119 protein-coding genes, 4 tRNA genes and 2 pseudogenes are annotated in these 115,343 nt (G+C 45.8%); 70 read left to right on the top strand and 55 right to left on the bottom strand.

Going from position 1 to position 115,343, the window contains the following annotated elements; translation table 11 throughout:
* Nucleotides 1–60 precede the first annotated feature (60 nt).
* From rpsJ to galE, 39 genes are all read left to right on the top strand, one after another.
* Nucleotides 61–366, top strand: coding sequence for a 30S ribosomal protein S10 (rpsJ, locus tag M2134_RS02585; RefSeq protein WP_005634728.1), 306 nt, complete (start codon nt 61–63; stop codon nt 364–366).
* A gap of 21 nt (nt 367–387) precedes the next feature.
* Nucleotides 388–1,005, top strand: coding sequence for a 50S ribosomal protein L3 (gene rplC, locus M2134_RS02580; protein ID WP_280750284.1), 618 nt, complete (start codon nt 388–390; stop codon nt 1,003–1,005).
* Entirely contained in the window at nt 1,005–1,634 is a 630-nt protein-coding gene (gene rplD / locus M2134_RS02575) for a 50S ribosomal protein L4 (protein WP_280750285.1), read from the top strand. Before rplC ends, rplD begins: the two co-directional genes overlap by 1 nt.
* A gap of 13 nt (nt 1,635–1,647) precedes the next feature.
* Nucleotides 1,648–1,941, top strand: a complete 294-nt coding sequence (rplW, locus tag M2134_RS02570; RefSeq protein ID WP_280750286.1) for a 50S ribosomal protein L23 — start codon at nt 1,648–1,650, stop codon at nt 1,939–1,941.
* Nucleotides 1,942–1,949: 8 nt separating this feature from the next.
* The gene (rplB, locus tag M2134_RS02565) at nt 1,950–2,774 is read left to right on the top strand and encodes a 50S ribosomal protein L2 (RefSeq protein WP_280750287.1); all 825 of its coding nucleotides are present in this window, start codon (nt 1,950–1,952) and stop codon (nt 2,772–2,774) included.
* Nucleotides 2,775–2,794: 20 nt separating this feature from the next.
* A complete protein-coding gene (gene rpsS / locus M2134_RS02560; protein ID WP_280750288.1) occupies nt 2,795–3,064 on the top strand; it encodes a 30S ribosomal protein S19 in 270 nt (89 codons plus the stop codon).
* Nucleotides 3,065–3,104: 40 nt separating this feature from the next.
* Nucleotides 3,105–3,515 carry a 50S ribosomal protein L22 gene (gene rplV, locus M2134_RS02555; RefSeq protein ID WP_280750289.1) on the top strand — a complete coding sequence of 137 codons (411 nt, stop codon included), beginning with the start codon at nt 3,105–3,107 and terminating at the stop codon, nt 3,513–3,515.
* A 6-nt stretch (nt 3,516–3,521) separates the two neighbouring features.
* Nucleotides 3,522–4,262, top strand: coding sequence for a 30S ribosomal protein S3 (gene rpsC / locus M2134_RS02550; protein WP_280750290.1), 741 nt, complete (start codon nt 3,522–3,524; stop codon nt 4,260–4,262).
* A gap of 19 nt (nt 4,263–4,281) precedes the next feature.
* A complete protein-coding gene (gene rplP, locus M2134_RS02545; protein ID WP_280750291.1) occupies nt 4,282–4,716 on the top strand; it encodes a 50S ribosomal protein L16 in 435 nt (144 codons plus the stop codon).
* Between the two features lie 5 nt (nt 4,717–4,721).
* Nucleotides 4,722–4,922, top strand: a complete 201-nt coding sequence (rpmC, locus tag M2134_RS02540) for a 50S ribosomal protein L29 (protein ID WP_280750292.1) — start codon at nt 4,722–4,724, stop codon at nt 4,920–4,922.
* Nucleotides 4,923–4,927: 5 nt separating this feature from the next.
* Nucleotides 4,928–5,185 (top strand): 30S ribosomal protein S17, encoded by a 258-nt coding sequence (rpsQ, locus tag M2134_RS02535; RefSeq protein ID WP_280750293.1) that lies wholly within the window; start codon nt 4,928–4,930, stop codon nt 5,183–5,185.
* Between the two features lie 2 nt (nt 5,186–5,187).
* Nucleotides 5,188–5,553 carry a 50S ribosomal protein L14 gene (gene rplN / locus M2134_RS02530; RefSeq protein ID WP_280750294.1) on the top strand — a complete coding sequence of 122 codons (366 nt, stop codon included), beginning with the start codon at nt 5,188–5,190 and terminating at the stop codon, nt 5,551–5,553.
* Nucleotides 5,554–5,570: 17 nt separating this feature from the next.
* Nucleotides 5,571–5,891, top strand: a complete 321-nt coding sequence (gene rplX / locus M2134_RS02525; protein ID WP_280750295.1) for a 50S ribosomal protein L24 — start codon at nt 5,571–5,573, stop codon at nt 5,889–5,891.
* Nucleotides 5,891–6,448, top strand: a complete 558-nt coding sequence (gene rplE, locus M2134_RS02520; RefSeq protein ID WP_280750296.1) for a 50S ribosomal protein L5 — start codon at nt 5,891–5,893, stop codon at nt 6,446–6,448. Before rplX ends, rplE begins: the two co-directional genes overlap by 1 nt.
* A 6-nt stretch (nt 6,449–6,454) precedes the next feature.
* On the top strand, nt 6,455–6,724 hold the full coding sequence (gene rpsN / locus M2134_RS02515) for a 30S ribosomal protein S14 (RefSeq protein WP_280750297.1): 270 nt from the start codon (nt 6,455–6,457) through the stop codon (nt 6,722–6,724).
* 89 nt (nt 6,725–6,813) lie between these two features.
* Nucleotides 6,814–7,209: a 30S ribosomal protein S8 gene (gene rpsH / locus M2134_RS02510; protein ID WP_280750298.1), complete on the top strand. Its 396-nt coding sequence runs from the start codon at nt 6,814–6,816 to the stop codon at nt 7,207–7,209.
* A 16-nt stretch (nt 7,210–7,225) separates the two neighbouring features.
* The gene (gene rplF / locus M2134_RS02505; protein WP_280750299.1) at nt 7,226–7,777 is read left to right on the top strand and encodes a 50S ribosomal protein L6; all 552 of its coding nucleotides are present in this window, start codon (nt 7,226–7,228) and stop codon (nt 7,775–7,777) included.
* Nucleotides 7,778–7,798: 21 nt separating this feature from the next.
* Complete coding sequence (gene rplR / locus M2134_RS02500; RefSeq protein WP_280750300.1) at nt 7,799–8,143, top strand: 50S ribosomal protein L18; 345 nt, start codon at nt 7,799–7,801, stop codon at nt 8,141–8,143.
* On the top strand, nt 8,143–8,658 hold the full coding sequence (rpsE, locus tag M2134_RS02495; protein ID WP_280750301.1) for a 30S ribosomal protein S5: 516 nt from the start codon (nt 8,143–8,145) through the stop codon (nt 8,656–8,658). The genes rplR and rpsE overlap by 1 nt, the downstream gene beginning before the upstream one ends.
* Before the next feature lie 14 nt (nt 8,659–8,672).
* On the top strand, nt 8,673–8,849 hold the full coding sequence (gene rpmD, locus M2134_RS02490; RefSeq protein ID WP_280750302.1) for a 50S ribosomal protein L30: 177 nt from the start codon (nt 8,673–8,675) through the stop codon (nt 8,847–8,849).
* Between the two features lie 22 nt (nt 8,850–8,871).
* The gene (rplO, locus tag M2134_RS02485) at nt 8,872–9,318 is read left to right on the top strand and encodes a 50S ribosomal protein L15 (RefSeq protein WP_280750303.1); all 447 of its coding nucleotides are present in this window, start codon (nt 8,872–8,874) and stop codon (nt 9,316–9,318) included.
* Between the two features lie 3 nt (nt 9,319–9,321).
* Nucleotides 9,322–10,662 (top strand): preprotein translocase subunit SecY, encoded by a 1,341-nt coding sequence (gene secY, locus M2134_RS02480; protein ID WP_280750304.1) that lies wholly within the window; start codon nt 9,322–9,324, stop codon nt 10,660–10,662.
* Nucleotides 10,663–10,667: 5 nt separating this feature from the next.
* Complete coding sequence (map, locus tag M2134_RS02475; protein ID WP_280750305.1) at nt 10,668–11,453, top strand: type I methionyl aminopeptidase; 786 nt, start codon at nt 10,668–10,670, stop codon at nt 11,451–11,453.
* An 8-nt stretch (nt 11,454–11,461) separates the two neighbouring features.
* A complete protein-coding gene (infA, locus tag M2134_RS02470) occupies nt 11,462–11,680 on the top strand; it encodes a translation initiation factor IF-1 (RefSeq protein WP_280750306.1) in 219 nt (72 codons plus the stop codon).
* A 12-nt stretch (nt 11,681–11,692) separates the two neighbouring features.
* On the top strand, nt 11,693–11,809 hold the full coding sequence (gene ykgO, locus M2134_RS02465) for a type B 50S ribosomal protein L36 (RefSeq protein WP_082206710.1): 117 nt from the start codon (nt 11,693–11,695) through the stop codon (nt 11,807–11,809).
* A 30-nt stretch (nt 11,810–11,839) separates the two neighbouring features.
* On the top strand, nt 11,840–12,220 hold the full coding sequence (rpsM, locus tag M2134_RS02460; RefSeq protein ID WP_280750307.1) for a 30S ribosomal protein S13: 381 nt from the start codon (nt 11,840–11,842) through the stop codon (nt 12,218–12,220).
* Between the two features lie 11 nt (nt 12,221–12,231).
* On the top strand, nt 12,232–12,621 hold the full coding sequence (gene rpsK, locus M2134_RS02455) for a 30S ribosomal protein S11 (RefSeq protein ID WP_280750308.1): 390 nt from the start codon (nt 12,232–12,234) through the stop codon (nt 12,619–12,621).
* Between the two features lie 121 nt (nt 12,622–12,742).
* Complete coding sequence (rpsD, locus tag M2134_RS02450; protein WP_280750309.1) at nt 12,743–13,348, top strand: 30S ribosomal protein S4; 606 nt, start codon at nt 12,743–12,745, stop codon at nt 13,346–13,348.
* Between the two features lie 12 nt (nt 13,349–13,360).
* On the top strand, nt 13,361–14,353 hold the full coding sequence (locus tag M2134_RS02445; RefSeq protein WP_280750310.1) for a DNA-directed RNA polymerase subunit alpha: 993 nt from the start codon (nt 13,361–13,363) through the stop codon (nt 14,351–14,353).
* 7 nt (nt 14,354–14,360) lie between these two features.
* On the top strand, nt 14,361–14,867 hold the full coding sequence (gene rplQ / locus M2134_RS02440; protein WP_280750311.1) for a 50S ribosomal protein L17: 507 nt from the start codon (nt 14,361–14,363) through the stop codon (nt 14,865–14,867).
* Nucleotides 14,868–15,211: 344 nt separating this feature from the next.
* Nucleotides 15,212–16,609, top strand: coding sequence for a DUF3078 domain-containing protein (locus tag M2134_RS02435; RefSeq protein WP_280750312.1), 1,398 nt, complete (start codon nt 15,212–15,214; stop codon nt 16,607–16,609).
* Nucleotides 16,610–16,804: 195 nt separating this feature from the next.
* A complete protein-coding gene (locus M2134_RS02430) occupies nt 16,805–17,230 on the top strand; it encodes a SoxR reducing system RseC family protein (protein ID WP_280750313.1) in 426 nt (141 codons plus the stop codon).
* Nucleotides 17,227–18,093 carry a Fe-S cluster domain-containing protein gene (locus M2134_RS02425; RefSeq protein ID WP_280750314.1) on the top strand — a complete coding sequence of 289 codons (867 nt, stop codon included), beginning with the start codon at nt 17,227–17,229 and terminating at the stop codon, nt 18,091–18,093. Before M2134_RS02430 ends, M2134_RS02425 begins: the two co-directional genes overlap by 4 nt.
* A gap of 10 nt (nt 18,094–18,103) precedes the next feature.
* A complete protein-coding gene (gene rsxC / locus M2134_RS02420; RefSeq protein ID WP_280750315.1) occupies nt 18,104–19,435 on the top strand; it encodes an electron transport complex subunit RsxC in 1,332 nt (443 codons plus the stop codon).
* A gap of 98 nt (nt 19,436–19,533) precedes the next feature.
* The gene (locus tag M2134_RS02415; protein ID WP_280750316.1) at nt 19,534–20,487 is read left to right on the top strand and encodes an RnfABCDGE type electron transport complex subunit D; all 954 of its coding nucleotides are present in this window, start codon (nt 19,534–19,536) and stop codon (nt 20,485–20,487) included.
* 2 nt (nt 20,488–20,489) lie between these two features.
* On the top strand, nt 20,490–21,164 hold the full coding sequence (locus tag M2134_RS02410; protein ID WP_280750317.1) for an RnfABCDGE type electron transport complex subunit G: 675 nt from the start codon (nt 20,490–20,492) through the stop codon (nt 21,162–21,164).
* Nucleotides 21,157–21,744, top strand: a complete 588-nt coding sequence (locus M2134_RS02405) for an electron transport complex subunit E (protein ID WP_280750318.1) — start codon at nt 21,157–21,159, stop codon at nt 21,742–21,744. The genes M2134_RS02410 and M2134_RS02405 overlap by 8 nt, the downstream gene beginning before the upstream one ends.
* Nucleotides 21,745–21,762: 18 nt before the next feature.
* Nucleotides 21,763–22,335 (top strand): electron transport complex subunit RsxA, encoded by a 573-nt coding sequence (rsxA, locus tag M2134_RS02400; RefSeq protein ID WP_280750319.1) that lies wholly within the window; start codon nt 21,763–21,765, stop codon nt 22,333–22,335.
* Between the two features lie 33 nt (nt 22,336–22,368).
* Nucleotides 22,369–23,403, top strand: a complete 1,035-nt coding sequence (gene galE, locus M2134_RS02395) for a UDP-glucose 4-epimerase GalE (protein ID WP_280750320.1) — start codon at nt 22,369–22,371, stop codon at nt 23,401–23,403.
* Between the two features lie 200 nt (nt 23,404–23,603).
* On the opposite strand, the pseudogene pelA reads toward galE, so the two are convergent.
* Nucleotides 23,604–24,680: pseudogene (gene pelA, locus M2134_RS02390) on the bottom strand (pectate lyase); the annotation flags it as partial.
* A 144-nt stretch (nt 24,681–24,824) separates the two neighbouring features.
* Here pelA and M2134_RS02385 point away from each other — a divergent pair.
* Nucleotides 24,825–25,598 carry an NIPSNAP family protein gene (locus M2134_RS02385; protein ID WP_280750322.1) on the top strand — a complete coding sequence of 258 codons (774 nt, stop codon included), beginning with the start codon at nt 24,825–24,827 and terminating at the stop codon, nt 25,596–25,598.
* 42 nt (nt 25,599–25,640) lie between these two features.
* Here the strand turns inward: M2134_RS02385 and M2134_RS02380 are convergent, their stop codons facing one another.
* The 3 genes from M2134_RS02380 to M2134_RS02370 all read right to left on the bottom strand — a co-directional run bounded on the left by M2134_RS02380 (nt 25,641) and on the right by M2134_RS02370 (nt 27,040).
* Nucleotides 25,641–25,814 carry a hypothetical protein gene (locus M2134_RS02380; protein ID WP_280750323.1) on the bottom strand — a complete coding sequence of 58 codons (174 nt, stop codon included), beginning with the start codon at nt 25,812–25,814 and terminating at the stop codon, nt 25,641–25,643.
* A 118-nt stretch (nt 25,815–25,932) separates the two neighbouring features.
* Nucleotides 25,933–26,820: a DNA-binding protein gene (locus M2134_RS02375; RefSeq protein ID WP_280750324.1), complete on the bottom strand. Its 888-nt coding sequence runs from the start codon at nt 26,818–26,820 to the stop codon at nt 25,933–25,935.
* A gap of 148 nt (nt 26,821–26,968) precedes the next feature.
* A tRNA-Met gene (locus tag M2134_RS02370) sits at nt 26,969–27,040 on the bottom strand.
* 154 nt (nt 27,041–27,194) lie between these two features.
* Here M2134_RS02370 and M2134_RS02365 point away from each other — a divergent pair.
* From M2134_RS02365 to M2134_RS02350, 4 genes are all read left to right on the top strand, one after another.
* Nucleotides 27,195–27,779: a TetR/AcrR family transcriptional regulator gene (locus tag M2134_RS02365; protein WP_280750325.1), complete on the top strand. Its 585-nt coding sequence runs from the start codon at nt 27,195–27,197 to the stop codon at nt 27,777–27,779.
* 78 nt (nt 27,780–27,857) lie between these two features.
* A complete protein-coding gene (locus tag M2134_RS02360; protein ID WP_280750326.1) occupies nt 27,858–28,802 on the top strand; it encodes a ketoacyl-ACP synthase III in 945 nt (314 codons plus the stop codon).
* A 119-nt stretch (nt 28,803–28,921) separates the two neighbouring features.
* Nucleotides 28,922–29,665 carry a 3-oxoacyl-[acyl-carrier-protein] reductase gene (fabG, locus tag M2134_RS02355; protein ID WP_280750327.1) on the top strand — a complete coding sequence of 248 codons (744 nt, stop codon included), beginning with the start codon at nt 28,922–28,924 and terminating at the stop codon, nt 29,663–29,665.
* Between the two features lie 75 nt (nt 29,666–29,740).
* Complete coding sequence (locus M2134_RS02350; RefSeq protein ID WP_280750328.1) at nt 29,741–30,415, top strand: RluA family pseudouridine synthase; 675 nt, start codon at nt 29,741–29,743, stop codon at nt 30,413–30,415.
* Between the two features lie 57 nt (nt 30,416–30,472).
* Here M2134_RS02350 and M2134_RS02345 read toward each other — a convergent pair whose 3' ends face one another.
* The 11 genes from M2134_RS02345 to M2134_RS02295 all read right to left on the bottom strand — a co-directional run bounded on the left by M2134_RS02345 (nt 30,473) and on the right by M2134_RS02295 (nt 37,154).
* Nucleotides 30,473–31,240: a peptidylprolyl isomerase gene (locus M2134_RS02345; RefSeq protein ID WP_280750329.1), complete on the bottom strand. Its 768-nt coding sequence runs from the start codon at nt 31,238–31,240 to the stop codon at nt 30,473–30,475.
* Nucleotides 31,241–31,254: 14 nt separating this feature from the next.
* Nucleotides 31,255–31,920, bottom strand: a complete 666-nt coding sequence (locus M2134_RS02340; RefSeq protein WP_280750403.1) for a peptidylprolyl isomerase — start codon at nt 31,918–31,920, stop codon at nt 31,255–31,257.
* A gap of 263 nt (nt 31,921–32,183) precedes the next feature.
* A complete protein-coding gene (locus M2134_RS02335; protein ID WP_280750330.1) occupies nt 32,184–32,498 on the bottom strand; it encodes a DUF4491 family protein in 315 nt (104 codons plus the stop codon).
* A 79-nt stretch (nt 32,499–32,577) separates the two neighbouring features.
* On the bottom strand, nt 32,578–32,937 hold the full coding sequence (gene secG / locus M2134_RS02330) for a preprotein translocase subunit SecG (protein WP_280750331.1): 360 nt from the start codon (nt 32,935–32,937) through the stop codon (nt 32,578–32,580).
* A 1-nt stretch (nt 32,938) separates the two neighbouring features.
* Entirely contained in the window at nt 32,939–33,700 is a 762-nt protein-coding gene (locus M2134_RS02325) for a hypothetical protein (protein WP_280750332.1), read from the bottom strand.
* A 21-nt stretch (nt 33,701–33,721) separates the two neighbouring features.
* Nucleotides 33,722–34,237 carry an LptE family protein gene (locus M2134_RS02320; protein WP_280750333.1) on the bottom strand — a complete coding sequence of 172 codons (516 nt, stop codon included), beginning with the start codon at nt 34,235–34,237 and terminating at the stop codon, nt 33,722–33,724.
* Between the two features lie 2 nt (nt 34,238–34,239).
* The gene (locus M2134_RS02315) at nt 34,240–35,415 is read right to left on the bottom strand and encodes a sigma-54 dependent transcriptional regulator (RefSeq protein ID WP_280750334.1); all 1,176 of its coding nucleotides are present in this window, start codon (nt 35,413–35,415) and stop codon (nt 34,240–34,242) included.
* Nucleotides 35,416–35,597: 182 nt separating this feature from the next.
* Nucleotides 35,598–35,670: transfer RNA gene (locus M2134_RS02310), tRNA-Gly, on the bottom strand.
* 101 nt (nt 35,671–35,771) lie between these two features.
* A tRNA-Tyr gene (locus tag M2134_RS02305) sits at nt 35,772–35,854 on the bottom strand.
* Between the two features lie 37 nt (nt 35,855–35,891).
* Nucleotides 35,892–36,386 carry a 6,7-dimethyl-8-ribityllumazine synthase gene (gene ribH, locus M2134_RS02300; protein ID WP_280750335.1) on the bottom strand — a complete coding sequence of 165 codons (495 nt, stop codon included), beginning with the start codon at nt 36,384–36,386 and terminating at the stop codon, nt 35,892–35,894.
* Between the two features lie 75 nt (nt 36,387–36,461).
* Nucleotides 36,462–37,154 carry a tetratricopeptide repeat protein gene (locus tag M2134_RS02295; RefSeq protein ID WP_280750336.1) on the bottom strand — a complete coding sequence of 231 codons (693 nt, stop codon included), beginning with the start codon at nt 37,152–37,154 and terminating at the stop codon, nt 36,462–36,464.
* 142 nt (nt 37,155–37,296) lie between these two features.
* On the opposite strand from M2134_RS02295, the gene recF reads away from it, so the two are divergent.
* From recF to M2134_RS02275, 4 genes are all read left to right on the top strand, one after another.
* Nucleotides 37,297–38,400, top strand: a complete 1,104-nt coding sequence (gene recF, locus M2134_RS02290) for a DNA replication and repair protein RecF (RefSeq protein WP_280750337.1) — start codon at nt 37,297–37,299, stop codon at nt 38,398–38,400.
* Nucleotides 38,397–38,690, top strand: a complete 294-nt coding sequence (locus tag M2134_RS02285; protein ID WP_280750338.1) for a DUF721 domain-containing protein — start codon at nt 38,397–38,399, stop codon at nt 38,688–38,690. Before recF ends, M2134_RS02285 begins: the two co-directional genes overlap by 4 nt.
* Before the next feature lie 266 nt (nt 38,691–38,956).
* Complete coding sequence (locus M2134_RS02280) at nt 38,957–39,370, top strand: hypothetical protein (RefSeq protein ID WP_280750339.1); 414 nt, start codon at nt 38,957–38,959, stop codon at nt 39,368–39,370.
* A gap of 42 nt (nt 39,371–39,412) precedes the next feature.
* Nucleotides 39,413–40,207, top strand: coding sequence for an ADP-ribosylglycohydrolase family protein (locus tag M2134_RS02275; protein WP_280750340.1), 795 nt, complete (start codon nt 39,413–39,415; stop codon nt 40,205–40,207).
* A 78-nt stretch (nt 40,208–40,285) separates the two neighbouring features.
* Here M2134_RS02275 and eno read toward each other — a convergent pair whose 3' ends face one another.
* From eno to M2134_RS02245, 6 genes are all read right to left on the bottom strand, one after another.
* Entirely contained in the window at nt 40,286–41,572 is a 1,287-nt protein-coding gene (gene eno / locus M2134_RS02270) for a phosphopyruvate hydratase (RefSeq protein ID WP_280750341.1), read from the bottom strand.
* A gap of 191 nt (nt 41,573–41,763) precedes the next feature.
* Entirely contained in the window at nt 41,764–42,579 is an 816-nt protein-coding gene (gene nagB / locus M2134_RS02265) for a glucosamine-6-phosphate deaminase (protein ID WP_280750342.1), read from the bottom strand.
* Nucleotides 42,580–42,677: 98 nt separating this feature from the next.
* Nucleotides 42,678–43,916 carry an FprA family A-type flavoprotein gene (locus M2134_RS02260; RefSeq protein WP_280750404.1) on the bottom strand — a complete coding sequence of 413 codons (1,239 nt, stop codon included), beginning with the start codon at nt 43,914–43,916 and terminating at the stop codon, nt 42,678–42,680.
* Nucleotides 43,917–43,927: 11 nt separating this feature from the next.
* Nucleotides 43,928–44,806 (bottom strand): prolipoprotein diacylglyceryl transferase, encoded by an 879-nt coding sequence (lgt, locus tag M2134_RS02255; protein WP_280750343.1) that lies wholly within the window; start codon nt 44,804–44,806, stop codon nt 43,928–43,930.
* Between the two features lie 8 nt (nt 44,807–44,814).
* The gene (gene lgt, locus M2134_RS02250) at nt 44,815–45,696 is read right to left on the bottom strand and encodes a prolipoprotein diacylglyceryl transferase (RefSeq protein WP_280750344.1); all 882 of its coding nucleotides are present in this window, start codon (nt 45,694–45,696) and stop codon (nt 44,815–44,817) included.
* Between the two features lie 225 nt (nt 45,697–45,921).
* Nucleotides 45,922–46,818 carry a diaminopimelate dehydrogenase gene (locus M2134_RS02245; RefSeq protein ID WP_280750345.1) on the bottom strand — a complete coding sequence of 299 codons (897 nt, stop codon included), beginning with the start codon at nt 46,816–46,818 and terminating at the stop codon, nt 45,922–45,924.
* A 237-nt stretch (nt 46,819–47,055) separates the two neighbouring features.
* On the opposite strand from M2134_RS02245, the gene M2134_RS02240 reads away from it, so the two are divergent.
* Nucleotides 47,056–48,333, top strand: a complete 1,278-nt coding sequence (locus M2134_RS02240; protein ID WP_280750346.1) for a GAF domain-containing sensor histidine kinase — start codon at nt 47,056–47,058, stop codon at nt 48,331–48,333.
* Nucleotides 48,334–48,349: 16 nt separating this feature from the next.
* Here the strand turns inward: M2134_RS02240 and M2134_RS02235 are convergent, their stop codons facing one another.
* From M2134_RS02235 to M2134_RS15760, 9 genes and pseudogenes are all read right to left on the bottom strand, one after another.
* The gene (locus tag M2134_RS02235) at nt 48,350–50,203 is read right to left on the bottom strand and encodes a PAS domain-containing sensor histidine kinase (RefSeq protein ID WP_280750347.1); all 1,854 of its coding nucleotides are present in this window, start codon (nt 50,201–50,203) and stop codon (nt 48,350–48,352) included.
* A 228-nt stretch (nt 50,204–50,431) separates the two neighbouring features.
* The gene (locus tag M2134_RS02230; protein ID WP_280750348.1) at nt 50,432–51,574 is read right to left on the bottom strand and encodes a hypothetical protein; all 1,143 of its coding nucleotides are present in this window, start codon (nt 51,572–51,574) and stop codon (nt 50,432–50,434) included.
* Between the two features lie 3 nt (nt 51,575–51,577).
* Nucleotides 51,578–52,159, bottom strand: coding sequence for a TetR/AcrR family transcriptional regulator (locus tag M2134_RS02225; RefSeq protein ID WP_280750349.1), 582 nt, complete (start codon nt 52,157–52,159; stop codon nt 51,578–51,580).
* A gap of 7 nt (nt 52,160–52,166) precedes the next feature.
* A complete protein-coding gene (locus tag M2134_RS02220) occupies nt 52,167–52,976 on the bottom strand; it encodes an outer membrane lipoprotein-sorting protein (RefSeq protein WP_280750350.1) in 810 nt (269 codons plus the stop codon).
* A 7-nt stretch (nt 52,977–52,983) separates the two neighbouring features.
* Nucleotides 52,984–53,373, bottom strand: a complete 390-nt coding sequence (locus M2134_RS02215; RefSeq protein WP_280750351.1) for a GxxExxY protein — start codon at nt 53,371–53,373, stop codon at nt 52,984–52,986.
* A gap of 117 nt (nt 53,374–53,490) precedes the next feature.
* The gene (locus tag M2134_RS02210; RefSeq protein WP_280750352.1) at nt 53,491–54,765 is read right to left on the bottom strand and encodes an FtsX-like permease family protein; all 1,275 of its coding nucleotides are present in this window, start codon (nt 54,763–54,765) and stop codon (nt 53,491–53,493) included.
* Nucleotides 54,762–55,931 carry an FtsX-like permease family protein gene (locus M2134_RS02205; protein ID WP_280750353.1) on the bottom strand — a complete coding sequence of 390 codons (1,170 nt, stop codon included), beginning with the start codon at nt 55,929–55,931 and terminating at the stop codon, nt 54,762–54,764. The genes M2134_RS02210 and M2134_RS02205 overlap by 4 nt, the downstream gene beginning before the upstream one ends.
* A gap of 3 nt (nt 55,932–55,934) precedes the next feature.
* Complete coding sequence (locus tag M2134_RS02200; RefSeq protein WP_280750354.1) at nt 55,935–56,636, bottom strand: ABC transporter ATP-binding protein; 702 nt, start codon at nt 56,634–56,636, stop codon at nt 55,935–55,937.
* A 209-nt stretch (nt 56,637–56,845) separates the two neighbouring features.
* Nucleotides 56,846–57,028, bottom strand: a pseudogene (locus M2134_RS15760) (ORF6N domain-containing protein); the annotation flags it as partial.
* A 432-nt stretch (nt 57,029–57,460) separates the two neighbouring features.
* On the opposite strand from M2134_RS15760, the gene M2134_RS02190 reads away from it, so the two are divergent.
* Nucleotides 57,461–58,765, top strand: coding sequence for an MFS transporter (locus M2134_RS02190; RefSeq protein WP_280750355.1), 1,305 nt, complete (start codon nt 57,461–57,463; stop codon nt 58,763–58,765).
* On the opposite strand, the gene M2134_RS02185 is transcribed toward M2134_RS02190, so the two are convergent.
* The gene (locus M2134_RS02185) at nt 58,758–60,233 is read right to left on the bottom strand and encodes a serpin family protein (protein ID WP_280750356.1); all 1,476 of its coding nucleotides are present in this window, start codon (nt 60,231–60,233) and stop codon (nt 58,758–58,760) included. The genes M2134_RS02190 and M2134_RS02185 overlap by 8 nt on opposite strands.
* 355 nt (nt 60,234–60,588) lie before the next feature.
* On the opposite strand from M2134_RS02185, the gene ftsZ reads away from it, so the two are divergent.
* Nucleotides 60,589–61,812: a cell division protein FtsZ gene (gene ftsZ, locus M2134_RS02180; protein ID WP_280750357.1), complete on the top strand. Its 1,224-nt coding sequence runs from the start codon at nt 60,589–60,591 to the stop codon at nt 61,810–61,812.
* Complete coding sequence (locus M2134_RS02175; protein WP_280750358.1) at nt 61,802–62,215, top strand: glycoside hydrolase family 25 protein; 414 nt, start codon at nt 61,802–61,804, stop codon at nt 62,213–62,215. The genes ftsZ and M2134_RS02175 overlap by 11 nt, the downstream gene beginning before the upstream one ends.
* A gap of 8 nt (nt 62,216–62,223) precedes the next feature.
* Here the strand turns inward: M2134_RS02175 and M2134_RS02170 are convergent, their stop codons facing one another.
* The 14 genes from M2134_RS02170 to alaS all read right to left on the bottom strand — a co-directional run bounded on the left by M2134_RS02170 (nt 62,224) and on the right by alaS (nt 80,310).
* Complete coding sequence (locus M2134_RS02170; RefSeq protein ID WP_280750359.1) at nt 62,224–63,213, bottom strand: hypothetical protein; 990 nt, start codon at nt 63,211–63,213, stop codon at nt 62,224–62,226.
* A 55-nt stretch (nt 63,214–63,268) separates the two neighbouring features.
* Nucleotides 63,269–64,060, bottom strand: coding sequence for a DUF4384 domain-containing protein (locus tag M2134_RS02165; protein WP_280750360.1), 792 nt, complete (start codon nt 64,058–64,060; stop codon nt 63,269–63,271).
* A gap of 26 nt (nt 64,061–64,086) precedes the next feature.
* Nucleotides 64,087–64,815, bottom strand: a complete 729-nt coding sequence (locus M2134_RS02160) for a hypothetical protein (protein ID WP_280750361.1) — start codon at nt 64,813–64,815, stop codon at nt 64,087–64,089.
* A gap of 79 nt (nt 64,816–64,894) precedes the next feature.
* The gene (locus M2134_RS02155; protein ID WP_280750362.1) at nt 64,895–66,136 is read right to left on the bottom strand and encodes a hypothetical protein; all 1,242 of its coding nucleotides are present in this window, start codon (nt 66,134–66,136) and stop codon (nt 64,895–64,897) included.
* A gap of 207 nt (nt 66,137–66,343) precedes the next feature.
* Nucleotides 66,344–67,753 (bottom strand): caspase family protein, encoded by a 1,410-nt coding sequence (locus tag M2134_RS02150; RefSeq protein WP_280750363.1) that lies wholly within the window; start codon nt 67,751–67,753, stop codon nt 66,344–66,346.
* A gap of 61 nt (nt 67,754–67,814) precedes the next feature.
* A complete protein-coding gene (locus M2134_RS02145) occupies nt 67,815–69,740 on the bottom strand; it encodes a BACON domain-containing protein (protein ID WP_280750364.1) in 1,926 nt (641 codons plus the stop codon).
* 10 nt (nt 69,741–69,750) lie between these two features.
* Complete coding sequence (locus tag M2134_RS02140) at nt 69,751–71,616, bottom strand: BACON domain-containing protein (protein ID WP_280750365.1); 1,866 nt, start codon at nt 71,614–71,616, stop codon at nt 69,751–69,753.
* 6 nt (nt 71,617–71,622) lie between these two features.
* Nucleotides 71,623–73,575 carry a BACON domain-containing protein gene (locus M2134_RS02135; RefSeq protein WP_280750366.1) on the bottom strand — a complete coding sequence of 651 codons (1,953 nt, stop codon included), beginning with the start codon at nt 73,573–73,575 and terminating at the stop codon, nt 71,623–71,625.
* Between the two features lie 12 nt (nt 73,576–73,587).
* Nucleotides 73,588–74,115, bottom strand: a complete 528-nt coding sequence (locus M2134_RS02130; protein ID WP_280750367.1) for a hypothetical protein — start codon at nt 74,113–74,115, stop codon at nt 73,588–73,590.
* A 381-nt stretch (nt 74,116–74,496) separates the two neighbouring features.
* Nucleotides 74,497–75,141, bottom strand: a complete 645-nt coding sequence (locus M2134_RS02125; RefSeq protein WP_280750368.1) for a zf-HC2 domain-containing protein — start codon at nt 75,139–75,141, stop codon at nt 74,497–74,499.
* Nucleotides 75,142–75,157: 16 nt separating this feature from the next.
* The gene (locus tag M2134_RS02120; protein ID WP_280750369.1) at nt 75,158–76,387 is read right to left on the bottom strand and encodes a hypothetical protein; all 1,230 of its coding nucleotides are present in this window, start codon (nt 76,385–76,387) and stop codon (nt 75,158–75,160) included.
* Between the two features lie 122 nt (nt 76,388–76,509).
* A tRNA-Pro gene (locus M2134_RS02115) sits at nt 76,510–76,583 on the bottom strand.
* A 33-nt stretch (nt 76,584–76,616) separates the two neighbouring features.
* Nucleotides 76,617–77,681: a 3-dehydroquinate synthase gene (gene aroB / locus M2134_RS02110; RefSeq protein WP_280750370.1), complete on the bottom strand. Its 1,065-nt coding sequence runs from the start codon at nt 77,679–77,681 to the stop codon at nt 76,617–76,619.
* A gap of 4 nt (nt 77,682–77,685) precedes the next feature.
* Nucleotides 77,686–80,310 (bottom strand): alanine--tRNA ligase, encoded by a 2,625-nt coding sequence (alaS, locus tag M2134_RS02105; RefSeq protein WP_280750371.1) that lies wholly within the window; start codon nt 80,308–80,310, stop codon nt 77,686–77,688.
* A 96-nt stretch (nt 80,311–80,406) separates the two neighbouring features.
* Between alaS and M2134_RS02100 the strand changes: the two genes are divergently transcribed.
* Nucleotides 80,407–81,390 carry a M23 family metallopeptidase gene (locus M2134_RS02100; RefSeq protein WP_280750372.1) on the top strand — a complete coding sequence of 328 codons (984 nt, stop codon included), beginning with the start codon at nt 80,407–80,409 and terminating at the stop codon, nt 81,388–81,390.
* Between the two features lie 15 nt (nt 81,391–81,405).
* Nucleotides 81,406–81,765 carry a MerR family transcriptional regulator gene (locus tag M2134_RS02095; protein WP_280750373.1) on the top strand — a complete coding sequence of 120 codons (360 nt, stop codon included), beginning with the start codon at nt 81,406–81,408 and terminating at the stop codon, nt 81,763–81,765.
* 367 nt (nt 81,766–82,132) lie between these two features.
* Here M2134_RS02095 and M2134_RS02090 read toward each other — a convergent pair whose 3' ends face one another.
* Nucleotides 82,133–82,258, bottom strand: a complete 126-nt coding sequence (locus tag M2134_RS02090) for a hypothetical protein (protein ID WP_280750374.1) — start codon at nt 82,256–82,258, stop codon at nt 82,133–82,135.
* A 263-nt stretch (nt 82,259–82,521) separates the two neighbouring features.
* Here M2134_RS02090 and M2134_RS02085 point away from each other — a divergent pair, with 263 nt between their 5' ends.
* Together M2134_RS02085 and M2134_RS02080 are read left to right on the top strand one after the other, a co-directional pair.
* Complete coding sequence (locus tag M2134_RS02085) at nt 82,522–82,914, top strand: DUF3127 domain-containing protein (protein WP_280750375.1); 393 nt, start codon at nt 82,522–82,524, stop codon at nt 82,912–82,914.
* Nucleotides 82,915–82,926: 12 nt separating this feature from the next.
* A complete protein-coding gene (locus M2134_RS02080) occupies nt 82,927–83,889 on the top strand; it encodes a calcium/sodium antiporter (RefSeq protein ID WP_280750376.1) in 963 nt (320 codons plus the stop codon).
* 116 nt (nt 83,890–84,005) lie between these two features.
* On the opposite strand, the gene M2134_RS02075 is transcribed toward M2134_RS02080, so the two are convergent.
* Complete coding sequence (locus tag M2134_RS02075; protein WP_280750377.1) at nt 84,006–86,261, bottom strand: RelA/SpoT family protein; 2,256 nt, start codon at nt 86,259–86,261, stop codon at nt 84,006–84,008.
* A 261-nt stretch (nt 86,262–86,522) separates the two neighbouring features.
* Between M2134_RS02075 and M2134_RS02070 the strand changes: the two genes are divergently transcribed.
* The 4 genes from M2134_RS02070 (at nt 86,523) to M2134_RS02055 (ending at nt 92,554) form a co-directional block, all read left to right on the top strand.
* Complete coding sequence (locus M2134_RS02070; RefSeq protein ID WP_280750378.1) at nt 86,523–87,746, top strand: alpha/beta hydrolase-fold protein; 1,224 nt, start codon at nt 86,523–86,525, stop codon at nt 87,744–87,746.
* Between the two features lie 28 nt (nt 87,747–87,774).
* Nucleotides 87,775–88,977: an alpha/beta hydrolase-fold protein gene (locus M2134_RS02065; RefSeq protein WP_280750379.1), complete on the top strand. Its 1,203-nt coding sequence runs from the start codon at nt 87,775–87,777 to the stop codon at nt 88,975–88,977.
* A gap of 38 nt (nt 88,978–89,015) precedes the next feature.
* A complete protein-coding gene (locus M2134_RS02060) occupies nt 89,016–90,194 on the top strand; it encodes an alpha/beta hydrolase-fold protein (RefSeq protein ID WP_280750380.1) in 1,179 nt (392 codons plus the stop codon).
* 170 nt (nt 90,195–90,364) lie between these two features.
* Nucleotides 90,365–92,554, top strand: coding sequence for a glutamine synthetase III (locus M2134_RS02055; RefSeq protein ID WP_280750381.1), 2,190 nt, complete (start codon nt 90,365–90,367; stop codon nt 92,552–92,554).
* A gap of 51 nt (nt 92,555–92,605) precedes the next feature.
* Here the strand turns inward: M2134_RS02055 and M2134_RS02050 are convergent, their stop codons facing one another.
* Nucleotides 92,606–93,559 carry a TPM domain-containing protein gene (locus M2134_RS02050; RefSeq protein ID WP_280750382.1) on the bottom strand — a complete coding sequence of 318 codons (954 nt, stop codon included), beginning with the start codon at nt 93,557–93,559 and terminating at the stop codon, nt 92,606–92,608.
* 8 nt (nt 93,560–93,567) lie between these two features.
* Nucleotides 93,568–94,158 carry a LemA family protein gene (locus M2134_RS02045; RefSeq protein ID WP_280750383.1) on the bottom strand — a complete coding sequence of 197 codons (591 nt, stop codon included), beginning with the start codon at nt 94,156–94,158 and terminating at the stop codon, nt 93,568–93,570.
* Nucleotides 94,159–94,287: 129 nt separating this feature from the next.
* On the opposite strand from M2134_RS02045, the gene trmB reads away from it, so the two are divergent.
* Nucleotides 94,288–95,049 (top strand): tRNA (guanosine(46)-N7)-methyltransferase TrmB, encoded by a 762-nt coding sequence (trmB, locus tag M2134_RS02040; protein ID WP_280750384.1) that lies wholly within the window; start codon nt 94,288–94,290, stop codon nt 95,047–95,049.
* A 30-nt stretch (nt 95,050–95,079) separates the two neighbouring features.
* Nucleotides 95,080–96,186, top strand: coding sequence for an Mrp/NBP35 family ATP-binding protein (locus M2134_RS02035; RefSeq protein ID WP_280750385.1), 1,107 nt, complete (start codon nt 95,080–95,082; stop codon nt 96,184–96,186).
* Between the two features lie 90 nt (nt 96,187–96,276).
* On the opposite strand, the gene M2134_RS02030 is transcribed toward M2134_RS02035, so the two are convergent.
* The 6 genes from M2134_RS02030 to M2134_RS02005 form a co-directional block, all read right to left on the bottom strand.
* On the bottom strand, nt 96,277–97,617 hold the full coding sequence (locus M2134_RS02030) for an MATE family efflux transporter (RefSeq protein WP_280750386.1): 1,341 nt from the start codon (nt 97,615–97,617) through the stop codon (nt 96,277–96,279).
* 30 nt (nt 97,618–97,647) lie between these two features.
* A complete protein-coding gene (locus M2134_RS02025; protein ID WP_280750387.1) occupies nt 97,648–98,664 on the bottom strand; it encodes an ABC transporter ATP-binding protein in 1,017 nt (338 codons plus the stop codon).
* A gap of 5 nt (nt 98,665–98,669) precedes the next feature.
* Entirely contained in the window at nt 98,670–99,704 is a 1,035-nt protein-coding gene (locus tag M2134_RS02020; protein ID WP_280750388.1) for an iron ABC transporter permease, read from the bottom strand.
* A gap of 41 nt (nt 99,705–99,745) precedes the next feature.
* On the bottom strand, nt 99,746–100,300 hold the full coding sequence (locus tag M2134_RS02015) for a DUF4468 domain-containing protein (RefSeq protein WP_280750389.1): 555 nt from the start codon (nt 100,298–100,300) through the stop codon (nt 99,746–99,748).
* Between the two features lie 91 nt (nt 100,301–100,391).
* On the bottom strand, nt 100,392–102,824 hold the full coding sequence (locus M2134_RS02010) for a glycoside hydrolase family 95 protein (protein WP_280750390.1): 2,433 nt from the start codon (nt 102,822–102,824) through the stop codon (nt 100,392–100,394).
* Nucleotides 102,825–102,845: 21 nt separating this feature from the next.
* Nucleotides 102,846–104,693 carry an ABC transporter ATP-binding protein gene (locus M2134_RS02005; protein ID WP_280750391.1) on the bottom strand — a complete coding sequence of 616 codons (1,848 nt, stop codon included), beginning with the start codon at nt 104,691–104,693 and terminating at the stop codon, nt 102,846–102,848.
* 602 nt (nt 104,694–105,295) lie between these two features.
* On the opposite strand from M2134_RS02005, the gene M2134_RS02000 reads away from it, so the two are divergent.
* From M2134_RS02000 to M2134_RS01965, 8 genes are all read left to right on the top strand, one after another.
* Nucleotides 105,296–106,321 (top strand): transposase, encoded by a 1,026-nt coding sequence (locus M2134_RS02000; RefSeq protein ID WP_280750392.1) that lies wholly within the window; start codon nt 105,296–105,298, stop codon nt 106,319–106,321.
* A 781-nt stretch (nt 106,322–107,102) separates the two neighbouring features.
* Entirely contained in the window at nt 107,103–109,805 is a 2,703-nt protein-coding gene (locus tag M2134_RS01995; protein ID WP_280750393.1) for a prolyl oligopeptidase family serine peptidase, read from the top strand.
* 93 nt (nt 109,806–109,898) lie between these two features.
* Nucleotides 109,899–110,216, top strand: a complete 318-nt coding sequence (locus tag M2134_RS01990) for a type II toxin-antitoxin system RelE/ParE family toxin (RefSeq protein ID WP_280750394.1) — start codon at nt 109,899–109,901, stop codon at nt 110,214–110,216.
* Nucleotides 110,217–110,222: 6 nt separating this feature from the next.
* Complete coding sequence (locus tag M2134_RS01985) at nt 110,223–110,567, top strand: HigA family addiction module antitoxin (protein WP_280750395.1); 345 nt, start codon at nt 110,223–110,225, stop codon at nt 110,565–110,567.
* Nucleotides 110,568–110,698: 131 nt separating this feature from the next.
* Nucleotides 110,699–111,463, top strand: a complete 765-nt coding sequence (locus tag M2134_RS01980) for an AAA family ATPase (RefSeq protein ID WP_280750396.1) — start codon at nt 110,699–110,701, stop codon at nt 111,461–111,463.
* A gap of 70 nt (nt 111,464–111,533) precedes the next feature.
* Entirely contained in the window at nt 111,534–112,409 is an 876-nt protein-coding gene (locus M2134_RS01975; RefSeq protein ID WP_280750397.1) for a ParB/RepB/Spo0J family partition protein, read from the top strand.
* Nucleotides 112,406–113,173, top strand: a complete 768-nt coding sequence (locus M2134_RS01970; RefSeq protein WP_280750398.1) for a DUF5683 domain-containing protein — start codon at nt 112,406–112,408, stop codon at nt 113,171–113,173. The genes M2134_RS01975 and M2134_RS01970 overlap by 4 nt, the downstream gene beginning before the upstream one ends.
* An 8-nt stretch (nt 113,174–113,181) precedes the next feature.
* Complete coding sequence (locus tag M2134_RS01965; RefSeq protein WP_280750399.1) at nt 113,182–114,852, top strand: lytic transglycosylase domain-containing protein; 1,671 nt, start codon at nt 113,182–113,184, stop codon at nt 114,850–114,852.
* The last annotated feature ends 491 nt before the right edge of the window (nt 114,853–115,343 follow it).

The raw sequence follows: 115,343 nt of genomic DNA, 5'->3' as shown, positions 1-115,343 counted from the left end.
GGGGAGGAAATGGCTCTTTCCCCAATTGATAATTGATAATTGATAATTGATAATTAAGAAATGAGCCAAAAAATTAGAATTAAATTAAAATCTTACGACTACTCGTTGGTTGACAAATCAGCTGAGAAAATCGTAAAGACGGTAAAAGCTACCGGTGCGGTGGTAAGCGGTCCGATACCTCTGCCTACTCACAAACGTATCTTTACTGTCAACCGTTCTACTTTCGTGAACAAAAAATCACGCGAGCAGTTCGAACTCTCTTCTTATAAGAGATTGATTGATATTTACAGTTCAACAGCGAAAACTGTTGACGCGTTGATGAAGCTGGAATTACCCAGCGGTGTTGAGGTTGAAATTAAAGTGTGAGATAATTAAAAATTAAGTGAAATGCCAGGATTGTTAGGAAAAAAAATCGGAATGACATCCGTTTTCAGTGCCGAGGGAAAAAATCTTCCATGCACTGTTATCGAAGTAGGTCCTTGTGTTGTTACGCAAATCAAAACGCTTGAGAAAGATGGCTATGCAGCTGTTCAGTTGGGTTTCGAAGACAAAAAAGAGAAACACACGACACAGCCTGAAATGGGTCACTTCAAGAAAGCGGGCGTAACCCCCAAGAGACACTTGGCCGAGTTCAAGAATTTTGAAACTGCGTATAATCTGGGTGATGTGATCACCGTAGATTATCTGGAAGATGCAGGTTTCGTTGATGTGGTAGGAACATCGAAAGGTAAAGGATTCCAGGGCGTTGTTAAGCGTCATGGTTTTGGTGGGGTAGGACAGACTACCCACGGTCAGCACAATCGTCTGCGTGCTCCCGGTTCTATCGGTGCCTGTTCTTATCCGGCGAAAGTATTCAAAGGAACGCGTATGGCCGGACAAATGGGGAACGAACGGGTAACTGTTCAGAACCTCGAAGTGATTAAGGTGATTTCAGAACATAATCTTTTGTTAGTAAAAGGTTCTGTTCCGGGAGCAAAAGGTTCAATCTTATTAATTGAAAAGTAATGGAACTGAGTATATTGAATAGTAAAGGTGAAGATACCGGAAGAAAGGTTACATTGAACGATGCGATTTTTGGCATTGAACCGAATGACCATGCTATTTATTTGGATGTAAAGCAATATCTGGCGAACCAACGTCAGGGTACGCACAAATCAAAAGAACGTAGCGAAATCGCAGGAAGTACACGCAAATTGATCCGCCAGAAAGGTGGAGGCGGCGCTCGTCGCGGCGACATCAAATCACCGGTATTGGTGGGTGGTGGCCGTGTATTTGGTCCGAAACCACGGGATTACAGTTTCAAATTGAACAAGAAAGTAAAGAGATTGGCTCGTAAATCAGCTCTTTCTTACAAAGCCCGTGAAAATTCTATTCTTGTTTTGGAAGACTTCACTATGGAAGCACCGAAAACAAAAGAATTTGTGGCTATCACAAAAGGGTTGAACATCGCAGACAAAAAACTGTTGATGGTTTTGCCGGAAGCTAACAATACCATCCGTTTGTCAGCCCGTAACCTGGGTAAAACAAATGTGATGACTGCCAGCGACTTGAATACTTATAGCATCTTGAATGCTAATAGCGTAGTATTCACAGAAAGCTCACTGGCTGTGATTGACGAACTTTTTAAAGCATAAGGAGTAAAGAGAAATGGGAATAATTATTAAACCTATCGTAACAGAGAAACAAACAGCGATTACAGAGAAATGTCCTACTCGCTACGGATTTCGAGTTTCTCCGGATGCCAATAAGTTAGAGATTAAGAAAGCTATTGAAGATATGTACAACGTGACTGTAGTAGACGTGAACACCATGAACTACGACGGAAAGCGTAAAAGCCGCTACACCAAATCAGGTGTGATCACCGGTAAGTCCGCATCATTCAAGAAGGCTATTATTACCTTGAAAGAAGGAGAAACAATTGATTTCTTTAGTAATATCTAAAAAAAGAAATGGGAATACGTAAATTAAAGCCCACAACACCGGGGCAGAGACACAAAGTTATTGGTGCATTTGATAAGATCACTGCAAGTACACCAGAGAAGTCTCTTGTAACAGGTAAAGACCGTTCAGGTGGTCGTAACAACACTGGTAAAATGACAATGCGTTATATCGGTGGTGGCCACAAAAAACGGTATCGTTTTATCGATTTCAAGAGAAATAAAGATGGCATTCCAGCAACAGTGAAGAGCATTGAGTATGACCCAAATCGTACGTCACGCATCGCCTTGTTGTATTACGCTGATGGAGCAAAAGCATATATCGTTGCTCCGAACGGATTGGAAGTAGGCCAGACAGTGATTTCAGGTAGCGATGCTGCTCCTGAGGTAGGTAACTGCTTGCCGATGGCAAACATACCTGTCGGTACTATTATTCACAACATTGAGCTTCGTCCGGGTCAGGGTGCCAAAATGGTACGTTCGGCCGGTGCATTTGCTCAGCTGACTTCTAAAGAAGGCGCTTACGCGATTATCCGTATGCCTTCAGGTGAAACAAGAAAGATTCTTGCTGCTTGTAAAGCTACTATTGGTAGTGTTGGAAACTCAGACCATGGTCTTGAAAAATCAGGTAAAGCCGGTCGTACTCGCTGGATGGGTCGTCGTCCTCGCGTTCGTGGGGTAGTTATGAACCCGGTTGATCACCCAATGGGTGGTGGTGAAGGACGTGCATCAGGGGGACATCCTCGTTCACGCAAAGGCTTATATGCTAAGGGCTTGAAGACAAGAGCTCCTAAGAAGCATTCTTCCAAGTATATCATTGAAAGAAGAAAGAAATAATCTGATTAATTAAGTAAACTATGAGTCGTTCACTAAAAAAAGGCCCGTATATTAATGTTAAGCTCGAAAAGAAAATCCTGACGATGAATGAATCAGGCAAGAAGAGCGTTATTAAGACATGGGCAAGAGCTTCAATGATTTCGCCAGACTTTGTAGGGCATACAGTTGCAGTTCACAATGGTAATAAATTTATTCCTGTTTTTGTCACCGAAAATATGGTGGGACACAAGTTGGGTGAATTTTCTCCGACACGTACGTTCCGCGGCCATGGCGGTAACAAGAAAAGATAACAGGAACTCAGGAATCTGATAATAAAAAGAATCAAATAAAATGGGTGCTAGAAAAAGAATATCAGCTGAAGCAAGAAAAGAAGCCCGCAAAACTCAATATTTCGCGAAGTTGCGGAATGTACCTACTTCTCCGCGCAAAATGCGTTTGGTAGTCGATATGGTACGTGGCATGGAAGTATTTCGTGCACTGGGAGTTTTGAAGTTTTCTAACAAGGAAGCTGCAGCAAGAGTAGAAAAATTGCTCCGTTCGGCTATTTCCAACTGGGAACAGAAGAACGAACGTAAAGCAGAGGCCGGTGAATTGTATATCTCAGAGATCAGCGTAGATTGCGCTACTACTCTGAAGAGAATGCGTCCGGCTCCGCAAGGAAGAGGTTACCGTATTCGTAAACGTTCGAACCACGTAACATTGTTTGTAGATACACTAAGTAGCAACGATAGTCAAAATTAATTGTAGATGGGACAAAAAGTAAATCCAATTAGTAATCGTTTAGGAATCATCCGTGGTTGGGATTCCAATTGGTACGGCGGCAAAAATTACGGGGACACTTTGTTGGAAGACAGTAAGATCCGTAAGTATCTGAACGCTCGTCTGGCCAAAGCTAGTGTGTCTCGTATCATCATTGAACGTACGCTGAAGTTGATTACGATAACTGTTTGCACCTCTCGTCCGGGTATTATCATCGGAAAAGGGGGACAGGAAGTTGATAAGTTGAAAGAAGAGTTGAAGAAGATTACCGACAAAGAGGTTCAGATTAACATCTTTGAGGTGAAACGTCCTGAACTCGACGCGGTGATCGTGGCAAACAATATTGCTCGTCAACTGGAAGGTAAAATTGCATACCGTCGCGCCATCAAGATGGCGATTGCCTCTACCATGAGAATGGGAGCGGAAGGTATCAAAATTCAAATCTCTGGGCGTCTGAATGGGGCTGAAATGGCTCGTTCGGAAATGTATAAAGAAGGACGTACTCCGTTGCATACTTTCAGAGCAGACATTGACTATGCCCTGGCTGAAGCATTGACAAAAGTAGGCCTGCTGGGTGTGAAGGTGTGGATTTGCCGTGGTGAAGTATATGGTAAGAGAGATCTTGCTCCTAACTTTACACAGCAGAAAGAATCCGGCCGTAGAGAAAACACCGGTGGTGGTCGCGACAGAGGAGACAGAAACTTCAAGAAGAAGAGAGCGAATCGTTAAACATTAGAATTTAAGAAAGATGTTACAACCTAAGAAAACCAGATTCAGAAGAATGCAGAAGGGCCGCATGAAGGGCGAAGCTCAGCGTGGCAGCCAGATCGCATTCGGGTCATTTGGTATAAAATCGTTAGAGAATAAATGGATTACCGGTCGTCAGATTGAAGCAGCCCGTATCGCCGTGACACGTTATATGCAACGTCAGGGACAAGTATGGGTGCGTATCTTCCCGGATAAACCGATCACAAAGAAGCCTGCAGAGGTACGTATGGGTAAAGGGAAAGGTAATCCGGAAGGATTCGTGGCACCTGTTACTCCGGGCCGTATCCTTTTCGAAATAGAAGGTGTTCCGTTTGATGTGGCCAAAGAAGCCTTGCGCTTAGCGGCTCAAAAGCTTCCTGTGACAACTAAATTTGTCGTGAGACGTGATTATGATATGAATAATCAAAATGCGTAAGTGTTATGAAGATTGCAGAAATTAGAGAATTAAGTACAAAAGAATTGCTGGAGAGAGTAGACGCGGAAACCGCTGCTTACGATCTGAAAGTGATCAACCATAGCATTTCTCCTATGGATAACCCTGCACAGATTAAACAACAACGCAGGACGATTGCACGCCTCAAGACTGAGTTGCGTCAGAGAGAACTTAACAACAAAAAATGAGCCTGATGGAAACTAGAAATTTAAGAAAAGAAAGAATGGGCGTAGTTACCAGCAACAAGATGGATAAAAGCATCACGGTGGCTATTAAATGGAAGGAAAAACATCCCATTTATGGTAAGTTCGTGAATAAGACGAAGAAATATCACGCTCATGACGAAAAGAACGAATGTAATATCGGTGATACCGTAAAAATTATGGAAACTCGCCCATTGAGCAAAACCAAGAGATGGAGATTAGTAGAAATAATCGAAAGGGCTAAGTAAAAATGATACAACAAGAATCCAGATTAGTTGTTGCAGACAACAGCGGAGCCAAAGAAGCTTTGTGTATCCGTGTATTGGGTGGTACTCGTAAGAGATATGCCTCTGTAGGTGATGTGATCGTTGTAGCGGTTAAGAGTACGATCCCATCCAGTGATGTTAAAAAAGGTGCCGTTTCAAGAGCGATTATCGTTCGCACAAAGAAAGAGATCCGTCGTCAGGATGGTTCTTACATCCGTTTCGATGATAACGCTTGTGTATTATTGAACAATGGCGGTGATATTCGCGGTAGCCGTATTTTCGGTCCGGTTGCCCGTGAACTTCGTGCTACGAACATGAAAATTGTTTCACTTGCACCTGAAGTGCTTTAATTGTAAATCGTAGAGTAATGAGTAAATTACATATCAAAAAAGGCGATATAGTATTTGTTAATACCGGAGAAGACAAAGGCAAAACCGGTCGCGTTTTACAAGTATTTGTAAAAGACAGCCGTGCCATTGTCGAAGGTGTTAATATGGTATCCAAGCATACCAAGCCGAACGCAAAAAATCCGCAAGGAGGCGTAGAGAAGAAAGAGGCTCCCGTTCATATTTCCAACCTGAACGTGATCGATCCTAAATCAGGAAAACCATCACGCGTAGGTCGTAAATTGGACAGTAAGGGTAAGTTAGTACGTTATGCTAAAAAATCAGGGGAGGAAATTAAGTAATGAGCAATACGGCCAGTCTTAAGAAAGAATATCAGGACAGAATTGTTCCTGCTTTGACGAAAGAGTTTGGGTATAAATCTGTTATGCAGGTTCCTGTATTGAAGAAAATCGTGGTAAACCAAGGTCTGGGTATGGCAACTGCCGACAAAAAGATCATTGACATTGCGATCACTGAATTAAGTGCGATCACAGGTCAGAAAGCGGTAGCCACCGTTTCTAAGAAGGACATCTCAAACTTCAAATTGCGTAAGAAAATGCCTATCGGTGTGATGGTAACATTGCGTCGTGAGCAAATGTATGAATTCCTGGAAAGACTCGTTCGCGTTGCTTTGCCTCGTATCCGTGACTTCAAAGGAATCGAAAGTAAACTGGACGGACGTGGTAATTATACCCTCGGTGTTCAGGAACAGATCATCTTCCCGGAAATTAATATCGATAATATTACTAAAATATTGGGAATGAATATTACCTTTGTGACCTCTGCAAAAACAGATGAAGAAGGGTATGCACTTTTGAGAGAATTTGGTTTGCCTTTTAAGAATATTAAAAAAGACTAAAGAAGTATGGCTAAAGAATCTATGAAAGCCCGCGAGGTGAAAAGAGCTAAAATGGTTGCCAAATATGCAGAGAAAAGAGCTCAGTTGAAAGCAGAAGGCAATTATGAAGCTTTGCAGGCTATACCAAAGAATGCTTCTCCGGTACGTATGCACAATCGTTGCAAACTGACCGGTCGTCCGAAAGGTTATATCCGCCAGTTTGGTATTTCACGTATTCAATTCCGTGAAATGGCTTCTAACGGTTTAATCCCGGGTGTAAAGAAGGCAAGCTGGTAATCCAACGTATAAAGTAACGGTTGATGAACAAATCAATCATTTGTTAAATATTGTCCCGGGAGACGGGATCAATTTAATTTTTATAAATAATGACAGATCCTATTGCAGATTATTTGACGCGATTGCGTAATGCAATTAAAGCGAACCACAGAGTTGTGGAGATCCCTGCGTCAAATGTAAAGAAAGAGATCACTAAGATTCTCTTTGACAAGGGCTACATCTTGAATTTCAAGTTTGTAGAGGACGGTCCTCAAGGCACGATCAAGATTGCCTTGAAGTATGACTTGGTAAACAAAGTAAGTGCGATTAAGAAACTCGAACGAGTTTCTAAGCCCGGTTTGCGTAAGTATACAGGTTATAAAGACATGCCGCGCGTATTGAACGGTTTGGGTATTGCTGTTGTTTCTACTTCCAAAGGTGTGATGACCGACAAAGAAGCCCGCGATTTGAAGATTGGCGGTGAAGTATTGTGTTACGTTTATTAATGAGGAGGAAGTAAGAATGTCAAGAATAGGAAAATTACCCATACAGGTGCCGGCAGGCGTAACCGTAACAATTAAGGATAATAAAGTAACCGTGAAAGGTCCGAAAGGCGAACTTTCTCAGGATGTGAATCCGGATATCACGGTAGAACTGGAAGACGGTGTGATTACAGTAACACGTCCGGATGATGAACGCGAACATCGTGCGTTGCACGGCTTGTATCGCTCGTTGATCAATAACATGGTCATCGGTGTGAGCGAAGGATACAAGAAAGAGTTGGAGTTGATCGGCGTTGGTTACCGTGTTTCAAACCAGGGACAACTGTTGGATTTCTCGTTAGGCTTTACACATAATATCTATATGATGTTGCCGCCGGAAATCAAGGTTGAGACCAAGATGGAAAGAAACAAAGCTCCGCTTATTATCCTTGAATCGGCTGATAAACAATTAATCGGACAAGTTTGCGCTAAGATCCGTTCATTCCGTAAGCCTGAACCTTACAAAGGAAAAGGTATCAAGTTCGTGGGTGAAGTGATTCGCAGAAAGTCTGGTAAATCAGCTGGTAAGTAATTTACGTAAACTGAAATTATCATGACAACGAAAGAATTAAGAAGACTTAAGATAAAAAAAGGCATCCGTGGGAAAGTATCCGGTACATCGGAACGTCCACGCCTGACTGTGTTTAGAAGCAACAAGCAAATCTATGCACAGGTGATTGATGATACAACAGGTAAGACCCTGGCAGCCGCTTCTTCTTTGAAAATGGAAGAAAAAGGTCCTAAAAAAGAGGTGGCAGCTAAAGTAGGCGAATTAGTAGCGAAGAATGCACAGGAAGCTGGTATCCAGACAGTGGTATTCGACCGTAACGGCTACTTGTATCATGGGAGAATTAAAGAATTAGCAGACGCAGCACGTAAAGGTGGCCTTAAATTTTAATGAAGATGGTAAATAGAGTTAAATCAACCAACGACATAGAGTTGAAGGACAGATTGGTGGCTATCAACCGTGTTACAAAAGTAACAAAAGGGGGACGTACATTCACTTTCGCTGCTATTGTCGTAGTAGGAAATGAAGATGGTATCATTGGCTGGGGCTTAGGCAAAGCCGGTGAAGTAACAACAGCCATCGCAAAAGGTGTAGAAGCTGCCAAGAAAAACCTGATTAAGGTGCCTATCCATAAAGGAACAATTCCTCACGAGCAGGTGGCTAAGTTTGGCGGAGCTTCGGTATTTTTGAAACCGGCTACTGCTGGTACCGGAGTGAAAGCTGGTGGTGCTATGCGCGCGGTGCTTGAGAGTGTTGGCGTACATGACGTTTTGGCTAAATCAAAAGGTTCATCAAATCCTCACAACTTAGTGAAAGCAACAATTGCTGCCCTGGGAGAGATGAGAAGCCCACTGATGGTTGCGCAAAACAGAGGTATTTCTGTAGAAAAAGTGTTTAAAGGTTAAGAAGGAGAAGAATTATGGCAACTATAAAAGTGAAACAGACTAAAAGTAGAATCAATTGCCCTAAAGATCAGAAAAGAACTTTAGATGCACTGGGTTTGAAAAAGATGAATCAGGTTGTAGAACATGAAGCGTCTCCTGCTATTCTGGGAATGGTAAACAAAGTGAAACATTTAGTTTCTGTAGTAGAGTAATAATTGATAAAACAATATAGAGATGAATTTATCAAATTTAAAACCGGCGGAAGGATCTGTTAAAACCAGAAAAAGAATCGGACGCGGTCCAGGTTCTGGCTTAGGCGGAACTTCAACAAGAGGTCATAAAGGGGCTAAGTCGCGCTCCGGATATTCCAAGAAGATTGGTTTTGAAGGGGGACAGATGCCTATTCAAAGACGTTTGCCGAAGTTTGGTTTCAAGAATATTAACCACGTAGAATATAAAGCGATCAATCTTTCCACTTTACAGGCAATGGCTGATGCTAAGCAACTGACTAAAATCGGATTAAACGATTTGATTGAAGCAGGTTTTATTTCTACTTCTCAGTTAGTTAAAATTCTTGGCAAAGGCAGCCTTACTGCTAAACTTGAAGTTGAAGCACATGCTTTCTCTAAAAGCGCAGAAGCTGCTATCCAGGCCGTAGGTGGAACAGCAGTTAAACTCTAAGTCATGAGAGCAGTTGAAACAATAAAAAATATTTGGAAGATAGAGGATCTGAGAAATCGGATCCTCACCACTCTTTTGCTTGTAGGGATTTATCGGTTCGGTACATACGTGGTTATACCAGGTGTTGACCCGCAATCGTTAACTGCTTTACAAAGTCAGACAAGGGGTGGTTTGTTAGCCTTATTGGATATGTTTTCCGGAGGTGCGTTTGCCAACGCGTCCATTTTTGCATTAGGGATTATGCCTTACATCTCTGCTTCCATCGTGATGCAGCTGTTGGCTATCGCAGTTCCTGCCATGCAAAAAATGCAGCGTGAAGGGGAAAGTGGCCGGAGAAAGATAAACCAATATACACGTCTCCTTACTATTGCTATCCTTTTGTTACAAGGACCGACCTATTTGGTCAACCTAAGCGTACAGCTGCGTCAAGTAGGTGCAGCCCTGCCTTCCGGTGTATTCTTTAGCATTTATGCGACGATTATTCTGGCGGCCGGTAGTATGTTTGTACTCTGGTTAGGTGAAAGAATCACAGATAAAGGGATTGGTAATGGGATTTCATTTATCATTCTTGTGGGTATCATTGCCCGTCTGCCTCACTCGCTGTTTCAGGAATTTATTTCCCGTCAGAGCGAAAGTACAGGTGGTTTGGTGATGTTCCTGTTTGAAATGCTGTTCTTATTGGTGGTTATTGCCGGTGCTATCATGCTGGTACAGGGAACACGTAAAGTGCCTGTGCAGTATGCAAAAAGAATCGTTGGTAACAAACAATATGGTGGAGCACGTCAATACATCCCCTTGAAGGTGAATTCGGCAAACGTAATGCCTATCATTTTTGCACAGGCTATTATGTTTATTCCTATTTCTATTATAGGATTTTCCAATACAGGTGAAGTCAGCCGTTTCTGGTCTGTTTTCATGGATAACACAGGCTTCTGGTACAACTTTGTATTTGCCTTACTGATTATCTTGTTCACCTACTTCTATACAGCGATTACGATTAATCCGACTCAAATGGCGGATGACCTGAAGCGTAATAACGGTTTCATTCCGGGTGTTAAACCGGGTAAAGCAACCAAAGATTATCTGGATGCTATCATGGACCGTATCACCTTGCCGGGAGCATTATTCTTGGCGTTGGTAGCTATTATGCCGGCCTTTGCGCGTTTGATCGGGGTAAGCATGGAGTTCTCACAATTCTTTGGCGGAACCTCTTTGTTGATCCTTGTAGGGGTTGTGTTGGATACACTACAACAGGTGGAGAGCCATTTGTTGATGCGTCATTATGACGGGTTGTTGAAGTCAGGTAGAATTAAAGGCCGTGCAGGTTCTGCTGCTGCTTATTGATTGAAATGATCTATTTGAAGACAGATGAAGAAATCGAGTTGATGCGTGAGGCAAATCAACTGGTTGGCAAAACACATGGCGAATTAGCCAAACACATTGCCCCCGGTGTCTCTACGCTTCAATTAGATAAAATAGCGGATGAGTTTATTCGTGATCACGGAGCAGTTCCGGCCTTTTTAGGTTATAATGGATATCCTTTCTCTATCTGTACCTCGGTGAACGACCAGGTGGTACACGGGATGCCTTCTGAAAAAGTGATTTTGCATGAAGGAGATATCGTCTCGGTAGATATAGGAACCACCTTGAATGGGTTTACCGGTGATTCGGCTTATACCTTTTGTGTAGGTGAAGTATCTCCGGAAGTGAAACAGTTGTTGAAAACAACCAAAGAGTCACTTTACAAAGGGATAGAACAGGCGGTTGAAGGAAACCGTATTGGTGATATCGGCTATGCCGTTCAGTCTTATTGCGAAGCAAAAGGGTACTCTGTCGTCAGAGAACTGGTTGGACACGGAATAGGTAAAAATATGCATGAAGAACCGGAAGTGCCCAATTATGGCCGTCGCGGCTATGGGACGCTTTTGAGAAACGGCATGTGTATCTGCATCGAACCGATGATCAACATGGGACGCAAGAACGTGGTGATGGAAAAAGACGGATGGACGATCCGCACACGTGATCGGCAATATTCTGCTCACTTTGAACATTGTATTGCTATCCGGCCGGAGGGTCCGCAGATATTATCTTCATTTGAATTTTTAGAAGCAGTATTAGGAAATAACGCAATTTAATTTTTTGTATGGCTAAACAAGCAGCTATTGAACAAGACGGAGTAATCATTGAAGCATTGTCGAATGCTATGTTTCGTGTTGAATTGGAAAATGGACATGAAATTACGGCTCACATTTCAGGAAAGATGCGTATGCACTATATCAAGATCCTTCCTGGCGACAAAGTAAGAGTGGAAATGTCTCCTTATGATCTATCGAAAGGTAGAATTGCTTTTAGATACAAATAAAAATAACAAGATATGAAAGTAAGAGCATCTTTAAAGAAGCGGACAGATGATTGCAAGATTGTCAGAAGAAAAGGCCGCTTGTACGTGATTAACAAGAAAAACCCGAAGTTTAAACAACGTCAGGGATAATTTATTAATTTTGCAAATTAATTAAAGTATATGGCTATAAGAATAGTTGGGGTAGACTTACCACAAAATAAAAGAGGCGAAATCGCATTGACCTATATCTATGGTATCGGTCGTAGCAATGCAAAAGCCATCTTGGACAAAGCGGGTGTTGATCGCGATATCAAAGTGAAAGACTGGACAGACGATCAGGCAGCCAGCGTGCGTGAAGTAATTGGCGCGGAATATAAAGTAGAAGGGGATCTTCGTTCGGAAGTACAATTGAACATCAAACGTTTGATGGATATCGGTTGCTACCGCGGAGTTCGTCATCGTATCGGTTTGCCGTTAAGAGGACAGAGCACGAAGAACAATGCCCGTACGCGTAAGGGTAAGAAGAAAACAGTTGCAAATAAGAAAAAAGCTACTAAATAATAAGAGGTAATATGGCAAAAAAAACAGTCGCAGCAAAGAAGAGAAATGTGAAGGTTGACGCAATGGGTCAAGCGCATATCCATTCTTCTTTCAATAACATTATTGTAACGCTTGCCAATAGCGAAGGACAGGTGATAAGCTGGTCTTCTGCCGGTAAGATGGGATTCCGTAGTTCTAAAAAGAACACGCCTTATGCCGCTCAGATGGCTGCTCAGGATTGTGCGAAAGTAGCGTATGATCTTGGCTTGAGAAAAGTGAAAGTATACGTGAAAGGACCCGGTAACGGACGTGAGTCTGCTATCCGTACGATTCATGGAGCTGGTATTGAAGTAACAGAAATCGTTGACGTTACTCCGTTGCCACATAATGGTTGTCGTCCTCCTAAAAAGAGAAGAGTATAATTAACAATAGTTTCACGAATAGGAATCCGGAGTTGTGAATAGATTGCATATTGACCTTATCCTCTCTGTAATCGCGGCTGCACGGTTTTGGATTCTCCCGAAACATTAAAACAATTAAAAAATGGCAAGATATACTGGACCAAAAACAAGAATTGCCCGTAAGTTTGGTGAACCGATCTTCGGCCCGGACAAAGTTCTTTCTAAGAAGAACTATCCTCCCGGACAACACGGTAATTCCCGTAAAAGGAAAACATCGGAATACGGTATCCAATTGAAAGAAAAGCAAAAAGCAAAATATACCTATGGTGTATTGGAAAAACAATTCCGCAACTTGTTTGAAAAAGCTTCTCGCTCAAAAGGCATTACCGGTGAAGTACTTCTTCAGTTACTGGAAGGACGCTTAGACAACGTAGTTTATCGTTTAGGCATTGCTCCTACACGTGCTGCTGCTCGCCAGTTGGTTTCTCACCGTCATATCACTGTTGACGGCCAAGTGGTGAACATCCCATCGTATGCCCTGAAACCAGGACAGGTGATTGGTGTTAGAGAAAAATCAAAATCTTTGGAAGTTGTTGCTGAAGCTCTTTCTGGCTTCAATCACAGCAAATATCCATGGATTGAGTGGGATCAGGCTTCTATGAGCGGGAAATTACTGCATGTGCCCGAAAGAGCTGACATTCCTGAAAATATAAAAGAGCAGTTGATCGTAGAATTGTATTCTAAATAATAATTGATTTCCATGGCGATATTAGCATTTCAAAAACCCGATAAAGTATTAATGTTGGAAGCGGACGAGTTTTACGGAAAGTTTGAATTCCGTCCGTTAGAACCCGGTTATGGTATTACCATTGGTAATGCGTTACGCCGCATTCTTGTCTCCTCACTAGAAGGTTTTGCTATTACATCCATTAAGATCGAAGGCGTGGAACATGAATTTGGTACCATACCCGGTGTTGTTGAAGATGTAACTAACATTATCCTCAAGTTAAAGCAAGTACGCTTTAAACATATTGTGGACGACATTGAGAATGAAAAAGTAAGTATTACGGTTTCGGGTTCCGAAGTGTTCAAGGCCGGAGAAATAGGTAAACAGCTAACCGGTTTCCAGGTATTGAATCCGGATTTGGTTATTTGCCGTTTAGATCCGAAAGTAAGTTTTCAAATCGAATTAACCATCAACAAAGGACGTGGTTATGTCCCTGCTGATGAAAACCGGGAAATGATCTCTGATCCCCGGGTCATAGCTATCGACTCGATCTACACCCCGATCCGTAATGTGAAATATCTTGTAGACAACTTCCGTGTAGAACAGAAGACCGACTACGAGAAGCTGATCATCGAGGTTGAGACAGACGGTTCTATTCATCCGAAAGAGGCATTGAAAGAAGCTGCCAAGATCCTGATCCACCATTTCATGCTGTTCTCAGATGAAAAGATCGCGATCGAAACAGTGGATACCGATGGTAATGAAGAATTCGATGAAGAGGTGCTTCATATGCGTCAGTTGCTGAAGAGCAAACTGGCTGACATGGATCTCTCCGTACGTGCTTTGAACTGTTTGAAAGCAGCCGATGTTGAAACACTGGGTGAACTGGTTAAGTTTAACAAGAACGACTTGTTGAAATTCCGTAACTTCGGTAAGAAATCACTCACCGAATTGGATGAATTGCTGGAAAGCCTGAACCTGTCATTCGGTATGGATATCACGAAATATAAATTAGATAAAGAGTAAGTAAACGATGAGACATAATAAAAAATTCAACCATTTAGGTCGTACAAGTACTCACCGTCAAGCGATGCTTTCCAATATGGCCTGTTCTTTGATTCAGCACAAACGAATCTTCACGACAACCGCTAAAGCAAAAGCTTTACGTAAGTTTGTAGAACCTATCATCACAAAGTCTAAGGAAGACACAACGCACTCAAGACGCGTTGTATTCAGCATGTTGCAAAACAAACATGCCGTAACGGAACTCTTCCAGGAAGTAGCACAAAAGATTGGCGATCGCCCGGGTGGTTACACTCGTATCATCAAAACAGGACATCGTTTAGGTGATAACGCAGCTATGTGCTTCATTGAATTGGTGGACTACAACGAAAATATGTTGAAAGATACATCAGCCAAGAAAGCAAAAACAAGACGTTCTCGTAGCAAGAAAGCTGCTGCTCCGGTAGCAGAAGCGCAGGTAGAAGCTACTCCGGTAGCCGAAGCTCCTGCAGCGACAGAAGAAAACGCCGCTGAGTAAGTTTTTGATAACGATAAAGAGAGAGGGGCTCCCGGTGGGTGTCCCTCTTTTTTTTGTGTACGTTCTGATGAATCGGGTGGGGAAGGGAAATGGAAATCGAAAGAATTAGTAAGTCTCATTCTTTTTCAATAATTTTGTTGCTCATCAACCGAAGCGGATAATATATGAACAATATGAAACTCCGGAAATATATCCTATTTACTCTATTACTCGGGTGTTGTGCATTCATCCATTTAGCTGCGCAAAACACGACAGTGCCCGTTGCGCCTATAAGGCAGGCTCTCCAGGAAACGGCGAAAGATACTCTTTTGCCGAAACAAATTGAAGAAAAAGACCTGGAGTCAATGATAGATTTGCGCGGACAACTCGAACGCTTGAACTCCGACTATACGGTGCCCTATCAAAAACCGGAAGCGCTCTTACGTTTCGTTCAGAAAGAGAAGCTCGAGATGTCGCCGGAAGCAAAGCAGGTTATCAATCGGGTGTTTGATCCGGCTCATTATATCCCCGAACACATGACTTTCAAAGATACGATCGTCTCAAGTGCTTTGATGCTCCCCTTGGTTTACAGAGGGGCTAACATCCCCTACGACTCCCTTTCTCTCATGGTGGCAAGGCCTGAAGTGAAAGATGCCTACGATCGTTTATCGCCCCCGCTCTCTCCCTTTGCGCCGAAATATGCTTGGCGGCGGAAATTCGAAAATAGCTTATATGACTATATGGTGAAAAATCATATAGGCTATTTCACCTATTCTGCTAAGGATCTGCCGTCGGATATGTTGGTGCAAGCTCCTATTGTGAAAGACATCAGAGACCTCTATGCTGATAAGCCTATCCCGGTGAACAAAGAGCTGCCTCCGCCTGAACCCGATACGTTGATTCGCTTTATCCCCAACCGCTTGTATTGGACGTCGGCTTTTCAGAGCTCCATTCATTTCTCACAACTCTATATATCGCCCAACTGGCATCAGGGTGGGGTGGGTAACCTAACAATTAATACGTTGAATGTTATCAATTACGATTATAAGAAGGACAAGGTGAGCCTGACGAATCTGTTGGAATTGAAAATAAGCGTGAATAATGCCCCTAAGGATACCCTACGCAATTATAAATTGGGTGATAACTCCTTGAAGCTGCGTAGCAACTTTGGGTATAAGGCTTTCAGTAAATGGGATTATTCAGCGAGTGTGGAGTTTAACACCCTTTTATTTGATAACTATATTGAGAACAAAGATCAGCTATTAGCCTCCTTTGCCTCACCGATGAGCCTCTCGGTCGGGGTGGGGATGAAATATAACCTGGATAAAAAGTTTACCGACAAACATAAAAAACTGAAACTCTCACTAAACCTGGATCCGCTCTCGTATGGGTTCTGGTATAGCGCGACCAAGAACAATATCGACTTAGGACGTTACGGTTTCCCTAAAAAAACCGATCCGGACAATCCTGATAAGAAGATTTTCGACAATACCTACCAGACGTTCGGTTCTAATATTGAAGGTGTATTGAATTTCAATATGACCCGAAATATATCCCTCTATTCGCGCTTCAAGTATAATACGACTTACGAACGTGTGATTGTGGAGTCTGAAAACCGTCTGCAGATGGCTATCAACCGGTATTTGAGCACGAATATCAATTTTTATCTCCGCTATGACGACGGTGTGGCCAAAAAAGAAGACTTCGACAGTTACTTCCAAGTGAAGGAACAACTCACTTTTGGTTTAACATACAAATGGTAAGAATATAAGGGGTAAAACTTAAATGCTGAAAGATGTGTGAGTGTATTTTGTGCATCTTGAAAGTTTTTCGCAAAGTTTGCTTTCATAAGAAAAAATGTGGGTGGGGACAGGCTATTTATAATAATTGTTAATCTTGCTTATGTTTGCAAAATATATGTACTTTTGCGTTGATTTTGCTAAGTCGAGTTTGCAATCATGAATAATACCATACGTCACAACGGGATCATAGAACGCCGGGAAGGGGATATATTCTTCGTTCGTATTCTTCAACAATCAGCTTGTGCCGGATGCCATGCGCGTGGCGTATGTGGTGCTTCCGAGAGCAAAGAGAAGGTGATCGAGGTGTCTGATCGGACAGGGCAGTTTCAAGTTGATGATGAAGTGACGATCACCGGACAGACATCGTTGGGCTTGCAGGCTGTATTATTGGCATTCGGGCTGCCGGTCGTGTTGGTGATTGCTGCGGTAGCCATCAGTCTTCAGTTGGGCCTGGATGAGACGGTAAGCGGGTTGATTGGAATCCTATTGCTTATTCCTTATTATGTTGCACTCTATTTTATGCGCGATAAATTGAAACGCCATTTTGTATTCACATTAGAAAAACCGAATATTATATCATGATAGTTATTGCCATTATTTCATTAGGACTTATTGGGGCTATTGGAGCCGTGTTTTTGTATGCGGCCTCCAAGAAGTTTGAGGTGTATGAAGACCCGCGTATCGGTCAGGTACAGGAGGCGCTTCCGGGTGCAAACTGTGGTGCCTGTGGCTTTCCGGGCTGTGCCGGATTTGCGACGGCTTGTGTTAACGCTGCTACGATGGACGGTTTGTTCTGTCCGGTAGGGGGAGCCGATGTGATGTCGCAGGTATCAACCATTTTGGGAAAAGAGGTAGAGATGGCCGAACCGATGGTGGCCGTTGTGCGTTGTAACGGTAGCTGCGCGGTACGTCCGCGTCAGAATCAGTACGACGGAACCCGCAGCTGTGCGATTGCTTCGGCCTTGTATGGCGGTGAAACCGGCTGTTCGTTCGGATGCCATGGTTTTGGCGACTGCGTAACGGTCTGTGACTTTGACGCGATCCATATCAATCCGGAGACAATGCTTCCCGAGGTCGACGAAGAGAAATGTACCTCTTGCGGCGCCTGTGTGAAGGCTTGCCCGAAAAGCATCATCGAACTGCGTAAGAAGGGTCCGAAATCGCGCCGTATTTTTGTGAGCTGTGTGAATAAGGACAAAGGCGCTCCGGCTCGTAAGGCTTGTGGCAGTGCTTGTATCGGTTGCGGTAAATGTGTGAAAGAGTGTGCCTTCGAAGCAATCACCCTGGAGAACAACCTGGCGTATATCGATTACACCAAATGTCGTCTCTGCCGCAAATGTGTGGCGGTATGTCCCACCGGAGCGATCCATGAGTTGAATTTCCCTCCGCGCAAGGAGAAAGCGCCGGAAGCAGAAGGGACTCCTGTAGTAGAAAAAACAATATAATTACATAAGTATGCTAAAGACATTTCGTATCGGAGGTATACATCCCCCTGAAAATAAATTGTCTGCCGGGAAAGCTATTCAAACGTTGGCTTTGCCTAAGCAGGTTATTATTCCGTTGAGCCAGCATATTGGTGCTCCCGCCACTGCCGTTGTCAAAAAAGGCGACGAGGTGAAGGTAGGCTCTTTGATCGGGCAGGCAAGTGGGTTTGTATCGGCCAATATTCACTCTTCCGTATCCGGAAAAGTGAACAAAATCGACAACGTCCTGGACGCGAGCGGTTATCGCCGCCCGGCTGTCTTCATCGATGTGGAAGGTGACGAATGGGAAGAAGCCATCGACCGCCAGGAGGGCTTTGTGAAAGCCTTCGATCTGACATCGAAAGAGATTGTTCAGAAAATTACGGATGCCGGTATCGTCGGTTTAGGCGGTGCTACGTTCCCGACACAGGTAAAACTGACTCCTCCTCCGGGCAATACGGCGGAGATACTGATCATCAATGCGGCTGAATGTGAGCCCTACCTAACGGCCGACCATTCGCTGATGATGGAGAAGGGAAATGAGATCATGACAGGTATCAGCCTGTTGATGAAAGCGGTGCATGTGAAGAAAGCCGTGATCGGTATTGAAAACAATAAAAAGGATGCCATTGCGCACCTGCAACATCTGCAATCCAACTACCATGGGATCGAAGTGATGCCACTTAAGGTGCAGTATCCGCAAGGTGGTGAAAAGCAGTTGATCGACGCGGTAATGCGTCGTCAGGTGAAGAGCGGTGCACTGCCTATCTCGGTAGGTGCTGTGGTGCAGAATGTGGGAACCGCTTTTGCTGTTTATGAAGCAGTGGTGAAAAACAAACCGCTGTTTGAACGGATCGTGACCGTTACCGGTAAAGAGGTGCTTAATCCCGGGAACTTCAAGGTGCGTATCGGAACATCCATACAAACGTTGATCGATGCAGCCGGCGGATTGCCTGAAAATACAGGCAAGGTGATCGGTGGAGGTCCGATGATGGGTAAGGCATTGGCCAATACGGAGGTGCCGGTAACCAAAGGAAGCTCCGGCGTTTTGCTGATAACCGAAAAGGAGGCGAAACGCAAACCGGTGATGTCGTGTATCCGTTGTACGAAATGTGTGAATGTGTGTCCGATGGGATTGAATCCGACATTGTTGATGACGACAACAGAATTTACCAACTGGGATCTGGCCGAGAAGAACCACATCGCCGATTGTATCGAGTGCGGCTCTTGCTCTTATACCTGTCCATCGAATCGCCCGCTACTGGATCAGATCCGTTTGGGTAAAGGAAAGGTAATGGGGATTATGCGTGCACGCAAGTCTTAAATCAATTGAAAATTGAAAATTGAAAGTTGAAAATGGCTTTTCGCTTTGCTAAGCGATTTTCAATTCATAATTTATAATTCATAATTCATAATTAAAAGATGAATCTATACGTTTCACCATCGCCTCACATTCATGGTGGGGATAGTGTCAGCAAAAACATGTACGGGGTGCTGATCGCCTTGGTTCCGGCTTTTCTCGTGTCGCTCTATTTCTTTGGAGTGGGCGCCTTGGTCGTAACGCTTGTCTCTGTCGTTTCCTGTATGTTGTTTGAATTTCTGATCCAGAAGTTCCTGATGAAGAAAGAACCGACCCTTTGGGACGGATCCGCTTTGTTAACCGGTCTTTTATTAGCGTTTAATCTTCCCTCTAACCTCCCGGTCTGGATCATCGTGATCGGTGCGCTGGCGGCGATAGGCATCGGTAAGATGTCGTTCGGAGGTTTGGGAAACAATATTTTCAATCCGGCTCTGGTAGGACGTGTGTTCCTGTTGATCTCTTTTCCGGCACAGATGACCACCTGGCCTGTTCCGGAGGTGATGTCAATGAACTACACCGACGTCGAAACCGGCGCGACCATTCTGACCATGCTGAAGAGCGGAAGCGGTGACCTGCCTACCTATACGCAGATGTTGATCGGCGAACGGGGTGGTAGCCTGGGTGAGATTGGCGCCATTGCCCTGTTATTGGGCTTGATCTTTATGTGGGTGCGCCGCATTATCTCCTGGCATATTCCGGTCTCTATCCTGGGTACAGTTTTCCTGTTTACCGGTATTCTCCATCTTGTGAATCCGGCAGAGTTTGCCAATCCGTTGGTTCATCTGTTGTCCGGTGGACTCTTGTTGGGTGCGATCTTTATGGCAACCGACTATGTGACTTCGCCGATGAGTAAGAAAGGAATGCTTATCTATGGTGTCGGAATCGGTATCTTGACCACGGTGATCCGTCTTTTCGGCGCCTATCCCGAGGGGATGTCGTTCGCGATCCTGATCATGAATGCCTTTACGCCATTGATCAACACCTATGTCAAACCTAAACATTTCGGAGGAAACTAACGATGGCCAAACTGAAATCTACATTACCCAATATGCTCCTGTCGCTTACGATTATTTGTATGTGCGCGGCAGGTGTACTTGCTACGGTCAATCAGCAGACATCCGGACCGATAGCTCTCTCGAAAGCGGCAGCTTTGGAGAATGCGATCAAAGAAGTGACACCCGATTTCGATAATAGCCCGCTGGACGAAGCCTATAAAGCGGTAACTTCCGATGGCGATTCCTTATTGATCTATCCGGCCACCCAAGGCGGACAGTCGGTCGGCGTAGCGGTGGAGAGCTTCACGATGAATGGATTCGGTGGAGAGATCCGTGTGATTGTCGGATTCGATGCAGACGGAAAACTACTGAACTATTCGGTATTGCAACACGCGGAGACGCCGGGACTCGGATCGAAAATGCAGGAATGGTTCCGTACGGATAAGAACAAACAAAGTGTGATCGGCCGTTCCCTGGCAGAGGGCAATCTGACGGTGACGAAAGATGGTGGCGATGTGGATGCTATTACGGCATCAACCATCACCAGCCGCGCCTTTTTGCAGACCATAAACCGGGCATACAGCGCTTATAGAGGAACTGATGCCGCGACAGGCGCTACAACAGAAACAGCCACTGACGCGACCACCGAAGCAACAGAAACAACAGAGACAACCGAGGAAGGAGGCGAAAATGAATAATAAAGTAAAGATATTAACAAACGGCATTCTCCGGGAGAACCCGATTTTTGTATTATTGTTAGGCATGTGTCCCACCTTGGGAACCACCTCTTCCGCTATCAACGGATTGGGTATGGGACTGGCAACCACCTTTGTGTTGATATGTACCAATACGGTTATATCAGCCCTGAAAAACCTAATCCCGGACCAGGTGCGTATCCCTGCCTACATTGTGGTGATCGCTACCTTCGTGACCGTATTGCAGATGTGTATGGAGGCCTACGTGCCTGCCTTGTACGCGAGCTTAGGGATCTTTATTCCGCTGATCGTGGTGAACTGTATCATTCTGGGACGTGCCGAAGCCTTCGCGGCTAAGAACTCCGTCTTCTCCTCTACCTTAGACGGGATCGGAATAGGCCTTGGCTTTACCTTGGCATTGACCCTCTTGGGTGGTATCCGCGAACTGCTGGGAACCGGCAAACTCTTTAATCTGACGTTGATGCCGGAAGAATACGGTGCGTTGATCTTCGTATTGGCTCCGGGCGCGTTTATCGCTTTGGGCTACCTGATCGCTCTTGTGAACAAAATTCGTAAAGTGTAATACTGAAACAGATCTGTTATGGAATATATATTGATATTTATCGCCGCGGTTTTTGTTAATAATGTGGTATTGGCACAATTCCTTGGTATTTGCCCCTTCTTAGGCGTATCGAAGAAAGTGAGCACGGCTGCCGGTATGGGTGCCGCTGTGACCTTTGTGTTGACGATAGCTACCCTGGTGACCTTCCTGATACAAAAATATGTCTTGGATGCCTATGGCCTGGGTTATATGCAAACAATCGCTTTTATTCTGGTGATTGCCGCTTTGGTGCAGTTGATGGAAATCGTTTTGAAAAAAGTTTCTCCCTCTCTTTACCAGGCGTTGGGTGTGTTTCTTCCTTTGATTACCACCAACTGCTGTGTGCTTGGGGTGGCTATTTTGGTTATTCAGAAAGACTATAATTTATTACAGGCAATTGTTTATGCGGTGTCGACAGCCATTGGATTTGCCTTGGCTTTGATTATCTTTGCAGGTATTAGAGAACAACTGGAAATGACTCACTTGCCAAAAGGCTTGAAAGGTATTCCTATCGCCTTGATTACCGCCGGTTTGCTGGCAATGGCTTTTATGGGTTTCTCCGGTATTGTCTAAACGACTGTAACGATTTTCAAAAAAACAACCAAAATGAAGAAAAAAATTTTAGTAACAGGAGGAACCGGTTACATTGGCTCGCACACCGTCGTGGAACTGCAAAATGCCGGCTACGAAGTGGTTATTATCGACAACCTGTCGAACTCCAACATCGAAGTGTTGGATGGTATTGAGAAAATTACCGGCATTCGCCCTGTGTTTGCCAAACTTGACTTGAATGACAAAGAGGGGCTGCGTGATGTGTTGAAATCGAACCCGGGTATCCAGGGCATTATTCACTTCGCAGCCAGTAAAGCCGTTGGCGAGTCTGTGCACAAGCCGTTGCTTTATTACCGTAACAACATCGTGACCTTAGTCAATCTCTTGGATCTGATGCCTGAGTTCGATATCAAGGGAATCGTATTCTCTTCCTCTTGTACGGTTTACGGACAGCCTGATATTCTTCCCGTAACAGAAGATGCTCCTATCAAGCCGGCGCTGTCGCCTTACGGAAACACCAAGCAGATCAACGAAGAGATCATCCGCGACGCGATCTATGCCGAACTGCCTTTTAAGAGCATTATCCTTCGTTATTTCAATCCGATCGGAGCGCATCCGTCGGCAGAGATCGGCGAGTTGCCGAACGGTGTGCCACAAAACCTGGTGCCCTTCGTGACACAGACTGCCATGGGTATCCGCCAGGAACTAAGCGTATTTGGCGACGATTACAACACCCCTGACGGCTCTTGTATCCGCGACTATATCAATGTGGTCGACTTGGCAAAGGCGCACGTGATTGCTATGGATCGCATGTTGGAAAACAAATCGGAAGACAAACTGGAGGTGTTCAACCTGGGAACAGGACGTGGCGTTTCGGTTTTGGAACTGCTCCATGCCTTTGAAGCCGGAACGGGCGTAAAGGTACCCTACAAGATCGTAGCCCGCCGCGAAGGCGATATCGAAAAAGTATGGGCCAACCCCGAACATGCCAACAACGTATTGGGTTGGACGGCTAAAGAGACCGTTGAAGATACCCTGATCACTGCCTGGAACTGGCAAAAACGCCTGCGCGAAAAAGGTATTCAATAAGATACTATACTATCAAAAGAAGAGAGGCTGAACCCCAAAAACAAGGTTCAGCCTCTCTTTTTTAGTACATTCAAATCCCTCTTGATTGTTGTCGATTTTTTTTCTCACCCGCGTGAGAAAAAATTCTCACGCGGGTGAGAATTTTTTTTGTCCTCCCAAAAGAGCCTCACATCCTATTCATATTGCTTCCGCCAATTCTCGTAAAGAGGGTATAATCTGGTCGGTCGACTGTTGTACCAGCTATACCCATTACGGCGTTCGCTGCCAATCTCCTCCAGGTGCTTTCGGGGTATGCCGTCGCGGTCGCAAACAAAAGGTTCGACCTTTTCCAGATCGTAAAACCGTGCCCATATCGGACCCGCTTCGGGATCTTCGACTAAGCGGACGGTTCGTTCTCCATCGATCATCACGCCCCGTTCGTAGCGCATTCCGGTCAGTTTGTAGGTGTCGAACCATTTCATGGCTCCGATGATGGCTTTTTTGACCGACGTGTCCGGGTGGGGGAGGCTCATCAGTAGATCGACAATCGCGGCACTCTCTTGCGAGCAGTAGGAGGGAAGCTCATAGCTGCGCGCCGACGTGGGCAGCAGGGTTTCGCGATCGTGCTGTTGACACCAGATGGTGGGTTCTCCCGCTACGACGATCTGTGTTTTCAGGATGCAAGCAATGCCTCTGTCGAAGGAATCCGATAGGCGCTGCAAAAGAGCTTCATCAAACAGGTCGCCGTCGTAAGGCGATTGGCCGCTCATCATGTCGCGGAATAGGAATAGGATGTTCACAATCGCATCATCGTTGTAGGTAATGGCGACTTGGTAACCGCGTGTCTCCGGCCAGAACTGAGGCCACCCGCCATTGGCATACTGACCGCTCAAGAGATATTCGACCCCTCGGCGAAAAGCCTCCCGGTAGCGCGCTTCCCCGGTTTGTTGATATAAGCGAGCCAGGTAGATCATTTGCATCGTGGTCGCGTTGTTATCGATGGTCGAGTCATCGCGTCGACCCTGTTCTTTCAAGAGCTGCTCACGCTCTTCCTCGCTCAGCTCCCGGGTCATATCAATATTCTTGGGCCACCCACCGGTAGCCCGCTGATAGAGGAGCAATTGATCGCCAATACGGCGTGCCTCCTCGGTTTGGAAAAACGCCTGATCGGTTTCCCGTAGCCTGTTTTGTTTCTCTACACCTTGTTGCGCTGTCAAGGAAAACGAACAGATCGCCAATATAAAAAAGACAAATAGCCAGCCGCCCTGTCGCCCGTTTGATTTATTCACTCGTTTCATAATCCTATTATTTCGATAAAAAGACTTTATATTTATTGGCTGTAAATGTAATCCTATTTATCATTCAAAGAGACATAATTCTTCTTATATGTTTATCTTTGGTTCCGATATAATTCGACTCTCTAAAACAAATTTGTAAAGACCATGAAAAGAAGAAGATTTGTAAAAACCGCCGGTGCGTTAGCCTTTATACCGGCTGTTAAAAGTTGGAGTTCATCCACCCCGGCCAAGAAAGCCGATAGCAAAGAGATTTACGAATGGCGTTTCTATACGCTGAAAGGCGAAGGCGATCGGTTGGATGCCTTCTACCGGGACACGTTCATCCCTGCCTTCAAGCGCTTCGGCATCAAGGTGGGCGCTTTTGCTCCTCATCAAAAAGGAGAGAAAGATATGCGTTATTATCTGTTTATCTACCCCGACATGGCCACCTACCTGCAGGTTAAAGAGGGTATATGGACAGACACCTCCTTCCGGGAAAAAGCACAACCTTTCTACGAGCAAACAGCGCCAAATCCTATTTATGAAAACATGGAAACGTTCCTATGCGAGGCATTCGACAAGATCCCTGTTCACCGGCTTCCGGAAAAAGAACGTGGCTTGTTTGAAATCCGCCTCTACTGGAGTCCCAACGAAGAGGCTAACCGCCGAAAGGTGGCGATGTTTAATAAGGATGAAATCGACATTTTCGATAAAACAGGCATTAATTCGGTCTGCTACGGGAACATACTGGCCGGTCCCCGTATGCCGGCCTTGATCTACCTCACCTGGTATAAAAATGTTGAAGCCCGCACGGAAGCCTGGCGTCAGTTCGGCATCCACCCCGACTGGCAACGCATCAAAGGACTACCCGAATATGCCCATACTGCCACTGCCAACAAGAGCATCCTACTCACCCCATTGGCCTATTCCGCGTTGTAGGGGGCTATTCGGTTTGTATAACCTGAACGGTTGAGGCCCTTTTTAATAAAGAGCCTTACCCGTTTTCAGGCCGGCCTTAATGATATACACTCCCCGGGTAGATAGATTTACTTTCACATCATTGCTTCCGGCAATGCCTTGATAGACAAGAATACCGGAAAGGGTATATACCGACCAGGTTTCTCCGGCAGTAAGGTTGCTGATATACAATATCACCTAATTCAATGTCGGGAGCCGTTACCGTGATCCCGGTCTGTCTGCTTATACTATTGTTGATATAAAAAGCAATCATCAAAAAAGGCTTTGAGATGAAGCTGATTTGATTAGCTTATATCTAATAATCAACCTTAAAATAGGTAAGTATCTCTTTGTATCTGTCTTGGGCTGTCAGGCAGGTGTCAATTAGATAGCCTTGTGTTTTTTCCCATTCTTGCAATCCGCGATAATAGAACCATTTGAGATCTTCATCGATAATAAATGGTACTATGTTATTGGCCAGGCACTCCTTAAACATGATAAGGCGCCCTATACGCCCGTTTCCGTCTTGAAATGGGTGTATAGATTCAAATTTGTAATGAAACTCAATGATATCCTCAATCGCTTTGTCCTTTCGAGAATGGTAGTTGTTGAGTAGTTCTTTCATCGTGTTTTGAATCTCTTCCGGTGGGCATGTTTTTATTCCCCCCACTTCGTTTGGTAATTTCTTATAATCGCCTACCTGGAACCATTCTTTTCGGCTATCCGAAGTGCTGGATTTAAGTATATAGTGTAACTCTTTTATAAACGATTCGGTTAACTTTGATTTTGCCTTTTCTATAATCAGATCAATACAGCGGAAGTGGTTGGATGTTTCGATTATGTCATCCACATTAATCGCTTCATGGGTTATCCCAATTGTGTTTGTTTCGAAGATATAACGCGTTTGTTCCTCTGTTAGTTTACTTCCTTCAATACGATTGGAGTTGTAGGTTAAGTCAATCTGTGTACGATGGTAAATGCCTCCTTTTAGTTTCATATCCTTTTGTTCTTTAAGGACATTGAGCAGCAAATTATCACTGAATCGACTACTCTTTTTTTGTGGCAAAAGAGCCTCCTCTGGTATATTCCATGTTTTACCTGTTAGGAAAGCCCCTTTTATTTTTCCTGTCGCACAATAATTGCGAACCGTTCTTTCGGGAAGGCCCCATTTTTCCGCAAATTGACTGACTGATAAATGCTGCATAAATGTAAGAATTTGCTGTTATCGGCAAGTTTTATTTGAATTATCTCTCAAATATAGCTGTTTTTGCCGATAACGGCAAGCTGCTCTCGCGCTTTCTCCCATTTAAATACAAAAAAAGAGCCGCAAATTTGCGACTCTTTCGATTTTGTTGCGGAGGCAAGACTCGAACTTACGACCTTTGGGTTATGAGCCCAACGAGCTACCACTGCTCCACTCCGCGATATAGTAGCAATCATTCCTGATTGCGAGTGCAAAGATAGGGATGTTTTTCTATAATGCAAAATTATCGTAAGTTTTTTTCATTTGGCTTGCTTATTCGCTCGTGAATACATACTTTTGCGCACAGATTTAAACAAAATGTGCAATTTTACCCTATGACTGTATCAAAGACACGTGATATGTTGGTGGATGTCGCTCGACAATTATTTGCCCGTATGGGGGTGGATAATACGACGATGAACGATATTGCACACGCTTCGAAAAAAGGGCGCCGCACCCTTTATACCTATTTTAAAAATAAGAACGAAGTCTATCTGGCTGTTGTTGAGTCGGAATTGAACAAGCTCTACATGATGTTGCTCGATGTTGCCGGGAAAGATCTGCCGGCCGACGAGAAACTGATCAACTTCATCTATACCCGTCTGGACACGATCAAATCCCTTGTTTTTCGGAACGGAACACTCCGTGCCACCTTCTTCCGCGATATATGGCGGGTGGAGAAGGTGCGTAAGAACTTCGACCTGCGCGAGATCGATATCATCAAAACGATCCTGGACGACGGGGTACGGGAAGGGGTCTTTCAGATGCCGGATACCGATGTGACCGCCTTGGTGCTTCACCACAGTCTGAAAGGGCTGGAGGTGCCTTATATCCGGGGCGTAATGGGCGACACGATTCAGCAGCGGATCAAGCGGCGTGACAATGTTATCAATTTGGTTTTTAACGGAATTAAGATTTAACAATACCGATTTATGCCGGCCTAAAGCAAACTCTGTGGCTTGTCCCGGATATAAATCTAAAATCATAATTTAAATAGAATGTTTATCAATGCCAGCGGTTATTACATCCCTGAGGAACGGGTGGATAACCAACATTTTTTAGAATTAAACGGGCTGACCAGTGAGTGGATCGAACAACGCACCGGTATCAAGACCCGATCGAAAGCCAAGCCTGAGGAGAATATCAACACGATGAGTATGGAGGCGCTGAAACAAGCCTTACCGGAACTTTCCTATGATATTACAGAGGTAGACTTAATTATTCAGGCGTCTTATTCGCCTTATGATACGGTGGCCACGGGTGCCCATGTGGTGCAGCGGGAATATAATATAGTGGGTGCGAAAGCGCTCTATATTTCTTCGGCCTGCTCTTCGTTTGTGAATGCCCTGGAGGTAGTGGAAGGCTACTTCAGCATGGGGAAAGCAACGAAAGCGCTGATTCTTTCCGCCGATAAGAACTCCGCTTATTACAACGAAACGGATCCGAAATCGGGACACTTATGGGGGGATGCCGCAACGGCCTTCTTTATCTCGAAAGAGCGGATGAGTGAAAAGGATGTGGAGATCCTCGAGGTGGTGACACAGGGGTTGGGTCATATCGGAAAAGGACCCGAAGGGGTGCAACTGCGTCCGCGCGACGGCGGTATCATGATGCCGGAGGGGCGTGATGTGTTTATCCAGGCCTGTACCTATATGCCGAAGAACGCGCTCTATCTTTTAGAGAACAACGGATACACGCTGAACGACCTGACCTATTTCATCGGACACCAGGCCAATATGCGCATTATGTCGAATATTGCCAAGCAGTTGGAATTGCCGGAGGAGAAGTTTCTCAGCAATATCGAGGAATTGGGTAATACCGGTTCGGTCAGCTCCGCGTTGGTGTATGCGCAATATGCGAAGAGTTTCAAGAAAGGCGATATCGTTTGTATCACCGTATTCGGAGGAGGCTATTCCGCCGGCGCGGCGTTGATGAAGGTATAGCGATCTCTCTCCCACCTCCCCGAAGGGGGAGGCTTTAGAAAAGGACTATTGATAAATAAATTATAACCGCCTATCCAACATTCCTTTCGAGGAGACAGGTAAGGCAAAGAATGAGTATTATGAAGTTATTAGAAGGTAAAGTAGCTATCGTGACCGGTGCCGCACGTGGTATCGGTAAAGCGATCGCATTGAAATTCGCAGCTGAAGGTGCTGCTGTTGCATTTACTGATTTGGCTATCGACGACAATGCGTTGGCTACTCAGCAGGAATTGGAAGCGTTTGGCGTGAAAGCAAAAGGCTATGCCTCGAACGCGGCTAATTTTGAAGACACACATGCGGTAGTCGCTGAGATCGTGAAAGAATTCGGACGCGTAGATATCCTGGTGAACAACGCCGGTATTACCCGCGACGGTCTGATGATGCGTATGAGCGAACAACAATGGGATATGGTGATCAATGTGAACCTGAAATCAGCATTCAACTTCGTGCACGCCCTGACACCGGTGATGATGAAGCAAAAGGCTGGTAGCATCATCAATATGGCTTCTGTGGTAGGTGTATCCGGAAATGCCGGACAGGCTAACTATTCTGCCTCCAAAGCAGGTATGATTGGGCTAGCTAAGAGCATCGCCAAAGAATTGGGCTCACGTGGTATCCGTGCCAATGCCATCGCTCCGGGCTTTATCATCACGGAGATGACCGATGTGTTGTCAGACGAAGTGAAAGCCGAATGGGCAAAGCAGATTCCGTTGCGCCGTGGCGGTACGCCGGAAGATGTGGCTAATGTGGCTACTTTCCTTGCTTCCGATATGTCATCCTATGTAACCGGACAGGTTATTCTGGTTGACGGAGGGATGAACTAACAAATTGTTAATGATGAATTATGAATTATGAATGTAGGACGCTCATAATTCATAATTCATAATTCATAATTTCCTTTGGACGTTATTTACGAAGACAACCACCTGATTGCGGTCAGTAAGACCGGTAATGAGATTGTGCAGGGGGATAAGACGGGCGACAAGCCGCTGTCCGAACAGTTGAAATCCTGGCTGAAAGAGAAATACCAGAAGCCGGGTAATGTGTTCGTTGGCGTGGCGCATCGGTTGGATCGTCCTGTAAGCGGGGTGGTGTTGTTTGCCAAAACCAGTAAGGCGCTGGCACGATTGAATGAGATGTTTCGCAACGGGGAGGTGAAGAAGACCTATTGGGCTATCGTCAAGAACCGCCCACCCCAGGAGGAGGGTGAACTGGTGAACTGGCTGGTACGCAATGAGAAACAGAACAAAAGCTACGCCTACGACGCGGAAAAACCAAACAGTAAAAAGGCGATTCTCCACTACAAATTAATCGCTGCCTCTGATAACTATTTCCTATTAGAGATCGATCTGAAGACAGGACGTCATCACCAGATACGTGTACAGTTGGCCAATATGGGATGCCCTATCAAGGGAGATCTGAAATACGGCTTCGACCGCTCCAATAAAGACGGGGGTATCAGCCTGCATGCCCGCAATGCGTCGTTTATCCATCCGGTAAGCAAAGAGCCGATTAGCATTACAGCTCCTGTCCCTTCCGATACACTTTGGCAGGCATTAAGCCCAAACGCATAAAAAAAGCTCCGCGACCTAAGCCGCAGAGCCTGTTTGTATCTTCGGATTATTGTCCGGTTATTCCACGATTTCTACTCGCTCGATCACAATATTTTCCAACGGACGATCCTGGCTGTTGGTCTTGGCCTGTTCGATCTTCTCGACCACTTCGATGCCTTCGATCACCTCTCCGTAGACCGTGTAGTCGCCATCCAGGAAAGGTGTGCCACCAACCGTTTGATACGCCTTGCGCACCTCTTCCGGCAGGGCGAAGTCGGCCGATTGTTTCTCAGCTTCCAATTGTGCTTTTCCGATAAGCGTATCGCGGAGAATCATCAACTCTTCTTTCTCTCCACTTTGGTAAAGCTCTTTGATTTTCGGTCTGTATTCCGTTTGCAGACGATTGAATATCTGCTGCACCAACTGGCCTTGTTTTTGCTTTTCCAGTTGTTTGATCTCCGCATCGGAATAGACTTTCCCGGTCACGATATAGAACTGGGAAGCCGAAGAGGCCTTCTCCGGATTCACGGCATCACCGGTACGGGCGGCGCTTAAGGCGCCTTTCTTGTGGAAATATTTGGGGTAATTGAATTCCGCCGGTACGGTATAACCCAGGTCGCCAGCGCCCAGCTGCTTATTGATCGGCGCATCCTTGGAGGTGACATCGCCACCCTGCACCATAAACTCCCGGATCACCCGATGGAACAATAGGCCATTGTAGGTGCCCTCTTTGGCTAATTTCAGGAAATTATCGCGATGTTGCGGCGTTTCGTTGTATAACTTAAGTGTGATAGCCCCCAGGGAGGTATGCAAAACCACCTTCGGCTCCGATTGATTATTCTCCATATTTTTTACAGTAATTAATTGGTAATAGTCATTGACTTGATCTTGATATTCTTCAGCGGACGATCCTCTTCGTTGGTTTCGACAAACTGCATTTTCTCCACCACCTTGATGCCGCTGACCACTTCGCCGAACACCGTGTATTCGCCATCCAGGTGGGGCGTGCCGCCTTCAAGCATATAGGCCTCTCGCTGTTCCGGCGTCAGGGTCTTTCCTTCGTTCTTTTCGATCTTATCCAGTTCCATTTCTGTGAAATGTTTTCCGGTTACGATATAGAATTGGGTAGCAGAAGAGGCCCTCTCCGGGTTCTCGTTGTCGCCGACACGGGCGGCACACAGGGCACCCCGCTTGTGGAAGTATTGCGGATAGACAATCTCCGCCGGAATCGTATAGCCCGGATCGCCATCGCCTAAGTGGGTCTCAAGCGGCGCGTTGCGGGAATTGATATCGCCACCCTGCACCATAAACTGGCGGATAACGCGATGAAACAATAGACCCTGATACTGGTTCTCATTCACATTCTTCAGGAAGTTATCCCGATGCAGTGGCGTCTCGTTGTAAAGCTTTACCTTGATCTTCCCCATATCCGTGTCGATCAACACCATAACCTCTTTCTCTCCTTGCGCATGCGCTGCGGAACATGCCAACACACAAAGTAACACAATAGCTAATACACGTTTCATCATCGATTTGTTTATGTGATTATTCAGCAAAAATAAGCATAAATAATAAGAAAAAGGCAGACCTTTTTGGAAGTCTGCCTTATTGCGTTTGCGATTATACACTTTTTTCGATGTCTGCACCCGATTGTAATTGATCGGATGTCCATGGTTCTCGATCTCAGCCTCCCGGCTGCCTCTACGGTTTGCCTTGATGTAATCGAGCTGGCCGTAGACCTTTGTTTTCTTCTTTTTCATCGTAAAACAACATTAAATTCATTCATATATCAATGCTTCTCTTCTTTATCCCAAGGGTAGATACGCTTGGGATTCCTTGGAAACCAACCTTTCCGTATGCGTTCTTCCTGTTCGAATAATTCTTTGATCGACCAGAAAGAGGAAAAGGCAAACACGCCACAAATGGCCGACCACATCACCTGTTCGATGAAAAGAGCCGCCGCCACGCCCGCGATGCCAAAGGCAAGAAAGAGCCACCAGCAACGGGTGCCCCAGTAATATTCCGCCTTTATCACGATGGGGTGAAACAACCCGATCACCAGAAAGGTGGCAATTCCTATGATCAATCCTTCAAAGTGAATCATGTTTTTCGTTTTAGTTCTAAAAAAAGAGGCATCTTGCTGTCACAAGATGCCTCTGCATATCGTAAAGAAATATCTTTTCTTATTCAGCAGGAACCTCCTCTTGTGCGGGAGCTTCTGTCGGTTGAGCTGTTCCGAAGTCAGGAGCGATGATGCTCGGGTCAATGGTAACCGCTTCGTTTATCTGTTGACGAATTTCTGATTGAGCCGCTTGCTGTCCGCGTGGAATAAAAGCTGTGATCAGGATACTTAATACAATAACCGTTCCGGCTAATCCCCAAGTTGCTTTTTCCAGGAAATCTGTGGTTTTGCGAACACCCATAATCTGGTTAGAAGAAGAGAATCCTGCTGCCAGACCTCCGCCTTTCGAATTCTGAATCAACACGATCAATATCAGAAGTACTGCGGCTATCAGGATCAATACGGCAATAAATACATACATGTTAGTTATCTTTTTTAGTGTTAATAATCAATTTTTCCAAAAACCTAATTTGGTCTGCAAAGTAAATACTTTTTTCCGGATAATTCAAGCGTAACGTTTTAATTATTTGCAAAGCTTTCTCATAACGTTTCTGTTTGACATAAATCCGGGCCAGTGTTTCGGTGAAATAGGAGTCGTCCATCGCTTCAGGCTCCAATTCGTTCTCCGTTAAATCGATAGACGCGTTCGCTTCTTCCATGTTTGGCTCTTCCGGTAGAAGCCGGCGGTTTGTCTCGCGTGTCTCCTCTTCCCGGATAAAGGAGTCGATCAGATCCTGGTGTTGCATCGGATTGGTCTCAGAACTGTTTGCCGGCATATTCTTTTCCGACATAGCCCAGAAAACATAATCGGAAGAGACCGATGGCTGGAATAAGAGGGTTGATTTCGGTTGTCCGTTTTGCTGTTCGAAAGAGGAAAGAAAGGAGTCTATCAATGAGAAATCTTTCTCATTCTCTTCCGGCTGAAGGGTTGTTTGAGGGAGAAGGCCATAGTGTTCTCCTTCTATATATAGGAATAATTTTTTTCTATCCGGCAGGTAGATCGACATCCGTTGCAATTCCTGTCCGAAACGGATGTCTTCTGTCATGGCCAGGTTCTTTAGGTAAAGCGCCCGTGCCGTCTGAAACCAGGGAAAATCTTCGATAATCGCTTTCCACTCCGCGAGCGTCGTTTCCGAAAGCTGCGAAGCATCCTGCATAAACCGATAGATATCCTCTGTCTTCATATTTACTTAAAAGGGGAAGGGTTACCAGTTAGCCACTGTGGCGTTAAAAATCTGGTCGTTGATCTCTTCAATGATCTCCGCGTTCAGGCTCTCTTCCACGTCGTTGAGCATCTGGGTGGCCGGGTATTCGCGGTAGGCGGAGAAGGTCTGTTCGAAATCTTTGTCGGGCTCATGTTTGTTTGTATAGCGCACCCGCACCGTCACCGTCAATTTCGAGCTGGAAGCAAATGCATCTTCCTGTACCGCCATAGGGGTTTCATCATATCCGACAATCTCGCCCTCGATCTCCAAGTCACCATTCTGTTGCACCTGCTGCAGACGTGTTTTCCGGTTGTAGAGGTCTTTCATCTCTTCCGTCAGCGTTTGCGAAAGGGGAGGGTAGACGCGGGGTGCCTGGTTAGGGAAATCATGGATCGTAATGGTCTTGATCACATCGTAGTTGATCGATGCCGCGTTGAACTTGTAAGAGATCGTGCAAGCCGTTACCAATAAAAGAGCCAATACGGCCGTTATAGCCGTTATACGTTTGATTTGCATATTTATTCGAGGTTATATTCTTTGATTTTCCGATAGAGCGTACGTTCCGAAATGTTCAGGTCGGCTGCCGCGCTCTTGCGCCGGCCGTTATGGCGTTTCAATGCTTTGCGTATGTTTTCCTTCTCCTGCTCTTCCGGTGATAAGTCTTCCACCTCTTCGGCTTCCTGAATGGCTGCTTCGGGAGGAGCCGGGGCGATAGGGTGGCGGCTGTAGTCTTCGTGGGGCACAGCGGCAGGGATGTTGCCAGCCATAATGTCGTGAACCAATTTCTTTAGTTCGGATACATCTTTTTTCATGTCGAAGAGCACCTGATACAGAATCTCTCGCTCGCTATTGAATGTGCGCTGTTCGTTTTCTGATCGCATCAGGACGGGCAGCTTCTGAACAGATAGGTCGGGCAGGTATTCGCGTAATACCTCGGCGGTCACATCTCTGTTTTCTTCGATCACGGAAAGGCGTTCGGTGATATTCTTCAATTCACGCACATTTCCCGGCCAGCGATAGGAGGTAAGGAGCTGTTTAGCCTCCTCGTCCAGACGGATGGAGGGCATATGGTATTTCTCGGCACAGTCGCCGGCAAATTTCCGAAACAATAACAGGATATCTTCCGCTCCACGCTCACGCAAGGGCGGCACTTGGATAGGAACCGTGTTTAGTCGGTAGTAGAGGTCTTCCCGGAATTTGCCTTCGCCTACTGCCTGAATCAGGTTTACGTTGGTGGCGGCTACGATACGGACATTTGTTTTCAGTACTTTGGAAGAACCTACCTTGATGAATTCGCCACTCTCTAATACGCGTAGTAGGCGTGCCTGGGTCGGGGTGGGTAGTTCGCCTACCTCATCTAAAAAGATGGTACCTCCATCGGCCACTTCAAAATAACCCTTCCGATCTGCCAGAGCACCGGTGAACGATCCCTTCTCGTGTCCGAAAAGCTCTGAGTCGATCGTTCCTTCGGGGATAGCGCCACAGTTGACAGCGATGTATTGCCCATGCTTGCGCGGGCTGTTTTGATGAAGAATCTGCGGAAAGGTCTCTTTACCTACACCACTCTCGCCGGTGATCAGTACCGAGAGGTCGGTCGGAGCCACCTGAAGGGCTACGTCGATAGCGCGGATCAATCCGGGGGCATTCCCGATAATGCCAAAGCGTTGTTTTATATGTTGTACGTCTACTTTCATAACAAATTCAATAGGTGAAATGGTCACATTTTTCCTTGTCTGACAAAATTACAACATTTAAACGGATGCCGATGGTTTCAAATGCAAAATCATTCGCGGCAAATGACTTTTTGCCCTCTTATCCGGACTTGATATAACGAAGAAAGGGGTTGTCCAAACCTGGACAACCCCTTTTCTACGAGAGCGGAAGACGGGGCTCAAACCCGCGACCCTCAGCTTGGAAGGCTAATGCTCTATCAACTGAGCTACTTCCGCAATGTTAATTGAAAATTGAAAGTTGAGAATTGAAAGTGGTTTGTTGCACTTTCAATTTTTTTATTTTCAATTTTCAACTTGAGCGAGTTCACTCGCTCAAGTGGGCAGTGATGGATTCGAACCACCGAAGTCGAAAGACAGCTGAGTTACAGTCAGCCCCATTTGGCCACTCTGGTAACTGCCCAGAAGTGCGTTTCTCTAAACGCAGTGCAAAGGTAAGATTAATTTCGTAACTTACAAGAAAAATCTGCCATTTTTATTGCGGTTACAGCCGCTTCTTCTCCTTTGTTTCCATATTTTCCTCCGGCACGATCCTCGGCCTGTTGCATGTTGTCGGTGGTTAAAAGCCCGAAAATGAAAGGGATATCGTACATCAGATTGAGCTCGGTTACCCCTTGTGTTACGCTGTCGCATACATAGTCAAAATGTGGGGTATCGCCACGAACAACGCATCCCAATACGATGACCGCGTCTAATTCTTTGCTTTCGGCCATTCGTTTGGCGCCAAAGGTCAATTCAACGCTTCCCGGAACCCGTCCGATCAGGATATTACCCTGTTTTACTCCATGTCTTTCCAGTACATTGCATGCTCCTTCCAGCAGTTTCTCCGTGATGGCACGGTTCCATTCCGCTACGACAATCCCGACGTTCATCTCTGAAGCATCCGGGACACTATTGAAATCATACTCTGATAAGTTTTGATATGCTGTTGCCATATTGTTTTAACTTAAAAGAGGATGTCTCGTTTTGACCAAGACATCCTCTTGAATGTTTTTATTCAGTTGGAATATTTACTTACCTGACTCGTTGGCGCGTGTGATATATTTATCGATATCTGCCGCTTCCATAGAGTTGAAATACTTTTCTTTAATGGTGGTGTATGTCTTTGCCGCTTCTTTGTATTGGCCAAGGCTTTCGTAAGCCAAGCCGGCTTTCTTCAAGTAGGTCGGACTAACCACGCTGTTGTCGGCTTGTTTGGCTGCTTTCTCGAAATAAGAAATGCCCTCTTTCACCTGTCCCATGTTTACATAGCAATCACCAATCTCGCCAATCACAGCCGGAGAGATCATCTGATCTTTCGCACTGAAGCTTTTCAGGCTTTTGATAGCGGCGTCGTTTTCGCCCAGGTGGTAATAGCTAACTCCCGCATAGGCTTTTGCCAGGTTACCGGCTTTTGTACTGCCATATTGTTTGATGATACTTTCAAATCCTTCGTAATCGGCGCCGTTACCATGCAAAGCGACAGCGAATGAGTCGCGCAAAAAGTATTGTTCGCCTTTGAAAAGAGCTGTGTCTGCTTTCTTTTCGCGTGGGAGGATATATCCGTGGCGTACTCCCAAAACGATTGCCACAACAACGGCCACAGCCAACACACCGTACATCAGGTGTTTTGAATATTTTTCTATAAACTGCTCCGAGCGTGAAACGATTTCACCTACTTCTACTTCACTTTTGGTAGCGCCTTTTTTCTTATTGGTAGCCATAATCTATTTAAGATGTTTATTAATTCTTTTCTTCTTCTCCGAAAGCCTTTCCGGATTCAAAGCGCAAAAGTAGTTTTTTTTATGAAATAAACTATACTTACGAGCTATATTTTTTTAATTTTGTACGATTAAAACAGCGCGGATGATACTTCAGAAACTTTCTGTTCTCAACTACAAGAATATTCTCCAAACGGAAGTGGCGTTTTCTCCTAAAATGAATTGTTTCTTCGGGAACAACGGCATGGGGAAGACCAATCTCCTGGACGCTATCTATTACCTGTCGTTCTGCAAAAGCCATTTGCATACCAATGAGAGTCAGATTATTCATCAAGACGAAGATACTTGCGTTATCCAGGGTTTTTACGAAACCGACGGGCGAACCGAAGATATCTTTTGCGCCATGCGTCGTCGTCAGCGCAAGCAATTCAAACGCAACAAAAAAGAGTACGACAAACTCTCGGAACATATCGGGTTGATTCCTTTGGTGATGGTCTCGCCGGCCGATGCCAGCCTGATCCAGGGTGGGAGTGAGGAGCGCCGCCGTTTTATGGATATGGTCATCTCCCAGCATGATGTGCCCTACCTGCATGCGCTTATACAATATAATAAGGCGTTGCTTCAACGTAATGCCCTGTTGAAAGAGCAATCGCGCGACTATTCGCTTTACGATGTGATCGAAATGCAGCTCGACCGCTACGCTCTCCAGGTTTATGAGAAGCGCAAACAGTTGATCGAAGAGTTTACCCCTCTTTTCAATCAATACTATCAAACTATTTGTGGCGAGGTGGAAACGGTTGGACTCACCTACCGCTCCCAACTGATGCAGGCCGATCTAAGCGAGCAGTTGGTGAGTAACCGTGAGCGCGATCTGATCCTGGGCTACACCTCTACAGGCATCCACAAAGACGAGTTGGAGATGACGTTAGGCGCCAATCTGATCCGTCGTATTGGCTCGCAGGGGCAGAATAAGACCTATCTGATCGCTCTGAAGCTGGCGCAATATGCCTTCCTGTTAGAGAAAGGAAAGTCGAAACCTATTTTGCTGTTGGACGATTTGTTCGACAAACTGGATGCCAATCGGGTAGAACATATCATTCAACTGGTTAGCAACGATGATTTCGGGCAGATATTCATTACCGACACCAACCGGAAATACCTCGACGAAATATTGGAGAAGACACATCACGATTATTCTCTTTTCCAAGTCGAACAGGGCGAAGTAACCAACCTAACACGGAAAGAATGAAACGCAAGAACACACAAACAATAGGCGAGGTATTGCGCGATTTTATGGCAGAGAACCGCGAGTTGCGCACAAAGATATACGAGACCCGTATCGAACGATCGTGGAACGAGGTGCTCGGTCCGATGGCAACGCGATATACCCGCAGCCTCTATGTGCGCAATGGGGTGCTCTATGTCTCTCTCTCCTCTTCCGTGCTCCGCAGCGAACTCACCCTCTGTCGCGACCGCCTGGTCAAAAGCCTAAACGATCACGCCGGCGACGAAGTGATTAAAGATATTGTGATACGGTAGGCGGGCTATTTGTTGGCTGACCATGCTCAGCCAACTGGTCGACCACGCTGAACCAATTGGCCGACTATGCTCAGCCAACTGGCCGACCTATGTCGGTCAGCAAACTCTCCCGGCATTATGAAAGAAAAGTTGATCCGGATGACTTATCCTGTGATAAAACATTTGGACAAAATGGACAAAATGGACAGAATGGATTTGCATTGTTTAAATTTAATGAGTTATGTTTGTCTATCGAATCGTATCAATAAAGAAAAAGAACAGTTGTTATGAGAAAAATTTGCATGGCAATTATGGCCTGCTTGGTCTGCGTGATGTCATACGCAACCTCCTACACCGTGAAGTATAAAGTGGGGGATTCGCATCGTACGGCCACCCTCAACCTGCAGGGAGGGACTGAGAGCGAAGCAAAGGAAAAACTGATTAAACAGGGTTCTGTCTCCAAAAAGGACAGGGATCGAATTATCATCTTAGAGATAAAAATAAAAGGTAAACAAACAAAAGATCAAGCAAATATGAAAAGTTATGTGGTGAAATTCAAAGTGGGAAATACCTATTCCACAAGAACATTGTCTTTGTATGGAGGCACTGAAAGTGAAGCGATCGAAAAGCTGGTTTCTCAGGGAACGGTGGATCGGAAGCGTAAATCGGAGATTATCATACTTTCGATTACTAAGTCATAGGCATTGAATAGTTACGAAAGAAAAATATCAGTTGAAAACAACATGAAAACAACAAGTCAATTCCTCCCTCTCGGAGCCATTGCCGGTGATATTATCGGCTCGAAGTATGAGTTTAACAATATACATACGTTGGATTTTCCCCTTTTTGACGAACGAAATGAGGTGACGGACGATACGGTGATGACCGTAGCCGTAGGCGAATGGCTATTGACCGGGAAGAATCTCTCCGCGATTCTGCAGGATTATGGGCGACGGTATCCCATTATGAGTTATGGCGTTTCTTTTAGAAGGTGGTTGTATGAGGATGATCCGCAACCCTACAACAGCTGGGGCAATGGATCGGCCATGCGGGTTAGTCTGGTCGGGTGGGCTTTTGACACGCTGGAGGAGACGTTACGTGTGGCGCGAGAGAGTGCGGAGGTTACGCACAATCACCCCGAAGGAATCAAAGGAGCTGAGGCAACGGCGGCTTGTGTCTATTTGGCGCGCATAGGAAAAACAAAAGAGGAGATAAAAGAATACGTAGAAACTACTTTTGGGTATGACCTCCATCGCACTTGTGATCAGATACGTCCGACCTATCAGTTTAATGAAAGTTGCCAGGAGACCGTGCCGGAAGCGATCATTGCCTTCTTGGAAAGTAACGACTTTGAGCATGCCATCCGGTTAGGCATCTCGTTGGGAGGCGATAGCGATACGCTTGCCGCCATTACCGGAGGCATCGCAGAGGCCTACTACAAATCGATCCCCGAGCCTATCCGACAAGAGGTACTCGCCCTCCTTCCGGAGGAGTTTGTGGAGGTGTTGCAGGCGTTTGTTGGTAAGTTTATGCGGTAAACGCAATTGGCGATTAGACAAAAAAAGGCTGTCCCCCACGGGAACAGCCTTTCGTTTTTTATGCTGTGATCTACTTGCTTACTTCTTATAAGTCTTGTAGCCATAACGTGCCAAAGAGCCCAGTTCTTCTTCGATGCGAAGCAGTTGGTTGTATTTAGCCATACGGTCAGAACGGCTCAGTGAACCGGTCTTGATCTGTCCTGAGTTGGTTGCTACGGCGATGTCAGCGATTGTTGCATCTTCAGTTTCACCTGAACGGTGAGAAGTTACTGAAGTGTAACCGTTGCGGTGAGCCATTTCGATAGCATCCAATGTTTCTGTCAATGAACCGATCTGGTTTACTTTGATCAGGATAGAGTTAGCACAACCCATTTCGATACCTTTCTGCAGGAATTCTACGTTAGTCACGAACAAGTCGTCACCAACCAACTGGCATTTGTCACCGATCTTTTCAGTCAACAGCTTCCAGCCTTCCCAGTCGTTTTCGTCCATACCGTCTTCGATAGAGTCGATCGGATATTTGCTTACCAATTCAGCCAGGTAGTCAGCCTGCTCGGCAGAAGAACGTTTCGCGCCGTTAGGACCTTCGAATTTGCTGTAATCGTAAGTATCTTTTTTGTTGAAGAACTCAGAAGAAGCACAGTCAAGAGCGATCGTTACATCCTTTCCAGGAACATAACCGGCAGCTTCGATAGCTTTCATGATAGAGTTCAATGCGTCTTCAGTTCCTTCCAATGTCGGAGCGAAACCACCTTCGTCACCTACTGCAGTGCTCAAGCCACGGTCGTGGAAGATCTTTTTCAAAGCATGGAATACTTCAGCACCCATACGCAGACCTTCGCGGAAGCAGCATGCGCCTACCGGACGGATCATGAATTCCTGGAATGCGATCGGAGCATCTGAGTGAGATCCACCGTTGATGATGTTCATCATAGGAACCGGCAATACGTATGCGTTAGTTCCACCGATGTAACGATACAGAGGAAGATCCAGGTAGTTAGCAGCAGCCTTAGCAACAGCCAAAGAAACACCTAAGATAGCGTTTGCACCCAGTTTAGATTTAGTTTTTGTGCCGTCCAGTTCGATCATCTTATAGTCGATCTCACGTTGGTTCAACGCGTTCATGCCCAACAAAGCCGGAGCAATCACTTCGTTTACATTCTTCACTGCGTTCAAAACACCTTTGCCCAGGTAACGTTTTTTGTCACCGTCGCGCAATTCGATCGCTTCGTTTTCACCCGTAGATGCTCCGGAAGGAACAGCTGCGCGGCCGAAAGCGCCGGAAGCCAAAAATACATCTACTTCTACTGTTGGATTACCACGTGAATCCAAGATTTCTCTTCCTGTAACCTTAATAATTTCCATGTCGAAAAACTTTAATAAGTTGGTTTATATATAAATATATTCATAAACATAGTGGAATACGTCCTTTCCGAACGCGCCCGCAAATTTAGCAAATAAAACAGTCATATCCGCCGCTTACGCATTATTTTTCACTGCCACCCGACGAAAACCGTTTTTGGGCAATACAAGAGGACTATGTCGTAGGGCGACGCTTATCCCGGCAAGAGGCTGTCGGGAGCCAGGTTGTTCTTTTCGATATCCTTAAAATAGAGGTAGGTGCCCACCTTTATTTCGGCACAAGCCGCTTCGTCGGCAACGATAATCCCTTTCGGGTGGAGTTGCAGGGCGGTGATGGTCCACATCTGGTTGACAGCTCCTTCGACGGCCTGCTGCAACGCGCGCGCTTTGTTATGTCCGTTCACCATGATAAGCACCTCTTTGGCATCCAATACGGTGCCGACTCCAACGGTCAGGGCTGTTTTCGGTACTTTGTTCATATCGTTATCGAAGAAGCGTGAGTTGGCAATGATCGTGTCGGTGGTCAGCGTCTTCACGCGGGTACGTGAACTCAGCGAGGAACCCGGTTCGTTGAACGCGATATGCCCGTCGGGGCCAATACCGCCAAGGAAGAGATCTACTCCGCCTACCGCTTTCATCTTGGCTTCGTAAGCCGCACATTCTTCTTCCAGGTTGGCCGCGTTACCATTTAGGATATGCACGTTCTCAGCCGGAATATCGATGTGGCTGAAGAAGTTGTTCCACATAAAAGAATGATAACTCTGCGCGTGATCCTTCGGTAGGCCGATATACTCATCCATATTGAAGGTGATCACATGTTGAAAGGAAATCACTCCCTGTTTGTTCAGTTCGATCAGGTGTTTGTATGCACCCAACGGAGAAGATCCGGTAGGTAAGCCCAGTACGAAAGGTTTCTCCGCGGTCGGATTGGCTTTCTTGATCTTTGAAGCCACATAATTGGCTGCCCAGCGTGACAGCTCGTCGTAATTCGGTTCGATAATTAGTCTCATAGTCTTTTAAAATTATGAATGATGAATGAAGAATCCTTCGATTGCTTCATTCCAATTGCTATGCGCCTTTGGCTAAGCGATCTTCGATTCATCATTCTTTATTGCTCTACGCCTTCGGCTAAGCGATTTCCGCTTCGCTCCAATTCTTCATTCTTCATTTTCTCCGCCATTTCTTTGCCTAAGGCCACGCATTTGGCCTGGTCGTCGGGAGACATGCCCTGTTTCTGTTCCACCGGTTCGCCTACGACCTCCCATTTCATCTGTTCGGCAAAGGCAGCCAGGCGTTTGACGGCAGCACCTGCCCAGGTGAAGGAGCCAAAGTAACCAAACAGACGGTTCTTTACTTCACGTACCTGTATCTTGTTCAATATCGCCTCTACCTCCGGGAAGATCTGGTTGGTGTAGGTGGGGCTCCCTATGATAATCCCTTTGTATTTGAATACATCTCGCAGGATATAGGAGGCATTGGTTTTGCTTACATCGTGGATCACGATGTTTTTCACGCCATTTTCTGCCAGGGAATGAGCTACTGTTTCCGCCATTTGCTCGGTGTGACCATACATACTGCCGAAGATGATCACAACACCCTCTTCGCCTTCATAACGGCTTAATTGGTCGTAGATCGCAATGGCTTTGTCTTTGTGTTCGCGCCATACCGGGCCATGCAAGGAGCAGATGGTCTGTACATCCAATCCGGATAGTTTTTGCAATGCCTTCTGTACCGGACTGCCGTATTTTCCCACGATATTGGCATAATACCGTTTCATCTCCTCCCAGTAGTGGTCGGTGTTCATATCCGCATCGATCACGGCTCCGTCGATCGTGCCGAAGGTGCCGAAGGCATCTGCCGAGAATAAAACCTTATCGGTCTGGTCGTAGGTCATCATCACCTCCGGCCAATGCACCATCGGCGCCATATAGAACGACAGGGAATGTCGTCCCAATTCGAGCGTGTCACCCTCTTTCACTTCGTATAGTCCGTCCGTGATGCCGTGATACCCCGCCAACATGCCGAAGGTTTTACTGTTACCCACGATCTGTACATTCGGGTATTGTTGGCGCAATAGGCGGATGCTCCCCGCATGGTCGGGTTCCATATGGTTCACAACTACATAGTCCAGTGGGCGTCCGTTGAGCACCTTTTCTATTTTTTGGAAGAAAAGATCGGCATAACATACATCGACCGTATCCATCAACACCGTTTTCTCGTCTGCTATCAGATAGGAATTATAGGAAACCCCATACGGCAAAGGCCATAAGTTTTCAAATCGGTGTTTTTGCCGGTCGTTTACACCTACGTAGAAGATGTCTTCCGTTATTTTCTTTAACATGATAATTTTTTAGTTTTTTAAGTTTTAACGTTGTTCTTTTTCTTGTTTTCTGCCCGCCATACGAAGCAAATACCAGCTAATACAAAGGGAATACTCAGTAATTGTCCCATATTGAGAAACATACCCTCTTCGAAAGCCTCCTGATTGTTTTTGAGGAATTCGATCAGGATACGCGCTCCAAAGATACAAATAAGAAAGATGCCGAAGATAAAACCCTCCTTCTTCCAGGCCTCTTTCCGGAAGTATAACCACATACAGAGCGCAAAGGTTATCAGGTAACAAATGGCCTCGTAAAGCTGTGTGGGATGGCTTGGCAGGGTGAATATCGGCTCCGCCCCCTGTTGCCAGTAGGGGATGTTTCGGATAAAACGAAACCCCCAGGGCAGATCGGTCGGATGGCCGTAGATCTCATGGTTCATCAGGTTGCCTAAACGAATCAAGGCGGCGACCAATCCGGTCGGTACCACCAGTCTATCGAAGGTCCAGAGCATACTTTTGTGGCTCACTTTGCGTGAGTAGAAATAGGTGGCAAGTATGATACCCAATGTCCCTCCATGACTGGCTAATCCCTTAAAGCCAACCAGCTTCCAGGATCCATCTATCATCTCGAAAGGCAATATAATCTCCAGCGGATGAGCCAGGTAATAAGCCGGCTCATAAAAGAGGCAATGCCCTAAGCGGGCGCCCACTAAGGTGCCCACCATTGTATAAATCAACAGAGGCTCAAGCCAGGGACGTGGGAGATCCTCCTTCTTCCACATGCGGTCGACAATCATATAACCTACTGCAAAGCCAATCAGAAAAGCCAGCGTGTACCAATGTAAACTGTACGATCCGATGGTAAGCGCGACAGGATCTACTGTCCAGGTTATAGCGTTGACCGGTAGGAGTATCATGGGGTGGATTATTTTTTAGTTTTCACTTCCGGCTCTTTCCCTTTTTTCAAGGCGCGCCACACAAAGAAGATACCCATCAGGACAAATGGAATACTCAACCATTGCCCCATGTTTAGTGTCATATTTTCTTCGAAGGTCTCCTGGTTATTTTTCAGGAATTCAATAAAGAAGCGGGAAGCAAATATGCAGATCATGAATAAGCCAAAGATCAATCCCTCCTTATGCCAGGCATTTTTCCGGAAATAGAGCCACATACAAAGGGCAAACGTCAACAAGTAACAGAGTGCCTCGTATAGTTGTGTCGGATGGCTGGGTGCAGTGAATATCGGTTCTGCCCCCTGCATCCAGGCCGGTAGGTTGTCGATAAACCGGAATCCCCAGGGCAGGTCGGTCGGATGGCCGTAGATCTCATGGTTCATCAGGTTGCCTAAACGGATCATAGCAGCGACCAGTCCGGTCGGCACCACCAGTTTGTCGAAAGCCCAGAGCATGCTTTTGTGCGACACCCTCCGGGAATAGAAATACATTGCGATAATAATACCCAATACCCCGCCATGGCTGGCCAGTCCGCCTTCCCATACCTTTAGGATCTCGATCGGGTTGGCTAAGTAATAGCCCGGCGCGTAAAACAAACAATGACCCAGGCGTGAGCCGACAATCGTTCCGACTACCGTATAGATAAGCAAGGAATCGATCCAGGGTTGCGGCAGTTTCTCGTTTTTCCACATCCGAGCCACGATCATATACCCTACAGCAAAACCTATGGCGAAAGCCAACCCATACCAGCGAATACCACGCGAGCCGATCGAGAATATCTCAGGACTGGCGGTCCAAGTGATGAACAAATTGACAATTGATAATTGGCAATTGATAAGGAAAGATGCTATCATACCCTGTTTGTTTTATGGTAAATATACTATATCGTTCTATTTATTGGCCTGTTGAACCCACTTCGGGGTTCCGCAAGAAGGTTGTTTGTACCCCGGGTTGCACCCGGGGTTATCCATGTTTTACCCCTTACGGGGTTATGACTCATCATCGCTTTATGCTCCGCTATGTAACGCTGCTTATCCATCATCAATTGTCAACTATCAATTATCAATTAAAAAAATTGGCTATACCAATTTTTTTATCAGCTCTTCCCTGTCGCCGTAAAGCATATCGATCACAGGCAGTTCGATCATCGTATAGGCACCCGGCTGTTGGCGCATGCTGGCACGTGCCACTGAAATCAGTATCTGAGCGGTCAGTGCCGGATTGTTGATCTTCATATCGAATTCGATCAACTGATTTTGTGTCTTGCCCGAAACGCCTTTGCGTGTCAGGTTCACGCCATGTCCCATATCCAACAGATTGTCGACGCAAGGCACTTCGATCACATGGGTCTCATCGTGTACGAAATAATCATCCGCTTTGATAGCTGCCGCTACGGCGTCGAAGGCATATCCCTCTTTTACTTCGATATACACCATGCGACGGTGAATGCCTGTTCCGGTCGGGATGGTCATGCTTAAGGCCGCCTTCACGCCTTCGATGGCTTTAGTGGCCACCGTATGTCCCATGCTCATACCCGGGCCGAAGTTGGTATAGGTCACCCCTTTGGGAACCATAGCTTCCAATAGGGCGCGTACCACTGAGTCGCTTCCCGGATCCCATCCGGCGGAGACGACGGCTACGGTGTTGTTTGCCTTTGCTACGGCGTCTAATGAGCGGCGCAGATCGACAATGCCACCATGTATATCATAACTATCTACAGTGTTAATGCCTTTGGCAAGTATCTCTTTCGCAAACGACTCTACGCTGCGTGTCGGAGTTGCCAATACGGCAACGTCTACCTCTTTCAGGTTATCAATATTATCGGTTACGGTATATTTCTCTAACTCTGCCGGAATATCTTCCGGATTACGACGGATCACACCTGCTACTTCAAAATCGGGAGCCGCTTCAATCGCCTCCAATACATACTTTCCGATGTTGCCATACCCTACGATGGCTGCTCTTACTTTCTTCATCTTAATGATTTTAGTTTGTCTATCAAAGGCAAAGGTACAAAAAAAATGAAAAGAGTAGGGGAGAACGCTTGCTAACCGAACAAAACGATGCGTTATTTGTTTTCCTATCGAATCGTTTTAAGTAAGGATGAAACCTTTGTTTTTCATCTAACGAAAGAAAAAGAAAGTTCGTATTAACAAGTATCCTTTGGGCTAAGTTTGTACTTTTGTAGCAGTAAGGGAATAAAAACAGAGATTGTGGATATAAAACAGCTTTTCGCAGAGATCAACCTGCTCCTTCTTCAGTCAGATAAGAAAGAGAATATGGATAAAGCGATGCAAATTATGCTCGATTATTTTGATCTCGACTGGATTTATGTTGCTTTTTTCGATGAAGAGAATGCGTTGGTGCATTGTGTTTATGAAATGATGCGTGAGAAAGAGGATGCGGGACTCACCAGTAGACCCTCCCTCTCTTTTGAGAATATGTCGTGGACCATGAAAAATATCTCTGCCGGTAATGACCTGCTTGTTAAAAACCTGGAAGATATCCCGACAGGCGAGGAGTCCGATCTGCATCTGATGCGCAGCAATGGTATGAAGTCGTTTATCGCAACTCCTTTGTTTTTCAATGATGAGGTGAAAGGCTTTATCGGTCTCAGCTCACGACGCAACCGACTCGGTCGGACACAGGAAGAATTCAAAGACCTGCCTCGTATTGCCCATATATTCTCCATTGTTCTGGAACGTTACCAGCAACGCATCAGCCTGGAGCGGAAAGAGAAAGAGCTTATGGATGCCCAGGAAGCCAACCGTTTGAAATCTGCCTTTATCAGCAATATCAGCCATGAGATCCGTACGCCCCTGAATGCGATTGTTGGTTTTTCTTCTATTATCGCCGAAACGGAGAACCTGGAAGAGCGTCTTTATTACCAGGGTATCGTAGACAAAAATAATGATATGCTCCTGCAAATCATTGCGGATATGATGGATCTCTCCAAAATGGAGTCCGGCGAATTAGATTATGAATACACAGAGGTCAACCTGAAACAGATCTGTCTGGATATCTTCCGGCAGTTTGCCAATCAGACCGCGCCGGATGTTTCGTTTCTGTTTCATATGGAACAGCATCCGGATCTTATCCTGCTGACCGATGAGAATCGGGTGAAGCAGGTGATTGCCCACTTTGTCAAAAACGCCTGTAAGTTTACTTCGGCAGGCAGTATCGTGCTCTCTTACCGGATCGTCGACAATAAGGTGCGTGTTTCCGTTTCCGATACCGGGATCGGCATAGCCCCCGAGCATCATAAAGACATTTTCAAACACTTCAAGAAATTGGATAGTTTCAGCCAGGGTATAGGGTTGGGACTTTCTATCTCGAAAAGTATTGTCGAGTCTCTCGACGGAGAGATCGGATTGAACTCGCTTTCGGGAAAAGGCTCTACCTTCTGGTTTACCCTCCCTCTCAAAGAAAAAGTAATCACTCCCCTTTATCCCCCGCAGGAAGAAAAGAGAGTGATCTCTAAATGTTCTTGAATAAATTGAGAAAACGTTAGGCTTCCGGTGGGGTGAATGGTAGGGTAAACTCAAACACAGAGCCTTCGCCTTCCACCGAGGAGGCTTTGATATCACCACCCATTTTCTCCACCAATCCTTTGCAAATAGCCAGCCCGAGCCCGATCCCCTGTTTGGCTCCTTTCAGTTGAACGAAGCGGGAGAAGATCTGTTCGATCCGCTCTTTCGGTATTCCTTTTCCGGTATCTGATACGTAGAAACGAACCTGTTCGGCTTGTACCTCGTATCCGAAACGAATGCTTCCTTTGTCGGTATGTTTGATGGCATTGGTGATTAGGTTCATCAACACCTGTGCGAGCCGGTTCTTGTCCGTATGAAGTGTTATCTCTTCGCATGGATCGAGTATGAGCATGATATTGGGAGAGGTGACCCGTAATTTCATGGTTGCATAGATCTCTCGTACGAAATCGGCCAGTTGGATATCCATATAGGAGAAGGTCACCATATTCGCTTCGATCTTGGAGATGTCCAGGATGTCATTGATCAGGTTGGCCAGTAATTCGTTGTTTGTCTTGATCAGGTTCATGTATTCTTCCCGTACACTCTCATCGGTCTCTGTGCTCAACAGATCCGAGAATCCCACGATTGCCTGGAGCGGAGAGCGGATCTCATGCGTCATATTGGCCAGGAAGGTTGACTTCAGCTGATCGGCAGTTTCTGCCTCCTCTTTGGCCCGGAGCAGAGAGGCTTCCTGCTCGACACGCTCTTGCTCGTCGATGATCAACCCGACAATCACGCGTGGGTTCTTGTTTTCATCATATTCTTGTACCTTCGCGCTCACCTCGTAGTTGCGGTATTCGCCGGCATCATTCTTTAGGCGGAAGTTTACCTTCCCCTCTTCCAGGTGGTTCTCCTTGAGATGTTCGAAAAGTGAAAAGAAATCTGTTCGGTCTTCGGGATGTTTCAGCGATGCCAAGGTGCGGCAAGTGTATTTGTTGCGTAGCAGCAATTGATTGGCTGACCCATGAAACTGGAAGCAGTTCCGGCAGTTCACCATGTCGCAACCATTGTAGAGATCGAAATGGAAACAATAGGTAGCCACCTTGCTATTCTGCAGTGCCAATTCCATCATGTGGCGGCTTTCCGATAAGCGATCAGTGAGGTGCTGGTTTTTGATCTCCGTTTCCACCTGTTCGGTGATGTTACGTGTGTAAACCAATAGGTATTTCCCTTCGATAGGCACAATCCTTATCTGATAATATTTGATCGTACCATCTTTGAAGGGCATGTCCAGATTCAATTTGAATGTCCGCTTGTGATTAAAGCAGTTCTCTGCCGTATTACGGATTCTCTCTTTTTGGCTTTCCGTCAGGTTGTAGACAGGAAATTCATCGATACGGAAATTGATTACATCCGGGGTGATATGCGAATCAGAGGCGACAGCAATGATACGCTCTACGCGCAATTCTCTATTTATCAACAGGATGGTGTCGGGTACCGCCTGGGCTACTTTTTCGGAAATATTGTATAACTCCTGCAATTGGCGCTCTTGTCGATTGACAACCTCCGTCTTGGGGGAGTCGGCCAGAATCAACGTGTAGCCCAAGATCCCTCCTTCTCTGTCGAGGGAGGGCGTGATCGACAGCGAGACCACAGACATATCATTGATCGTACTTCCGCGTCGCAAATGCTCTTTCTGCAAATCAGTCAATAGTTTTGTCTGAAACAAGTGAGAGATCATAAATTCCGACTTGTTCTTTATGCCGAATTTCGTTGATATGGCTTTATTGATAGCTATGATATCCCCTTTCTCATCGTACAAAACAACTCCTACCGGATAATAAACGAATGATTCATTCAAGAGTATATCCTTCACTTTTTCGGTTCCCATAGTAGACGATTATTAACAATTTTAACAAAGAAAGGCATAAAATAAAGACATTCGTGTAGTTTATGTGAAATAATTTTATAAATTGACACAAAAAACACCTTTTTCGTAAAAAAGTAGTTGTTGGATGGAATTCCCTTTTGGGGCTTTCCGGAGAATAACTGTCTTTTAAAACGCAACCGTTCAGCTCTTTCCCCGAAGGAGGCATGAACTATCAACCGGAAGTGTGCGTCAATGATTCCAGACCACCATCAGTTGCACCCCCTTGCCCATAAAGCGATTATCGGCAGCGGTCATGCCGGGAATGCTGAAACGCACCGGGTTCCAATAGGCCATAAGGTAGAAGGTGAGCGAATTATACTGGCGTTGCCAGTTCAGGAAGTTATAGGCTTCGTGGTTTTCCCAGTCAACATAGACCATGCCTTGCAGGTTGTCAAAAATACCGATCGGGTAGGAGAGGGACAAACCGGAGAAAGTAGCGGTATTATCGAAAGAGAAAGCCTGGCGGCTTCCATCGAAAACCACCTGTTCAAGAGTGGCGGTCAGGCCGTTTCCCCAGGGAAAGGTGTAATCGGTTCCGAGCGTGATCAATGTCTGGTTAGTCATGGCACCGGCCTCTTTCGACAGATGTGTCCAGGAGGCTTCGAGCCAAAGGCCGACAGTCAAGTTGAGTTTCGTGTCGAACCCGATGCGATGCTCCGCCACCGAGCGGTCGGAAAGAAGAGAACTATACGTGGAGCTGGCTCCAAAGTCGACCGGTCGGTAATGATACGAAACGGCCATCTCGCCTTGTGAGACCGGCCATTGAAAACGCCCTCCGGCCTCGGGCTGCTTCCTGTTCGTTGGAACAGACTCCCAACCCTTGATATCCTTATTGCCCATCAAGACCCAAAACCAAAGGTTGGCATTATTCAAAAAATAATAACGGAAGAGACCTGCCCACACCCCGTCGGTCAGTTGCAGCGGATCGCGCGGATCCATCTTATCGAACCACATCAGCGGACGAAACATCATGGCGGAGCCAAAATTGATCTTCTGCAGACCGGCACGGATCTCCAGTTGGGAGGTGGAATAGCGTGCCCAGGCACGATAGGGTTTGATATCGCCCGTCATCCGATCTTTATCGAAGCGCAACGACATATCACCAAACAGATTGGCTGAGAGCTCCACATCGAACAGGCGCTCTTCATCCAGGCGATACTGTCCGTTGAGCTGGGGCAGATAGCGTCCACCCAGCCACACATCCGAAGCATAATCAGGGGCATACAGTCCCCATTCGGAGAGTTGTCCGCTGTAACGAAACGAACTCTTCTGTGCCGACAGCAAGCAGGTCGACAACAGCCATCCGAGAAGCAACAAACACCCGCGTTTCATGGCCTATTCATAATTGGAAACACCGTACACAAAGAAGCGGGAAATATCTTCGATCATCGCACGCGTATTGGGGTAGGCGTTCAATAAACGCTCATCGGAGATCATTGATTTCAACGCGTCGAAGATCACCATCAGTAAGACAGGATTGAAATCGGAGCGCATCTCTCCCCGTTCCTGGGCGATGGTGAGTTCTTTCACCCCCATCTGTATGGAGTCGGCATAAAAGCTCTCTATAAACGATCGCATCTCTGCGTCATCCGACTGATAGATATCGCGTACAAAGTCGGCACTGATCTCCTTGGATTTGTCCAGTTTCAGGTAGATCGTTCGCTCCATCTTCTGGTTGAAAGAGAGATCCATCGCCATGGTTTCGCGAAACTCCCGCAGGTTTTCATCTGCGTAGAACCAGAGCATATTCTTGATCAGATCCATCTTATTGTCGAAATATTTGTAGAAGGTCATTTTGGAACTCCCGGCCTCCTTACAGATCTCCTCTATGGTCACACGCCGGATGCCATATTTCTGCATCATCCGCCATCCGGCACGGATGAGATCTTCTCGCTTATGAGCTCGTTTTCCAGCCATATTATAACTATTGTTTTAGTCCCGCCTTACTGAATATATAGGCAGGAATGGGTTTATTAAATTCTATGTTGGTAATGATATAGTCGGTTCCGTCCCCCTCTTTCAACACATCCTTATAGTTCATCTTCATGGGGAACCAACGTCCGTCGATCTGTCGCACATCGCTCAGGAGGATTCGCTTGAGCATCTGCCCGCTCTTGGCATACAATTCCTGCCGGAGAGGCACCAGGCGCTCCTGGTCGATCCATATCTTCTGGGCGTCGTAGGCTACGTCGTCGACCTTCGCCTTCAACGACAACACCCAGCAGGGACGCCCATCGACCTCCTCCTGGCCGGATAGTTCTGCGTTGTATGTCTCGGTCAGCTTGCGGTCGTCCATCACATCTTCATACGAGAGGTCGGAGCCCATCACCGATTGCCGCAACATATGTCCCGATATCAGGATCGTGCGGTCGGTCGAAGGCGAGTAGAGCCAGAGCTCCTTCTCGAGTTTCAACATCTTCGTGCCCTTATCCCGCGCCGGCGACAGGTATTCGGAGAACGACTTCACCGTCCCTTCCGTATAGCTTTTAGAGGTCATCGTGCGGTTATTGCGTTTCCCATGCACCACCATCGTCGACTCCACCACCCGCGAATCCGCCGACAGGTTCTTATCTACAGCATCCAGGATTTGGGTGGGGGACTGGGGGAATGCCTGAACTGTGATTACGCTGAGGACAAACAAAATCGTCTTGAACCGGGATTTCGCTGATTTATGGATTTTCCGGATGAGATTGGGCTGATTTGATTGATTTATCAGATTGTTTATTCTTTTCATGGCTCGATTATTTTAGATATTTGTTTATAATTCGTTTGAACTGCAAAGAAGGGGCTCCAAAGTTTATGAGTAGTCCCAATTTAATATTATAAGCTTCCAAATAATTTTTCGCCTGCGCCAGGTGTACCGCCTCCAATGCTGTTATAGCTTTTAATTCAACCATAATTTCATTTTCAATAAAGAAGTCTACTCTTCTTGTGCCTATATTATGTTCTTTGTAGAACAGATGCATTTCTTTTTCTCTTTCATATTTTACTCCCAACAGATCCAGTTCCACCGCTAAAGCGCGTTGGTAGATCACCTCCTGGAAGCCGTTTCCTAATGTCCGGTGCACCTCCATCGCAGCACCGATCACTTTCCCGGTCAATTCCGAGTTTTCATATTTTTCATCAATCATAGCCGTTTCAGTTTTTAATAATTTGTTTTTGTTTCACAATCAATCTAATAAAATCAATCAAATCCTCCCTAATCTCATCCAGGAAATCCATAAATCAGCGTAATCCCGGTTCAGACATCACGACAGTTCCCTAAACAATTCCGCCGTCTTGCGTCGATAGACGGCCATGCCGGCGAGGGCGGTACCGATCAATATGGAGATGACGCCGGGGATAAAGCCGACCCAGAACATACGGGGCCTGATCTCGGCACGGATAACGGGGTCGATCAGCATGGATATATTATCCATCATCGAACCGTAGTCGAGACCGTAAGTGCGCATATAGAGGGCTAACAAAACGCCTAAGATTGTTCCCATCACGGAGCCGGCAGCACCAATCATTAGCGACTCCAATAGCATTGTGCGGTAGATATGCCCCTGCGGCTCGCCCATTGCCAGACGGATGCCAAATTCATTGTAACGACGGATACCTCCCAGTATGCCGGTGTTCCAGAGCACGATGGAAAGGGCAAAAACAAGCATGACAACCATAATAAATGTGATGGATTTCATATAGGCAAGCATATCACCCATGCCACTCTGATCGGCGAGTTGCAGCATATAAGGGGCATACTCGTCTTCCTCCCAGGCCGGGAAGCGGGCATTGAAATCGCGTTTGATAGCTTCCGCCTCTTCCTGTTTATAGAGATCATCGGGGAGAAAGCCGAATATTTCCGTCGTGGCATTCTCCATATCCAGGAACTGACGCGCATAAGAAATATCAACAATAATAGCTCCCCGGTCGAGAGCAGCATTGCCGAAGCGAACAATACCGGCCACCGTCAGGTTGGTGAACGACATGGATCCATACATCGTGCTTCCGAAAAAGGTAAGCCTGTCGCCCGGAGATACCTCGAAACGCTCGGCGAAATCAACACTGACAAGCGCCTCTTTCCCACTGCTGATAAGCTGCCCGGCGACAAGGGCATTTTCCAGATGAAGGCGCTCGGATTCCACCTGGTTTGTCAACAGATCATAAGCCGTACCCGCCACAGGGCCTTGCGCCAGGGTCTCGCCCTCGTCATCGGGTATATCCAGTAACCCGCCAAAATAGATACGCGGGCTCCAGGACACCTGCGGATAATGAGTTCTGAGCTGATCGAATAGAGTCTCTGCCTCCAAGATGGCGAGATCGTTATTCTTTTCCAGATCGTTTTCTTCGTAGGCCTTCGTGACCACTTTCAGGTGTCCGGCATCAAAGCGGGCGGTCATATCGATCATATTCGAGAGCATCCCTCCCATAAAGCCATCCATAAAGACCACCACAAACACCCCGATCGTCACCACAATAAAGGGCATAATCGAACGGCCGCGGTCGCGCACAACCCCTTTCCATAAAAAACCGGTAATCATAGTATTTTCCCTTTAAGTGATAAGACAATGTTTTGCTTCGTAATCTTCCGAGCCGGCCAGTAGCTGATCAATGCCGACGAAAATACAATCACCAAGATGGTCCATAAGATAGCCGGGATTGTATAGATCGGATAGATCACATTCCCGATGGCAATGCCGGTCTCCTCTATCATATCCGGCATCGGCATACCCACTTTTGCCTGCCATAATAGGACAGGAATGCCCCAGATCGCTCCGACCACAATAGCCAGAAGGCTATAGGCTGTGCCTTCGAGCGTAAAAAGGGCTGCCACCCGCTTCTGCGTCATTCCCAGGGCCACATAGGTGCCGATCTCTTTCTGCCGGCGGAAGATCGACAGGGTCTGCGTATCGAACACCGCCAATAGGGCAACCGATAACAAAATCACAAACACCACCAGCATCTCTATCCGGTTGGCTGCCAGCATCTCATCCAGGTCGGCCGTCAGATAGGCCAGGCTCTTAAACACCCAGGCGGAGTCGACAGGTGCTTCCGCTCCCACCGAAAGGATAAGATAGGTCGCCTCCCCGTCCATGCCGGTCATTTGCTGTAAATCTTCTATATCAAGCCAGAGTTGTCCGTTATCGATGGCCGGCACTTTCGAATCGAACACACCCGCAATACGGATCTGCCGGGCGTCAAACGCCCCCCAGCGGTCGCGCCAGCGCACCATCACATAATCGCCCTCCTGCAATCCCGCCGAACGGGCCATGCGTTTGCCCACCAAAGCGCTGATCTCTTCCCTGCCGGCCAATCCCTGTGTGGGGAGCTTCACAGCGGTCTGCCCGGCGGGTATTCCTTTTAGCTGGATATTCATCATACGTCCTCCACCGGGATAAACCGTGCCCTGCACGACAAGCACTGGTGTCAGGTCACCTTTCGTCATACCTTCACGATACCCATTCGGAATGGGAGCATGCGCATCCGGCAAGGTGAACACATCATACCGATCGTATTCCGGCATCCAAAATTGTCCGTCGCCGGTCTCCCAGGCAATCGTTTCCTGGCGGGAATCCTGCACCCAACCATCAGTGATGCCGTTAAACCAGACAATAATCACAAAGGTAAAGGAGAGAACCGCCACATTGAGCCACGTCCGCATGCCGCCACCCAGGATATTCTTAAAAGCTGTTTTTAGTAGTAACATGGCTCATCCCTCCCCGATCGTTTCGTCTCTTACGATAGCGCCGTCCTGCAAATGGATGATGCGCCTAAGGTATTGCATCACCTTTTCATCGTGCGTGGCAAAAATAAAGGTGGTTTTCAGCTGTTCGTTCAGCTTCACCATGGTCTGAAGGATATGGTGCGAGTTGGCAGCGTCCAGATTGGCCGAAGGTTCATCGGCCAATACGATCGCCGGCTTCTTCACCATGGCGCGGGCAATGGCTACCCGCTGGCTTTCGCCTCCTGATAGTTGCGAAGGTTTTGATTTCTCCTTATCGGTAAGGCCAACCCATTCCAACGCCTCCATCACCATCGTCCGGCGTTTGGCCGTAGGTATGCCCTGTAACAATAAGGCAAACTCTACATTCTCGAACACCGTATAAACGGGTAAAAGGTTATAGCTCTGAAAGATGAATCCGATATGATTATTCCGCAACTCCGCCGCCTCGCGGGCTGCCAGCGTAGAAACAGATTTGCCCAACACACGAGCTTCCCCCCGTGTCGGGCTATCCAACGAGCCGATAATATTCAATAAAGTCGTCTTGCCCGAGCCGCTCGGGCCTACTAAACCGGTAAACTCGCCGACGTCGATCGTCAGATTCACCCTGTTTAATGCGGTAAACTCACCGTTCCCGACAGGAAACGTCTTTACCAGATCCGTTAATGAGATAATAGATTGAGGTGCCATGGTGGTGATTATTTCAAAGATTACAATAACCAATAATCACCAAATATACGAATTAAGTCGAAATATCCAAATATCGTAAACGTTAAATGGCTTTTATTCTTTCGGTTTCACAAATCCAATCGGATTTCGGGGCTTCGTAGAGAGCGACTTATTGGCCTGCAATTCCGCCAGTGTTTCATTAATAAGTTCAAGATGCCAATTTGGCATCTTGAAAGTTCTTCTTTCGTAATCTCAAACATAAAATCCTCACCTTCAAAACGTTCTATATTCCGCCTGACAGCTCGTTTCAGCTGTCCAGTCTCCGTTCCATACATTTCTGCCAAATCAAAATCGAGCATCACCCGCTGACCTCTGATTTCATATATCCGATTTTGTATTACTGCTGTTTCCATACGTTAAGTTCTGATTATACACAAATATAGATAATATCTTTATACATATCTTGGTTGTGTCCCGCTTTTGCATCATCCAGTGGGCTGGGTTCACCCCAGAGGGTAAAAAAAAGACTGTTAGTAAATGTTAAATTGTTGTTTTTTTTAGCATCATTTCAATTATCATTTTGTCAAAAACGCCCGACTATTTTTCCAAAAACGTAGGGGTATTTAAAATTAGTCCCGCGAGTAACACTTTTTAACGTATCGTATTGTAAAGCAAAAAGGCGATTTTGCTTACATTTTGCTTTTTAACATTTACTCTTCCTTTTGCCAGGGAGGGGTGAAATAAACTGCCTTTTTCTATATATACATTTGAAGAATCAGGCTTTTTCAAGTAGCTTTGCCAATAGTATAAAACATTCACGCATTATCTGCCTATCAATGAGAAGTATGGAAGAACCTAAAAAACAATCGTCGAAAAAGGGATTTAAGTCATTTCCCCGCAATTATTGGATCGTTATTCTGATGGAATTCTTCGAAAGAGGATCCTATTACGGGTTAATGTCTGTTTTGTCTGTCTATCTGGTCACGGCAGTTGGCGATGGCGGCTTGGGTCTTACCCGGGAGAATGTCGGACTGATCAGCAGCATCACCAAACCGTTGTTATACCTGTTGCCGATTCTTTCCGGAGCCATAGCCGACCGGTATGGCTACCGAAAAGTATTGATGGGTGCGTTTGTCGTTATGAGTATCGGTTATTATCTTTCAGGCATCAGCACCGGGTTTGAAACCGTTTTTGCCAGTCTTATCCTGATGAATATCGGAGCCGGTTTTTTCAAACCGTTGATCTCCGGAACCATCGCGCGCTCCACCACTGAAGAGAACTCTACCTTGGGTTTTGGCATTTTCTACTGGTCGATTAACCTGGGCGCGTTTATCTTTCCCCTGATATTGGTGCCTATATTAAAAGGAATCAGCTACAGCTACATCTTTTATATGTCGGCCATCGTGACCGGGTCGTTATTACTACTGAATATCTTTGCTTATAAAGAGCCGGAACGTCCGAAAACCAGTAAATCGCTGGGCGAGGTGTTATGGGGCGCCGTTCAGGTATTGAAAGACTATCGCTTTGTGGTGATGATTTTAATCTATTCCATGTTCTGGATTTTGTATTTTCAGATGTTCGACACGGTGTTATGGTATGTAAAGGATTATGTGGATGCGACTCCTCTCAATGAGGCGGTGAATCGTTTCCTCTCGCTCTTTGTCGATAATCCGGATTGGAAATTTGATGTGGAGCATGTCACCGTAATCAACGCGGGCACCATCATCTGTCTTCAGATTTTAATCTCCTCTATTGTCAAGAATTTCAAAGCGCTCCCCACGATGATTGTAGGAATCTTTTTCGGTACCCTGGGTATGGCGGTATTATCCCTATCGACCAGTATCTGGGTCTTTATCGCCGGCATCGTCACTTTCACCTTAGGGGAGATGACCGCTCACCCTAAGTTCCTTTCCTATGTTGGACTGATCGCCCCGGAAGACAAAAAAGCCTTATACCTCGGCTACTCCTTTTTGTATGGCGTCATCGGAAGCGGTGTCGGAGGCATCTTAGGAGCCACCCTATACGTCCACTTTGTGGATAACCTAAACCAACCCTCCATCCTATGGCTGATATTCAGCGGCATAGGGCTGTTGACGATTGTTGGGTTGTTGTTGTTTAATAAATTCGTGGCGAAAAAAGTGGTCAAATAGGTTCGTCCATTCGTCCAATGAATAGAATTATTCCTGTACTTTTCTCTCGAATCAGATATAGAAACGGACGGTCAGCGAAAAAACGAATAGGTTTAGTTTTTATTGGACGACCAGCCCCAATCATCACTACAGTTGTCGCAGCGGAAGCCTCTGTGCCCTCTTCATTCACTTCTACAAATGTCTTTTGAAGAATGTCGGACACCCACATATCATCATCGGAGATATTTGTAAAGCCTTCTTGAAACAGGTGTCTCATTCCTAAATCTTTTACAGGTTGAGCAAGTGAAAATGAACTTTCTGTTTTGAAACGTGGCAGTTTCAACCATACTTTTCCCCATCGCATATTCTTCATTACATTCCGCAAGATGTCATTGTTTAGATACTCAATGAGTTGATTGATATTCTTGTCTTTTGACGGAAGAACTGCCACCATACTAAAAGCACTATTCCCATAATCCATTTCAACACATTGCAAATGCTCGTCAGCGTAATAACTCATGAAAGAAGTCTGCTCCATCATATTTACCTTTTTCTTTTGCTTGTCGTTTAGGGTAAAGTTGGCCAATTTTGTTTTTTTCTTATCAAATTTTAAGTCTGTTCGCCATTGACTTTTGAAATAGAGCGCATTGACTAAACACATCATCGCGCCAGGTGATATTTCATTTCCTATGATATGTTGTATTTTGTTATTTGTTTTTTCAGCACACCAGTTGTTGATTGTATAGGGAGCTTTTGGGCTGTTGAAATTTAGCGATTGAACTTCCGCATCAAAATATTCTTTGCAAATTTCAATAAAATGGTTTTTTACAGTAAAATGGTTTCGATACCAAATGGAATTAGCGATCGAAATATCTGTAGTCGGATCAACCTCCAATAAATACTGTGATATTTTTTGAAAATACTCATTGACTTCTGTTTCAGAGAAATCGGCTATTCCAAGTGAATTGCAAATCTCATGACGAGTTTCACCCGAAGCACCATTATAGAGCATTCCTAAAGCCATGCTGAGACTCAATGGTGAAAAAAAAGTGTTTTCCCCTTTCTGTTTTGATACTTCTTTAAACATTTTAAATGCAAAAGAATTTTCCCCTTCTGTTTTTGCCTTCTGCTTTGTTGTCAAAGTAATCGGTTTTGCGGGTTGAAGCCCCTTGGAAAACAAATCTTCCATCGTAACATTAATTACCTGTTGATTGCTTACAGGGATTTCTTGACTTTCCATTCCTATAAAAAGAAACTGTAAAATGGCATCTTGGGGAACATGTATTAAGTATTTGCCATCAATGTCTGACACTACGCCGGTGTTTTTGCCCTTTATAACAATAGACGTTCCATCCAATGGATTTCCCTCTTGATCGGTAACGATACCCGAAACAGATTGAGTCGTATTTGTCTTTTGCGCTTGTAAGTCAGGAACCATTACGCAAAAGAGCAGCATTGCAATAACTAAAAATAGAATCTTCTTTTTCATTTTTTTATTTTTTGAAGAAAGACTTCTTATATGGGTCTCCGGTCTTTCAGAACTAATTAAAGATCTAATTATATAAAGATAAGTGAGAGGAGTTGTTTGGACAAACTACTATCCTTAGGCAATCAGCTCGTTAGCCAATCGATAGCTGTCGCTTTCTTATAAGCTTCCAACAAGGAAGGAGTGAGGTTTGTCAGATTCATCATAGCTACAAAGGTAGAAATCATTTCGTTTAAAGTATTCCGCGATAGAATATTTTTCTAAAAACAACTCTATACGAACTATTGACTCAGCACTCAACTTTCATTATCTTTGACAGAAATACATTTATAACATAAAGCAATAAAGCAGAACAGTCATGAATATAGAAGATACGTTGGAATTTAACATCCCCAAGAACCGCATGAGCAATATCATCAAAGTGGTTGGTGTTGGGGGTGGCGGAGGGAACGCTGTGGAGAATATGTATAAACAGGGGATTTACGATGTGTCGTTCGCTGTTTGTAATACCGACAGCCAGTCTCTGGCTAAATCCTCTATCCCTAATCGCATACAACTTGGTGACTCGGGCTTAGGAGCCGGCGGTAAACCGGAGATCGGTCGGCAAGCAGCGGAAGAGAGTATCGATGAATTAAAAAATATGTTCTCGGATGGCACCAAAATGGTCTTTGTTACGACCGGGATGGGTGGCGGAACAGGGACGGGCGCCGGACCTGTCGTGGCTGGTGTCGCCAAAGAGATGGGCTTATTAACCATTGGAATTGTTACCATCCCATTCGTTTTTGAGAAGAAGAAAAAAATCAAACAAGCCATACAAGGGGTCAGCGAGATGCGGAAGCAGGTAGATGCCCTGCTTGTGATCAACAACGAGCGTCTGTTGGATCTCTATGAAGGAGGCAACACCCCCGCCAAGGAGGCCTTTAAGAAAGCGGATGATATTCTGACGGTAGCAGCCAAGAGCATTGCGGAAATAATCACCATACATGGCACGATCAATCGAGACTTTCGCGATGTGGACTCTGTGATGCGCAACGGAGGAGGCGCCATCATGACCATGGGAAAAGCGAGCGGAGAACATCGCCTACAGCAAGCGATCATGGAAAGCCTCAATTCCCCTTTGCTTAACGGGAAGGATATTGAACATGCAAAACGTATTCTTTTTGTTATCTATTCAAATGAAAATCATCCTGTCACAGTGAATGAATTAGCTCAATTGGATGATTTTATGGATGAGCTCGATCAGAATATCGACGTCATTTGGGGATTGTATGATGATAATGAATTGGGAGACGAAATTAAGTTTACCCTTATTGCCACCGGCTTTGAACCGGAAGAGGAATCGATCGAGAATAAAAGAAGCGAAGAGGACAAACTGAACGCGCTTATCGATAGATATTACCCACCCAAACGGACTTCCCAACAATCGCCCAAACAAACACCGGTAAAAATACAAGAAGAAGCATCGGAAGAAGCACCGGACAACAAGCCGCCATACGTTGAGAATGAGCAGGTCGTAATCGAGAAAAAACCCCTTATCGAACGCTTGGGTGAGATACTGAATAAGTTTATGGATGATGAATGAAACAAGGAGTAAAAAAGTGACTAAGAGAAGGAAAACGGCATTATTCCTATTCCTGTTTCTATGTATCGGTGCCATCGCCCTTATTTATTGTGGTAAGAAGGGAGATCGTGGGTATCAAGGCATTGATGTGTCACACCATCAAGGAGAGATAAACTGGGAACAAGTAGGCGCTGATAAAAATATACAATTCGTATATATTAAAGCCACTGAAGGCACATCCTTTAAAGACCCTAAATACCGGTACAATACAAAACAGGCACAAAAACAAGGAATCAAAACAGGAGCATACCATTACTTCCGGACAATATTAACTCCCCCAAAACAAGCAGAACACTTTATAAATACAATCAAAAATTCGAATCTCCAACTCATACCGCTAGCGAAAAATAATACTAAGAGATAAAGCTCTACTTATTTTGATATCATAACTTTTAGATACATATCTTCGAATATCGATTTGGATTTTTCTGAATGAGGAGAGTAGTATTCAAATTTTGACAACTCAGAGTTCCAAAACCCATCAGCAAAGATTTGAGTAGAACTTTGAGTTCCTTCTTTTTCGACTAATCTACAGAGTCTAAAACCAACAAATTCTAAATTATCCTGTATGTTGTCCCAAAAAGCGAAATTATTATGTCCTAGCCCACGAGTAGAAGGGTATTGAATGGATATAGTATTATCATGTTTGAAAAATTTATTGAAGATATGATAGGCGGAACAGTATTGATTCTCTTCTTTATAAGAAGACGGTAGGATGCGAGTAAACTCATTTCTGAGAAGTTGAAACAGAATATATCTCTTCATGTTTTCTTCTTCTGTTAATTGGTTGAAATATACAAAATAACGACAATCGCTAAAGTTAAACTGTTTTTTTCCTTTATAAGTTATCAGTATGAAAAAGTCCTTTTCTTTTATATTTGTCTCTAAAATAGCTGTTGAAGACATTAAACTCGTATAAAGAACAGATTCTTTAGGTTTGCTAAGACGTTGAAAATGGTTTATTTGTTCTGCGGGTCTCTCCCAGACATCTTGCAATGAGTTTATTTCATCAATCTTAATACTACCAAAATTAATGCCATTGATACTGCCTTTGCAGGCAAAAGCCTTTGACAATTTTCTGATTCTGAAAAAATAATGTGGTGTGTTAGGGTGAGTTTTTTCAGGTGTGCTGCAGATTTTGAAATCTGGAGAGATTTTTTTGCCCTTCAAATCAATCTCAAAGATAGAGCTTATTGCGGATTCTATTCTGGAAAAATTGACAGTGTTTTGTAGACTTAAAGATTTGAAATTTTCATAGCGATTATGAATTTCTTCAAGAGAATAATGAGATAATAAGTGCTTCCATGAAATTACATCTTCAGGAGAATTTAAGTCATACTTGTAAAACCCGTTATTATGCATGCGTGTTTTCAATTTAGTTATTTGAAAAAAGTATAAAAATATCAAAGCCACGAGGTTAATCAGTCACAACAATACTATTGTATTTCAGTGTATGTTTGTCTGAAGGAATAGCCATTATCCATTTTTGGATATTGTCCCAAGTACAATCTTGTGTGAAAGGAATGTTCTGTTTAGTGAAAACAAACACTAATGAGATGATTTCTGTGGGTTCTTTGGTTTCTTTGCGCGCTTTATAGTTTTGTGTTCGTGGAAAAATAGAATGGCTTTGCGCAAGCAACTTTTCTGTGGGTTCAGCAGGGTTAGGGTAAATTAAGGCTCCATTCCCGCTCTCGTCCAGCCAAAAAACTGTGGCATAACAATCTTTTGTAGGGGTGATAGAGAAGATAAACATCTCACCATCTCTATATGCTGTGTTTTTAATGCCTTTAATCTGTACATCAAATTCAATATCTCGTTTCACTTTACCCGTTTTTACTGTAGCTTTGATCATTATTTGATAATAATGCCTTTTTCCTTGACTCTGAATCCGTTCGTCGATGACCTCATAATTAACAATTTCACCTAAAAGCTCCGAATTACTATGACTGATAAAGCGTGTAATTTTGTCAGAAACGGCTCCAGTATGCATTATGATAAACTCTTCCGAGATTCCCGCTTCGCGCAAGGCGTTTTCTTTGGCGTTGTTTAAAGCGTAGAGTCTAGCTTTCTCTGGAGTTATATTCGCCATTTCCCATATCCCACTGACCTGAACCTCAACTGTCTGTGATTTTAACTCAAATAGAGAGAAATAGTTTGTGAGAAAAATAGGTATTAAGATCCATTTTAGGTGTGAGAATATGGGAAACATGGCATTTTTATTTGTATATGGGTAGGTTAGTCTACATCCATAATTAGATTTGTATTTAAATTCGGGTCAAATTTATCCAAATCTAACATTTTATCCAATTTCTTGTGTAAAGATTCTGTCCCTTCGCCCATTTTTCGAACCATACTTTGTTTTGCTGCTTCAAGAGCTAACTGAGTGCTATAAGAGAGACAGATCATAACTTCACAATTCTTATTTGGTAATTCTCTATATACTTCTAATTCTTTTAATACTCTTCCTAATTCACCTGTGATCAGCTCTTTGCTTGCTTGTAAGACTTCATTCAAAGAAACGGCCTCTTCTTGTGAAAGTTCATTGTTGGCAGTACTCCCCTCAATCAATACTGCTATGTTAGAGCTGATTAAACTAGCCAACTCAACCTTTGCCATATGCATCGCTTGAGCTTTAGCCGCTGTTGTATTTCCTCCAATAACCCGTGCGTTGGCTACAATATATTCAGGATATCCTGCATTATCTATATCTATGGCTTTCAACCAAGCGTTCTCAATTTGTTTTTCTAACGGAAGCCCACCAATAAATGTTTTGAAGCCTTCGTTTTCATACGTTTTTGCATCTTTTCTAGCTTGTTTGATTGCTTTTCTCTGAGCTTCTTTACGTAGGACTTCTTTACGTGATAAGCTGTTATTCAACTCTTGGGAAGAAGATTGTTTGCTACTTCCACAAGATGTTACTAGCATAATAATCATTCCTAAAATCAAAAAATGTGTTGTTCTCATACTGTTTTCTTTTTTTATTGATTAGACATTTTTATAACAACATCTGCCTCTCTACTATTTTGTGACAATAAAAGTCGGTTTAATTTAAAATAAGTACTCGTGCAGCTTCTTTTTTTGTATGTGTCATTGCTTTTCCTACAGGTGCTCCTATATAGGAAGGATCACAAACGATATATTTTTCCTTTTTAATAAGTACAAAATCACCATCTATAAGGTCTGAAAATTGTACAGCAGTGGAAACATGATCCGTATAGTCTAAAAGAACAACATTAAGACCAACAAATCGTCTTACTAGCTGAGAGAACAAAACCGCTCTATCTTCACAATCTGAAAAGGGATAATGAAGTAGCTCTTCTGCGAAAAAAAACTTTTCTACTCCTAATTGTTCTTGATCTGTTTTATAAGGGAAAGCAGTTTGTATAAAATGAAGGAGGAAATCTACAGCCTCTTTCTCTTTTTTATTACTCAACTCTGGAACAAGCTCTTTTTCTAGACTCTTACGAGTGATACTGGAGATAGGATTTTCTGCATATATCTGTAATTCGGTTTGAGGAAATGTAGCATAAAGATCTATCAAATTGGCATTGTATGCAAATTCATATTTTTTATTTCGATATAGAAGCTCCCGGGTTTTCATCTCAAGAGATATTCGCATAGGTCTTTTAGATGCTAAATTTAGGCTAACAATGGCATTTTTGTAATTTAATGAATAAGAGTAGAGCGGACTCGGTGGAAACCCCTCATTTCCAAATACGTAATAATTCCCGTCAAGAAAAGAGACAAAATGCCGTCCGTATACTTCTGTCTGGAAGGCAATGAGTGATACCAGTCTGTCATCGATACGTCCCAATTTGATTCGATAGCCTATTTGCCCCATGATAAATACGGTAAAAGCTGTTTTCTCATTCACCGATTTTTGGGGAAAATAAGCGTCTGTCATTTGAAGAATTAATTGATAAAAGGCCCAGTCGTTTAAATGCATTTCCTCGCGCAGCTGAATAGCTTCATGAATAAAATAGGGGTAAGAGGACCGAGATAATTGCCCCCAGTAGGCAGCAATTTGCTTTTCATCTATGTTAGAAAAGGTGACATCAAATCCTTCATACCGCTGAATTTCAATGGGTGTTCCTAAAAAGGTAAAATGTAGAGGAGGGGAGTATGATTCTTTTTTTTCTTTTATTTCCCAAATAACAGAAATATCCTCCAAGTCCTCTCGTTCTACAATGGAATCAATAAGTAATGTGTCCTCAGTGAATAATGAATCAGAAAAATACTCTGTTACAGGACGTGGTTTTGAGGGTATTTCAACAGGAGATTGCATATCGAACTGCTCCCAAGTTTTGGATAGATAGAGGGCAAACTAGGTATTGATCGAATCTCGGAAATGGGTAAGCGTATGCTGTGACTGCTGTTGAAATCTTGTAAATTCTTGCCGGAAATCTCGATTGTTTTGGGCAAACAAAGAGCATGAGAAGACGCTTGTCATCCCTGCAAATAATACGATTATTGCTTTCATAAGGCTATTTATTTATTCTGTCAATTTCCATGATTTCCATTCATCTACAATATTGTAAGATGTTTGTACTTTGGGGGTTTGTGTCTTCTTATTTACATCAAAGGCATGAGATTTTACATTCGTAATAAGATAGTTTGCCAAATCAATGTAGGGAATGTCTCCCACGCTATCTTGCAATTTTTTCAATAAAAAATAAGTGAAAAGCCGATGCTTTTTCTCCTCATATGGATAAGCAATCTCAGCTTCCGATGTTGCACTAAACACTACCAGGTTCCCATTTAAAGACTCCTCTTTGGGAGTTATCTCAATCCCTGCGCCATCCACCAGTGCTGCAAGGACGCCTTCACTCGATTTTCCACTAAAACAGGCATCTAAAAATACTGTAGCAGAGAGTGTTTTCATTTCAGCTAAATCGTTGTATAAACTTTCTGCTTTTAATGCCGCTTGTAAGGTCATAGAACTACCATCTACAGGCAACAGATACATACTGTTTTCACGTATATCCGACATGCCGTGTCCCGAATAATAGAAAATCACTCGAATATCCCCATCCTTTGATCGAGCAGCATCTTTAAGGAATTGTACTGATTTCAGCATGTCTCCATAGGTGGCATCCTCTTTTTTGAAAATGTTTTTAGCCGGAATACCCAATGTCTGTGTACAATATTCATAAAAGATACGTGCGTCATTAGCGGAGAAACGGGTTCTCGATTCATAAAAATAATTTTCATTTCCTATAATAGAAACATATGTATTATCATTGATTCGTGATGCTTGCGGAATGTTTACATCTACATCCGACCCTCCTAGTAAAATGACATTACTGTCGTATAATTGGGCAGGACGAACTACTTCGTCAAAGGCAAAAGTCTCCAATGGGCCTGGATCATATACAATGTCCAGTTCAGTATATTGATGTTGTTGTTTGCTGTCATAAACATACTGAAATTCAGAAGAGGGCAAAACCAATGTTAAGCGGTCTAACCCGATATCGTTCCCGGAAAAATAGAAGTCGACATCAGAGACCTTTAATGAGTCAAATTGTTCTACAAATGAGCGTGCTGATACTCCGCGTGGCACATTGATGGCAAACTGACCAAATGAATCGGAGTGAAGCAAGATTGACTCGTTATCCGGATCATATGCCCCCATAATTTGGAATTGATTCCAATTCACGGTTTCGGCATATTTCTTTTTATAGATGCTCAATGCTTCCTGTTCCCACTCCTGGATTTTCTTTTTTTTGTTTTCATCTGAAACACGCTCCTGGTAATGAACAGTCGATTCTTCATATCTGTCCCATTTCATCCATGTTGCTAGGCGGGGCTCCACGTAATTACGTACATACATTTCAACCGGTAGCCGAAATTGTATCGGAGCACTGATCCCGTTTTGTTGGGCTTGAACAGCAATCGCTGCCATCCCAAACTAGAGAGTAATGAATAGGTATATTTTCTGTTTCATATATAAGTGTTTTTATATTTTATCGTTTAGTATGGTTGTCGGGACAGGGAGTAATTTGATCAGATCCAATTATATTACTGTCACTTGCCGCTTGACCATTTACTCTGCCGGTGTTGCGGCAGCAGGAGTAGACCTTGCCGGTAGCATAATCTGCGTTAATATTCCTTCCGACTAAACCACCTGTGGGATAATAATCAGGAGCGTTTATATTTCCCGTATTCAAACTTCGATGAATATCCCCATAATTCAGCCCTGCAATACCTCCTGTTTGTTGATCAAATGCTTCTCCACTACTATTTACTGTAGCATTATTTGTGTAGTTATCTATTGTTCCATGGTTTCTTCCTGTAATTTCTCCTGTTATATAGTGTGCATATGGAGTTAAAGCACCTTTCTCCCCTCCATTGATAAGTGCGGAAGAGGTAACAGCACAATTGGTAATTATTCCACCAGTATGATGAGACCCACTTATCCCACTAGTTTCATCACCAGCCGTTCCATTTCCCCCAATAACAGTGCCAGAAAATGTACAATTTGAAATATTACCAAAATCGCGTCCAATAATATCACCAGTACTTGAGCCTGCTACTTGATTCTGTTCATAGCAAGTTGTTTTTCCTCCAGTAACATTTCCAGAAACATTACAGTCATCAATAACTCCATCTCCCCATCCGATTATACCTCCAATATAATAACCACCATAACTTATACCCCCTTTTACTGATTCCGTCATTTTACAGTTGCGAATTATTATTGTCGGTTCATTGAAGTTCCATCTGCCTCCTGCAATTCCCCCTAAATAAGTACCAAGATCACGACTCCCTTTTGCTGTTATTGTACCAGAAAAGATACAGCTTTCAATAGAATATTGACTATAATACGTATGACCTACACGACCCACTAATGCTCCTATCATCGCAAAACCATTTCCGGTATATTCGCTTTTAATCTCTGCAGCGATATTAAGATTTTTAATTGTTGCATAGTCTATCATACCCCAAAAACCAAAGTAGGATGCTTTATTACTGTATAACTTCCATTTAATCGTACGTCCATTTCCATCTAATGGTCCATTAAAAGTATAACCTTTATCGTCTGTACCAGCTCCTATAGGCTCCCACTCATTTGACGTAACCTCAATATCTGTCATTAACTTGAAACATTGATCTCTATATGAGTTCCCATTATTTACATCCTCCACAAGCTTCTTTAACTGGCAGGTATTTACTACAAGATAGGGATCCGCCTCAGTGCCTGAACCTCCTTCAAAGCTTGAAGCAGCAGTTGTCTTATAACTAAATGTAGCATTACCTTTGCTCTTTTGTATCACTATTATCGTTTTGTCTGGAATTTGTTCTGTAGATGAAAGGGTTAAAATGGCTATTCGTTCCTGTTCTGAAGTATTTTCTTCTAAAGAAATAATCACATCTACATCACCATGCCCAGACGATTGTTGTGGAGAACACCAAGGTTGATCAGAAATAATAGACCATTCAATATCGCTAATAATTTGATTTCTATATTCACCAGCTTCATATCCGACATCAATGGTTTCTATCGAAATGCTTAGTAGGCAATTGCTTGTTTGAGAGGGTTTTATATCATTGAAAATAGAGTTGTCGAACTTGTCAATCGCATAAGCTGGGCAATAGTAATTTGTACTACTATTTAAGTTTGAGATTTGGAATGAAAATTCTTCCGCGGATATATCCGTACTGGATTTTTTATCTGTTCCCGTTTCAAGCATCTCATCTGTTCCCCAGATCACACCAGCTTCTTTGACGGCAGTAGATGGTGTCGCTTTCACTTTCACTTTCACTAAAGCACTGTTTTTAGAAATATCTACAGCTTGTGTAGTCACCACTATGGTCTGCTTTTCCGGCGGCGTAATATCTTCGCATCCACAAAGAAGGAGGAGGAATAATATGTAGATAAAATGTTTCATGAGGGTTATATTATCTTTGGGGGTGGTTGTGAGGGCAGGAAGTTATCTCATTACCATATCCTATTATATTTTCGCTATTTGCGGCTAGACCGTTAACTATACCAGTATTGCGATTGCAGAAATAGATTTCTCCAGAATTGCTTCCTGCAATACCACCAGTGCGTCGCATATCTGCCTCTCCTTCATTCACTATACTGCTATTTGTGCAATTATGAATTGACCCCGCAAAATTTAATCCAATAATCCCTCCCGTATAACAAACAGTAGGCTGTGTATTCAGAGGAATAGGCACTACTATCCCACCATTGATAGTGGAAGGTGATGACACTGCACAATTTGTAATTATAGTTCCTTCTTCAGTTGAACCAGCTATTCCACCGGTAAATGGAGCTCCAGTTCCTACTCCACCTGTAATCGTTCCTGAGAATGCACACTCTGTAATAAAGTCTCCAAATCTTCCTGCAATACCACCTGTATATAGATTTTGACCATAAAGAAATCCAGACGGGGCTTGACCGTATCCAGTTGTCTCTCCAGCAGATATAAATCCAGAGACAGTACAGCCACTAATGGTCCCTGATCCCAATCCTATAATACCTCCAGTGTGAAAAGTACTATAACTTACTCCCCCTTTTACAGTTCCAGTCATTTTGCAGTTTTGGATCTTTGTATTAGAGGCCATTCCAACAATACCTCCTAAATTGCAGTCTCCATCCATATTTCCCATCGCTGTTATAATTTTAGAGAATGTACAGTTTTCAATAATACTATTGGAGGTGATTCCTACAACAGCGCCTGTTCCACATGTAAAATATCCACTACCATAGTATTCATTCTTCACCTCTGCCGCTATATGTAAATTTTTAACAGTAGCCGAATTTTTTATCCTTCCAAAGAATCCGAATACACTATCTTTACTCGTAAATAACAACCCTCTAATTGTATACCCATTCCCATCGAACGTCCCGTTTGAAAAATTAATCGGAATCCATTCATCTGCTGTTACATGAATGTCTGTCATCAATTTTAGGTGCTTATTGGTGTATTCTTCATTATTCATTTTATTCAAATCATCTACCAACTTCTTTAACTGGCTGGCATTTACTATTAAAAAAGGATCATCCTCAGTGCCGGATCCACGCTCGAAAGTTGAAGCAGCAATGGTCTCATCACTAAAAGTGGCACTTCCTTTTGTGGCTTGCTTGACCGTAATAGTTTGGCTTGCTACATTTTTGTTGGGCGAAATAGTCAAAATAGCGGTTCGTTCATTCTCTAAAAGGTTTTCTTCTAATTGAATTTTGATTTCCGCATTTCCGGAACCGGAGGCGGGCTGCACTTTGCACCAGCTTTGATTGGAAGTGATCGCCCATGTAATATCACTATGAATCGTGAAACTATAATCGTTTGCTGAATAACCGGCCTCAATGTTAGTGGTAGAAACAGTAAATTGATGACTCCCTGTTTTAAAGGATTTAACCTCTCCATATGTGTTCTTGTTCGAAAAATCAGTCGCATAGGCTCTGTAATAGTAATCGGTATTGTCCGTAAGGTTCAAAAGAGTCAGTGAGACTTCCTGTGAAGTGATGTCAGTGGTGGAAATATCTTCCGTATTTGTTTTTAAGGTATTGTCTGTCCCCCAAACGACTCCGGCTTTTTTTATGGAGGCGATGGGGCTCACGTTTATTTTTACAGAAGCACTATTCTTTAAAATATCTGAAGCTTCACCGGTCGTCACAGTGATGATAGGCTCTTCCTCTATTGGATTTATCGGTGCTGTTAAGTCTTCGCACCCCGAAAGAAAAAGTAACCATAGAGCGGTAAAGGCAAAGGATGCTTTCCGCCCAATCGTTGTTTTATATGGAAGTCGTTTTTTCATCTTGTATTATCTTTTTGTATGGTTGTCAGGGCAGGTAGCGATTCCGCTTTGAGATTGGTTGCCTATTCTATTATCATCGCTTGCCACTTGACCATTCACTCTTCCTGTATTTCGGCAGCAAGAATAGACGCATCCTGTATAAAGATCATTGTCAACATTACTACCAACCAACCCGCCTATATAATAGCTATTTAAAGAGGTAATACTTCCTGTATTTAGGCTGCGATGTATCTTCCCGTAATTTTGTCCGACTATACCTCCAGTTGTTCGCGCCGAGGTATCCCCGTTATTTACAGTAGCATTATTTGTGCAATTATCAATAGTTCCGTGATTCTTCCCGGAAATACCCCCTGTGTTACATTGAGAATACTTGAGAATTGTGCCTTTGCCGCTAGTAATTATTGCATCGGAGGTGACAATGCAGTTTTTAATTATTCCATTCCCTGCATCGCCATAAATTCCCCCTGTATTCCCACCGCCAGGTGCGGCACCACCAATAATACTTGCAGACACTATACAGTCGGAAATAGTGCCTCTTCCCCATCCGGCTATACCTCCTGTTGAATATGTCCCTACAAGGGCACTGTTTTCTGATTGTACATAACATGTGGCTTCTCCGCCAATAACGTCTCCTGTAACAATACAATTTTCAATTGTTGATACACCAATTGTTCCTATTATACCTCCAGTAACACTCGTTGAATAAGCTGCACCGCCTCTTACTGATCCCGAAACGTTACAATTTTTGATAATAGCCAGGTCGTCAGTAGATCCTACAATACCTCCTAAATAATTCGTGTTGATACTCTCTCCTCCGATGCTGCTGATTGAGCCAGAGGCAGTGCAATTGTCTATAAGAGCTGAATTAAAAGGAGAAATACAAGCAACAATAGCACTTGTATATAAGACAGAATTATTATTATCCTCATTTCTGATTTCTGCAGAGATATTCAGATTTCTGATGATAGCCCCCTCTATACATCCAAAGAAAGCTAATGTAGAATATTTGCTGGAAATCAAATTGCCACTGATTGTATGCTCATTTCCATCGAATGTGCCTTTAAAAGGGAAAAAAGAAATGTACTTTTCCCCTCTAATAAGGAACCCAATCGGTGTCCACTCACTTATAGTTACATGAATGTCTGTCTTTAATTTAAAGTGTTTGTTGAAATATCCTTCTCCATGACTCACATCATCTACCAACTTCTTTAACTGGCTGGCATTTACTATTAAAAAAGGATCATCCTCAGTGCCGGATCCACGCTCGAAAGTAGAAGCGGCAATGGTCTCATCACTAAAAGTGGCACTTCCTTTTGTGGCTTGCTTGATTGTAATAGTTTGACTTGCTATATTTTCGTTGGGCGAAATAGTCAAAATAGCGGTTCGTTCATTCTCTAAAAGGTTTTCTTCTAATTGAATTTTGATTTCCGCATTTCCGGAACCGGAGGCGGGCTGCACTTTGCACCAGCTTTGATCGGAAGTGATCGCCCATGTAATATCACTATGAATCGTGAAACTATAATCGTCTGCTGAATAACCGGCCTCAATGTTTGTGGTAGAAACTGTAAATTGATGACTCCCTGTTTTAAAGGATTTAACCTCTCCATATGTGTTCTTGTTCGAAAAATCAGTCGCATAGGCTCTGTAATAGTAATCGGTATTGTCCGTAAGGTTCAAAAGAGTCAGTGAGACTTCCTGTGAAGTGATGTCAGTGGTGGAAATATCTTCCGTATTTGTTTTTAAGGTATTGTCTGTCCCCCAAACGACTCCGACTTTTTTGATGGAGGCGATGGGGCTCACGTTTATTTTTACAGAAGCACTATTCTTTAAAATATCTGAAGCTTCACCAGTCGTCACAGTGATGATTGGTTCTTCCTCTAATGGATTTATCGGTGGTGTCAAGTCTTCGCAACCACTTAATAGAAAAAGGCTACATAAAATAGTGATGAACTGTTTCATTATTATGTGTTGTTAGAAAATAAAACCAATCGACAGGCTTCCTTCTAAGGTTGTCGATTTCCCGATTAAACAGTTAACCCCACCTCCTATACAAAACTTATGGATGGTGAAGATCAATCCGACTTCCGGTTCTGCTCCTACATTGAGAAAATCCTCTATCTCAACATACTGGTTTTCATGATTCTCCCATTGAACCCATCTTTCTCCATAACCAACCCCTATATATAGAATAAGGAAGTTTGTAGTTCGAATAAGTGCTCCTCCCAATAGAGATAAACGTCCTATTCGCATTTCACCATTGTAATTATTGCTATTGATCTGTCCGGTAACAAAATCACCTTTAGAAGTGAAATTAGACTTAAACTTTGCATAGCCTCCTATTCTATGATTCATATATCCCGCCTTTAGCGAGTAAGAAAAGGTGCTGCCGACAGATACTCCGGGGAGAAGGAGCACAGAAGAGGCTCGTTGTTTTTTTTCTTTTATTTCTGTTGGTAGGTTTTTTTCAGGAGAAATAGCTATGTGCTGTTGCTCTTGCACGGAGGTAATACTCTTTTTCTTTTCTTCTTGTTTAATAGAATTCTGTTCATCTATCTGGGGGGGGATTTTCCGATAAGGAATAGTTTACTATAAAGACAAAACTCCCCATTATGATACCATCCTTTCCACAATCCCAAATTAATTGCTTGTGCCCGCTAAGTTGATTCATTAAATCACCGGACAATGTTCTACAAGGCAGAAAAGAATTCCCGTTGTCTTCCGAGTAAGAGATGGAAAGATCAACATGCTGCTTCGTTTGTAGGGAGCAAGTGACTCGTATTTTCCCATCTATAGCTTCGGCTTCCACTTTTTCTATTTTTTGTGCGTTAATCACTTGCAAACAACCGAATGTGATAATTAGTGTGATAAGATGCTTTCTGATCATTGTTTATCTATGAAATATATTCTACCTTTTTTTTCTTGTCCGTTAAGCAATAAGACCCAGTCAACCCATGAGTATGGCTTTATTTTCTCAGAATTCGGTGCGTATTCTTTTCCATAATCTTGCATTTCAAGAAGTATCTTATTTTCATGTGTTAGTTGCAACTCAAAATAAGCATCTTCTGCCCATTTAAATAATAATGGATCTTCTTGCAAATCTATGGTGCAAATGCTTTCGTTGGGGAATATCAACTCTACTGAATCCCCTATATACTCCTTTTTAGCTCTATGCTGTTCATTGATTAACAATTCATGTTCGCTATTGTTCTCTCCAGAGAGTGACTGTTGATGAGAATAATAATAAAGAGAAAAACCGGCAACCAGAAGAATACTGGCAGCAATTGAAATCCAACGTGAAAGATTGAGCCTACGCCCAATGGTTTTACGTGCTGGCGGAACAATTGGTAGGTCTAACTCCTTATCATTTATCGATTGAGCAAACCGGCGGATCGTTTGTATATAAGATCGGCAGGCTTCACATTCTTTCAAATGTAGCTGGAATGCGGTTTCATCTTCCCAAGAAAGCTTGTTAAGTAAGTAGCGCTCAGCTTGTTCCCGTGGATATGTTTTGCATTGTTGATTCATTCCTTTGATTTCCTTTCTATTTAACTATGTTACTTGAGTCTGAAATGTGACAACAAATATTTTTTTTTTGCTTGTTTTTTATCAACTCTATCAATCGTTGGGTCAGCATGCCTTTTACACGTTCGTAATCTTTGCGTGTTTTTACGACTGCTCGCTGAAATTGTTCTTTGTCTATACTCGTGCCATATTGTTCCTCAACAATTTCTTTGTAGCTTTTCCCATTAACAGATCTCTCTATCAAAATGGAAACTCGATCCTCTATTCCTTGAGTGAGTAGAGGATAAGCTGGATGATTGGTGTTTAGTAGAATGATAGATACAGCATAAGCTACTTCATAGGGGTTCTCAATGTCAATATCCAGTTCTTTGGTGTAAAATTCCATCTCTCGTGTATTTTCAAAAAAATCCATTTCTTGAAACCATCCCATATCATTGTTTGCTTCATCTTTTTCCCCTTCAACAGGCGAGTAGGTAAGGAGCTCTTCCATGTATACCTCTTTGGATGAATATTTTTTATAATTATTGAGCGTGAGCAAATTGCATATTTTTGCAATGTAATTTCGGAGATCTTTGCCTGTTTGAAAAACAGGAATATTCCCTTTTCTATGAACCAATCGGTCTCTTAATATGAGGTAAGTATCAGTCCAGACATTGTCTTGTACAATATCTTGGTAATTGTTTTTGCTTTGTCTGGCAGTGACACAAGAAAGGACTATTTGAGAAAGTTCCTTTATATACAGGCAAGATCTGTCCCAAAACGATGAGTCGTCTTTTTGCAACAACTCCAAGTAAAATTCAAAAGAGATTGGATATCTTTTTTTTGTTTCTTTGAAAAGGAACTCTTTTATTTCGTATGGCGTTTTGAATGGTTGTTCTTCTTGGCAGAAAAGAGAGTACAAATTTTGAAAGATACTGTTGGATAGATAATAAGCGATAGTTAGTTGTGCGCCTGTTTTTAAATCTTGATCTAATGGTGCCGGATTGTTTTTACGTGTTTCTAACAGATAGGTTTGAACAGAATGATACAGGTGTTTTTTTATTTTTTCGTTACAGCTCTTTTCATGTGCAATAAAATAGGAAAAATCGATAACCTCCGTGTAGAAATAATGCAAAAACTCTTCTCTTCCTACATTATGTTGATGAAAGCCTCCTATGGCTTTATTAACAACTTCTTGTAAATTTTGGATGACACCCGTATAGATTAATTGGTGTTTCTCTTCTTCTTTTTGTATGAATTCTCTTTTCATGGTATAAATGCACACTTTTTTCAAAAAAACAAAAATAATAAAAAACGAATCAATCGCAAATCCATAATGCACCAATAAAAAAAGAGGTTTACTTTTTATCGTAAACCTCTCTGTTTCAGTTGTCGGGATGACAGGATTTGAACCTGCGACCACACGCCCCCCAGACGCGTACTCTACCGGGCTGAGCTACATCCCGTTTAATTCGGGGACAAATGTAGGGATTTTTCGTTTATATGCCAAAACTTTCCCTGTAAAAATCGAGCGATTCGAGGATAGTCTCTTTGGAGACTTCCTGATTTATTCTTACTTCTTCGATATCGGCCAGTAACGTGAAGTTGATGATGCCGCCTTCGTTCTTTTTGTCGTGTGTCATGAATTCATAAAGAGACTCATAATCAGTGCAATCGTAAAAGAAGGGAGGGTAATAGGCTTTGATGTAGTTGACCACCTGACGTAGTTTACTGATTGGGAAACCACTGCGCTTGTAAGAGAGGTAAAGTTCGCAGACTATTCCGGCAGCCACTGCATGGCCATGCAATAAAGGTTGATTTCTCCTGAAAGAGAGACTTTCAAAGGCATGGCCGACTGTATGACCCAGGTTGAGGGCTTTGCGGATACCTTTTTCTTTGGGATCCTGCGCGACAATCTCTTCTTTGACCGCTACCGACGCTGCCGTCATCCGGTTGAAGATGGGGTAGTCCATCGGGGCATCCAGGTCGTATCGTATAATTGAATGATAGTGCTCCTCCGAACTTATTAATCCGTGCTTGATCATCTCCGCATAACCCGAAAGGAGGTTGTCGCGATCCAACGTGCGCAGGAAATGATTATTGATAAACACGCACAGAGGAGGATAGAAAGAGCCGATCTCATTCTTCAAGCCGTTGAAGTTGATGCCCGTCTTACCACCTACCGCCGCATCGACAGAAGCCATCAGGGTGGTCGGGATATTGATGGTGCGGATACCACGTTTGAAGGTGGCACCGGCAAAGCCGCCCATATCGGTCACCATGCCGCCTCCCAGGTTGATCAGGATAGAGTCGCGCGAAGCTCCGTTTTCTGCGAGGAACCGCCAGATCGAGGCCAATTGTTCCAACTCTTTATGTGTATCACCCGCCTCTACCGTAAAAAACAAAGCCTCCTTTACTGCCGGAATATCCAGCAATAAAGGAAGGCAATGCGTTTTCGTATTCGTATCGGTCAATACGAAAAGTCTGTTGTATGTCAGAGAGGATAAAAAAGCAGTCAGTTCAGCTTGCAGATCCTCTGTAATAACCACTCGTTGCTTGGACATACGCTTAGTATTTCAGTCCGGCATCTTCCAGAATCTTATCGACCGCATCGGACAGGCCTTCAGCCTTTTTACCTCCGGCGGTAGCAAAGTGAGGCTGTCCGCCTCCACCGCCCTGAATCAGGCTGGCTGCCCCTTTGACTAAGGTAGCCGCGTTGAATCCTTTTTCAATCAGGCTATCGCTCAGCATCACCATCAGCGAACATTTCGATTCTTCATGCGTTCCGGCTACCAGGATGAAGGGCACATTGATCTCTCCGCGAATCTGGAAAGCAATGTTCTTCAATACCTCCGCAGGAGCATTTCCAATGAAACGAACCAGCTTCACTCCGTCATGATCGACCGCTCTGCGCATCAATTCTTCTTTCATCATGATGGCTTTTTCCTGCATAAAGTCTTCCATCTGCTTGCGCAATCCGGAGTTCTCTTCGATCGCTTTGCGTATCGCCGGAAGGATATTGGGGATATTATTAAACATCGACCGCACCTCGCGCACCATATCTTGTTGTGCAAAATATTGATTATCCGCCGCTTCCGCCGTGATAGCCTCGATACGTCGAATACCCGCCGCGATAGAACTTTCACTTATAATACGCATACTTCCGATCATACCGGTCGAAGGTATATGCGTCCCACCGCAAAGTTCCACCGAGCTTCCGAAGCGCACGACGCGCACCTCATCGCCATATTTCTCTCCGAACAAGGCCATCGCGCCCAGCTCCATCGCCTCGTTAATAGGCACACAGCGGTTTTCATTCAACGAGATATTCTCGCGGATCTTTTTATTGACGCGTTTCTCCACCTCGCGGATCTCCTCGTCGGTCACTTTCTGGAAGTGCGAGAAGTCGAAGCGCAATGATTCAGGAGACACATACGAGCCTTTCTGTTCTACATGCGTTCCGAGCAGGTCGCGCAATGCTTCGTGTAAGAGGTGAGTAGCCGTATGATTACATTCCGACTGGATGCGTTTCTCTTTATTGATGACCGCCCGGAAGGTGGCCGTTACGTCTTTGGGCAGTTGAGATACCAGGTGAACGGAAAGGTTATTCTCGCTCTTGGTATCCAATATCGCAATCTTCTCCTCATCGGTAATCAGCCAACCGGAGTCGCCTACCTGTCCCCCTTTTTCGGCATAGAAAGGAGTCTGATCAAGTACGATCTGATAAAGCTCTTTATTCTTTTGTTTTATCTTCCGGTAACGTTGTATTTCCGCTTCCGCCTCAAAAAGATCATAACCGACGAAACGGCTTTCACCCTCTTTCAACACCACCCAGTCGCCGGTTTCGATCGCTGCCGCGTTACGGGCACGCTCTTTCTGTTTTTGCATTTCGGCCGTAAACTCCTCCTGGTTGATCTCCATATCATGCTCACGCAGGATCAATTCTGTGAGGTCTAACGGGAAACCATAGGTGTCATACAGGGTGAAGGCATCCACACCGCTGATGATTTTCTTGTTCTCTTTATTCGCCTCTTCCATCTTTTTGTCCAACAGACGAATCCCTGTCTCCAAGGTGCGCAGGAAAGATTCCTCCTCCTCTTTTATCACCTTTTCGATCAGCGTTTTTTGGGCGATCAATTCCGGATAAGCATCGCCCATCGTATCGATCAGCGAAGGAATCAGCGTATACATAAAGGCCTCTTTGCAGCCGAGGAAGGTATATCCATAACGCACCGCGCGGCGCAGGATACGACGGATCACATATCCCGCTTTCGCATTCGACGGTAATTGTCCGTCGGTTATCGAGAAAGCAATCGTACGGATATGGTCGGCAATCACGCGCATGGCGATATCCTGTTGCTTGGCATCACCGTATTTCAAACCAGTCTTGGCAGCGATAGCCTGGATGATCGGTTGAAAAACATCCGTGTCGTAGTTGGATGTCTTGCCCTGGATAGCCATACACAACCGCTCGAATCCCATACCGGTATCGATCACCTTAGCGGGCAGGCCTTCCAGCGAGCCGTCGCTCAGACGGTTGTATTGCATAAACACCAGGTTCCAGATCTCGATCACCTGCGGATGATCTTTGTTGACCAGGTCGGCACCCGAGATCGCTTTCCGTTCCTCTTCCGGGCGCAAGTCGATATGCACCTCCGAACAGGGACCGCAAGGACCGGTATCACCCATTTCCCAGAAATTATCTTTTTTGTTCCCGTTCAGGATATGATCCAACGGCAGGTATTCTTCCCAATAACCGGCCGCTTCGTCGTCGCGCTCCAGGCCATCGGCCGGGCTTCCTTCAAAAACAGTCGCATACAGCCGCTGCGGATCCAGCTTCAACACATCCACCAGGTATTCCCACGCCCAACTGATCGCCTCTTTCTTGAAGTAATCGCCAAACGACCAGTTGCCCAGCATCTCGAACATCGTATGGTGATAGGTGTCATGCCCTACCTCCTCGAGGTCATTATGCTTACCGCTGACGCGCAGACATTTCTGAGAGTCAGCGATCCGGGCATATTTGATGGGTACGTTCCCAAGAATAATATCTTTGAACTGATTCATCCCTGCATTGGTAAACATCAATGTAGGGTCTCCCTTGATTACCATAGGGGCAGAAGGGACTATGCGATGCCCTTTTGACGCAAAAAAGGCTTTAAACGATTCGCGGGTTTCTTTAGCTGATAACATAACTCTTTCTTGTAGTTCTCGTTAATATTCCCAAAAAGGATTTGCAAAAGTACTTCATTTTATTAATTTTGCAGTTCTCTATCAACAAAATATTCCATGAAGCTATTCAAAAACCGTAAAGTTTACTATCATTTTAACCCTAACACGTTGAGTTACGAGCGGGTATATCCGACTCGCAAAGACCGTTTATTCTCTATTCTCAAGCATTTAAGCTCAGGTGTTGTTTTTGGTGCCATTGCTCTTTACATTGTACTTAATTTCATCGATTCGCCTGTCGAATCGGAGTTGCGCAAAGAAAATAAACTGTTGCAAACTCAATACGAGGTGCTCTCCCTGCGTTTGGATGGTGCCATGGGCGTGTTGGAAGACCTGCAACAACGTGATGAAAAGTTATACCGTGCCATTTTCCAGGCCGAACCTATTCCCGAATCGGTACGTAAGTCCGGTTTTGGGGGTACCGACCGTTATGAGCATCTGATGGCACTGTCGAATCCGGAACTGGTTGTCGCCACGACACGCCGTATGGATATGTTGCGCAAACAATTGTATGTGCAATCCAACTCCCTGGAAGAGATCATCGACCTGGGAAAGACGCAGGAAGAGCGCAGTAAATGTATTCCGGCTATCCAGCCGATCTCCAATAAAGACCTGGCGCGTACGGCTTCGGGTTATGGCCCACGTATCGACCCGATCTATCGTGTTCCGCGCTTTCACGCGGGCATGGACTTCTCGGCCAAGATTGGAACAGAGATCTATGCCACCGGCGACGGAACGATCACTTATGCCGGCTGGAAGCAGGGTTATGGCAACTGTATCGTGATCAACCATGGATACGGCTATGAAACGCTCTACGGACATATGAATAAATTTGGTGTGCGGGTAGGGCAGAAGGTTGTACGCGGACAAATCATCGGTGAAGTGGGTAACACGGGTAAATCCACCGGTCCCCACCTGCATTATGAGGTGATCGTCCGGGGCAAACATGATAATCCTGCCAAGTATTACTTTATGGACTTGACGCCCGAAGAATACGATCGCATGATCCAGATCGCCGACAACCACGGTCAGGTGATGGATTAATACAAAACTACCGGTATGGCCCTGAAGAAAGAAAAGACGCAGAAATTATACTACTCCATTGGTGAAGTGGCTCAGATGTTTGGCGTCAATGAGTCTACGCTTCGCTTCTGGGAGAAGGAGTTCGATTCGATCCGTCCGCGCAAGAACGCGAAGGGCACCCGTTTCTACAAACAGGAAGACATCGATGCCGTACGCTTGATATTCCATTTGGTGAAGGAGCGCGGCATGACCCTTGCCGGCGCCCGTCAGAAACTAAAAGACAACAAAGAGACGACCATCCGCCAGGAAGAGATCGTCAACCGTCTAAAACAAATCAAAGAAGAATTGCTCGCCATGAAAGAGGCCTTCGCCTCTATTGGACCTAAGGAAGAGTGATGGGGGTATCCTCCCATTTTATCAAGGTTCATCCGGAGAATGCATATTTGAATTCAGGTAGTGTAATGATGAAGGTGGGGCGGGTCTTTAGATATTGTAAGATTTGAAGGTGCTAAAGTCCGGAAGGACTTAGATGTGGATAACCCCGTGCAAGCCGCTAAGGCGCAGCTCGGGGGACGAGAGCATGATAAAAAACGAGCTCCGTAGGGGCTCAATAGTTGACCTCCTACGGAGCTCATGATATATATATATTACGTCAACCCCGAGCTGCACCTACGGTTTGCACGGGGTTATCCAGGTTGAAGCCCTTCCGGGCTTTCTAAAAACCTTCCCATTTCCTCCTACTTGAAGATCTGCCTCTATCAAATCAATCCAACCAATCACATCCTGAAAATCCAAAAAACAGCGTATTGCTCCCTTCGGAAGCGAACGTTGTTTCCCGGTTCAGACCATTTTGCTTTACGCCTTCGGCTAAGCGAACGCTGTTTGTCATTTTGCTTTACGCTTCGCTAAGCGATTTACAAATTGTCAAAATCGACCGACTTTTTTTCCGAAAACGTAGGGGTATTTTAAATTACCCGCAGGAGTAACACTTTTTAACGTATCATATTGTACGGTAAAATGGCTGTTTTGCTATCAATTTGATAATGGCGAAAAGTGAAAAAAAAGGTAAAAACAAAGAAACCTATCCGTAGTGTTAGCAAGTTTTCAGGGAAAACCTTACCTTCGTAGCTCTAAAAAATAGTGTATATACAAATGGAAATTACCGGAAAAATAATCGCAGTGCTTCCTGAAGTAGGGGGTACCAGCAAAGCAGGCAACGAGTGGAAAAAACAAGAATACGTACTGGAAACGCAGGAGCAGTATCCTAAAAAAGTATGTTTCCAGATCTTTGGTGCCGACCGCATCGCACAAGCCAATATCCAGGCAGGCGAAACCGTTATCGTCTCTTTCGATATTGAGAGTCGTGAATATCAGGGACGTTGGTTTACAAACATCAACGCCTGGAAGGTAGACCGTCCGGTTGCCGGTGCATCGATTGATCCGCACATGACGACTCCTCCCGATTTTGTGCCCAGTGGAGCTCCCGTAGCGACCCCGCCTGCGGCACCCCCGATGGATAATCCGATCGACGATCTGCCCTTTTAATACGTTCATTCCATGAATATTTTATATCTGGTTGGAGGATTGGTTCTTATATTAATAGGAGCCAATGCGCTGACCGATGGCGCCTCTTCGATCGCCAAGCGTTTTCATATTTCTAATCTGGTGATTGGACTTACGATCGTAGCCTTCGGTACATCGGCGCCTGAACTGACTGTGAGCGTCGTTTCCGCTTTGAAAGGAAGCGGCGACTTGGCGGTGGGCAATGTTGTCGGGAGCAATATTTTCAACTCGCTGATGATCATTGGCTGCACGGCGGCCATTATCCCTATCAGCATCACCAAAAGCACCTTGACGCGTGAAATCCCTCTCTGCCTGTTGGCTTCCGTCGCCCTTTTCCTTTGCGCGAACGATATATGGATAAACCAAGAGGCTGCCAATATGATCAACCGCACCGAAGGGATGCTGTTGCTCTGTTTCTTCCTGATTTTCTTAGGATACACCTTTGCCATTGCCCGGAAAAAGCCGGAAGGGGAGGAGCGGGTAGAAGAGACAACGATCAAAGATATGCCCGTTTGGCGATCTGCGCTCTATGTGATTGGGGGCTTGGTCGGGCTTGTTTACGGAGGTCAGTTTTTTGTCAACGGTGCATCGGGCATCGCGCGCGGGCTGGGCGTAAGCGAATCGATCATCGGACTTACGCTGGTTGCGGGAGGAACCTCCCTGCCGGAACTGGCTACCTCGGTCGTGGCCGCCTTGAAAAAGAATCCCGAAATGGCTATTGGCAATGTGGTTGGTTCCAACCTCTTCAATATCTTTTTTGTCTTGGGATGTAGTGCTTCCATTACGCCGCTCTCCATTCAGGGACTCGATTATGTCGACTTCTCCGTACTGATCGGCTCTGCCCTTTTGATGTACCTCTTCGGGTTATTTATCAAAAAAAGAACCATTACCCGCCTCGAAGGCGTGGTGATGATCCTTTGTTATGTGGCCTATACCACCTATCTTATAATGAAATGAAGAATGATGAATGAAGAATGAAGGAAATGATGAATGAAGGATGAAGAATGAAGAATGAAGAATGGAAGCTAAGCGATCTTCGATTCTTCATTCTTCATTCATCATTCTTCATTTATCTATTCCGCCACCCTTCCTACGGATTTTACATTCTTATGTTTGGAGAGGGATACGCACATATGTTGTATATCTTCCACATCATGCACTTTCATTTTGATGCGTCCTTCAAACATACCATCTTTGGCTTCGATCAGGATGCGCTGGATGTTTACATGATATTCCGCGATGGTTTTAGAAACGTCCGTTAATACCCCGATCGCATCAATCCCTTTGATCTCCAAGGTGGCATCGAAGGAGGCGGTTTCGTGGCTGCTCCATTGCGTGTTGAGGATACGCTCTCCAAAGCTGCTCTTCAGGCGCATAGCTATCGGACAGGAGCGTTTATGCACAATCACATTCCCATCGTCGTTGACAAATCCCAAGGCGTCGTCGCCCGGAATAGGTTTGCAACAGTCGGCAATCACATAATTCCGCACAAATCCCTCTTCTCGGAGGATGTAAGGCTTGGACTTATCGTAGCGAGGTTTTTCGGGCACTGCCTCTTCCTCTTCTTTGGTATTTCCCTTCTTGGTGTTTTTATTTCCACCACCAAAAGCTTGCTTTACATATTTAAATAATAGGTTATCGTTTTTCTCCTTCAATAGCTTCCGGATATTTTCCGGCAGGATCACATCCGCTTTCTCAACGGCGTAGAAAAACTCCTCCTTGCGTGGGAAGCCAAAATACATAGACAGCTTATCCATATTCGAGGTGTTTGCCTCCATATCCGCGTGCTTGAATGCAGCCAATACCTTGCCTTCTCCCTGGCGGATAGACTCTTTGCGCATCTTTTTCAATACGGCGTCGATCTTCGAGCGAGCCTTTGCCGTTGTCACAAAGTTCAGCCATTCCGGCTGTGGCTCCTGTGAACGGGAGGTCAGGATCTCCACCTGATCCCCACTCTTGAGCTGATGGCTAAGTGGCACCAGGCGGTGATTCACCTTAGCGCCGATGCAGTTATTACCGATATCGGTATGCAGGGCGTAAGCAAAGTCGAGCGCAGTAGCCCCTTGGGGCAGCGTTTTCATATCTCCCTTCGGTGTGAACACAAATATCTCGGACGAATAGAGATTGAGTTTGATGGTGTCGAGAAAGTCTAACGCATCCGGATTCGGGCTTTCTAAGATCTCGGTGATCGTCTGCAGCCATTTGTCTAATTCGGTATCCTCTTCTACGGTGCTCTCCTTGTATTTCCAATGAGCGGCAAAGCCCTTCTCAGCGATCTCATCCATACGGCGGCTACGAATCTGTATCTCTACCCATTCACCGTCGGGTCCCATCACGGTCAGGTGGAGCGCTTGGTAGCCATTGGCTTTCGATCGGCTCACCCAGTCGCGTATACGATCCGGCCGGATCCGGTAGATATCGGTAATCGCCGAATAGATATCCCAGCATTGGTTCTTTTCGTCGATGCCGGGCAGCGGGTCGAAGATAATGCGCACCGCGTAAATGTCGTAGATATCATCGAAGCTAACCCCTTTGTTTTGCATCTTGTTCCAGATGGAATAAACCGATTTCACCCGGGCTTTCATGTCATAATCCAAGCCCATCGCTTTCAAGCGGGTATCGACCGGTTCGCGAAAATGGTTGAACAGCGTGTTACGCGCCTCCTCGGTGGCTTTCAATTTGTCGCTGATAAATTGATATTCCTGCGGGTGTTCGTATTTGAAGCTGAGGTCTTCCAATTCGGTCTTGATGGTGAAAAGCCCCAGGCGATGAGCCAAGGGGGCATAGAGGTAGAGTGTTTCGCCGGCGATCTTGAATTGCTTGTCCGGACGCATGGCACCCAATGTGCGCATATTATGCAGGCGGTCGGCAATCTTAATCAGGATCACCCGGATATCGTCACTCATGGTCAACAGCAGTTTGCGGAAATTCTCCGCCTGTGCCGAGGCCTGCTCTCCAAAGATCCCTCCGGAGATTTTGGTGAGTCCGTCAACGATCTGTGCGATCTTCGGGCCAAACATATCTTTGATATCCTCTACCCGATATTCCGTGTCCTCTACCACGTCGTGCAATAAAGCGGAGCAGATCGAGGTGGATCCCAGTCCCATCTCGCCACACACAATGCGAGCCACCGCCAGTGGATGCATAATGTAGGGCTCACCCGAACGTCGTTTGGCACCCTGGTGTGCCTGGTTGGCAAAATTGAAAGCCTTGGTGATACGCTCTATTTTCCGTCGATGGTTTGACTGTAAATATTCTTCCAAAAGCTTATCGAATTCAGATTGTACCATCTGTTCGTCGGTCATTTTCGTATCTTTTATATCGCTCATAAATAGTTCTCGTGAATTAGAATGGTGAGCACAAATATAAATAAATATTTACGAACCTATAATAGAAGAGGGCATCTTATTGATGCTTAGATGATCGATGCTAAAGAGGGGAGGGGTGGAGTAAATAATTATAAAAGGAAAAGAATTGCTAAAACCAAAAAAAAAGATTTACTTTACCACTGCTATGTTGAGAATCTGACTAAGAGGAATTGTTAGATAGTCAGTCTATTATGAGTAAATAAACATTAATGAATTAGAAGTATGAAGTTCTATCGCCACTCCCTGTGTTTTGTTATGAAACAAACGCAGAAATACGTGATGACGGCTATTTTGCTGTTCATGTGCGTATGCGCTCAGTCGCAACCCCAACGGGGAAACCAGTCACCGCCTCCTCCTATGCCGGGCGACCCCATGTGTACAAACATTTCAGCGGCCTCTTTTCCCCGCCTTTTTCCTGACCGGAGCATTGAATTTCGGATGAGAGCGCCGGAAGCGAACCAAATCACCCTCAGTCTTGGAAAAGATTATGAGATGAAATCGGACGGAAACGGAAACTGGTCGGTACGGACAGAACCACAAGTGCCCGGTTTTCATTATTATTCGGTTAAAGTAGGTGGACTCAGTGCGGCTGATCCGGCCAGCTACTCTTACTTCGGCATGAGCCGTATGGCTAGTGGCGTGGAGGTGCCTGAAGATAGTCATGTCGATTATTACTTCCCTAAAAAGGGAGTACCACAAGGATCCCTGCGTTCACAAAAATTCTATTCGGCCGTTTGCGATCAATGGAGAAGAATGTTTATCTATACGCCTCCGGGCTATGAAGAAAACCCCAACAAGCGTTATCCCGTATTATACCTGCAACACGGTGGTGGAGAAGATGAACGCGGATGGGCTATTCAAGGCATGATGAACTTTATCTTAGATAATCTGATCGCTGAAGGGAAAGCGGTTCCGATGATCGTTGTGATGAACGACGGGTATGCGCAATTGGCCGGCGAACCGCTTGCTATTCAACAGCCCAACCAACGCTCCAATATGAATGCCTTTACCGGCTTCGTGGATATGATGATGAAAGATGTGATCCCGTTTATCGATAGCCATTTCCGCACGATGCCGGATAAGAACAGCCGGGCGATGGCCGGACTTTCCTGGGGTTCCAAACAAACTGCGGACGTCACCATGCCCAACCTCGATACATTCTCTTATATCGGTCTGTTTAGCGGAGGCTTCCTGCGTGAAAACGATGATATTAAAACGGTGTATAACGGTGTCTTGGCCGATCCTGCTCAGTTCGACCGGGAAGTAAAACTATTGTGGCTGGGCGTGGGTTCGGAAGAGGGTCCCGAAGGACTCTTAAAAGCACACAACCGACTGAAAGAACATGGCATAAACAACAGTGTTTATTACCTGTCGGAAGGGACCGCTCATGAATGGCTGACCTGGAGGAGATGCCTTCATCAGTTTGCGCAACGCTTGTTCAAATAAAAATCTACACTTAATAAATAAAAGAAATATGAAATTCAAGCATATAACCTATTTGTGTTTAGGAATAGCGGTGACGGCCGGTTTGTTTGCCTGCGCCCAAAAGGAACCTGTATACACTTTTGTCACCCAACCTCCCATCACCGAACCGATTTCCGCCTCGACCAATACACGAGGAATCGAATACCCGAAAGTAAATCCCGATCTGAGCGTTACCCTGCGCGTAGATGCCCCGACAGCCCAAAAAGTGGTGGTCGACATGGGTGGTGCGCAATACGAGATGGAGAAAAAAGAGGACGGTCTGTGGTGGACCACCACCCGCCCACAGGACATCGGCTTTCATTATTATGAGATCATTGTTGATGGCGTACGCGTATCCGACCCCTCCAGTGAACAGTTTTTCGGCATGGGACGGATGGCCAGTGGAATCGAAATACCGGAAGTGGGTATCGACTACTATCTCCCGCAACAAGTGCCTCACGGCGATGTCCGTATCAAACATTACTGGTCGGATATCACCCAGAAATGGAGACGTTGCTATGTGTATACGCCCCCGGGCTACGACAACGACCTGAACAAAAAATACCCGGTGCTCTACCTGCAACATGGCGCGGGAGAGGATGAAACCGGTTGGAGCACACAAGGGAAAATGGACTACATCCTCGATAATCTGATTGCGCAGCAGAAAGCCGTGCCTATGATTGTTGTTATGGACAACGGAACGGCAGTCGATGCGCGTCCCTCAGCGGGAGAGGCACCCCGTGGCGGAAGAGGCATGTTCTCGTTCGACACCTTTGTTGAGGTCATCACCACGGAACTGATTCCGGAAATCGATAAGTCGTTCCGGACAAAAGCTGATAGGGAGAACCGCGCTGTGGCCGGTCTTTCCATGGGTGGGTTCCAGGCGTTCCAGACCGGATTGACGAATCTTGATAAATTCGCTTACATCGGTGGATTCAGTGGCGCCGGCCGTATTGCTGCCGATACGCCCATAGCGGAAGCCTATGGGGGCGCATTCGCCAACGCAGAAGAATTCAACAAGAAAGTAAAAGTAGTCTATGCCAGCATTGGCCTGAAGGAATCGGATGCTTTTTATCGCACCGTGAACGATTTCCACAAGCAACTGAATGAAGCCGGCATCAACCATGTGTATTACGAATCGGAAGGAACCGCTCACGAATGGCTGACCTGGCGCCGATCGTTGCATCAGTATGCTCAACTATTATTCAAATAAAAGTAAAAACCATGAAACAGTATTGCAAAGAAATCGGAATGAAAAGGATATTTATTCTCCTATCATTCTTGTTTGTTGGGCATACATTCCTTTTTGCCCAACAGGATCATGTAAACATCGATTGGGATCCGCAGCGCAACAAAGAGAACCTGGTTCCGCTATCGGCAAGGGTTATTTCGCCGGAAGTGCTGGACGATAAATCGGTTATTTTTCGTTTGCACGGACCGGACGTAAAAGAGGTGTATGTATCCGGATCCATGTTTGTTGGCGATGAGGCCAGGAAGCGGGTTCCGATGACCAAAGGAGAAGACGGGATCTGGAGTGTCCGGATCGAGCCTTTGGATCCGAACATTTATCTCTACTATTTTCAGGTCGACGGTGTTAATATGAACGACCCGAACAATACCCTTACGGGGCATGCCAATATGCCGGCTTTCAGTATGTTGTGGGTGCATGGCGACGGGCCGGCTTTCTACGATGCCCGAAATGTGCCGCATGGCGCTATCACGCAACATTTCTACTATTCTCCGGTGACGGAAGGTGAGCGCTACCTCTTGGTTTATACCCCTCCCGGATATGATCCGGCGAAAAAGTATCCGGTATTGTATCTCATGGGCGGTTCGGGCGACCTGCCCGAAACCTGGACCATGCACGGACAGGTCAACTTTATTATGGACAATCTGTTGGCTGAAGGGAAAGCTATTCCTATGATTATCGTTATTCCCAACAATCAGGTGGTTCACCGGATGCATCCGCAACATACCGAATTGTCTTTCCCCATCATGGAGAGGGAGTACAAAGAGGCGATTATTCCTTTTGTGGAAAAACATTACAGCGTAATCTCCGACCGGCATGCACGAGCTATTTCTGGCCTCTCGATGGGCGGACGGCATACCCAATACATTGGTTTGCGCAACCTCGATCTATTTGGTAGCTTAGGTATTCTCAGCGCGGCTATCGCAATCGATGAAACACCCGTTTTACGTGAACCGGATGTCAATGACAAGATCGATTACCTGTTTCTGGGCGCAGGCACATACGAGACCAATCCGCGAGCAAGGCACCAGGTGTTTCATGAAGAATTGGAAAAGCTGGGCGTCAAGCATGAGTATTATGTCGGAAGCCGGGGCGCTCACGATCTGATCGCCTGGAGACATCTGCTCTATTATCGTTTTCTTCCTAACCTATGGAGAAACCCTGAGATAAAAATAGAATAAAGAAAAAAACGATCTAAATAGATCAATCCGCGAAGCAAAATGACCTTTTTGCTATCAAAAGGATAGTCAGGGAATCTCAAAAAAAACAACAGAGTATTCCCTGACCCCGTTTTAAATCCATAATTATTTCGTTACTTTGCAGTGGTAAAACATTCAATACAACAAGGAATATGTCAACTTCCCGTTTTTTAGCTGTCGAAAAGGCGTCCAACCGCAAGCCTATTCCAGCGGTCACTCCCGACCAAAAAGTGTCTGAATATTACGGATGTAAAGTTTTCAACCGCAAAGCGCAAAAGAAGTATCTTTCGAAAGAGACCTACGGCGCCTTGACGCGATCTATCGACCAGGGTACGCCGATCGACCGGGAAATAGCCAACCATGTGGCGGCCGGTATGCGTATGTGGGCGTTGGAACGGGGAGTTACCCATTATACTCACTGGTTTCAGCCCTTGACCGACGGAACGGCCGAGAAACACGACGCGTTTGTGGAGCTCGATGGTAACGGAGGTATGATCGAAGAGTTTAGCGGCAAGCTATTGGTGCAGCAGGAGCCCGACGCTTCGAGCTTCCCCAGTGGCGGATTGCGTAACACCTTTGAAGCGCGGGGCTATTCCGCCTGGGATCCCTCTTCGCCCGCCTTTATCGTTGATGATACCCTTTGTATTCCAACCGTATTCATTGCCTACACCGGGGAAGCGCTCGATTATAAGACGCCGCTTATCCGTTCGGTAGAGGCTCTCAATAAGGCCGCCATCCGGGTGTGCCACTACTTCAACGAAGATGTGCAAAAGGTGACTACCTTCCTCGGCTGGGAACAGGAATATTTCCTGGTAGACGAAGACCTCTATTCGGCACGTCCCGACCTGTCGCTGACCGAACGTACGTTACTCGGACATGAAAGCGCGAAAAACCAACAGCTCGACGACCACTATTTCGGTTCTATCCCGACACGTGTGCAGGAGTTTATGAAAGACCTGGAGGTGGAATGTTATAAACTGGGTATTCCGGTGAAGACACGTCATAACGAGGTGGCACCCAATCAGTTCGAATTGGCACCTATCTACGAAGAATGCAACCTGGCAAACGACCATAACCAATTGTTGATGTCGGTCATGAAACGTATTGCCCGCCATCATAATTTCCGGGTACTGCTTCATGAGAAACCCTTTATGGGTGTGAACGGATCGGGCAAGCATTGCAACTGGTCGATGGCAACCGATACGGGTGTCAACCTGCTTTCGCCGGGTAAAGACCGGGAAGACAACCTGCAGTTTATCACCTTCGTGGTGAATACGTTGATGGCGGTCTACAAATACAACGGACTATTGAAGGCCAGTATCGCTTCGGCCTCCAACGCCTATCGCCTGGGAGCCAACGAGGCGCCTCCGGCTATTATCTCGTCGTTCTTAGGCAAACAGATCAGTGAGATCCTCGACAAATTTGAGAATAGTTCGATCGAAGACGCGATCGTAGTGGACAAGAAGAAACGCTTGTCGCTGGGATTCGGACAGATTCCTGAACTATTGCTCGACAATACCGACCGCAACCGCACCTCGCCATTTGCCTTCACCGGGAATCGCTTTGAATTCCGTGCGCCGGGTTCGTCGGCTAACTGCGGCAGCCCGATGCTGGCGCTCAACTCCGCTGTGGCCTGGCAGCTCAATCAGTTTGTGAAAGATGTAGAGGCACGTCGTAAAAAAGGCGAAAGCAAAGAGGCGGCCATTTTCGAAGTATTGAAAGGATACCTGAAAGAATCCAAGCCGATTCGTTTCGATGGTAACGGATACAGCGATGAATGGGTGGAAGAGGCCGCCAAACGCGGACTCGACTGCGAGAGCAGCGTGCCCAAGCAATACGATGCTTACCTCCGTCCCGAAACCGTGCGTATGTTCGAAGAGACGGGCGTGATGATGCAAAAAGAACTGGAAGCCCGCAACGAGGTGAAATGGGAAATGTATATCAAAAAGGTACAGATCGAAGCCCGTGTATTGGGGGATCTCTCGCTCAACCATATCATTCCGGTGGTGATACGCTATCAGACGGTATTGTTAGAAAACCTTACTCGCCTGAAAGAGACATTCGATGAGGCGGAATACAAAGAGTTGTCTGCCGAACCGCAACGACTGACCCGTAAGATTGCTCACCATATATGCGCGGTGACCAAACTGGTTGATGAGATGGTGGAGGCACGTAAGTGTGCCAACCGGATCACCGATCACCGCGAGAAGGCGATTGCCTATCACGACACGGTAGCTCCTTACCTGGATGAAATACGCGACCATATCGACCACCTGGAACTGATGGTCGATAACCAAATGTGGCCACTGCCGAAATATAGGGAATTGTTATTTATGAGGTAGTTTGGTATTAGGGTCCTTAAGGAATGTAAAGCCTTAAGGACCTTAACGCTTTTAAAACCTACTAATTGAGCCGCCCCCACCGGAGCGTCCACCGCCCCAGGAACCGCCGCCTCCGAAACCTCCACCATGGCTGCCTCCGAAGCCACCGCCTCCGCCACCCACAATGATGGGGCCGGAGCTGCGATGCAAGCGGCTGATCGTATGGTTTTCGTTTTCGGTATGTCCGCAGTTGGAACAGCGATAGACATCGACAGCCAGTCCGGCCGACTGATAGGTGGCTGCACGCAGGGTTTCCCGTTTCACATACCGGAATGCTTTTTTCCCGCAACGCGGACAAATACGTTTGCGCCGTTTCCACGCATAGGCAAACACCGCGATAGCCAAAATTAATAATGGGAATACAAAGATGCTGAAGATGGCAAAATAGGTCATCACCTTGTCGGCCCATTCGTCAGCGTCATAACCTACCATTTCGCTCCGCTCCAGATCGCTGGCCAACAGGTAGTCGCGTACGGTCATCACGCCGTTTAATATACCGGCGCTATACTCTCCCGCACGCAGGTCGTCCATCATATATTGCTGCTGGATGCGCTTGCAGATCGCATCGGGCAATACGCCCTCCAGTCCGTAGCCTGTTTCAAAAACAACGGATCGCTGGGAGGGTTCGGTGATTAGTTGTATCAACAGTCCGTTGTCCTTGCCCTTCTTGCCGATGCCCCATTCCCGGAATAGGTCGGTGGCAAACCGACGGGCATCGTTCTCGCCAATGCTTTCCAAAGCCACCACGGCCACCTCTACCCCCAGGCTATCCTCCAACTGCCGCAAGACCCGATTGATGGCCTGCACATCCGTCGCGGAAAGGATTCCGTCCGGATTGCTTACATAGCTGTTGCGGTCGGTCAGTTTGGTGTTGGGGACCGTTTTTACCGTATAGTCGGTTGCCATAACAGCCGGCAACGACCATAACAGTAACAGTAAGAGGGATATGAGTCTTGTCTTATTCATCCGTTGTCTTAGAATTGTACCACAGGGGCTTTTTCGGCACCCGCCTCAGCCGAGAAATAGGCTTTGGGGAAGAAGCCAAACATGCCGGCCAATAGATTATTCGGGAAACGACGGATATTCGTATTGTAACCCTGTGCCGTTTCATTAAAACGTTGGCGTTCTACGGCAATACGGTTTTCTGTTCCTTCCAGTTGCGCCTGTAATTCCAGGAAGTTCTGGTTGGCTTTCAGTTCGGGATAGCGTTCGACTACCACCATCAAACGCGATAGAGCACTGCTTAGTTCGCTCTGGGTCGATTGGAATTGTTGCAAAGCTTCCGGGGTTAGGTTGCTCGGATCGATCTTGGTCTGTGTGGCTGCCGCACGCGCGTTTACCACACCTTCGAGCGTTTCCTGCTCATGGCTGGCATAGCCTTTGACGGTATTCACCAGATTAGGGATCAGATCCAGGCGGCGCTGGTATTGGTTTTCTACCTGGCTCCAAGCGGTTTTTACCTGTTCTTCCTGGGTTACCATATTGTTATACACCCCTTTTCCCCACATGAACACCACAATTACCAACAGGACGGGAATCGCAATCCATAAAATCTTCTTTGACATATTCTTAGTATTTTAGTTAATAATGCACACTTTTGAATACAAAGCTACAAAAAAAACAGTTACGCAATGGATTATGTTGTGAGCTTGGCTCTTGATTCGACTTTCACTATCTTTCATTATCTTTGCCCCATGGGAAAAAATAAATTGGCAAAATTTGACGACATGGCGGGTTATCCGCATGTATTTGAATACCCTTTCGGCCGGTTGCAGGAAGAAGGCTTTGAGATGAAAGGGCGCTGGAATAAGTTGTTTTTCAAGAACGATAAGCCTATTGTCCTGGAACTGGGATGTGGCAAAGGCGAATATACGGTCGGCCTGGGACGTCTCTTTCCGGATAAGAATTTCATTGGAATCGATATCAAAGGCGCCCGTATGTGGAGCGGTGCCAAAGAATCGTTGGAGGCAGGCATGACCAATGTGGCTTTTCTGCGCACCCATATCGAACTACTCACCCATTTCTTCGCGCCGGGCGAAGTGGCCGAGATATGGCTTACCTTCCCTGATCCGCAGATGAAGAAGGTGAACAAGCGATTGACCTCCACCCGTTTTATGAAACTCTACCGCGAGGTATTGGCTGAGAAGGGGATTGTTCACCTAAAGACCGACAGTCAATTTATGTACACCTATACGCAGGAGATGATCAAGGCAAACCACTATCCCCTGCTTTTCGCAACAGACGACCTCTATCATTCCGACTTCGCAGACGATGCCATCCTCTCTATCCAGACCTATTACGAGCAACAATGGCTCGACCGTGGGTTAAATATCACCTATACCCAGTTTGTTTGTGAAGAGAGGGAAGCACTCATTGAACCGGATGTTGAAATAGAATATGACAGTTACCGAAGCTTCAACCGCAGCAAACGAAGCGCGTTGGCTTCGGGCAAGTAAAACAATAGATATAAAAAACACAGTAATAATATGACGCTCTATCCGCAATTAATACTGGATGCGCTCAGCAAAGTGCGCTATCCGGGCACAGGCAAAGACCTGGTTTCCGCCGGCATGGTGGAAGATGATATCCGCATCGACGGTAATAAAGTAAGCTTCTCGCTCCTGTTCGACAGACCGAACGACCCATTTATCAAATCGGTTGTAAAAGCGGCCGAATCGGCTATCCTGGCCTATGTGGGCGAAGAGGTCGATATCAAAGGAAACATCAGCGTGGTCAGCCGTCAATTACAACGTCCGGAGCCGGACAAACTGCTTCCGCAGGTGAAACATATCATTGCCGTTTCTTCCGGAAAGGGGGGGGTTGGCAAAAGCACGGTGGCAGCTAATTTAGCCGTTGCCCTGGCCGGCTTGGGTTATAAGGTGGGACTGCTTGATGCCGATATCTTCGGTCCTTCGCAGCCTAAAATGTTTCAGGTCGAGGAGGCGCGCCCCTATATGGTTGAAGTCGGCGGGCGTGAACTGATCGAACCGGCCGAAAACTATGGCGTCAAATTGCTTTCCATCGGTTTCTTCGTGAACAAAGAAGACGCCGTGCTCTGGCGTGGAGCGATGGCAAGCAACGCATTGAAGCAGCTTATCGGTGATGCCAACTGGGGAGAACTGGATTATTTCCTGATCGACCTCCCCCCGGGTACCAGCGATATTCACCTGACCATGGTTCAAACGCTGGCGATTACCGGTGCGGTAGTGGTAACCACACCGCAGGAGGTGGCGCTGGCCGATGCCCGCAAAGGCATCAGTATGTTCCAGGGCGAGAAGGTGGGTGTGCCCGTATTGGGATTGATCGAGAATATGGCTTGGTTCACACCGGCGGAGTTGCCGGAAAACAAATACTATCTCTTTGGCAAAGAGGGAGGCAAACGCCTGGCGGAAGAGCTGCAGGTGCCTTTGTTGGGACAAATACCTATTGTCCAGAGCATATGCGAAGGCGGCGATCAGGGCGAACCTGTGGCGCTTAATCCCGACAGCATGACGGGAAGTGCCTTCCGACAGTTAGCCGAACAGGTGGTCGAACAGGTTGAACGCCGGGAAAGCGAATTGCCGCCGACACAGCGGGTGCATGTCTCAAAGTAAATGAAGAGAATGAAGAATAAAGAATGAAGAATCGAAGATCGCTTAGCGCAGCGTAAAGCAATAAAGAGGGCATTAAGGAATGGAAAATCCTTAATGCCTTTTTATATGATGCCAAAGGAGTAGCCAGGCCGTTATCACAGCCGCCAGGTCAGACAGTGGCCCCGCCAGCCATACCCCATCCAATCCAAAGAAGGGAGGTAGCAAAAATAAGGCCGGTATCAGAAAGAGCACTTGGCGGCTTAGGCTAAGGAACATCGCTTTCCAGGCAACGCCTATGCTTTGGAAGAACTGAGTAATAGCCACCTGTGAACCGACAGGCAGGAACAACAACAACGACAGGCGCAATCCATTGCTCGAAATAGCGGTCATTTCAGGATCGTTTGTGAAGGCTCGCACCAATGTCTCAGGCAAGAAGGTACTACAAAGGAAGCCCGTTCCGGTAATAATAGTGGCGGTGATAATAACCAACCGCAGGGTCTCCATCACCCGCTTCCGGTGGCCTGCCCCCCAATTATAGCCGACAATAGGCTGCATGCCCTGAGCAACACCCATCGTCAACATAATCAACAGCATACCGATGCTCGAGATGATACCGTTTGCCCCGATGGCCAGGTCGCCCCCATAGGTCTTGAGGGAATGATTCATAATGACATTCACTAAGCTGGCAGCCAGCTGCATGGTGAAGGGCGACATACCTATCGACAGAATACCCCAGACAACCGGCCTCTGAAGTCGGAAGGTATGGGGACGGAAATGCACCAGTGAGTTCTTGTTCAGGAAATGGCTCATCACGAAAACGGAGCTGACCAGCATGGAGATAACCGTCGCAATGGCAGCTCCGCGTATGCCCATATCGAAGCCAAAAATGAAAACAGCATCCAGGACTACATTCAAAAAGGCGCCGATCAGCATAGCCGTCATCGATTTCTTCGGATAACCCGAAGCACGCATAACGCTGCTGAAATTAAAATTCAGGGGAGCAAAGATATTCCCCGGAATAGCGATATATAGATACGCCTTGGCATACGGAATGGTTTGTTCACTGCCGCCAAAAGCAATCAACAGTTCATCCATCCAGATCAAACAGGGAACGATCGTCAACAGGGAGAAAAGAACTGTCAGGGTCAGGGCATTGCCCAATACCTTCTCCGCCATATTATGCTCCTTGCGCCCCAGATAAATGGAGATGCGCGTAGCCGCACCGACTCCGACAAGCATACCGAATGCCTGCAAAAAGATAAGGATCGGAAAGGTAAGCGTCAAGCCGGAGATGGCCATCGCCCCGACACCTTGCCCGATAAAGATGCGGTCGACAATGTTATACAAAGCGTTGACCATTGTTCCTATAACAGCGGGAATGGCATAACGCAATAAAAGACGGGAGATCTTTTCTGTTTCGAGTCGTTGTGTTATTTGATTCGTTTCAATCATGGCGGTACCCTATATGTAAGCGGCCGCAAGTTACGAAATAGTCGGGAGCTGCGAAATAGATACCAGTAGTTGATCCACGCTTTTCACCTCTTCACGCTGTCCGTCCTGATGGGTGAGGATGATATGTTCGGGCGACAGACAGTCGATATTCAACTGACCCTCTGTCACGGCAGAAGGTTTATATCCGTTGCGCACCAAGGCGTTCCCTACCCAATAAGCCGTAAGCGGATCGCCCGCCACGCCGACAGGATGCGTAGGTAGTTCGGTATGCAACTTGCCGGTTGTAGCATCGAACAGAATACCCTCCTTCCGGAAAAAGGATTCAAACGAATGGTTCAGGATCAGATCCTCAGGCGTTCCACACGCCATCGGGCGCCCTTTCTCCTGCAGCCAGAGACGATCGCCCATCTGAATCGCCAGATCCAGGTCGTGGGTAGACAACAGAATGGATTTCCCCTGTTCCTTGGCCAGTCGGCGTAACAGCATCATCACTTCGATACGGCTGGTGACATCCAGGAAAGCAGTCGGTTCGTCCAATAGGATAATAGGGCATTGCTGCGCCAGCGCCTTCGCGATCATCGCCTTTTGTCGCTCGCCATCGCTGAGTTCGGAGACATAGTTCTCCCGTTTATGTGTGATGCCGACCGCCTCCAGTGCCTCTTCCACAATCCGGTGATCCGACGGCTGCAGCCGCCCGAAGAAACCGGTATAGGGATGCCGCCCCAAAGCGACCAGGTCGTAGACCGTAATCCCGCCCGCGTTTGTTTTCTCGGTCAATACAACCCCTACCGTCAGGGAGAAATCAGCCGGCGAATAGCTGTTCAACGGCTTGCCCAATAGGCGTATCTCCCCTTGTAAAGGAGACTGAAAACCGCAGAGCGTACGCAACAGCGTGGATTTACCGGCGCCATTCAAGCCGAGCAGACAGGTCACCTCCCGGGCATTCATCCGTAGGTTCAATGCCTCATGCACCACCTTCCGATGACCACCTTTCAGACGGTACCCGATGCTTAACCCAATGGTTTCTATGGCAGCTGTCTGTTTCATCGCCTTCAATTGAAATACTGAATATTCTTACGGTTCACGATCACGTAGATAATCACCGGAGCACCCAGGATCGGCGTAACGGCATTGAGTGGCAGAATCGCATTCGATCCGGGCACCACCATCATCATATTGCATAATAAAGCCACGCACGATCCCGCCAATAGGGTGACCGGCACCAGCATCTTATGGTTGGACGAACCAATCATCAAGCGGGCAATATGCGGCACCGCCAAACCGATAAACGAGATTGGTCCGCAGAAGGCCGTCGCCGTGGCTGTTAGTAATCCGGTACAGATCAGGATCAATGCTCGCGTTTGCTTGATCTTGATGCCCAGGTTGGCCGCGTATTGTTCGCCTAAAAGCAAGGCGTTCAACGGCTTGATCAATAGGATAGCAAAGAGCAAACCGACACCGGAAATGGCGGCAAAGACCGGCAACTGCTCCACCGATACACCGGAGAAGTTCCCCATCCCCCACATCACATAGGTATGCACTTTATCGGCTGCCGCGTAATAATTCAGGATAGAGATAACCGAGGAGGCCAGATAACCCACCATAATACCGATGATTAACAGCATCACATTGCTGCGCACCTTGGAGGAGAAATAGATGATAATGGCTAACACCAGGAAGGCTCCTACGAAAGCCGCCAGGATAATCGCTATATAACCGCCGGTTGTCCAGCCGGTCAGTTGCTTCAGGCTTCCGCCCAGGTAGAGCATCACGATCGCTACGCCCAGGTTCGCCCCGTCGCTGATGCCTAAGATAGAGGGACCGGCAAGGGGATTGCGGAACAGCGTCTGCAACAAAAGCCCACTGGTGGCCAACGAAGCTCCCGCCAAGAGAGCGGTGCAAGCCTGCGGCAACCGTGCCTGTAATACAATGCTTTGCCAGGCAGCCCGTTCCGACTCCTTGCCAAACAGAATAGAAAATACCTCATCGATAGGAATAGCCACCGAGCCGTAGGCAAGGCTTCCGGCAAACAAGACCAGGAGAAGCACCACCCAGAAGGCATACATATAAAGTGGTTTCCTGTTCATGGCGCGGCAGCGGTTGGTTCAGTCATGCGGATCGATCCGCGTTATTTCACTTCGTTATAGATCTGCCCCATCAATTTATCCGCAAAGTAATAGGTGGCTTCGCAGAACAGTAGCGGGTTCTTAATGATATCCACCCGGTTGCCTTGTCCTTCTTTGAGGATCACGCTTTCTGCCGGATAGCTCTTGACTTTCCGCGCATTAGTCGGGTCATACTGATAGGATATATCTGTGATCTCGATCGTGTACCGGTTATCATAGCATTGGATACGTACCCGAAACTTCATCATCGTGCTCTCGCGCTCCGATAACCATAATTCCACTTTGGAGCTGATCAATATCGATCCCTTATTCTTATTGGCGGACACATTGGAGTAGACAAAATCAGTTCCATAGTTATCATGCGCCCAGGCGTTGATAATCGCAAACAGGCGCCCTTTGGATATGGTCCGCAGGCTTACATCGTCGCTATAACATATTTTTCCATTCTTGACAGGAGAACAGGTGTTCTCCTCTTCCATAGACGCAAATCCCCGTTCCCCGGCAACTAACAGAGTCGGCAGAAAAATCAGGAGAAACAGGCAAAAATACTTTTTCATAGATCTTTTCCTTTTAATTGAAGGGCAAAGATAGCCACTCTGAGAAGAATTCATCTCATTTCATAAAGATAAAATGCATCCGAGAGATCGATCAGAACACGAATTCAATCTCTTCTCCCTCCTGCAGGTCAACGCTTAACGTGGAGTCGACAATAGGCATGGAGACTATTCTATTATTCTTTTTGATGATCAGGTTGTCGGAGTCGGCCGGTATCTGAATAACGAATCGACCGGATACAATGGCTTTCAGGCTGGCTGTAGTCAGCTTTCCTTCCACCCACTCGGCAGCAACTTCACCTCCGCCTCTCACTTTCATCCCCTTGAAGCTACCGGAAGGCCAGGCAGCCGGCAATGCCGGAAGTATCTCGACTACGCCCGACTGGCTCTGCAACAACATCTCGGCAATGCCCGCGCAACCGCCGAAATTACCATCGATCTGGAAAGGAGGATGCGCGCAGAAAAGATTCGGATAGGTGCCACCCCCGTTGGTCATATTGGTGCCTCGGTCGACACAAGGCTGCAAAAGCTCTGCCAGGAGTTTGAAAGCATGGTCGCCATCATGCAGGCGCGCCCAGAAATTCATCTTCCACGCCATCGACCAACCGGTGCTCTTATCGCCCCGCGCCTCCAACGATCGACGGGCTGCTTCCGCCAGTTCAGGCGTTTTCAGGACGGATATCTCATTGCCCGGATGCAAGGCATAGAGGTGCGACACATGGCGATGCTGGGGCTCCGCCTCTTTATAAGGCGCGAGCCATTCCATGATGCGCCCGTCGGGACCAATCGTCGTCGGCATCAGCCGTTCACGTTTCGCCTTCAGGGTGTTCGAAAAGTCTTCATCGATGCCCAAGAGCGAAGCCGCCTCTATCGTGTTGGTAAAGAGCTCGCGCAGGATCTGATTGTCCATCGTCGATCCGGCGACAATACTCACCCGCTGTCCATTCTCCATGATAAAAGCATTTTCGGGCGAGGTGGTCGGCGCGGTGACGAGGTAGCCATTGCGCGGATCCTCCACCAGCATATCGACAAAAAACAGAGCAGCCTCTTTCATCACCGGATAGACATCGGCCAGGTACTCCTTGTCGAGCGTATAGAGATAATGTTCATACAGATGCTGGCACAACCAGGCGGCTGAGGTATTGGTGGCACCCCAGGAGGGATGCTCGCCCGGCGCCGTAAACTCCCATACATTTCCCAGGATATGCGTCACCCAGCCACGCGCGTTGTAAAACACCTTGGCTGTGCGTCGTCCGCTTCGAACCTGCTGTTTGGTCCATTCAACCAATGGCAGATGCAATTCCGAAAGGTTAGTCACCTCAGCCGGCCAAAGATTCATTTGCAGATTAATATTCAAATGATAATCGCCATTCCAGGGTGTACGTATCGTGTTACACCAGAGCCCTTGTAGATGGGGAGGCAATAGTCCCGGACGGGTAGAAGAGATCAACAGATAGCGTCCGAACTGAAAATAGAGCGTAGCCAGGGAGACATCCTGCCGGTCAACGGCAAACAGGGAAAGGCGTTCGTCGATCGACAACTCTTCCCGGCCGGAGAGGCCCAGATCGAGCTCCACGCGGCCGAACAGTTCCGCATACTTCTCGGTATGCGAATCGCGCAACGGCTGATAGGCAACAGCCTCCGCCTTGTCAAGCATGGCGGTCGTCTGATTGATAAAATCATATTCGTTGAAATAATCGGTGCCCATACTCACCAATAGAATGACCTCCGTAGCATCGGCTATCTCCAGTCGGTCGGCTGCTGGTGTAAGGGTTCCGCCTTGGGGCATCAACACCCTGACGCGTGCTTCAAACTGCATACCTTTGTATTCCAAGGTGTCTACACCGTCGGGCAATTGTCCTTTCAACACCAGATCTCTGCCATCGGTCGTAACTGTAACACATTCGGGACGGCTCATGCCCAGGGTGAAGCGCAATGCCTTTTCCCGGTCGGCAGTGAGCCGCACAACGCCTACATCTTCCGAGAAAGAGGTGAAATACTCCCGAGTATAACGGGTATCTCCTTTTGTGAAAGATAAGGTAGAAACCGCCTCTTCGAGGTGGAGCGTCCGACGGTATGCCGTAACCGGAGCCCCGGCGTCGGGATAAGAAAAATCGAGGTTGAGATAGCCTAATAATTGGGAGCTACCGTAAGGGGCATCGGCTCCGTTGCCCCGGTTACTACCCTGTCCGCCGCATACAAAAGTGTCGTACATCAGTTGCTGCGCTTCGTCGTTGCGCCCTTCAAACAATAGGCGGCGTATCTCCGGCAGGGATTTGATCGCCTCCGGGTTATCGGTATTCTGCACACTGCCCGACCATAACGAGATCTCATTCAGTAGAATAGCTTCTTGCTCTATGCCCCCATCGGGCATTAGTCCAATGCGCCCGTTGCCCAAAGGGAATGTCTCTTCCCATAGCTGAGCCGGACGGTCGAAATGGTAACTGAGTGTTGGTTTCACTTGCTTTTCACATCCTGTCAATACAATCACCGACAGGAGTAAACAGCGTAGAGTAAGTCTTTTCATATGTTTATTGAAAAATGAGTCTTAGAAACTTTGCATATCGCAAAGGCGCTTGTAATAGCCATCCAACGCGATGAGCTCGTTGTGGCGCCCTTTCTCCACAATCTCGCCTTCGTGCATCACACAGATCATATCGGCATTGCGGATGGTAGACAGGCGATGCGCGATCACGATCGTGGTTCGGTTCTTCATCAGGTTCTCCAATGCCTCCTGCACCAGGCGTTCCGACTCGGTGTCGAGTGCCGAGGTAGCCTCGTCGAGGATCAGGATCGGTGGGTTTTTGAGTATCGCCCGGGCGATGCTGATGCGCTGGCGCTGTCCACCCGACAGCTTGCCGCCGCGATCGCCGATATTCGTGTCGTAGCCCTCTTCCGTCGCCATGATAAACTCATGGGCGTTGGCTATGCGGGCGGCCTCTTCCACCTCAGCCTTCGTGGCGCCTTCCACGCCAAAGGCTATGTTGTTAAAGAAGGTATCATTGAACAGGATGGCTTCCTGATTGACATTTCCCATCAGGTTGCGCAGGTCATAGAGCGTAGCCTGTCGTACGTCGGTCTCATCGATGCGGATCCCTCCGTTTGTCACATCGTAGAAACGTGGCAACAGATCGACCAGGGTACTCTTTCCTGAGCCCGATTGTCCGACCAAGGCCACTGTTTTTCCTTTGGGAATCTCCAGGTTGATGCCTTTCAATACCCATTCGCTCTGATACTTAAACCATACATTGTCGTAGGTGATGCGGTCTGCTAACTCGATGTCTTTCGGCGATTCCGGGTCGTGAATATCGGTTTGAGCGTCTAATATCATATCTACACGCTCCATCGAAGCAAGCCCTTTCTGAATAGCGTAGGTCGCTTTGGTCAGGTCTTTGGCGGGGTTGATGATGCTGTAGAAAATCACCAGGTAATAGATAAAGGTAGAGGCATCGATCGAGCTATTGGAAGAAAGGATCAACGACCCGCCGTACCATAAAACGACAACAATCGTGATCGTGCCCAGAAACTCACTCATCGGATGCGCCATCTGCTGGCGACGGTAGATGCGGTTGGTGATCGAACGGAATTTCTCATTCGCCTTCTCGAAGCGTTCCTGTATTTTTAGTTCGGCATTAAACGCCTTAATGATGCGCAGTCCGCTCAGGGTCTCCTCTATCTGGCTCATCAATAAGCCCCATTGCTGTTGCCCGTCTAAGGATTTGCGCTTCAGGCTTTTGCCTACCTTGCCCATCAGGTAACCCGCTATGGGCAATAAAATGAGGACGAAAATAGTGAGCTGCCAACTGATCGCGATCATACCGATCAGGTAGATCAGGATCAGGATCGGATTCTTGAAAAGCATATCCAATGAACTCATGATCGAGGTCTCTATCTCGTTTACGTCACCCGATACACGGGCAATGATATCCCCTTTGCGCTCTTCGGAGAAAAAAGCAAGAGGCAGTTGGGTGATCTTACGGTTGATCTGGTTGCGGATATCGCGCACTACGCCGGTACGGATCGGGATCATTGTGAAGAAGGCCATATACATGGCCGTCACCTTTAGGAATGTCATGACGATCAGGAATACGCCCAGGATAATCAAGGTATAGGTTCCCCCATTGGTCTCGATCAGGTTGGAAACGAACCAGAAAAAGTTATTCTTCACCACCTCCGCAGTTGATTTCCAGGCATCCCAAGACCCCGGATTGAATACCCATTCCATATAGCTGTAGGTCTTCTCTTCCAAGCGGAACAGGATGTTTAGGATCGGAATGATCAGGGCAAAAGAGAAGAGATTGAGGATGGCGGATAGTATATTGAAAAAAATGTTCCATCCTAAGAATTTCTTATAGGGAGGCACAAAACGCCGGAGAATACGCAAGAAGTCTTTCATGAATTGTCCTATTTAATTGCTGTTTAGGGGCGCAAGTTAGCGATAATTCTTTTTATACCGTATCTCTTTCTCGTCTTAGCGGTTGTTTTGAATATTGTTTGGACTTATTTAGTCTTTTTTTGAGCTGTTTTTTTACGGTTTTTTGGCGAATTGCAAAATACAAAGTGTAAGCAAAAAGTCGGTTTTGCTTTACAATATGATACGTTAAAAAGTGTTACTCGCCTGACTAATTTTAAATACCCCTACGTTTTTGGAAAAATACTCGGGCGATTTTGACCCTTAGTTTGCATTTGCCTTTTTCTTGAAGAGAAACATTGTAAATATCAAGAGAAAGGCTGGAGAAGAACTTACGGTATAAATAGACTTAATCTGTAGTCGAATAAAAGCGATGTTAATTCTTTACTTTGCTTGTATAAAAGAAAGGAATTAACAGGCAAACGAAGGTGAACCATCGTTTTGACCAGGGATAACCCTATAATTTGCCAGGGACCTTTGTTTGTCAAGCTGAAGATGCCAGATAGAAACTTAGGATTTGAAGCCTATTAAGGGTCTTAGCAGCCGTCAGCTTTCCTGTTAATTCCAAAATTAAACAGAGTAAAGTTATGAAGAAATTATTTATCGGAATTGATTTTTCTAAAAAGAGTTTTGATGTATCCTTTTTTTCGTCCTGTGAGTTGGACTTGGTGCATTATAACAAGTTTACAAACGACAAGCAGGGCTATGGGGAACTGCTGCGTTGGGTTCGTCAGAATACAAAGATCAGCTCTTCTGCATGGTTGTTCTGCGGCGAGCATACGGGACTGTATGGTGTAGGTCTAACGGAGTTTCTCTTGAAGAAGAATATGTTTCTTTGGTTGGAAAGTCCGTTGCAAATAAAGCTGTCCACCGGAGTCAAGAGGGAAAAGAACGACAAGGCTGATTCTTTAGCCATCGCTCAATACGCCTATCGTTTCCGGGACAAAGCAAAGGCTTGCCTTCCAACAGATAAGGCCATAACTGACTTAAGCCTGCTGTTATCCTTTCGCGAGCGACTAATACGCAACAAAAAAGTATTATTGATCTCTGCCACTGAAATACGTGCTATACACAAACGTGATTCTACCGCACGATATATCTACGAGCAATCCATGCGCGACATAGAGCGGATCAACAAGGAGATCAAAGAAGTGGAAAAGCAAATGTTGGAGATTATAAACAGTTCTATGGACGTAAAGGAAAATTATGATCTGGCCACTTCGGTCAAAGGAATTGCACTGATAAACACAGTAGCCCTAATCATACATACACATAATTTCACCCGCTTTGATAATGCGCGACAACTCGCCTGTTATACCGGAGTGGTCCCTTTCGGGAGGTCATCAGGAACAAGCCTAAATACTCCTAAACGAACATCTTCCCTGGCTAATAAACAGATCAGGGCACTCTTAACACAAGCAGCAAGGTGTGCCGTAAAACATGATCCGGAACTCAACGGATATTATCACCGAAAACTACGGGAAGGTAAAGATGAAAGGTTAATCATCAATAATGTGAGAAACAAACTTGTACACCGGGTCTTTGCCGTTGTCAAAAATAAAGTGCCGTATCAGACTAATTATCAAAATATGTTTTTGGATACAAATACGTAAAATATATGTCATTTCGTTTGGATTTTAACATAGAAAGCAATTTGTAAATCGCTTAGCGAAGCGTAAAGCAAAATGACAAACAGCGTTCGCTTAGCCGAAGGCGTAAAGCAAAATGGTCTGAACTGGGAAATAACGTTCGCTTCCGAAGGGAGCAATACGCTGATTTTTGGAGGTTCATCCGGTAAATGCGTATTTGAATTCAGGTAGTGTAATGATGAAGGTGGGGCGGATCTTCAGATATTGTAAGATTTGAAGGCGGGGATATTATATTCATGGCTGAAGGCCACCCTGGGATTCCATGGATATATAAAAAATGAGTTCTGTAAGAACGAAAGAAGAAAACCAATATTTACAGGCTCTATCACCATATATTCTATCATACTATCTATCGTTCTTTCAGAACTCAACTTATTGTATTGTCATGATACCCAGGGTGGCGCAGGCTTTCAGCCTACTTACCCGTGGGCTAAGTCTTCGTCCCTCTGGGACTCAGCCCTTCGGGCTCGTGACCTTCAGTCTTATAAATAAAGTCAAACATAGTGTTATCTACGTCACCTGTGCCAACATCTCCTATCTCCTATTTCCTATCTCCTTCCCATCTTCTCCAATTCGAAAATCCGCCCATCTTCTCAATCTTTTCCGATTTGATTATATTGTAAAAAATACGCATTCGCCGGATGAACCCGCACTTTTCTGGATCTGGCTTTTTTTAGTAGATATGGACTTCTGAAATTTCTAAAAAATTCGTATTATTGCAAGATAATTAAATACTATGACTGTTATGACGCTAAACTATCGATTTTTTATTCCCTTCGTACTTTTCTTTTTGTTTCTTATAGACGGACAGGCGCAACGCGCGTTAACCGTAGAGGATTTGACCGCTTGGCAACGGGTGACCGATAAGGTGATCTCGGACAACGGACGCTGGTCGGCTGTGACGGTTGCTCCCTGGGAGGGGGATGCTACCGTGTATCTCTACAACCATCAGAAGAAAGAACAGGCTGCTTCTTATGCACCGGCCGGAAAGAATCGTTTCTCATTCAGTTCCGCTTATTGGCTGGTGGAAGAGTTACCCTCGAAACAGGAAACAGATTCCCTTAAACTGCGAAAGACCAAGAAAAATGATATGCCTATGAATCGTTTGTTGATTCGCCATCAGGCGGGTGGGGAAGAGCGAATCGATTCCATACGCTCCTATCGCGTCGCCAACAAAGCCGACTGGATGGCCTATCAACGCGCGCGTAAGGACTCAACCTTGGTGGTTCGTTCCCTGAATGGGGAGAAGGAACATCGGTTTCCGGCCGTTTCTGAATTTGCTTTTGCCACGAAGGCTGCTATCCTCTATTATATATCCCAGGGAGATACGTTGGGAACAAAGGCGGGTATTTACTCTTTTGATATCGAAAATGAAAAAAACAGCCTCTTGAAAGAGGGTGATGGTCTGTTCAAAAAAGCTACTTGGGATGAGACGGGAAGCAACCTGGCATTTCTCTACCGGGAGAAAAACGATTCTACCTCGCGCGCCATGGAACTGTGGCTGGCAGGACGCAACAGTCCGGCACGGAAAATGATCGACCGGGCAGACGCGGTCTTGCCCGAAGGATGGATTATCAGTGAAGAGGGGGGCTTACGTTTCTTCCATGACGACAACTATATTGTGTTGGGAACCGCGCCGGAGCCCAGACAGAAGGATACCACCCAGCTGGCTGAATATCGTCCGAATGTGCAGGTGTGGTCGTGGAATGAACCGGTGCAATATACCGCGCAAGTATATAATAAAGAGCGCGACCTGAAGAAGACCTATACGGCGGTTTATCATATTCAGCGAGGACAATTCCTGCAGGTGGGAACGGAGGAGATGCCGAACGTATCGTTGCCCTGGAAAGGGGAATATGCCCTGGCTGCCAACACACGTCCTTATTCGGTCTCTTCCATGTGGGAATATGATACGCGTCAGGATACCTATGCCGTGTCACTCATTACAGGCGAACGTTGCCAGATCTTGCAGGCTGATTATAATCATCCTCAGCTGTCGCCCAACGGGCAGTTTGCCTATTGGTACGCGAGAAGGGACAGTGCCTGGTATACCTATGAGTTCGCGACGGAGAAGCAATACCGACTGACTACGCCGGATATGTTTACGGCTTGGGACGAACAAAATGATGTGCCGGATTATCCCTCGGCTCATGGCGCGGCCGGATGGGCTGAAAAAGATGCTTATATCCTGCTCTATGACCGATATGATATCTGGCGATTTGATCCGCGAGGTGTCGAAGCACCCGTGAATCTGACCGCCAATGGACGCAAGGAGCGGATCAATTATCGCCTGGTGCGTTTTGATCGGGAGAAACAGGATATTGACCTGAAAGAGACACAGTTGCTCACCGGCTTTAATGAAACGACAAAGGGTTCCGGGTATTATGAAAAGAAGCTGACAGCCTCTTCTGCTCCGAAGACCCTATTGGCAGGTAATTACCGCCTGACAACTCCGGTGAAGGCGAAAGAGGACAAAGCGCTTCTCTACACCCAAGAGACTTTCGAGCAATTCCCGGAGGTGATCCTGTCTGATCTTAGCTTTAAGAAGAGTCATCCGCTGACTCATATGGGTGAACAGCAGAAGGATTTCAAATGGGGAACAGCCGAATTGGTGTCGTGGACTTCGCTGGATGGCAAACGCCTGGAAGGGGTGCTTTGCAAACCGGTCGATTTCGATCCGACGAAGAAGTATCCGATGATCGTCAACTTCTATGAGCGTAATTCGGAAAACCTATACGGCTACCATATGCCTGAACCGCATCGCTCTACTGTCGATTATCATATGTACAACAGTCAGGACTATTTGGTGTTCAATCCGGATGTGGTCTATGAAACCGGCTATCCGGGCGAGAGCTGTTACAATTGTGTTATTCCGGGGGTGATGGCGTTGATCGAGCAGGGCTTTGTCGACGAGCAGGCGATCGGCGCACAGGGACATAGCTGGGGCGCTTATCAGGTGGCTTACCTGGCTACCCGCACTCGTCTCTTTGCGGCTATTGAATCGGGTGCACCGGTGGTGAATATGTTTAGTGCCTACGGAGGTATCCGTTGGGGCTCCGGATTGGCTCGCGCTTTCCAATATGAACATACCCAGAGCCGTATAGGCGGAACGCCCTGGAGCGCGCCGCGTGAATTTATGGAAAACTCGCCGCTTTTCACGATGGACAAGGTGGAGACACCGATCCTGATTATGCATAACGACAATGACGGACATGTGCCCTGGTATCAGGGGATCGAGTATTTTGTGGCGTTGAAGCGCCTGCAAAAACCGGCTTGGCTGCTTAACTACCCGGGTGAGATCCATTGGCCGATGAAGATGGCGAACCGCGAAGACTTCCAGAAACGTATGCTTCAGTTCTTCAACCACTACCTGAAGAAAGAACCTATGCCGAAGTGGATGCAAGAAGGAGTGCCCGCTGTTGATCAGGACTTTGAGTTGGGGTATTGAGGGGAATGTTGCATGGAGGAATAGGAAAAGATTAGTTCACTTTTTTGTGAATATTAAGGGATAATCGTTATCTTTGTTCTATCAAACTGTGGTATGGTTATTATCTTTCAAAAGGACTATTTGCGTGATATATATCGGACGGGCAAAACAACAGATAAAAAACACCGTTTTCAGCCAGAAATAATCCGGAAGTATATTCGTGTGATTGACCTGATGATTACTCAGCCCGATGTATTAGCATTGAAGAAGTATAACTCATTGAATTATGAAAGGCTGAAAGGAGACAAAGCCGGTTTGTCATCCGTCAGGGTGAACGACCAATACCGTATCGAGTTTGAAGAGAAAACAGATAGTGACCAAATGGTTGCTACGATATGTAGTATTGTAGAATTGTCAAATCATTATAAATAAAAAGCTATGATTATCCTTCAGGATGTTGCTCACGACATGATAGCAAACAACCTCGAACCACATATTCCGACTCATCCCGGCGAGATTCTAAAGGAGGAGATTGGATTTCGTGGTATTTCGCAACGCAAGCTTGCTGCCGAAATGGACGTGTCATACACGCAACTCAATGAGGTGTTAAATGGCAAACGCCCTGTAAACACCGAACTGGCATTGCTTCTTGAAGCCGCCTTGGGGCTTGACGCCGAGCCGCTTCTCAAAATGCAGGCGCGTTATAATATGTTTGTCGCCAAGCGTGACAATCTATTTATGGAGAAAGTAAACAAGGTGCGCAAAATGACCGCCCTTCTTTGAAAAAATCTATCTATCTTTGTAAGTTATCAACAATTTGGGCGATTTATCAACAAAACAAACAAAGTCTGCTTTTAACCGAAGGTCGTTTTGAATAGATTCGTTAGTTTTGTTCCCCAAATAAATGCATTTTTATGGGAAAGATTATCGCATTAGCAAATCAAAAGGGTGGTGTGGGCAAGACGACAACGACCATCAATCTGGCAGCTTCACTGGCTGTGTTGGAAAAGAAGGTGTTGGTGGTCGACGCGGATCCACAGGCCAATGCCTCTTCTGGGTTGGGGTTGGATATACGTTCGGTTGAACTCTCGATCTATGAATGTCTGATCAACGGGGAAAAAGCGGAAAAAGCCGTATTGCCAACGGAAGTGGAGAACTTGGAAATCATACCATCGCATATTGATCTGGTAGGAGCTGAAATTGAGATGCTCAACCTCGATCAGCGGGAACGCGTACTGAAACAGGTGTTGCAGCCGTTGAAAGATCTCTATGATTATATATTGATCGACTGTTCGCCCTCTTTGGGGTTGATCACCGTGAATGCGCTGACAGCTGCCGATTCGGTGATTATTCCGGTGCAGTGTGAGTATTTTGCGCTGGAAGGGATCAGTAAGTTATTAAACACGATCAAGATCATCAAGTCGAAGCTGAACCCCTCGCTGGAGATAGAGGGCTTTCTGTTGACGATGTACGACTCGCGTCTGCGTCTGGCAAACCAGATCTACGAAGAGGTGAAACGCCCGTTCCAGGATTTGGTGTTCGACACGGTGATTCAGCGCAACGTGAAACTCAGTGAGGCATCCAGCTATGGGAAGCCGGTGATTCTGTATGATCCGGAATCAAAGGGGGCGTTGAATCATCTACAATTGGCGAAAGAATTGATTAGTAAAACGAAATAATAAAATTGATAATTGATAATTGATAATGGATATCAATTATCAATTATCAATTATCAATTAAAAGAAGCGTATGGCAGTAAAGAGAGCGGCTCTCGGCCGTGGATTGGACGCGTTGATAACGATGGACGACCTGAAGACGGGCGGTTCATCGTCGATAAGCGAGATAGAACTGAGTAAGATTCAACCTAATCCCAATCAACCTCGTTCGGTGTTCGAAGAGGACGCGTTGGAAGAATTGGCTACCTCTATTCGTTCGTTGGGTGTGATACAACCGATTACCCTGAAAGAAACGGATAACGACAAATATATGATCATTTCCGGGGAGCGCCGTTATCGAGCCTCTCTGTTGGCCGGGCTGGAGCGTATTCCTGCTTACATCAAGACCGCTGAAGACGAGAATGTCATGGAGATGGCATTGATCGAAAACATTCAACGGGAGGATTTGAACTCCATAGAAATCGCGCTGGCCTATCAAAATCTGATCGATATATACGGACTTACGCAGGAGCGACTGAGCGAGCGGGTAGGGAAGAAGCGGGCTACGATTGCCAACTACCTGCGACTGTTGAAGCTGCCGGCGGAGGTGCAAATGGGACTGAAGGACCGGAAGATTGATATGGGACATGCGCGTGCGCTTATCTCGGTGGAGGATCCGAAGATTCAGCTGGCTCTGTATGAAAAGGTATTGGCCGATGGACTCTCGGTGCGCCATGTAGAAGAGCTTGTGCGCGGGAATGCCGAAACGAAAGCAGAGAAGGGCAGTGCAAAAAAAGCGAAAACAAAATTGCCGGAAGAGTACACCCTGTTGCAGGATCATCTCTCACGCTTTTTTCGGTCGAAGGTGCAACTGAGCTATAATAAGCAAGGAAAAGGGAAGATCACCATTCCTTTCGCATCCGAAGAGGAATTGGAGAAACTGATTGCTTTACTTGATAAAATGAAATGAGAAACGGAATAGTCATCTTATTCGTTCTGTTGTGGAGTTTGCCGCTGGCGCTTATGGCTCAGGTGGAACAGGTTGTGATGGAAGCAAGGCCGGACACGATTATTCTCTCGGAAGATACGATACCCGAATGGGAGAAGAGGATGTTGGTGATGGACACGCTGGTGGTTGAGATGCCGGATTCGATGACGCAAGCCATAGCGGCGGAGGCCGAAGCGGATATCCGGGAGCTGGCTCCTAACAAATCAGCCTTCAAGCCAAACCCTACGCGGGCGATGTTATATGGACTGATACCGGGTATGGGGCAGATCTACAACCGGAAATACTGGAAGGTACCGATTGTTTACGGGGCTTTCTTGGGCTGTACCTATGCCATTACCTGGAACCAGATGATGTATAGCGATTACTCTACTGCCTACAAAGACTATATGTACGATTCGACAAGCGGGAATCCGTCGAGCGAATGGCATACGAGTTGGCAGATCTTTGTGCCGGCAAATAGTTCGCCTGAGGCGGAGATCAATAATACCTCTTTCCGGGATAATACCCTGAAGAGGCGAAAGGATTATTACCGTCGCTACCGTGATTTGAGTATTATCATCTCTGCCGGGGTCTATCTGATCAGTTTATTGGACGCCTATGTAGATGCCCAATTGTTTGATTTTGACATTTCTCCGGATCTCTCCATGCGGGTAGAACCGGTGGTTACACCGAAAACCCCCTACAGCTCCCAGTCGTATGGGGTTAATTGCAGTTTTAAATTCTGACGATGCATATGAAGAAACAAATTACTATTTTATTATCCATCTTGCTCCTGCAGGGATCTTTTGTGTATGCGCAGGAGGCTGTGTTGTTGGAGCAGCTATTGGAAGAGGAAGAGCAGCAGGCGGAAGAGGCGCTGTTGGATGGAGAGGATGAGGACGATCGTCTATTTTTAGGCGAAGACAGCCTGTTTCGTTTTAATCTGAGTGGCGATTACTCTGTTCTTTCAAATGATTCCCTGGCGCTTGAGGTGGGGTTTATACCGAAGAGTTTCGACTTGGATGTCGACAGCCTGTTAAATAGCTGGCATGTGCAGTATTTCTCTAACGTGGATGATTACTGTCATGACGATGCGCATAATGTCTCTTTTCCGGACTCTATCTATCGGATGCGCCTGGAGAGTCTTTATCACGTGATTCCCCTGACCTATAATAAATCGGTAAAGGATTGTATCAACCTATACGCAGAGAAACGGCGCGGGTTGGTTCGTTATATGCTCGGCATGGCGAATTACTATTTCCCCATCATAGAGCAGGTGCTCGACGAACATGATATGCCGGACGAACTGAAATACCTGGCGGTGGTGGAAAGCGCCCTCAATCCGAATGCCTTGTCGCGCGTGGGTGCTGCCGGGCTTTGGCAGTTTATGTTGCCTACTGGGAAGATGTGCGGATTGGAGATCAGCAGCCTGGTGGATGAGCGTCGTGATCCGGTGAAAGCTACCCATGCGGCTTGTGTCTATTTCCAGAATATGTATGACATCTATGAAGACTGGAACCTGGTGTTGGCTGCCTACAACTGTGGACCGGGCAACGTGAATAAAGCAATTCGACGCGCCGGCGGGAAGACCGATTTTTGGGATATTTACTCCTATCTGCCGAAGGAAACACGTTCGTATGTGCCGCTCTTTATCGCTGCCTATTATATTATGAACTACTCTTGCGAGCATAATCTATGTCCGGTGCAGACCTCTTTGCCGTTGGCTACCGATACGATTATGGTGGATCGGATGCTCCATTTTGAACAGATCACGGAACTGATTAATGTGGATATCGAACTGCTTCGTTTGTTGAATCCGCAATACAAGCGCGATATTATTCCGGGAAACAATAAACCGTCGGTGTTAAAATTGCCGTCGTTAGATACGTATGCCTTTGTGGAGATGGAGGATACGATCTATCGTCACCGCATGGATGAACTGTTGGCAAACTGTGTTCCTTACAACGCCATCACGACCGGACAGTCCTCTACCCGTGAACGTATTACGCACGTCGCTCAAAACGGTGAGAACCTATACACCATCGCGGATAAGTATGGTGTTACGGCACGTGAGATACGCCGTTGGAACGGATTGGGAAGCAACCGGGTGGCACGTGGCAAGCGCTTGGTTGTTTATGTGGATAATGGTGGCGTTACCTTTGCCTCTGCCAAACAAACGACGACAGCTCCTGCTGCCGCGAAATCAACAACGCAAACAGTCGCCAAGACAACTACAGCGGCCGCAACTACAACGACTACAAAAGCTACCGGTGGGTACGTGACCTATACGGTGCAATCGGGCGATTCTCTCTATGCAATCGCCCAGAAATACCCGGGCATCAGCGCGGCCAATATCCAAAAGGCAAACAACCTGCCAAACACAAAGATCCGCCCCGGACAGAAGCTACGAATACCGGTGGGGTGATAGTGGCTTATCCCGTATGTTAGATGGGGTTCAGATGACGTAAGATGTGATTCAGAAGTCCTTCCAATCTTCCAAGATTGGAAGATTCCCCGTGGAGCGCTGCAAGCGCGATTCTACTCTGTAGCCAGTTGCCTCAGGCTGCTGGTCTTCAAATCGGAGAAAATGGGAAGGTTTTAGAAAGCCCGAAAGGGCTTCAACTTGGATAACCCCGTGCAAACCGTAGGTGTAGCTCGGGGTTGACGTAATATATATATATATATATATCATGAGCTCCGTAGGAGGTCAACTGTTGAGCCCCTACGGAGCTCGTTTTTTATTATACTCTCGTCCCCCGAGCTACGCCTTAGCGGCTTGCACGGGGTTGTACTAAATCCCGCCGAAGCGGGATCGTTTGTTATTTCATATATTGCGTTGAAATAAACACCACTTCAAATCAACGCGTGTGAAAAACAAACCTTTAGTACAACAAGCCCTAGACAAAGTCCCGGGCT

The sequence above is a fragment of the Parabacteroides sp. PM6-13 genome (assembly GCF_029892605.1).
Classification (GTDB): Bacteria; Bacteroidota; Bacteroidia; order Bacteroidales; family Tannerellaceae; genus QVMG01.
The sequence above is the reverse complement of the archived record's forward strand: the minus strand, read 5'-3'. Positions and strand labels throughout refer to the sequence as shown.

Coding starts and splice junctions, on each gene's coding strand:
- rpsJ (WP_005634728.1), top strand. CDS start 61: ATGAGCCAAAAAATTAGAATTAAATTAAAATCTTACGACTACTCGTTG.
- rplC (WP_280750284.1), top strand. CDS start 388: ATGCCAGGATTGTTAGGAAAAAAAATCGGAATGACATCCGTTTTCAGT.
- rplD (WP_280750285.1), top strand. CDS start 1,005: ATGGAACTGAGTATATTGAATAGTAAAGGTGAAGATACCGGAAGAAAG.
- rplW (WP_280750286.1), top strand. CDS start 1,648: ATGGGAATAATTATTAAACCTATCGTAACAGAGAAACAAACAGCGATT.
- rplB (WP_280750287.1), top strand. CDS start 1,950: ATGGGAATACGTAAATTAAAGCCCACAACACCGGGGCAGAGACACAAA.
- rpsS (WP_280750288.1), top strand. CDS start 2,795: ATGAGTCGTTCACTAAAAAAAGGCCCGTATATTAATGTTAAGCTCGAA.
- rplV (WP_280750289.1), top strand. CDS start 3,105: ATGGGTGCTAGAAAAAGAATATCAGCTGAAGCAAGAAAAGAAGCCCGC.
- rpsC (WP_280750290.1), top strand. CDS start 3,522: ATGGGACAAAAAGTAAATCCAATTAGTAATCGTTTAGGAATCATCCGT.
- rplP (WP_280750291.1), top strand. CDS start 4,282: ATGTTACAACCTAAGAAAACCAGATTCAGAAGAATGCAGAAGGGCCGC.
- rpmC (WP_280750292.1), top strand. CDS start 4,722: ATGAAGATTGCAGAAATTAGAGAATTAAGTACAAAAGAATTGCTGGAG.
- rpsQ (WP_280750293.1), top strand. CDS start 4,928: ATGGAAACTAGAAATTTAAGAAAAGAAAGAATGGGCGTAGTTACCAGC.
- rplN (WP_280750294.1), top strand. CDS start 5,188: ATGATACAACAAGAATCCAGATTAGTTGTTGCAGACAACAGCGGAGCC.
- rplX (WP_280750295.1), top strand. CDS start 5,571: ATGAGTAAATTACATATCAAAAAAGGCGATATAGTATTTGTTAATACC.
- rplE (WP_280750296.1), top strand. CDS start 5,891: ATGAGCAATACGGCCAGTCTTAAGAAAGAATATCAGGACAGAATTGTT.
- rpsN (WP_280750297.1), top strand. CDS start 6,455: ATGGCTAAAGAATCTATGAAAGCCCGCGAGGTGAAAAGAGCTAAAATG.
- rpsH (WP_280750298.1), top strand. CDS start 6,814: ATGACAGATCCTATTGCAGATTATTTGACGCGATTGCGTAATGCAATT.
- rplF (WP_280750299.1), top strand. CDS start 7,226: ATGTCAAGAATAGGAAAATTACCCATACAGGTGCCGGCAGGCGTAACC.
- rplR (WP_280750300.1), top strand. CDS start 7,799: ATGACAACGAAAGAATTAAGAAGACTTAAGATAAAAAAAGGCATCCGT.
- rpsE (WP_280750301.1), top strand. CDS start 8,143: ATGAAGATGGTAAATAGAGTTAAATCAACCAACGACATAGAGTTGAAG.
- rpmD (WP_280750302.1), top strand. CDS start 8,673: ATGGCAACTATAAAAGTGAAACAGACTAAAAGTAGAATCAATTGCCCT.
- rplO (WP_280750303.1), top strand. CDS start 8,872: ATGAATTTATCAAATTTAAAACCGGCGGAAGGATCTGTTAAAACCAGA.
- secY (WP_280750304.1), top strand. CDS start 9,322: ATGAGAGCAGTTGAAACAATAAAAAATATTTGGAAGATAGAGGATCTG.
- map (WP_280750305.1), top strand. CDS start 10,668: ATGATCTATTTGAAGACAGATGAAGAAATCGAGTTGATGCGTGAGGCA.
- infA (WP_280750306.1), top strand. CDS start 11,462: ATGGCTAAACAAGCAGCTATTGAACAAGACGGAGTAATCATTGAAGCA.
- ykgO (WP_082206710.1), top strand. CDS start 11,693: ATGAAAGTAAGAGCATCTTTAAAGAAGCGGACAGATGATTGCAAGATT.
- rpsM (WP_280750307.1), top strand. CDS start 11,840: ATGGCTATAAGAATAGTTGGGGTAGACTTACCACAAAATAAAAGAGGC.
- rpsK (WP_280750308.1), top strand. CDS start 12,232: ATGGCAAAAAAAACAGTCGCAGCAAAGAAGAGAAATGTGAAGGTTGAC.
- rpsD (WP_280750309.1), top strand. CDS start 12,743: ATGGCAAGATATACTGGACCAAAAACAAGAATTGCCCGTAAGTTTGGT.
- M2134_RS02445 (WP_280750310.1), top strand. CDS start 13,361: ATGGCGATATTAGCATTTCAAAAACCCGATAAAGTATTAATGTTGGAA.
- rplQ (WP_280750311.1), top strand. CDS start 14,361: ATGAGACATAATAAAAAATTCAACCATTTAGGTCGTACAAGTACTCAC.
- M2134_RS02435 (WP_280750312.1), top strand. CDS start 15,212: ATGATAGATTTGCGCGGACAACTCGAACGCTTGAACTCCGACTATACG.
- M2134_RS02430 (WP_280750313.1), top strand. CDS start 16,805: ATGAATAATACCATACGTCACAACGGGATCATAGAACGCCGGGAAGGG.
- M2134_RS02425 (WP_280750314.1), top strand. CDS start 17,227: ATGATAGTTATTGCCATTATTTCATTAGGACTTATTGGGGCTATTGGA.
- rsxC (WP_280750315.1), top strand. CDS start 18,104: ATGCTAAAGACATTTCGTATCGGAGGTATACATCCCCCTGAAAATAAA.
- M2134_RS02415 (WP_280750316.1), top strand. CDS start 19,534: ATGAATCTATACGTTTCACCATCGCCTCACATTCATGGTGGGGATAGT.
- M2134_RS02410 (WP_280750317.1), top strand. CDS start 20,490: ATGGCCAAACTGAAATCTACATTACCCAATATGCTCCTGTCGCTTACG.
- M2134_RS02405 (WP_280750318.1), top strand. CDS start 21,157: ATGAATAATAAAGTAAAGATATTAACAAACGGCATTCTCCGGGAGAAC.
- rsxA (WP_280750319.1), top strand. CDS start 21,763: ATGGAATATATATTGATATTTATCGCCGCGGTTTTTGTTAATAATGTG.
- galE (WP_280750320.1), top strand. CDS start 22,369: ATGAAGAAAAAAATTTTAGTAACAGGAGGAACCGGTTACATTGGCTCG.
- M2134_RS02385 (WP_280750322.1), top strand. CDS start 24,825: ATGAAAAGAAGAAGATTTGTAAAAACCGCCGGTGCGTTAGCCTTTATA.
- M2134_RS02375 (WP_280750324.1), bottom strand. CDS start 26,820: ATGCAGCATTTATCAGTCAGTCAATTTGCGGAAAAATGGGGCCTTCCC.
- M2134_RS02365 (WP_280750325.1), top strand. CDS start 27,195: ATGACTGTATCAAAGACACGTGATATGTTGGTGGATGTCGCTCGACAA.
- M2134_RS02360 (WP_280750326.1), top strand. CDS start 27,858: ATGTTTATCAATGCCAGCGGTTATTACATCCCTGAGGAACGGGTGGAT.
- fabG (WP_280750327.1), top strand. CDS start 28,922: ATGAAGTTATTAGAAGGTAAAGTAGCTATCGTGACCGGTGCCGCACGT.
- M2134_RS02345 (WP_280750329.1), bottom strand. CDS start 31,240: ATGGAGAATAATCAATCGGAGCCGAAGGTGGTTTTGCATACCTCCCTG.
- M2134_RS02340 (WP_280750403.1), bottom strand. CDS start 31,920: ATGAAACGTGTATTAGCTATTGTGTTACTTTGTGTGTTGGCATGTTCC.
- M2134_RS02335 (WP_280750330.1), bottom strand. CDS start 32,498: ATGATTCACTTTGAAGGATTGATCATAGGAATTGCCACCTTTCTGGTG.
- secG (WP_280750331.1), bottom strand. CDS start 32,937: ATGTATGTATTTATTGCCGTATTGATCCTGATAGCCGCAGTACTTCTG.
- M2134_RS02325 (WP_280750332.1), bottom strand. CDS start 33,700: ATGAAGACAGAGGATATCTATCGGTTTATGCAGGATGCTTCGCAGCTT.
- M2134_RS02320 (WP_280750333.1), bottom strand. CDS start 34,237: ATGCAAATCAAACGTATAACGGCTATAACGGCCGTATTGGCTCTTTTA.
- M2134_RS02315 (WP_280750334.1), bottom strand. CDS start 35,415: ATGAAAGTAGACGTACAACATATAAAACAACGCTTTGGCATTATCGGG.
- ribH (WP_280750335.1), bottom strand. CDS start 36,386: ATGGCAACAGCATATCAAAACTTATCAGAGTATGATTTCAATAGTGTC.
- M2134_RS02295 (WP_280750336.1), bottom strand. CDS start 37,154: ATGGCTACCAATAAGAAAAAAGGCGCTACCAAAAGTGAAGTAGAAGTA.
- recF (WP_280750337.1), top strand. CDS start 37,297: ATGATACTTCAGAAACTTTCTGTTCTCAACTACAAGAATATTCTCCAA.
- M2134_RS02285 (WP_280750338.1), top strand. CDS start 38,397: ATGAAACGCAAGAACACACAAACAATAGGCGAGGTATTGCGCGATTTT.
- M2134_RS02280 (WP_280750339.1), top strand. CDS start 38,957: ATGAGAAAAATTTGCATGGCAATTATGGCCTGCTTGGTCTGCGTGATG.
- M2134_RS02275 (WP_280750340.1), top strand. CDS start 39,413: ATGAAAACAACAAGTCAATTCCTCCCTCTCGGAGCCATTGCCGGTGAT.
- eno (WP_280750341.1), bottom strand. CDS start 41,572: ATGGAAATTATTAAGGTTACAGGAAGAGAAATCTTGGATTCACGTGGT.
- nagB (WP_280750342.1), bottom strand. CDS start 42,579: ATGAGACTAATTATCGAACCGAATTACGACGAGCTGTCACGCTGGGCA.
- lgt (WP_280750343.1), bottom strand. CDS start 44,806: ATGATACTCCTACCGGTCAACGCTATAACCTGGACAGTAGATCCTGTC.
- lgt (WP_280750344.1), bottom strand. CDS start 45,696: ATGATAGCATCTTTCCTTATCAATTGCCAATTATCAATTGTCAATTTG.
- M2134_RS02245 (WP_280750345.1), bottom strand. CDS start 46,818: ATGAAGAAAGTAAGAGCAGCCATCGTAGGGTATGGCAACATCGGAAAG.
- M2134_RS02235 (WP_280750347.1), bottom strand. CDS start 50,203: ATGGGAACCGAAAAAGTGAAGGATATACTCTTGAATGAATCATTCGTT.
- M2134_RS02230 (WP_280750348.1), bottom strand. CDS start 51,574: ATGAAACGCGGGTGTTTGTTGCTTCTCGGATGGCTGTTGTCGACCTGC.
- M2134_RS02225 (WP_280750349.1), bottom strand. CDS start 52,159: ATGGCTGGAAAACGAGCTCATAAGCGAGAAGATCTCATCCGTGCCGGA.
- M2134_RS02220 (WP_280750350.1), bottom strand. CDS start 52,976: ATGAAAAGAATAAACAATCTGATAAATCAATCAAATCAGCCCAATCTC.
- M2134_RS02215 (WP_280750351.1), bottom strand. CDS start 53,373: ATGATTGATGAAAAATATGAAAACTCGGAATTGACCGGGAAAGTGATC.
- M2134_RS02210 (WP_280750352.1), bottom strand. CDS start 54,765: ATGATTACCGGTTTTTTATGGAAAGGGGTTGTGCGCGACCGCGGCCGT.
- M2134_RS02205 (WP_280750353.1), bottom strand. CDS start 55,931: ATGTTACTACTAAAAACAGCTTTTAAGAATATCCTGGGTGGCGGCATG.
- M2134_RS02200 (WP_280750354.1), bottom strand. CDS start 56,636: ATGGCACCTCAATCTATTATCTCATTAACGGATCTGGTAAAGACGTTT.
- M2134_RS02190 (WP_280750355.1), top strand. CDS start 57,461: ATGGAAGAACCTAAAAAACAATCGTCGAAAAAGGGATTTAAGTCATTT.
- M2134_RS02185 (WP_280750356.1), bottom strand. CDS start 60,233: ATGAAAAAGAAGATTCTATTTTTAGTTATTGCAATGCTGCTCTTTTGC.
- ftsZ (WP_280750357.1), top strand. CDS start 60,589: ATGAATATAGAAGATACGTTGGAATTTAACATCCCCAAGAACCGCATG.
- M2134_RS02175 (WP_280750358.1), top strand. CDS start 61,802: ATGATGAATGAAACAAGGAGTAAAAAAGTGACTAAGAGAAGGAAAACG.
- M2134_RS02170 (WP_280750359.1), bottom strand. CDS start 63,213: ATGCATAATAACGGGTTTTACAAGTATGACTTAAATTCTCCTGAAGAT.
- M2134_RS02165 (WP_280750360.1), bottom strand. CDS start 64,060: ATGTTTCCCATATTCTCACACCTAAAATGGATCTTAATACCTATTTTT.
- M2134_RS02160 (WP_280750361.1), bottom strand. CDS start 64,815: ATGAGAACAACACATTTTTTGATTTTAGGAATGATTATTATGCTAGTA.
- M2134_RS02155 (WP_280750362.1), bottom strand. CDS start 66,136: ATGCAATCTCCTGTTGAAATACCCTCAAAACCACGTCCTGTAACAGAG.
- M2134_RS02150 (WP_280750363.1), bottom strand. CDS start 67,753: ATGGCAGCGATTGCTGTTCAAGCCCAACAAAACGGGATCAGTGCTCCG.
- M2134_RS02145 (WP_280750364.1), bottom strand. CDS start 69,740: ATGAAACATTTTATCTACATATTATTCCTCCTCCTTCTTTGTGGATGC.
- M2134_RS02140 (WP_280750365.1), bottom strand. CDS start 71,616: ATGAAAAAACGACTTCCATATAAAACAACGATTGGGCGGAAAGCATCC.
- M2134_RS02135 (WP_280750366.1), bottom strand. CDS start 73,575: ATGAAACAGTTCATCACTATTTTATGTAGCCTTTTTCTATTAAGTGGT.
- M2134_RS02125 (WP_280750368.1), bottom strand. CDS start 75,141: ATGAATCAACAATGCAAAACATATCCACGGGAACAAGCTGAGCGCTAC.
- M2134_RS02120 (WP_280750369.1), bottom strand. CDS start 76,387: ATGAAAAGAGAATTCATACAAAAAGAAGAAGAGAAACACCAATTAATC.
- aroB (WP_280750370.1), bottom strand. CDS start 77,681: ATGTCCAAGCAACGAGTGGTTATTACAGAGGATCTGCAAGCTGAACTG.
- alaS (WP_280750371.1), bottom strand. CDS start 80,310: ATGTTATCAGCTAAAGAAACCCGCGAATCGTTTAAAGCCTTTTTTGCG.
- M2134_RS02100 (WP_280750372.1), top strand. CDS start 80,407: ATGAAGCTATTCAAAAACCGTAAAGTTTACTATCATTTTAACCCTAAC.
- M2134_RS02095 (WP_280750373.1), top strand. CDS start 81,406: ATGGCCCTGAAGAAAGAAAAGACGCAGAAATTATACTACTCCATTGGT.
- M2134_RS02090 (WP_280750374.1), bottom strand. CDS start 82,258: ATGACAAACAGCGTTCGCTTAGCCGAAGGCGTAAAGCAAAATGGTCTG.
- M2134_RS02085 (WP_280750375.1), top strand. CDS start 82,522: ATGGAAATTACCGGAAAAATAATCGCAGTGCTTCCTGAAGTAGGGGGT.
- M2134_RS02080 (WP_280750376.1), top strand. CDS start 82,927: ATGAATATTTTATATCTGGTTGGAGGATTGGTTCTTATATTAATAGGA.
- M2134_RS02075 (WP_280750377.1), bottom strand. CDS start 86,261: ATGAGCGATATAAAAGATACGAAAATGACCGACGAACAGATGGTACAA.
- M2134_RS02070 (WP_280750378.1), top strand. CDS start 86,523: ATGAAGTTCTATCGCCACTCCCTGTGTTTTGTTATGAAACAAACGCAG.
- M2134_RS02065 (WP_280750379.1), top strand. CDS start 87,775: ATGAAATTCAAGCATATAACCTATTTGTGTTTAGGAATAGCGGTGACG.
- M2134_RS02060 (WP_280750380.1), top strand. CDS start 89,016: ATGAAAAGGATATTTATTCTCCTATCATTCTTGTTTGTTGGGCATACA.
- M2134_RS02055 (WP_280750381.1), top strand. CDS start 90,365: ATGTCAACTTCCCGTTTTTTAGCTGTCGAAAAGGCGTCCAACCGCAAG.
- M2134_RS02050 (WP_280750382.1), bottom strand. CDS start 93,559: ATGAATAAGACAAGACTCATATCCCTCTTACTGTTACTGTTATGGTCG.
- M2134_RS02045 (WP_280750383.1), bottom strand. CDS start 94,158: ATGTCAAAGAAGATTTTATGGATTGCGATTCCCGTCCTGTTGGTAATT.
- trmB (WP_280750384.1), top strand. CDS start 94,288: ATGGGAAAAAATAAATTGGCAAAATTTGACGACATGGCGGGTTATCCG.
- M2134_RS02035 (WP_280750385.1), top strand. CDS start 95,080: ATGACGCTCTATCCGCAATTAATACTGGATGCGCTCAGCAAAGTGCGC.
- M2134_RS02030 (WP_280750386.1), bottom strand. CDS start 97,617: ATGATTGAAACGAATCAAATAACACAACGACTCGAAACAGAAAAGATC.
- M2134_RS02025 (WP_280750387.1), bottom strand. CDS start 98,664: ATGAAACAGACAGCTGCCATAGAAACCATTGGGTTAAGCATCGGGTAC.
- M2134_RS02020 (WP_280750388.1), bottom strand. CDS start 99,704: ATGAACAGGAAACCACTTTATATGTATGCCTTCTGGGTGGTGCTTCTC.
- M2134_RS02015 (WP_280750389.1), bottom strand. CDS start 100,300: ATGAAAAAGTATTTTTGCCTGTTTCTCCTGATTTTTCTGCCGACTCTG.
- M2134_RS02010 (WP_280750390.1), bottom strand. CDS start 102,824: ATGAAAAGACTTACTCTACGCTGTTTACTCCTGTCGGTGATTGTATTG.
- M2134_RS02005 (WP_280750391.1), bottom strand. CDS start 104,693: ATGAAAGACTTCTTGCGTATTCTCCGGCGTTTTGTGCCTCCCTATAAG.
- M2134_RS02000 (WP_280750392.1), top strand. CDS start 105,296: ATGAAGAAATTATTTATCGGAATTGATTTTTCTAAAAAGAGTTTTGAT.
- M2134_RS01995 (WP_280750393.1), top strand. CDS start 107,103: ATGACGCTAAACTATCGATTTTTTATTCCCTTCGTACTTTTCTTTTTG.
- M2134_RS01990 (WP_280750394.1), top strand. CDS start 109,899: ATGGTTATTATCTTTCAAAAGGACTATTTGCGTGATATATATCGGACG.
- M2134_RS01985 (WP_280750395.1), top strand. CDS start 110,223: ATGATTATCCTTCAGGATGTTGCTCACGACATGATAGCAAACAACCTC.
- M2134_RS01980 (WP_280750396.1), top strand. CDS start 110,699: ATGGGAAAGATTATCGCATTAGCAAATCAAAAGGGTGGTGTGGGCAAG.
- M2134_RS01975 (WP_280750397.1), top strand. CDS start 111,534: ATGGCAGTAAAGAGAGCGGCTCTCGGCCGTGGATTGGACGCGTTGATA.
- M2134_RS01970 (WP_280750398.1), top strand. CDS start 112,406: ATGAGAAACGGAATAGTCATCTTATTCGTTCTGTTGTGGAGTTTGCCG.
- M2134_RS01965 (WP_280750399.1), top strand. CDS start 113,182: ATGAAGAAACAAATTACTATTTTATTATCCATCTTGCTCCTGCAGGGA.